The 115,343-nt window shown below is 53.4% G+C and carries 91 protein-coding genes, 1 tRNA gene and 1 pseudogene (1 of these 93 running past the window's edge); 42 read left to right on the forward strand and 51 right to left on the reverse strand.

All coding sequences use genetic code 11. From position 1 onward, the window contains the following. A partial coding sequence (locus RID21_RS01130) for an anion permease (protein WP_350186791.1) occupies positions 1-292 on the forward strand: 292 nt, incomplete at its 5' end. Between the two features lie 101 nt (positions 293-393). Then, on the forward strand, positions 394-657 hold the full coding sequence (locus RID21_RS01135; protein ID WP_350186792.1) for a hypothetical protein: 264 nt from the start codon (positions 394-396) through the stop codon (positions 655-657). A 331-nt stretch (positions 658-988) separates the two neighbouring features. On the opposite strand, the gene RID21_RS01140 is transcribed toward RID21_RS01135, so the two are convergent. Continuing rightward, on the reverse strand, positions 989-2,383 hold the full coding sequence (locus tag RID21_RS01140) for an alkaline phosphatase family protein (protein WP_350186793.1): 1,395 nt from the start codon (positions 2,381-2,383) through the stop codon (positions 989-991). A 398-nt stretch (positions 2,384-2,781) separates the two neighbouring features. Here RID21_RS01140 and RID21_RS01145 point away from each other — a divergent pair, with 398 nt between their 5' ends. Further along, entirely contained in the window at positions 2,782-2,979 is a 198-nt protein-coding gene (locus RID21_RS01145) for a cold-shock protein (RefSeq protein ID WP_350187285.1), read from the forward strand. A gap of 187 nt (positions 2,980-3,166) precedes the next feature. Next, positions 3,167-4,741 carry a hypothetical protein gene (locus RID21_RS01150; protein ID WP_350186795.1) on the forward strand — a complete coding sequence of 525 codons (1,575 nt, stop codon included), beginning with the start codon at positions 3,167-3,169 and terminating at the stop codon, positions 4,739-4,741. Positions 4,742-4,942: 201 nt separating this feature from the next. On the opposite strand, the gene RID21_RS01155 is transcribed toward RID21_RS01150, so the two are convergent. Beyond that, positions 4,943-5,425, reverse strand: coding sequence for a TspO/MBR family protein (locus tag RID21_RS01155; protein WP_350186796.1), 483 nt, complete (start codon positions 5,423-5,425; stop codon positions 4,943-4,945). Between the two features lie 53 nt (positions 5,426-5,478). Beyond that, positions 5,479-5,763, reverse strand: coding sequence for a sll1863 family stress response protein (locus RID21_RS01160; protein ID WP_350186797.1), 285 nt, complete (start codon positions 5,761-5,763; stop codon positions 5,479-5,481). Positions 5,764-5,876: 113 nt separating this feature from the next. Between RID21_RS01160 and RID21_RS30680 the strand changes: the two are divergent. Continuing rightward, positions 5,877-5,981, forward strand: a pseudogene (locus tag RID21_RS30680) (ribonuclease H); the annotation flags it as partial. 155 nt (positions 5,982-6,136) lie between these two features. Here RID21_RS30680 and RID21_RS01165 read toward each other — a convergent pair. The 4 genes from RID21_RS01165 to RID21_RS01180 form a co-directional block, all read right to left on the reverse strand. Then, positions 6,137-9,448: an outer membrane protein assembly factor BamB family protein gene (locus RID21_RS01165; RefSeq protein WP_350186799.1), complete on the reverse strand. Its 3,312-nt coding sequence runs from the start codon at positions 9,446-9,448 to the stop codon at positions 6,137-6,139. 741 nt (positions 9,449-10,189) lie between these two features. After that, positions 10,190-10,263 (reverse strand) — tRNA-Arg (locus RID21_RS01170). A 208-nt stretch (positions 10,264-10,471) separates the two neighbouring features. After that, a complete protein-coding gene (locus RID21_RS01175) occupies positions 10,472-11,857 on the reverse strand; it encodes a neutral/alkaline non-lysosomal ceramidase N-terminal domain-containing protein (protein ID WP_350186800.1) in 1,386 nt (461 codons plus the stop codon). A gap of 429 nt (positions 11,858-12,286) precedes the next feature. Further along, on the reverse strand, positions 12,287-12,595 hold the full coding sequence (locus RID21_RS01180) for a hypothetical protein (RefSeq protein ID WP_350186801.1): 309 nt from the start codon (positions 12,593-12,595) through the stop codon (positions 12,287-12,289). Positions 12,596-12,654: 59 nt separating this feature from the next. Between RID21_RS01180 and RID21_RS01185 the strand changes: the two genes are divergently transcribed. After that, on the forward strand, positions 12,655-13,239 hold the full coding sequence (locus RID21_RS01185; RefSeq protein ID WP_350186803.1) for a hypothetical protein: 585 nt from the start codon (positions 12,655-12,657) through the stop codon (positions 13,237-13,239). Between the two features lie 23 nt (positions 13,240-13,262). Here RID21_RS01185 and RID21_RS01190 read toward each other — a convergent pair whose 3' ends face one another. Further along, the gene (locus RID21_RS01190; RefSeq protein WP_350186804.1) at positions 13,263-14,294 is read right to left on the reverse strand and encodes a hypothetical protein; all 1,032 of its coding nucleotides are present in this window, start codon (positions 14,292-14,294) and stop codon (positions 13,263-13,265) included. A gap of 408 nt (positions 14,295-14,702) precedes the next feature. Between RID21_RS01190 and RID21_RS01195 the strand changes: the two genes are divergently transcribed. From RID21_RS01195 to RID21_RS01215, 5 genes are all read left to right on the forward strand, one after another. Beyond that, entirely contained in the window at positions 14,703-15,587 is an 885-nt protein-coding gene (locus RID21_RS01195; protein WP_350186806.1) for a DUF1559 domain-containing protein, read from the forward strand. A 101-nt stretch (positions 15,588-15,688) separates the two neighbouring features. After that, positions 15,689-15,979, forward strand: coding sequence for a hypothetical protein (locus RID21_RS01200; protein WP_350186807.1), 291 nt, complete (start codon positions 15,689-15,691; stop codon positions 15,977-15,979). Between the two features lie 209 nt (positions 15,980-16,188). Beyond that, positions 16,189-18,846, forward strand: a complete 2,658-nt coding sequence (locus RID21_RS01205) for an ankyrin repeat domain-containing protein (protein WP_350186808.1) — start codon at positions 16,189-16,191, stop codon at positions 18,844-18,846. Between the two features lie 122 nt (positions 18,847-18,968). Next, positions 18,969-19,904, forward strand: coding sequence for a dienelactone hydrolase family protein (locus RID21_RS01210; protein ID WP_350186809.1), 936 nt, complete (start codon positions 18,969-18,971; stop codon positions 19,902-19,904). Positions 19,905-19,931: 27 nt separating this feature from the next. Beyond that, positions 19,932-21,059 (forward strand): M20 family metallopeptidase, encoded by a 1,128-nt coding sequence (locus RID21_RS01215; RefSeq protein WP_350186810.1) that lies wholly within the window; start codon positions 19,932-19,934, stop codon positions 21,057-21,059. Positions 21,060-21,073: 14 nt separating this feature from the next. Here RID21_RS01215 and RID21_RS01220 read toward each other — a convergent pair whose 3' ends face one another. Next, complete coding sequence (locus tag RID21_RS01220; RefSeq protein ID WP_350186811.1) at positions 21,074-22,315, reverse strand: hypothetical protein; 1,242 nt, start codon at positions 22,313-22,315, stop codon at positions 21,074-21,076. Between the two features lie 289 nt (positions 22,316-22,604). On the opposite strand from RID21_RS01220, the gene RID21_RS01225 reads away from it, so the two are divergent. Next, positions 22,605-22,883, forward strand: a complete 279-nt coding sequence (locus tag RID21_RS01225) for a hypothetical protein (RefSeq protein WP_145040341.1) — start codon at positions 22,605-22,607, stop codon at positions 22,881-22,883. A gap of 89 nt (positions 22,884-22,972) precedes the next feature. Here RID21_RS01225 and RID21_RS01230 read toward each other — a convergent pair whose 3' ends face one another. Next, positions 22,973-24,301, reverse strand: a complete 1,329-nt coding sequence (locus RID21_RS01230; RefSeq protein WP_350186813.1) for a Gfo/Idh/MocA family protein — start codon at positions 24,299-24,301, stop codon at positions 22,973-22,975. 323 nt (positions 24,302-24,624) lie between these two features. Here RID21_RS01230 and RID21_RS01235 point away from each other — a divergent pair, with 323 nt between their 5' ends. Beyond that, a complete protein-coding gene (locus tag RID21_RS01235) occupies positions 24,625-26,229 on the forward strand; it encodes an N-acyl-D-amino-acid deacylase family protein (RefSeq protein WP_350186814.1) in 1,605 nt (534 codons plus the stop codon). On the opposite strand, the gene RID21_RS01240 is transcribed toward RID21_RS01235, so the two are convergent. The 22 genes from RID21_RS01240 to RID21_RS01345 form a co-directional block, all read right to left on the reverse strand. After that, positions 26,217-26,588: a hypothetical protein gene (locus RID21_RS01240; RefSeq protein WP_350186816.1), complete on the reverse strand. Its 372-nt coding sequence runs from the start codon at positions 26,586-26,588 to the stop codon at positions 26,217-26,219. The genes RID21_RS01235 and RID21_RS01240 overlap by 13 nt on opposite strands. A gap of 72 nt (positions 26,589-26,660) precedes the next feature. Continuing rightward, on the reverse strand, positions 26,661-27,764 hold the full coding sequence (locus tag RID21_RS01245) for an HD domain-containing protein (protein ID WP_350186817.1): 1,104 nt from the start codon (positions 27,762-27,764) through the stop codon (positions 26,661-26,663). 259 nt (positions 27,765-28,023) lie between these two features. Continuing rightward, complete coding sequence (locus RID21_RS01250; protein ID WP_350186818.1) at positions 28,024-29,454, reverse strand: neutral/alkaline non-lysosomal ceramidase N-terminal domain-containing protein; 1,431 nt, start codon at positions 29,452-29,454, stop codon at positions 28,024-28,026. 42 nt (positions 29,455-29,496) lie between these two features. Then, on the reverse strand, positions 29,497-30,246 hold the full coding sequence (locus RID21_RS01255; protein WP_350186819.1) for a HesA/MoeB/ThiF family protein: 750 nt from the start codon (positions 30,244-30,246) through the stop codon (positions 29,497-29,499). Between the two features lie 51 nt (positions 30,247-30,297). Further along, on the reverse strand, positions 30,298-30,576 hold the full coding sequence (locus RID21_RS01260) for a MoaD/ThiS family protein (RefSeq protein WP_145040329.1): 279 nt from the start codon (positions 30,574-30,576) through the stop codon (positions 30,298-30,300). Position 30,577: 1 nt separating this feature from the next. After that, positions 30,578-31,294 carry an ATP-binding cassette domain-containing protein gene (locus RID21_RS01265; RefSeq protein WP_350186820.1) on the reverse strand — a complete coding sequence of 239 codons (717 nt, stop codon included), beginning with the start codon at positions 31,292-31,294 and terminating at the stop codon, positions 30,578-30,580. Positions 31,295-31,375: 81 nt separating this feature from the next. Further along, positions 31,376-32,329 carry an ABC transporter permease gene (locus RID21_RS01270; protein WP_350186821.1) on the reverse strand — a complete coding sequence of 318 codons (954 nt, stop codon included), beginning with the start codon at positions 32,327-32,329 and terminating at the stop codon, positions 31,376-31,378. Next, positions 32,326-33,975: a molybdate ABC transporter substrate-binding protein gene (gene modA, locus RID21_RS01275; protein WP_350186822.1), complete on the reverse strand. Its 1,650-nt coding sequence runs from the start codon at positions 33,973-33,975 to the stop codon at positions 32,326-32,328. Before modA ends, RID21_RS01270 begins: the two co-directional genes overlap by 4 nt. A 37-nt stretch (positions 33,976-34,012) precedes the next feature. Further along, a complete protein-coding gene (locus RID21_RS01280) occupies positions 34,013-34,702 on the reverse strand; it encodes an ABC transporter ATP-binding protein (protein WP_350186823.1) in 690 nt (229 codons plus the stop codon). A gap of 10 nt (positions 34,703-34,712) precedes the next feature. Next, the gene (locus RID21_RS01285; protein WP_350186824.1) at positions 34,713-35,993 is read right to left on the reverse strand and encodes an ABC transporter permease; all 1,281 of its coding nucleotides are present in this window, start codon (positions 35,991-35,993) and stop codon (positions 34,713-34,715) included. Positions 35,994-36,049: 56 nt separating this feature from the next. Beyond that, the gene (locus tag RID21_RS01290) at positions 36,050-37,324 is read right to left on the reverse strand and encodes a hypothetical protein (protein WP_350186825.1); all 1,275 of its coding nucleotides are present in this window, start codon (positions 37,322-37,324) and stop codon (positions 36,050-36,052) included. A gap of 334 nt (positions 37,325-37,658) precedes the next feature. Next, entirely contained in the window at positions 37,659-38,123 is a 465-nt protein-coding gene (locus tag RID21_RS01295) for a hypothetical protein (protein ID WP_350186826.1), read from the reverse strand. 45 nt (positions 38,124-38,168) lie between these two features. After that, positions 38,169-39,149, reverse strand: coding sequence for a DUF1559 family PulG-like putative transporter (locus RID21_RS01300; protein ID WP_350186827.1), 981 nt, complete (start codon positions 39,147-39,149; stop codon positions 38,169-38,171). Positions 39,150-39,512: 363 nt separating this feature from the next. After that, positions 39,513-39,800, reverse strand: a complete 288-nt coding sequence (locus RID21_RS30685; protein ID WP_502892600.1) for a ribosomal protein L7/L12 — start codon at positions 39,798-39,800, stop codon at positions 39,513-39,515. Between the two features lie 153 nt (positions 39,801-39,953). Then, positions 39,954-40,172: a hypothetical protein gene (locus RID21_RS01310; protein ID WP_350186828.1), complete on the reverse strand. Its 219-nt coding sequence runs from the start codon at positions 40,170-40,172 to the stop codon at positions 39,954-39,956. A gap of 452 nt (positions 40,173-40,624) precedes the next feature. Further along, on the reverse strand, positions 40,625-41,938 hold the full coding sequence (locus RID21_RS01315; RefSeq protein ID WP_350186830.1) for a putative sugar nucleotidyl transferase: 1,314 nt from the start codon (positions 41,936-41,938) through the stop codon (positions 40,625-40,627). 224 nt (positions 41,939-42,162) lie between these two features. Beyond that, entirely contained in the window at positions 42,163-43,005 is an 843-nt protein-coding gene (locus tag RID21_RS01320) for a CheR family methyltransferase (RefSeq protein ID WP_350186831.1), read from the reverse strand. 14 nt (positions 43,006-43,019) lie between these two features. After that, a complete protein-coding gene (locus tag RID21_RS01325) occupies positions 43,020-44,066 on the reverse strand; it encodes a protein-glutamate methylesterase/protein-glutamine glutaminase (RefSeq protein ID WP_350186832.1) in 1,047 nt (348 codons plus the stop codon). After that, on the reverse strand, positions 44,063-44,431 hold the full coding sequence (locus RID21_RS01330; protein WP_145040302.1) for a response regulator: 369 nt from the start codon (positions 44,429-44,431) through the stop codon (positions 44,063-44,065). The genes RID21_RS01325 and RID21_RS01330 overlap by 4 nt, the downstream gene beginning before the upstream one ends. Before the next feature lie 315 nt (positions 44,432-44,746). After that, entirely contained in the window at positions 44,747-47,284 is a 2,538-nt protein-coding gene (locus RID21_RS01335) for a methyl-accepting chemotaxis protein (protein ID WP_350186833.1), read from the reverse strand. A 52-nt stretch (positions 47,285-47,336) separates the two neighbouring features. Beyond that, positions 47,337-47,807 carry a chemotaxis protein CheW gene (locus RID21_RS01340; protein ID WP_145040298.1) on the reverse strand — a complete coding sequence of 157 codons (471 nt, stop codon included), beginning with the start codon at positions 47,805-47,807 and terminating at the stop codon, positions 47,337-47,339. Further along, complete coding sequence (locus RID21_RS01345) at positions 47,804-50,482, reverse strand: hybrid sensor histidine kinase/response regulator (RefSeq protein WP_350186834.1); 2,679 nt, start codon at positions 50,480-50,482, stop codon at positions 47,804-47,806. The genes RID21_RS01340 and RID21_RS01345 overlap by 4 nt, the downstream gene beginning before the upstream one ends. A gap of 520 nt (positions 50,483-51,002) precedes the next feature. On the opposite strand from RID21_RS01345, the gene gap reads away from it, so the two are divergent. From gap to RID21_RS01375, 6 genes are all read left to right on the forward strand, one after another. Continuing rightward, positions 51,003-52,025: a type I glyceraldehyde-3-phosphate dehydrogenase gene (gap, locus tag RID21_RS01350; protein WP_145040293.1), complete on the forward strand. Its 1,023-nt coding sequence runs from the start codon at positions 51,003-51,005 to the stop codon at positions 52,023-52,025. Between the two features lie 277 nt (positions 52,026-52,302). Further along, positions 52,303-53,007 (forward strand): ribulose-phosphate 3-epimerase, encoded by a 705-nt coding sequence (rpe, locus tag RID21_RS01355; protein WP_350186835.1) that lies wholly within the window; start codon positions 52,303-52,305, stop codon positions 53,005-53,007. A 15-nt stretch (positions 53,008-53,022) separates the two neighbouring features. After that, entirely contained in the window at positions 53,023-53,697 is a 675-nt protein-coding gene (locus RID21_RS01360; RefSeq protein WP_145040289.1) for a histidine phosphatase family protein, read from the forward strand. A 1-nt stretch (position 53,698) separates the two neighbouring features. Continuing rightward, the gene (accD, locus tag RID21_RS01365) at positions 53,699-54,553 is read left to right on the forward strand and encodes an acetyl-CoA carboxylase, carboxyltransferase subunit beta (RefSeq protein ID WP_350186836.1); all 855 of its coding nucleotides are present in this window, start codon (positions 53,699-53,701) and stop codon (positions 54,551-54,553) included. Between the two features lie 205 nt (positions 54,554-54,758). Next, a complete protein-coding gene (locus tag RID21_RS01370) occupies positions 54,759-55,922 on the forward strand; it encodes a serine/threonine protein kinase (protein WP_350186837.1) in 1,164 nt (387 codons plus the stop codon). 78 nt (positions 55,923-56,000) lie between these two features. Then, complete coding sequence (locus RID21_RS01375) at positions 56,001-57,980, forward strand: ATP-dependent helicase (RefSeq protein ID WP_350186838.1); 1,980 nt, start codon at positions 56,001-56,003, stop codon at positions 57,978-57,980. 1 nt (position 57,981) lies between these two features. Here RID21_RS01375 and RID21_RS01380 read toward each other — a convergent pair whose 3' ends face one another. Then, entirely contained in the window at positions 57,982-59,850 is a 1,869-nt protein-coding gene (locus RID21_RS01380; protein ID WP_350186839.1) for a chloride channel protein, read from the reverse strand. A gap of 344 nt (positions 59,851-60,194) precedes the next feature. Between RID21_RS01380 and tsaB the strand changes: the two genes are divergently transcribed. The 3 genes from tsaB to RID21_RS01395 all read left to right on the forward strand — a co-directional run bounded on the left by tsaB (position 60,195) and on the right by RID21_RS01395 (position 62,787). After that, complete coding sequence (gene tsaB / locus RID21_RS01385) at positions 60,195-60,899, forward strand: tRNA (adenosine(37)-N6)-threonylcarbamoyltransferase complex dimerization subunit type 1 TsaB (RefSeq protein WP_350186840.1); 705 nt, start codon at positions 60,195-60,197, stop codon at positions 60,897-60,899. A 276-nt stretch (positions 60,900-61,175) separates the two neighbouring features. Then, a complete protein-coding gene (locus RID21_RS01390; RefSeq protein ID WP_145040278.1) occupies positions 61,176-61,499 on the forward strand; it encodes a DUF6793 family protein in 324 nt (107 codons plus the stop codon). Between the two features lie 61 nt (positions 61,500-61,560). Then, positions 61,561-62,787, forward strand: a complete 1,227-nt coding sequence (locus RID21_RS01395) for an amidohydrolase family protein (RefSeq protein WP_350186841.1) — start codon at positions 61,561-61,563, stop codon at positions 62,785-62,787. Positions 62,788-62,935: 148 nt separating this feature from the next. On the opposite strand, the gene secD is transcribed toward RID21_RS01395, so the two are convergent. The 4 genes from secD to RID21_RS01415 form a co-directional block, all read right to left on the reverse strand. Beyond that, positions 62,936-65,926, reverse strand: a complete 2,991-nt coding sequence (secD, locus tag RID21_RS01400) for a protein translocase subunit SecD (protein ID WP_350186842.1) — start codon at positions 65,924-65,926, stop codon at positions 62,936-62,938. Positions 65,927-66,037: 111 nt separating this feature from the next. After that, positions 66,038-66,439: a preprotein translocase subunit YajC gene (yajC, locus tag RID21_RS01405; protein WP_350186843.1), complete on the reverse strand. Its 402-nt coding sequence runs from the start codon at positions 66,437-66,439 to the stop codon at positions 66,038-66,040. 143 nt (positions 66,440-66,582) lie between these two features. Next, the gene (gene tgt, locus RID21_RS01410) at positions 66,583-67,701 is read right to left on the reverse strand and encodes a tRNA guanosine(34) transglycosylase Tgt (RefSeq protein WP_145184081.1); all 1,119 of its coding nucleotides are present in this window, start codon (positions 67,699-67,701) and stop codon (positions 66,583-66,585) included. 79 nt (positions 67,702-67,780) lie between these two features. After that, positions 67,781-68,824 (reverse strand): type II secretion system F family protein, encoded by a 1,044-nt coding sequence (locus RID21_RS01415; RefSeq protein WP_350186844.1) that lies wholly within the window; start codon positions 68,822-68,824, stop codon positions 67,781-67,783. 185 nt (positions 68,825-69,009) lie between these two features. Between RID21_RS01415 and RID21_RS01420 the strand changes: the two genes are divergently transcribed. Beyond that, positions 69,010-69,810 carry an enoyl-ACP reductase FabI gene (locus RID21_RS01420; RefSeq protein WP_145040266.1) on the forward strand — a complete coding sequence of 267 codons (801 nt, stop codon included), beginning with the start codon at positions 69,010-69,012 and terminating at the stop codon, positions 69,808-69,810. A 100-nt stretch (positions 69,811-69,910) separates the two neighbouring features. On the opposite strand, the gene RID21_RS01425 is transcribed toward RID21_RS01420, so the two are convergent. Further along, a complete protein-coding gene (locus tag RID21_RS01425; protein WP_350186845.1) occupies positions 69,911-70,504 on the reverse strand; it encodes an EF-hand domain-containing protein in 594 nt (197 codons plus the stop codon). Positions 70,505-70,798: 294 nt separating this feature from the next. Between RID21_RS01425 and RID21_RS01430 the strand changes: the two genes are divergently transcribed. After that, on the forward strand, positions 70,799-71,899 hold the full coding sequence (locus tag RID21_RS01430; protein WP_350186846.1) for a glycosyltransferase family 9 protein: 1,101 nt from the start codon (positions 70,799-70,801) through the stop codon (positions 71,897-71,899). Positions 71,900-71,918: 19 nt separating this feature from the next. Here RID21_RS01430 and RID21_RS01435 read toward each other — a convergent pair whose 3' ends face one another. The 4 genes from RID21_RS01435 to RID21_RS01450 all read right to left on the reverse strand — a co-directional run bounded on the left by RID21_RS01435 (position 71,919) and on the right by RID21_RS01450 (position 76,236). Continuing rightward, positions 71,919-73,595 (reverse strand): serine/threonine-protein kinase, encoded by a 1,677-nt coding sequence (locus RID21_RS01435; protein ID WP_350186847.1) that lies wholly within the window; start codon positions 73,593-73,595, stop codon positions 71,919-71,921. A 61-nt stretch (positions 73,596-73,656) separates the two neighbouring features. Then, a complete protein-coding gene (locus RID21_RS01440; protein ID WP_350186848.1) occupies positions 73,657-74,268 on the reverse strand; it encodes a sigma-70 family RNA polymerase sigma factor in 612 nt (203 codons plus the stop codon). A 79-nt stretch (positions 74,269-74,347) separates the two neighbouring features. Then, positions 74,348-75,214, reverse strand: a complete 867-nt coding sequence (locus tag RID21_RS01445; protein ID WP_145040256.1) for a rhomboid family intramembrane serine protease — start codon at positions 75,212-75,214, stop codon at positions 74,348-74,350. 92 nt (positions 75,215-75,306) lie between these two features. Beyond that, positions 75,307-76,236, reverse strand: a complete 930-nt coding sequence (locus RID21_RS01450) for a hypothetical protein (RefSeq protein WP_350186849.1) — start codon at positions 76,234-76,236, stop codon at positions 75,307-75,309. 660 nt (positions 76,237-76,896) lie between these two features. Between RID21_RS01450 and RID21_RS01455 the strand changes: the two genes are divergently transcribed. From RID21_RS01455 to RID21_RS01475, 5 genes are all read left to right on the forward strand, one after another. Further along, the gene (locus tag RID21_RS01455) at positions 76,897-77,340 is read left to right on the forward strand and encodes a YkgJ family cysteine cluster protein (protein WP_145040252.1); all 444 of its coding nucleotides are present in this window, start codon (positions 76,897-76,899) and stop codon (positions 77,338-77,340) included. Positions 77,341-77,423: 83 nt separating this feature from the next. Further along, positions 77,424-78,746: a histidine--tRNA ligase gene (gene hisS / locus RID21_RS01460; RefSeq protein WP_350186850.1), complete on the forward strand. Its 1,323-nt coding sequence runs from the start codon at positions 77,424-77,426 to the stop codon at positions 78,744-78,746. Between the two features lie 103 nt (positions 78,747-78,849). Further along, complete coding sequence (locus RID21_RS01465) at positions 78,850-79,437, forward strand: HYExAFE family protein (RefSeq protein ID WP_145184053.1); 588 nt, start codon at positions 78,850-78,852, stop codon at positions 79,435-79,437. Between the two features lie 50 nt (positions 79,438-79,487). Continuing rightward, positions 79,488-79,706 carry a hypothetical protein gene (locus tag RID21_RS01470; RefSeq protein ID WP_350186851.1) on the forward strand — a complete coding sequence of 73 codons (219 nt, stop codon included), beginning with the start codon at positions 79,488-79,490 and terminating at the stop codon, positions 79,704-79,706. Between the two features lie 40 nt (positions 79,707-79,746). Beyond that, a complete protein-coding gene (locus tag RID21_RS01475) occupies positions 79,747-81,033 on the forward strand; it encodes a beta-ketoacyl-[acyl-carrier-protein] synthase family protein (RefSeq protein ID WP_350186852.1) in 1,287 nt (428 codons plus the stop codon). Between the two features lie 18 nt (positions 81,034-81,051). Here RID21_RS01475 and RID21_RS01480 read toward each other — a convergent pair whose 3' ends face one another. The 4 genes from RID21_RS01480 to RID21_RS01495 form a co-directional block, all read right to left on the reverse strand. After that, the gene (locus tag RID21_RS01480) at positions 81,052-81,684 is read right to left on the reverse strand and encodes a hypothetical protein (protein ID WP_350186853.1); all 633 of its coding nucleotides are present in this window, start codon (positions 81,682-81,684) and stop codon (positions 81,052-81,054) included. 69 nt (positions 81,685-81,753) lie between these two features. After that, the gene (locus RID21_RS01485) at positions 81,754-83,412 is read right to left on the reverse strand and encodes an HD-GYP domain-containing protein (protein ID WP_350186854.1); all 1,659 of its coding nucleotides are present in this window, start codon (positions 83,410-83,412) and stop codon (positions 81,754-81,756) included. Positions 83,413-83,943: 531 nt separating this feature from the next. Continuing rightward, a complete protein-coding gene (locus tag RID21_RS01490; RefSeq protein ID WP_145040238.1) occupies positions 83,944-84,939 on the reverse strand; it encodes a M50 family metallopeptidase in 996 nt (331 codons plus the stop codon). A gap of 186 nt (positions 84,940-85,125) precedes the next feature. Further along, a complete protein-coding gene (locus RID21_RS01495) occupies positions 85,126-85,632 on the reverse strand; it encodes a hypothetical protein (protein WP_350186855.1) in 507 nt (168 codons plus the stop codon). Between the two features lie 338 nt (positions 85,633-85,970). On the opposite strand from RID21_RS01495, the gene RID21_RS01500 reads away from it, so the two are divergent. Together RID21_RS01500 and RID21_RS01505 are read left to right on the forward strand one after the other, a co-directional pair. Beyond that, the gene (locus RID21_RS01500) at positions 85,971-88,460 is read left to right on the forward strand and encodes a zinc ribbon domain-containing protein (RefSeq protein WP_350186856.1); all 2,490 of its coding nucleotides are present in this window, start codon (positions 85,971-85,973) and stop codon (positions 88,458-88,460) included. Between the two features lie 533 nt (positions 88,461-88,993). Beyond that, positions 88,994-90,649, forward strand: coding sequence for a hypothetical protein (locus tag RID21_RS01505; protein ID WP_350186857.1), 1,656 nt, complete (start codon positions 88,994-88,996; stop codon positions 90,647-90,649). Positions 90,650-90,814: 165 nt separating this feature from the next. On the opposite strand, the gene RID21_RS01510 is transcribed toward RID21_RS01505, so the two are convergent. The 4 genes from RID21_RS01510 to RID21_RS01525 all read right to left on the reverse strand — a co-directional run bounded on the left by RID21_RS01510 (position 90,815) and on the right by RID21_RS01525 (position 95,889). After that, positions 90,815-91,399 carry a response regulator gene (locus RID21_RS01510; protein WP_350186858.1) on the reverse strand — a complete coding sequence of 195 codons (585 nt, stop codon included), beginning with the start codon at positions 91,397-91,399 and terminating at the stop codon, positions 90,815-90,817. A 35-nt stretch (positions 91,400-91,434) separates the two neighbouring features. Further along, positions 91,435-91,596, reverse strand: coding sequence for a hypothetical protein (locus RID21_RS01515; protein WP_350186859.1), 162 nt, complete (start codon positions 91,594-91,596; stop codon positions 91,435-91,437). 222 nt (positions 91,597-91,818) lie between these two features. Next, positions 91,819-93,594 carry an adenylate/guanylate cyclase domain-containing protein gene (locus RID21_RS01520; protein WP_350186860.1) on the reverse strand — a complete coding sequence of 592 codons (1,776 nt, stop codon included), beginning with the start codon at positions 93,592-93,594 and terminating at the stop codon, positions 91,819-91,821. Positions 93,595-93,657: 63 nt separating this feature from the next. Continuing rightward, positions 93,658-95,889, reverse strand: a complete 2,232-nt coding sequence (locus tag RID21_RS01525; protein ID WP_350186861.1) for a serine/threonine protein kinase — start codon at positions 95,887-95,889, stop codon at positions 93,658-93,660. Positions 95,890-96,399: 510 nt separating this feature from the next. On the opposite strand from RID21_RS01525, the gene gyrA reads away from it, so the two are divergent. The 5 genes from gyrA (at position 96,400) to RID21_RS01550 (ending at position 104,360) form a co-directional block, all read left to right on the forward strand. After that, on the forward strand, positions 96,400-99,186 hold the full coding sequence (gyrA, locus tag RID21_RS01530) for a DNA gyrase subunit A (RefSeq protein ID WP_350186862.1): 2,787 nt from the start codon (positions 96,400-96,402) through the stop codon (positions 99,184-99,186). A 55-nt stretch (positions 99,187-99,241) separates the two neighbouring features. Further along, positions 99,242-100,264, forward strand: coding sequence for a dTDP-glucose 4,6-dehydratase (rfbB, locus tag RID21_RS01535; protein ID WP_350186863.1), 1,023 nt, complete (start codon positions 99,242-99,244; stop codon positions 100,262-100,264). 139 nt (positions 100,265-100,403) lie between these two features. Beyond that, entirely contained in the window at positions 100,404-101,726 is a 1,323-nt protein-coding gene (locus tag RID21_RS01540; RefSeq protein ID WP_350186864.1) for a UDP-glucose dehydrogenase family protein, read from the forward strand. 119 nt (positions 101,727-101,845) lie between these two features. Further along, a protein-coding gene (gene prfB / locus RID21_RS01545) for a peptide chain release factor 2 (RefSeq protein WP_350186865.1) occupies positions 101,846-102,956 on the forward strand; the annotation gives its coding sequence in 2 pieces (ribosomal slippage) (positions 101,846-101,914 and positions 101,916-102,956; 1,110 coding nt in all). 54 nt (positions 102,957-103,010) lie between these two features. Continuing rightward, positions 103,011-104,360 carry a 3-keto-disaccharide hydrolase gene (locus RID21_RS01550; RefSeq protein ID WP_350186866.1) on the forward strand — a complete coding sequence of 450 codons (1,350 nt, stop codon included), beginning with the start codon at positions 103,011-103,013 and terminating at the stop codon, positions 104,358-104,360. On the opposite strand, the gene RID21_RS01555 is transcribed toward RID21_RS01550, so the two are convergent. Beyond that, positions 104,284-105,129, reverse strand: a complete 846-nt coding sequence (locus tag RID21_RS01555) for a hypothetical protein (protein ID WP_350186867.1) — start codon at positions 105,127-105,129, stop codon at positions 104,284-104,286. The genes RID21_RS01550 and RID21_RS01555 overlap by 77 nt on opposite strands. Before the next feature lie 234 nt (positions 105,130-105,363). On the opposite strand from RID21_RS01555, the gene RID21_RS01560 reads away from it, so the two are divergent. From RID21_RS01560 to RID21_RS01585, 6 genes are all read left to right on the forward strand, one after another. Beyond that, positions 105,364-107,673 carry a serine/threonine protein kinase gene (locus tag RID21_RS01560; RefSeq protein WP_350186868.1) on the forward strand — a complete coding sequence of 770 codons (2,310 nt, stop codon included), beginning with the start codon at positions 105,364-105,366 and terminating at the stop codon, positions 107,671-107,673. Between the two features lie 154 nt (positions 107,674-107,827). Further along, positions 107,828-108,808 carry an aspartate carbamoyltransferase catalytic subunit gene (locus RID21_RS01565; protein ID WP_350186869.1) on the forward strand — a complete coding sequence of 327 codons (981 nt, stop codon included), beginning with the start codon at positions 107,828-107,830 and terminating at the stop codon, positions 108,806-108,808. After that, the gene (locus tag RID21_RS01570; protein WP_350186870.1) at positions 108,805-110,085 is read left to right on the forward strand and encodes a dihydroorotase; all 1,281 of its coding nucleotides are present in this window, start codon (positions 108,805-108,807) and stop codon (positions 110,083-110,085) included. The genes RID21_RS01565 and RID21_RS01570 overlap by 4 nt, the downstream gene beginning before the upstream one ends. Before the next feature lie 308 nt (positions 110,086-110,393). After that, a complete protein-coding gene (locus RID21_RS01575) occupies positions 110,394-111,182 on the forward strand; it encodes a hypothetical protein (RefSeq protein WP_350186871.1) in 789 nt (262 codons plus the stop codon). 86 nt (positions 111,183-111,268) lie between these two features. Then, positions 111,269-113,764 (forward strand): BatA domain-containing protein, encoded by a 2,496-nt coding sequence (locus RID21_RS01580; protein ID WP_350186872.1) that lies wholly within the window; start codon positions 111,269-111,271, stop codon positions 113,762-113,764. A 45-nt stretch (positions 113,765-113,809) separates the two neighbouring features. Beyond that, positions 113,810-115,343, forward strand: partial view of a hypothetical protein gene (locus tag RID21_RS01585; protein WP_350186873.1) — the 5' portion only. It continues 746 nt past the right edge of the window; the window shows 1,534 of its 2,280 coding nt (coding positions 1-1,534); the start codon lies at positions 113,810-113,812; the stop codon falls past the right edge of the window.

A 115,343-nucleotide genomic window follows, 5' to 3' on the forward strand; every position in this document is an offset into this window, starting at 1 on the left:
GGCAATTGTGATGTCGTCCGTGATGAGTAACACCGCAACTGCAAACCTGCTCTTGCCGATCGTTATGGGTTTGGCCGTCTCCAGCGTCACGCCCGTTATGATTGGTGTGGCTTTTGCCTGCTCGTTGGCAATGCCGCTGCCTATTTCGACTCCCCCGAACGCAATTGCGTTTGGAACTGGCGAGTTGAAAACAATCGACATGCTCAAACCTGGCTTGGTGATCGCGGTCGTCGGAGCGATGCTGGCATTTTCAACAGGCTATTGGTGGTGGGACATCGTTGGTTTGTTCTAAATTATTGTGTCGCATGAGTTGACCGTTCAATAAGAGAGGCTATTGCAATGGAAGTTCACATTCAGAAATGTCAGGAGTGCCAGTCCACGGATGTATGCAATATGCTCGTGAGTGAACCAGGTCAGCCGCAAACCGTTTATGTAAAGTGCGCTTCCTGTGGCCAACTGGTCGCACGTTTCCTGTTGAGTGACTACTACCATCATGGCAAGGGAATTGAATCGTGGCTGCGATCTCTGGGGCCAGCCGCGTTCGAGAGTGGTCGAGATTTCCACGATGAATTTAGTCGAGTCCAAACAGCCGCCCTGGCAGGCTTCGAGGCAGCGTGTCGACGACTTGAGGAGCAGGAGCAAGTTGAACCGCCGTAGAGTGGCCAGTTTCAACAATGGCGATGTCAAAAAACATCTCAGAGAAACTCAAGGACTTCGATTTTCCGAGACCAAATGCTATACACCGGCTCGTTGAAATTACGTTCTGATGCCTCATATATTTGCGAGTGCATTTTCGGTTGAACACTCTACTGCGTGTGATCGGTTCGCTTCCCCCAGGAATGACACCGGCCATAAGACTCAGACTGTTCCTTGACGATCCCAGTCCTTGCCCCGAGCCAGGCGCTGGCTTCCTTCAAAGGCTCTTGAGGGACCGTTGTGTAGTGGATTTCGGCCACAGTTTGCGGTGCGTGATCAAGAATCAAACGCTTCAGTTGCTGGTCTGTATTGCTTGCAACAATGGTTTACCGTCGACATCAGGGTATTTGAGTCCCAGTAGTTTCGCGATCGTGGGAGCGATCACGGTATTGTCCACAGTTGGAAGCTTTATTCCTGTTCGAATGCCAGCACCAGACAGGATGCACATGGCATTCATCTTCGGAAGTTTTGCCAGAAACCCATGTGAGCCCAGAGACGTTCGCGCTTCTTCATATGTGGTGACAAGCGTATCTCCCGTCACGGAATCTGAGACTGCATATCCATCTTTCGCGATTAAAATGGCGTCGGGTACCTGGTTGTATTCACGCGGGTGCGGGAATCCGACTTCTTCAAAGCGATCTGGCAAGAGAACATCGGCGACACCTTCCTGCCCTGAGAACATCTTCTTGAAATCAGCAGAAGTCCGAGCAGCTTCAGCTGGATTAGTGCAGTACACGAGACCAATGCCACCTTCCGGAATGACATGTACCTGTGCCTGCGTCAGCTTTCCCCCCTCGACCTTCAATAAACCTGCCTGTCGCAGTAAAATGTTCGGCCGAATCGCTTTGGGTGTGAGGGTGAAACCGTGATCAGACACCAGGATAACCGTCGTCTTATCACGAATTCCAGCGTCATCGATCGCGTCTATAATTCGAGAGACACACATGTCAGCATACGCATTGGCAGTGTAGCCTTCTTGTGACTGTGCTCCCCGCTTGTGATGTGTCGCATCATTGTTCAGAAGATGGACAAGCATGAGATGTGGTTTACGTTCACAAATTAAATGACACGCTGCTTCAGTCCAGACATAATCCAACCCGACAATGCTGGCTTTACGAAAAGAGGTGTGCGTCTCGTCCTTCAAGAGGCCCTTTTCAATCAGTTCTGTTCGCAACCGTGGTGTCGTGTAATCAAGGGCCTCAGGAACATCAGGAAACTGGTCATCAAACGACTTCGAATTGCGAGTACACGGCCAGTTCACTTCAGCAGTTCTAAGCCCTGCAGCATGAGCCACATCCACTACGGTGGGAACTTTTACAAGCTCACTCTGGTCACGATGTGAATCAATCTTTACCGGTACTCCAATCCCACCACGCATGAGAACCCCATTTGCAAGTACACCATGTCGACCGGGTTTCATGCCTGTCACCAAAGTTGTGTGGTTGGGCCAGGTTACAGAAGGGTCAGAAACTTTCATTCCGCCATCAACGATACAGCCTTCGCGCGCGAGTCGACGAATTGTTGGCAACGGAACTTTAGGATCATCAACAAGATAGGCTGCTAACCCGTCAATGCTGATGACAACCACGTGATGTTGACCATCGGCTGCTTGTGCCACGGTCAGAGTGTTTAGACAGACCAGGGCAACAACAATTAGACAGTAGAACTGACAATAACTATTACGCATGCAAGCTTTCTCCCCAGGGATTGATCCATTAAAAATCATTTTAACAAATCAACCATCCGAGTCTAAAGTAATTCCAAAAGATCCAGCGAACCACAAAGGCGTCCTGTCACGTCTCCAGGAATGACAATATTCACAAGACTAAGAGTTCTGTCGTAACCCGGTCCGTTCGCTATGCTGAGCACACTAGGAAATTTATCTCCTGGAAGCCAGGCTCTATGAAGACCTGCAAACTGAAGAAGTCGCAGTCTGAAGCCGCCTTAAAGATTACTCAGAATTGACTTTGAACATATGATTGTGTACTATTACGTCTTCCTGATCGATGACTTTTTGGGCTTTGAAGATGTATTTATGGCTGCATATGTTCAGGATAAGTTTTGAGTGAAGCGAAAGACGAAGTAATGACTGAAGGTACTATTAAGAGAGTAGTTGACAAAGGGTTTGGATTCATTGATAACGGAACTGGAACAGATATGTTCTTCCACATGTCAAATCTTGAAGGAATCCAGTTCGATGATCTTCAAGAAGGTCAACGTGTTGAGTACACTGAAGGACAAGGTCCTAAGGGCCCACGTGCTGAGAACGTTCGAGCTATCTGAGCTCCAACCCCATGATGAAGTCTGACTGGGGTTGTCGTCAATGACCTGCAATGCCTTATCAGAGTGATCACAGAAGCCGGTGAGAAATCGTCGGCTTTTTTTATGCGCCTCGACTTCCTGCTGATCAACATGAGTTTTGTTATCGGGTTAACAGGCGGGCAATCTTCGTCTTCTGAAAAAGAGACTCATGTTTAAACGGAACTGCCTAAACGTCTTTCTATCCCTCACAGTGCTGCTGTTGTATGCCGCACAATCAAAATGCGAAGCCGGAAACGATGCTGGCACAGCCATCCCCGCCGCTTACGGTGTGCGATGGAAACTCATCGAAGACGAAGTGAAAGACTATCTCGCCCCCTGCGAACGGATCGGATTAGCAAAAGACCTCAAGGCGACCGACTTCGATGAAATCCCACCCTTCAGCCAAATGCGGCTGTGTAATGTCCTGCAGTGGGAAGAGGGGGAGGCCACGATGACTTATGCTGACGAACCCGGTTTCTCGCTGACGGGCAGCAATGGGAATGTCTTCGTGGAAATCCCCCGGCACTATGCAAGGCGATATGTGAAGGACGGGTATGAATACCGTTTTGTCAGTGATAAGCCACTACCCGGATTTGTTGTTGATCCAGCCTTCGTAGAAGACGGTCGGGAACTGCCGGCGATCTATGTCAGCGCCTACGAAGCCCACGTGCGCGACGGCAAGATGCTGAGTATCTCGGGCGTCTACCCGACCGCAGATGGCACGCGACCCGAATACCGTAGCTTTGCGCGGGCCAACGGGCCAGGCTATGGAATTCTCGATCTCCGCACGTTGAATCTGCTGCAGAATCTGTTCCTGGTGGAACAGGCCACTCGCGACAGTCAGGCAGCGGTGGGCGGCGGCTGGGGAAAAATCCTGCAACCCTCGCGCGGCGCACGTCTGCGATGTGCGCTGGCAGAGCAAAATACCAACCGGTTTATTGTCAGCAACTGGAGTTCGTATCACTCCCAAAAACTGTTCGTTGGGTCCGCAATTCAAATGGTGGACTGGAATGATCAGCATACGGTGCTGGCGAACGAACGCACCATCGTGCGTGTGGAGGCCGATACGCCGCGTGATGGAATGACTTCGATCTACTTCGATGGAACGCCGCTCGACACGACCACGAACATGATGCTTGGCGGTGCTGCTCAGAAAACCGGTTGGGCCGACAGCCTGCAGGCACCCTCGGACCACACGCCACCCAACGGCGACGGAGCAGACGCCAGTTATCGCTGTGCAGTAAGATACCGCTACATGGAGAACCTGTGGGGCAATGTCTGGCATTTTATTGACGGGCTGAACTTCAAAAACGGCCAGGCGTACGTCTGCGACAACATGCGTGATTACGCCAGCGACGTGACCAGCGGCGCATATCGGCCGACCGGCATCACCCAGGAGATCCAGACCGACAACGGCACCGTCGGCGGCGATCGCGAGCGGAACTACATGAAGAACCTGACCTTCAATCCGGCTCATCCCCTGCTGGCACTTCCCCTGGATTACGTTAATCAAGGCGTGGAGTCGGTGCCGCACGCACAAAAAACTCCGCGTCTCGGCAGTGACACGCTGCGGCATAATAACTTCGGTGACTACTACTATCTCAGCAAAAGCGCAACCTGTTACGTGCACGGCGGCGGATTCGACCACTACTGGCGCTGCGGATTATTCACACTCCGCGGCTGGCAGACAGACACCAGACGCTGGTATCTCTACGGTGCTCGCATGATTTATAAGCCGCTCTGAGTATCAGTTAGACCGACCAGGATGATGTTTTCCAAAATCAAGTACGAGTCTGAATGAATTGAGACTTGGCACCTTTGTTGAATCCTTCACACAATGTTCGCAAAGTGCTCATTGAGTTCTCGTTCATCTTTGTGCGCTCAGGTCCAATTCGGAGAGTATAGGCAATGACTTAAACCAGGCGCCCACAATTTCTGGGGAACTTTACCCGGCGTTCAATCTCCAGATCGTGAAGTTTAACACGCTGGCGAAGCTGACCCAGGCCAGATACGGCACCATCAGCCAGCCGGCTGCTCTTGAACATCGAAAGAATGTAACAGTCGTTGCAATAATAGCAAGCCAGAGGATTACGATCTCCGCGAACGCCCAGCTAGGTTCATGCATGCCGAAGAAGATCCATGACCAGGCGACGTTCAAGCTGAGTTGCCCTGCGAACAGCGTGAGAGGCATCCTCGCAGCCTTTAACCCTTCCGGTTTCCAGACTATCCAGGCTGCGATCGCCATCATCACGAAAAGCGTAGTCCATACTGGGCCAAAAACAGAGTCCGGTGGATTCCACATCGGCTTCTCGATGGTCTTGTACCAGCCCTCGATCTCGGGCGTGGTTGCGATGGCTCCCAGACCGCCCGCTCCCAGACAGATAACGATAAAGACCACAAGGCCGGTCCAGCGAGCGCGTTCGGTCATACTGTTTCCTCCCTTTTGGGATCGAGGTATTGCGATTGATTCACGTGGCAATCCTATTGAAAATGAGAGGATGCTCGCTCAAAGCCGGCCTGCAAGTCGGAGAACGCCTTCTCTGCGCTGCTTTTGAGATCTTCCCAAGCTTGTTCCCCCGCGGATTGCAGCTCGTCCAGCTTACTCTGGGCTTCGTTCCGCTGTTGACGTAACTCGTTCAGGCGTCTCTCGTAGCTGATTTTCGTGTCGGCCTCTGCCTCTCGGGCTTTGGCCTCCCACTGATCCAGCTTAGCGTTCCATTCGTCTATTTGGGCTTTGAGTTTCTCCACATAGGCGTCACGGGACATCTTTCTCCTCCAGTCGATTTATGTAAATTAACGATACCTCTGCTCATTCTAGTCATTTACCGAGATTAATCGAGTCAACCGCGGGGGCGCTGGTGTGAGCACCATGCCAGCGAATCAACAGAGCAATTGCCTGGTTATTACAACAAAGCGACCTGAATCCCGTCCTGAAGTGGAATACAGCAGACTGGGATGAAATCCCGGCTGATTTTGGACGGAAGTTATACTTGCTGGCGTGCTGGAATAAACCGGTGTCGAACCACAAGCTGAACGAACCAGCAGAGGAAAAGCTCACAAGCATTACGATTTGGCCAGATGATTTCGGTGACCTCGTCAAACTCGCTGGAAATTCTCTTCCTGCCGAATCTGCTCTACTTCATTTTGCCGGTTTCAGGGAGATTGGCGGCGTAAGTGAGGTCTGCTCGTCCCGCAAAGCTTTGACGTCAATCGGATCGTCGGTCGTCCACTGGCTGACTTCCGGTTGATGTACCATCGCGAACGAGGTCTGCAGCGGGTAATTGCAGATGCAGCCGGTCGAGAAACAGGGCACGCTCAACAGGCCGTCAGCGGCGACCAGGCTGTTGCTGCAGCCCGATCTGAGGTTCCGCAGACTGAACTCTTTGTTTTGATCCATGTCCACATACGTGGCACAGTTATTCCGCAGAAAGAGCAGGTTCTGATTGCCCACGGTGTAGTTACAGCCGCTCCGCTTGAACAGGGGGGAGGTGGAGAGTTGCTCGCCGGTCAGGAGGTCATACTTGATCCCTGCCTGGTTGATAAACGAATCATCATAGAGCATCAGTGGCTGCATTCCGATCGGCTTCTCCCAGACAATCTCGCCCGTCGCCGCGTTGATCGCCTGCATCTCTTTCAGCTTGCCCGTATACAGGAACTTGGACTGATACGAGTAGGCAGACCAGTCGTCGTAGGGACGAATCGCCAGTGGGCCGCGACCGGTCATCACCCGATGCCCGTATTGCCGGTCATACTTCCATTTGACTGTACCGTCAGCTGCATCCAGTGCCAGCACGGTCGAAGTAAAGGTCTCGGGAGCCGTGCCACGACGCATCAGGTGGTCAGCCTTGAGCGGCGCGATCGAATCAGTGCAGTAGACCAGTCCTTCACCAATAACGATCGAATGAATGTTGAAGCGTTCGATCGCGGATGTTGACCAGAGCTGTTTGCCAGTTTTCCTGTCAAACGCCACAATCGTTTTCGCATCCCATAAACCCGACTCAATCGCCGGGTGACTGCTGCCTTTAGGCAGGTCATAGCCGACCGCGATCAGAATCAGCGGATCAGAGACTCGCACATCGACCACGCCCGGCTCTCCTTGCAATGCAGGATCGAGCTGGCATGAGAGCGTCTGGACGATCGAGCCGTCCGCCGGGTTCAGAATCACGCATTCGGAGTTCCGGCCGACAATCACTGCATCGGGTAAGGTCGCAAAACGGACAATCGAGGTTCCGGTATCGAAGTTCCACAACAGACGCCCGGTGTATGCGTCGAGGGCCGTCAGCCGTTTCGCCCGGTCATCGAAGGCCACCAGTCGCCCACCGGCCACCTGCGGCTTCACGCCCCGTCCGTAATCCTTGAACTTGTGAAACCCGTGGCCGGGACCGTCGCCATACCAGAGAATCCCCAGCGGCGCCTTGACCAGTTTGTCACGTGAAAAGTAAGACCGGGCTCCATCCGAACATTCGTGCGTCCAGTCGGACGAGCCGGGCAGGGCACCGACCCGCATCAGGAAGACCTTGTCCTGTCGCTGTTTCACGTCCCAATGTTGAGTATCCAGGCCGTCAATCACCTGTTGAATCACCGTCCGATTTTCTTCATTCACCGTCAGGCAGGCCACGCCCCCATAAGGCCTCACCACGTTCAGTCGCTCCTTCGCAGCAATCGCACTCTGCGCGGCGGGACTCTGATCGATGATCAGATCCGCCAGATAATGCGGCAACTGAAAGGTATCAGGATCAGCCTGAATCACCTGAATGTTCCTGCCATACCCGTCGACATTTTGAAATTTATTCCGCAATCGGCTGACCATCGCGGCATCGTCTTCAACGACGATCAGGCGAACATTGGCAACCTGCAGAATCGCCTCGGGCAACGACTCGTGGCCCAGGCCCAGCAGCACTACGTAACCGGGCTTCACGGAATTTGCCACACCCGCTTTAATAGAACTCGCATCCAGATACTCAAAGGCAGCATGAGTCACTTCCTCGGGGATTTTCGGCAGCGGAACATGCGCCAGCTGGTGCCATTTGTGTTTCTGCGATTTTGCCTGAAAACAGTGCAGCTCGCCGTTCAAACAGGAAACAATCAGACGCTGATTGGCGGCGATCAGCGAGCCAACCGTGTCATTCAGTTTTTCCTTCCAGACCAGTTTCGCTGATTTTCCGTCCGCCGCGATCTCCGCAGCAAACAGTGTCGCCCCCACATGCCCATACAGGGTTTTGCCGGCCTTGATGACGGAATGCGTCACCCCTTTGCCCAGCTTCGTATCCAGTTTCCAGAGCAGGGGGGCTTCCCACTTGCCGGGATTGAGCGTCTGCGCCCCCAGCTTTTTCTCGTACTGTCCTTTCTTCGCCTTTGAAAGATCATAGGCGTAGATCACCCCTTTCTCGACGCCGTAACTGATTCCCTCATCATAGGTCGCCCGATAACTGCAACCGGGCATCATCTTGTAGGCATTGAACGGCCCTTCAAAGAGATCCCGCTTGGGTGTGCTCCAGGACTCGGGCGCATTCTTCCCCGCTTCCACCCAGCGGTTGCCGACTTCGCGTCCGTCTGACAGATTCACCACGCCGGAATGCCCGACCAGCAAAACCTCACCCGCTGCGGTCACGCGGGAATCCCCGTTACGATAGCCCTGTACGTAGTAGTACATTTTGCCCGTTTCGGGATCAATGCGGGCCGGCATTGAACGGCCGTTGGGCACGACCAGCATCCCGTCTGCGATCAGGCAATACCCTTGTGGTGAAAGCCCCGCTTCCTGCAGGTAATTATGATCGATGCGGACATTCTTCAGGAACTGAATTCGCTGATTGATCCACTTTCGTTTGCCTGTTTCTATATCGACAGCACTCAGATAGGTTCCCATCGAAGGCCAGATCCCCGCGCCAAAGAAGGCGACACCGTCCTTCACGACCGGTGCACCGCGGACAGGCCAGTAGGAAATCAGACGATCATTGCCCAGATGCCACCTGCGGGGATGCGTCTCGGGGGCCCCGGTGATTTTCCAGCGGAGTTTCCCGTCTGGCAGATTGAGACAGTAGAGGTAGCCGTCGTCCGAACCGAACAGCACGTTGTCTTCCACGACCACCGGTGCGAACCGGATCGGCCCATTAGTCTCATAGCGCCAGAGCACATCCCCTGTGTTTGCATCGAAAGCACTCAAATTGCCATCCAGCGGAGAGCCGAGGAGAATGCGATCGCCGACCGCCACCGGTTCCTGCACCAGGTCATACTGCAGGCGCTCCTCGTTCGGCCAGGCGACCTGGTGCCGTGGCAACTGACGTGTCCAGCTCCGCTTGAGGTCCACGGGCAGGGTTTCAGTGGTGACGGCGGTCCGTTCCGGATTCCCCCGCCACATCGGCCAGTCGGCTGCGGACAGAGTTGAAATACAGAGCATAAACAATACGGCACAGAATGTGCCACGGACAACGGTTTGATATCGAGCGAGCATAAGTTCTTTTCACTGGCAGGAAGTTGGTGGGAGGAATGATTTCAGAGTGCTACATGCGTTTCTAACACCAGTATGTCCAGGATTCCCCGGATAGCGTTACCTGGAACTGCTTCCGACACAAATCAAAGTCATTGTAACCGCAGCCCTCCCCACTATGTCCAACGCGGGGCGATTTTTTGAGAATTTTCCCTGTAAGCTACAGCCGAGAAGGGCTTCACAGACCGCGTTTGGACTGTGAAGCCGTCCCTCAGGTGGGGTTTGGCTTCTTCGGCTTCAAGGTCGAGCTGGGCTTTAGTTGCCCGCCAAGCGGCTTCAGCCTACTTCCTGGCCTCGCGATCGCTCTTCCCGCTACCGCCGTCGAAGCGGTACTTCTTGCCGAGATAGACGACCCGCCACTTGTTGCGGGCGGCATCCCATATCAAACGGTAAGTCAACTAAATAGCTGCGACCATCATTTCTCATGCTACACAACGCGGCCACAAGCACACTTACCCATCAAGCTGCCTCAGGGGCCCTCTGGCTGTATATTAGCTTTGCAGACATACAACTCTCGTCAGGAGTTTCGAGGCTGAATAAGGCGATTCTGAGCAGCCTGGAGCACAGAAAGCGTTACGTTCTATAACAGCCATTGGGAGGCAATTAAAAAGATCAAATTAGGTACACTTTTAAAATGGACTATTCAGGTACAATTCAGGCAAAAACAAAAAGGCCATAAGTGACTGACACTTATGGCCTTATATGCACGCCCGGGTGGATTCGAACCACCGACCTACGGATTAGAAGTCCGTTGCTCTATCCAGCTGAGCTACGGGCGCCTGTGTTTCTCTATGGACCCCATTTCGGGCGAATGAGTTCGCACCGGGGTCGCGGAAGCGGTGCTGGATTCTAACGGGAAAGTGCTTTTCGGCTCAATACTTACAACACACAATGCAGGCCCCGAATTCAAAAAAATCCGGGTTTCCGGCTGCGGATAATCCATTTTGAGCCTCCGGCCAGCAGCACGATCCCTGTTTTCGCCGCGATTCACTCTGCCTGCTGCACCAGTTCGTGAATGCGCTTGATCAGAATATCTTCGGTTCCTTTCGCCCAGCGGCCCGGCTGATTGTAGTAGATCATCGAGAAATCAACCTCGTAACCGCCTTCATCCCGCATCCGCTCTGACGCGACGTAGCCAAACACGTCGTTGGCGTAAGCAGTCACCCAGACGGCATCACTTTTGAGTTCCCGCTTGAGCCGCAACGCGTAGTCCACCACCACTTCGCCTCCCAGGAAGACCATCGTGAACTGCCGACCGAACTTCCAGACCTGCACGGGAGCAGGGTAGCTCGTCGGCAGTTTCCCCTCTTTCTCGAAGTGCTTGAGCATGTTAGCCCCGTGCTGTCTGACCTGCGGCCGCTGATGATCGAGGGCCGTTTCCAGTTCCTGTTTTGAAGGGGGCTCGAAAGGCAGATCCGCCTTGCCATAAGCGGTTTCCAGCGGGGCCGTAATGGGTTGCGTCTCTTGTTTCAGCAGTCGGGCAACTTCCACCGCGATCGCCCGGCCATGACCGATAGCCAGATCTTTCGCTACATCCTTCTTGCCCCGGATCGGGTTCTGATCGGCTCCACAACCGATCGTGCAGACAGCGACAATCTCCCCCTGTTGTTCTTCAATATAACGGGCGGCATAGCCGGCCCAGTCGCCGTTGAGACAATTGTAATCGCTGCCGAACGTGGTGCAGTGACAGGCATAGTTAAATACCAGTCCCCGAAGTCGTCCGTTGCCATCAGTCACCTTCAATACCGGCAGACTGTGGTCGACGGGCCCCTCCGGATTGACACCGAACCCGGTCCACTTGCCGTTCTTCAGCACCCGCCGGTTCTGGGCAAAGCCAACTTCACCAGTGACCAGAGCCATCGTTCCTGGCTTGAGATCTTCAATCGCAGTGCCGACGGTCTTTACAATCCGCGCTTCGACCTGGGTCCAGTACTTCTGTGATGCATTCCGCTGCGCCTCGGTCAGCGGAGTAGAGAAGATATTTGACAAGCCCTCCACCGGATGCGGAGCGGTATGGGAATGCGTGCTGCAGATCACCAGTTGATCGCGGTCCAGTCCGTACTTCTCTTTGACCGTCTTCGCAATCCGGTCGGTAAACGTACCGGCGAAGCCGATGGAATCGAGTGAGACCAGCGCACAGACTTTTTTCTCAGGCGATCGAATCGCGATGGCCCGCACATACAGGGGCTCATCCACGTTCTCGTAAACCGTATCCCGATTGCCGTACCCGGAGAGCCGTAACGGGACCTCGGGGGTGATTTCGGTCTTCGCGAAACCATAAGCATAACCAGCGTCCGCAGCACGGAGTGTGCCACCACTCAGGCAGCAGACACACAACACAACAGACAGAAATTTCAAACCACAGGCAACCATCGCATTCTCCCAAAAGCAGAGACAGGCGGAAATTAAACATAATCCATTCTCCTGATTATGCCATATCTCGCCAGCGATGGAAACCAGCAACCCGCGGTCAGGGAAAGCAGCCTCTTCTGAATTGAAAAAACACAAAGCCCATTGATCGACTGCTGTCGCGCCAGTAACACAATCGGATCAACGGGCTTTGTTACTGTTTAAGAGCTGAATTACTCCGATTTTTGTCTCTCACTTTTGAAAAAACAAAACCTCGTTAAATGAATTCTCCGTGAGTTTTCCAGGATCGGCTTGCACATCACCCTGTTTCTGTTTATCACAACGATTCACAAATATCGTAGTGGATAAATTTGAAGCGATTGAATAGGCTGGCCTGCACATATAGCAGTTCCTGCCCGGGACAAGCGCCCTTTCATATCCTTCCGGGAGAGATCATAAATGCCAGAAATCGTCGTCACCTGTCCGCACTGTCAGGCTAAAGCTAAACTCAAAAGCACCAAAATGCTGGGGAAGAAAGTCAACTGCCGCAGTTGCGAAACCCCCTATGTGCTCAAAGCCGATGGCCAGCAGAAAAAGGCCAGAGCCGCGTCCGCAGATGAGTTCGATGATTTCGACGAAGAATTTGACAGTGCCGCCGTAGCCCGCGCCCGCCGCGCACGCAAAAGAAAGGGAAGTCCAGCAGCAGCGCCGGCACAACGAAGGCCAAATCCAAGAGTAAAAAATCGGAACAGGAAAAGTCACAACCTCCCGTCCTGCTGTTAGTCGGCGGCAGTATCCTGGGGCTCGCCCTGACCGGCGGTGTGATCTATTTCATGGTGACCGCTGGAAGTTCGCTGAGTGCTCAGAATGCGGCACAGAATCAGCAGGCAGGTCCCGTCAAGTATGCGACCTTCCATCCGGAAGTCGGCGACTTCGGCTGCGAATATCCCGATAACTGGAATGTCAAAAGCGGAGGCGGGCAGGGGGGCGTCCAGAGCTGGGCCAGGTTCAGTTCCCCCGATGAAAGCGCCACGATTTCGGTACGCGGCAACATGACCGGCGGCGCCCTCGGTGGTGCCGGCCTGGCGATGATACAAGGCGCAGATTCCGACGAAATCGAACCGCCGGTCGTCGGCATTCATCGCCTGATGAAGATCAAACTGGCGGACGACTATCCCAATTACGAAGAAATCGGCGACTACCAGTTACTGGAGACCAAAATGGGCGATGCTTGTCAGTCCGTCTTCACCACCAAATCACTGCTGGGAGGCACACAGCGCGGCTACCGGGTGACCCTGCTCACCGGACGGGTGCAGTTCAATATGATCTGCCTCTGTCCCGACGGTCAGTTCGATCAGTTAACGCCAATCTTCACCCAGGTGATCAATACGATTCACGAAAAGTAACCACATCGAAAGAATCTGTCAGTTTAACCCCACGACCAGGCGAACTGGTTCTTGAAGTGGTGGTAATACAGGCCGATCATTCGTAACGCCACCAGCTCGACGTAGATCATCACGCCTCGCATCAGAAACAGGCCCATGATTCCCCATTCGATGTTCGCGAAGGTCAAGCCCAGCTGCAACCCCGCCACGAAGAACATCCCGGTAGCGGTAAAGAAGTAAGCGGGCATCGATTTGAAAATCGTCAGGACCATCAGGTCAAGACGGAAGACCGATTCCACACCACCAACGGCCACACACAGCGCCAGAATCGGCCAGAAGAACACGCCCATACAATACAGAAACATGAACATGCTCAGGTGAAACGCGGGCAGGTTGTCACCAATGGTCTCCATTCCGAACAGATACAGTCCTGCATCCGCAATGATCTCAGGATTGAGGAAGAAGATCACTCCTACATAGGCATAAGCCGGAAAATGCACCAGGAACCAGGTGAAAATCCACTTGATCATCGGGATAAAAAAGCCCTCTTCGGGGCTTAACTCCGGCAGATGTTTCTCGCCGGCAGCCGCTTCATAAATCACGCAGAAGCGATAATGGCTGTACCAGCCCCGGATGATGATCAGCCCGATAAATCCCAGCGTGCCGGCGAAAGGTAATAATGAGAAACAGAGCCCCATCCCCAGCCAGAGCAGCATAAAGATAAACAGGTTGGAGGGATCGAGCAGCATCAGGAACGTCGCCTGCAGATCCTCGACGTAGTTATTCTCTTTCTTCCGCGTGACGGGACCGTCTTCATCACCGTCATACTTCTCGGCCTTAACCATCGGCTTGCGTCGCACCGGTCGGCGAATCGTTTTGGACTTCGCTTCCAGTTCCACCGCATCGTCCAGCAGGCTGGAAAAGTCATTCTCGGCGTAGTCTTCGTCCTGTATTGATTCCAGCGTGGGAATCGCCACGGTTTCGCCACACTCCTTACAGCGCAGCTTTTTACCGGCGGCTTCCTCTTTGACTTTATAATTCTTCGCACAGACAGGGCAGCTGACTTGAATTGACATGGAACGGACTCATCCTGAAGAACAAACGGCGCTGGGAAAACAGTCTTGTCTTGAGTCTGACAACGCGAACGATCCGACCCAGGATCAAATGAAACTGTTTTTTTTTGTTCACTCTCAGCATAACGCCTTTCACCTGATTTCGCGAGCGTTTTCTGTGGAATGTTCAGCCCGCCCCAAATCGCTTCTCCAACTATTCACACTTCGGCCATCGAATATTTAAACAACGCTGTTAAAAACCTGGCCAGACCTGCTTCGAGCACAGCGAACAAATAAACTCGCGGCCTGCTTAGAGAAGCTTTTTCCAGCCAGACGCTGCGCCCACATAGTAAAACGCCCACCGTTTTACCCACCACGACAACCCGCTACCTGTTACGTACCCTCTCAATTCAAACCCCAGGAGACCCGATCGTGTTGTATCGTCACCCCACCCGTAAAGGATTTACCCTCATTGAACTGCTGGTGGTCATTGCCATCATCGCCATTCTGATCGCGCTGCTGCTCCCTGCAGTCCAGCAGGCTCGGGAAGCCGCCCGCCGCAGTTCCTGCAAGAACAACCTCAAACAGATAGGCATCGCGATGCACAACTACAACGACGTGCATTCCACGCTCCCGCCCGGCTACCTCGATGACGATCCGCTCGCCAATGTCACCAACCACAACCTCCTCGGCTGGGGAACCTTCATTCTGCCCTACATCGAACAGAGTGCCCTCTACAACTCCATCGCCGAAGTCGGCGGTCTCGACAACAGCTGGACCACCATTCCCGAAATGACCACCGGCTCCGCAACGGTGACCACTCCCTATTCCAAAGTTGTACTGACAACCTACATCTGTCCCTCCGATCCAATGGGCGGCCTGAATACTGATGTCGGCGGCTACGGAAAATCCAACTACACCGGCGTCGCAGGCAATACCTATCGCAGCTCCGGATCGACGAAACCGACCGGCTCGTTCTATGACAATTCCAATGTTCGCTTCCGAGACTACCGTGACGGTTTGAGTAATACCATCATCATCGGCGAGCGGGGGACGGAAGGCGCCAAGAACGGCACAATCTGGATCGGCAACTACTCTGACGCCGCGTATTACACGCAAAACGCCATCGCCACCAACAGCGCCTACTACGGCATCAACGGCACCGCCGGCTCCTGGAACTTTACCAGTTCCCACACAGGCGGCTGTCACTTCCTGCTGGGCGACGGCGCGGTCCGCTTCCTCAGTGAAAATATCGACCTCAATACCTACCGTGATCTGGGCTTCATCGCAGACGGCAACCCCGTCGAACTGCCTTAAGCATCTGACCACGATTCCCATTCGCTCCGGTGTGTTGTCCCGACAGGCGACACACCGGAGACATTCCACATTCTCCCCACTTTAAGAGACAGACTACGTCCATGAAATTAATCGCCCTCTGTTTACTGACACTCACCCTAATCGGCTGTAGTGGCGGAGCCTCGACGACTCCAGAAGTCAGCCCCGGTCTCACACAGGATCAGCTGGTCCCCACGCTTCAGAAAATCGCCGAAACCGGCCAGTACGACGCCGTCCTGCAGGACCTGACCGTCGGCCTGGAAAACGCCGGCCACATGGAACAGGCCGTCACCGTCCAGCGGTTTAACGAACTCTCCAACCCGGAAGACATCAAAAAACTGGCCGCACAGGTCGTGGAGACGATCAAAAAGTAAAGCTGCAGGGAAGCAGGCTGGAAATTCTAGTCTGCTTCCGCCTATCTTCTTGAATCGTGTCTGCGCACCATTCAATACTCCACTCCAGCTATCAATTCATGAGGATTGTGAAATTGAAACAAAAGGTTTCATATTGAAACTCTGTACGGTATAAACAAGAGCACTATTCATTTCCCCGGTTACCTGCAGCCAACTCCGGAACCAGTGCCATGATCGACTCGCAAGACTACACAGACTGGTGTCTTTACGCCGGCCTCTATCTGAAAAACCACTCGCACGCTGACCGCTATCGGACTTACGAACAGAAAATTTCCGAAGCCGGGCTCGTCACCCGCATCGTGCACGACTTCATTCATGATATGGATGACGTTGTCGACCTGACCAACTGGCGATCGTATTCCGTATACGAAACCGGAAAGTACCTGAAATATCGCATCGAGAAAACCGTGTTTGCACTGCAGACCATCGGTGCCACACGGGTCGCAGAGAAAATACCCACCGCTAAAAATCGCTCCCCCATGAGCCAGCTCATGCAGGCCAGGGGAAATCTTGAAGATGCGATGCAAGAGATTGATCCCGCGCAGGCCATGCAGGACTTTCGGAATAATCTCGCAAAGCAGTTTCCCGAAATCGCGGCTCAGGCGGGCTACACGCCCACTCCTTCGCCTCCCACCCCCATCGATCCTAATATCGAAACGCTGACGGAAATCAATGCGTTACTGGAGGCCTATGTCACCAGCCACCAGGAAGAGCTTCAGGCCGATCTGGATCGACTTGGCGACCCGCGACAGGATCCCGACTTTGATCCCCAGCGCCGCCTGCAGGAACTTGAAGAACAGCGTCTGCGGGAAGCACAACGGGAATCCCAGCTGGAAGCAATCCAGGCGCTGAAACGCCAGATGAAAGAGTTCGTACGGCTCTATGAAAAAGTGAAGGGTAACGCCGCTAAGCTCGCATCCCACCGCAGGAAACTGATCGACCTGTATGATAAATATGCAGAGGACCAGTCCGATCTGCTCCCGAAACTGAAAGACTGTCTGGCGGAATGCAAAGAATTCCAGCAGACATACCGCGACATTTTCCACCCGCAGATCACAGAGGATCACGCACTTCAGAAACGACTGGACAACTACGGCCCCTACAGCATTGATGAAGACTTCGAATTTGGCACGATTCGAGTCAGCTGGTCGAAACCACCCGCATTCCGGAGCAACTGGACCGACTTCAATGTCGATATTGAATTTCAACCGGGAGAAGACCAGCAAATCAGTCTGCTCCTGGACGCCACGAGCCGCCTGCAGTCCCGCTTCCCGTCCCTGTCGGACGAACTGCAACAGGAGATCGTCGGCAACTTCTCCGAATACTGGGACTGGATGGAGGAAGATGAAAAGGAAGAGTATGACATCGAGTTCGACGACGCGGGAGTCCCCGTCTTCGACTCACTCAAGCCCTGTATCGGCATCCCCGGAATCAATCTCACGATCCCCGAGTGGCCAGACGGCGACGCAATTGCCATTGATGGCTATCTGGCCGTGGACTGGGATTGCGAACACGGTCTCATGTTCGAATGGGAAGACGTCCCGGAAACAGTAGAAACGCCCGCTGCAAAGATTCCCGAACATGTTCAATTCACCGATGCAGGTCCACAACTCACTCCGGCTGATATCATCCAGTTTGAAACAGAACACAAGATTGAGTTACCGCAACTCTATCGCGAGTTCCTGCTGCAGACAAACGGCGGAAAACCTGTCCCCAACCACCTGCAACTGAAATCGAGAGGTACTACCACTCCGATCGATTTTGACAGTTTTTCAGGAATCAATGCCGAGAATCCAGAAATGGATCTGGGGACTGTCCTGTCCACATACCACACATATCCCTATCTTCCCATTGCCAGAATCAAGGCACCAGATCAAACGAATGACTCTGGTCAAATGCAATACCGGAGTAACTTTCTCCTGTTCCTGAATCTCACAGAACCACACCAAAACCAGATAGCCTTCACGACAAATCCACTGGACAAACTTTGCCAGAAACCTTCGAATGCTTCAAACCGGAGCAAGCAAAAAAAATCTCGCTTCGCAAACTTCTTCTATGGCCCTTATATCGAAGTTTTAGCGCCTGATATTTTCAGTTTACTGATTCAATTAACCGAGCGTCCGGTTCAAAAACTCCCCGTCTGGCTCGAAGCGCTACGAAATCAGGACCAACAACAGTTTCTTGAGTGGATAGGAGAAAGGAAAACACTCAGAGACCAGTATGTCGAATATGGCTACCATCGTAACTGGTCCGTCCTGGATTATGTGGCAGAGGAAGCACCTCCTGAGTTTATCCTGGATCTGATCAAGAAGAACTATCTGGTTCCTGAAAAACTGCTGGCAAGCTGGGGACAGAACGACAGGAGCATCGAACGCTTTCAGGAACTGATGACGGTCCTCTCTCCCCAGTACTGGCGATACGTCTTCCTCAGTCCTGAAGTCTGGGACCATCCGGACATCCTGAATACCATCTCAAACCTGAAGATTGATCTCAACACAGGAATTGCCCCCGATGGCGGTACTCCGCTACAACAGGCTGTACGAACCGGTTCGCCAGACAATGTACGCTGGCTCATGGAGCAGGGAGCATCCTTGTCAAAGCCGGACAATCATGGCAAAACCGCATTAGACTACGCAGAATCATTGCAACACCTTGATTGTCTGATTGCGCTGCTCGAAGCAGGCGCCCCGCTGGAAACTCTCTTTCCCAGATTACCCGACATGAATGATAAACTGACTTTCCTCAAAACAAATTGGGGCAAGCAATTTCCCAAACTGCTTGCCTGTCTGAAACAAATCGGTATCGATACCAGCAGCGTCGAAGAATAATCCGCCCCGGCAGAGCAGCCGATCTTTTCACATAAATACTTCCTTCATGGTATTACTCAGGGTATAAACAGAGATAATTCGATTTCGCAATCTGTTTCAGTTTTCCTCCCGGAGCCTACCTCATGCCCCCCGCCGAATTTAAACAAAAACTGTTAGCAGGCCTCGGCGGTGACTGGCCCGCGCCGCCGGAGCTGAATGTCAAACAGCGTGATACCATTCAACGGGACGGCTATCGCATTGAGTCACTGACCTACGAAGCCGAGCCCGGCGATCCGATTCCCGCCATGCTGTTGATTCCCGATATGGTCTCGCCCGCACATCCCGCTCCCGCCGTCGCAGTCTGGCACCAGCACGCCGGTCAGTACCATCTCGGCAAAAGCGAACCGGCGGGACTGGCCGGAAACCCGATGCACCACACCGGTGCCGCCCTCGCGAAAGAAGGTTACGTGGTCCTCTGTCCGGATGCCCTCTGCTTCGAAGAACGCCAGGACCCGACCGGCAAACTCAAAGCAGGGAACTATGAACGCTTTGAATTCCTGCGTTACGTCGTCGACGGCAAATGCATGGCCTGGAAAAATATTCTCGACATGCAACGCGCCGTCGACTTTCTGCAGAGTCGCCCCGAAGTCATCGATGAAAAAATCGGCTGCTACGGACATTCGATGGGTTCCACGCACACCTGGCTCATCGGTCCCTGGGAACCCCGTATCAAATGCCTGGTGGGCAACTGCTGCCTGCCCACCTACAAAGGCATTCACCGCGAACACATGCTGCACTGTTTCCCTAATTTCATCCCGGGTATCTACGAATTTGGCGACACCCCCGACATCGCCGCCCTCATCGCCCCGCGTCCATTGCACATGAATTTCGGCGAACTGGATGGGGGCAGCCCCATCGATGAAGTCCGCCGCGGTGTCAAAATAATTGCAAACAACTACGCTGCCATGAATGCAGAAACAAACTTTAGTTATTATATTGAAGAGGGAGCTGGCCACGTGCTGTCCCCCGTGATGTGGGATAAAACGAAGTCCCACTTCGAGCGCCACCTGAAGTCTTAACCCAGAGAGAATACCCGGAACCCATTCATGGATGCCCTGAAATACACGCAGGAACTGGTCGGCTTTGAATCCACCAGCTGCTACTCAAACGTCGAAGTCACCGATTACGTCGAAGCCGAACTTAAAAAACTGGGCTTCGAAATCGAACGCCTCGAATACACGGATGCCAAAGGCGTACGTAAAGCCAACGTCATCGGTCGTCGCGGTTCCGGCCCCGGAGGTATGGCCTACTTCGCCCACACCGATGTGGTTCCCGCAGATCCCTGGTTCACCGACGAGTTCGGTCCGTTCACTCCCACCATTCAGGGAGACAAACTCTATGGCCGCGGTTCCTGCGACATGAAAGGTTCTATCGCCTGTATGCTGGCGGCCGCCAAACGCTATGTCGACCAGGACCTGAAACACCCGCTCTACATCACCTGTACCGCAGACGAAGAAGTCGGCTATCACGGTGCTAAGAACGTAGCGGAACACTCCCAAATCTATCGAGAGATGGCAGCAGGCGAAGCCCACGGCATCATCGGCGAACCGACCATGCTTGAAGTCGTTTACGCGCATAAGGGAACCTATGGTTTCCAGGCTATCTCCCACGGCCGGGCCGCACACTCCAGCCTCGATACCGGCATCAACGCGAACCTCGCTATGATCCCGTTCCTCGTCGAAATGAAAAAACTGTACGAGGAATGCATGACCGATTCCCGCTGGCAGAATGATGAATTCAATCCGCCTACTAATGGCTGGAACATCGGCATCAACGACAAAACGGCAGCCGTCAACATCACACCCCCGCAGAGTATCTGCACCGTTTACTTCCGCCCCATGCCGGGACAGGAGCCGGACGAACTGGTCGCCCGCGCCCGCGAAGCAGCTGAAAAGTGTGGTATCGAATTCCAGTTCAAATGCGGAGGCAGCCCGGTTTACACCGATCCGAATTCGACCATCGTCAAAGAAGTCCTGCAGATTGCCGGTAAAGATCAGGCGAAAACGGTCTCGTACGGCACCGACGGCAGCCAGTTTCCCGAGATGAAAAACCTGGTCGTCTTCGGCCCCGGAGACATCGGCCAGGCACATACACACGATGAATTCATCGCCCTCGAACAACTGGAGCAGGGGACCGAGAAATTCGCGGCCCTCATTGAGAACTGGTGCTGCTGAAAGCCACCCCCTGATCAGGGACTGGCAGGCACACCACTGTTGAATTCCGCGGGATCAAAGGGATCCGCGGGCTTGGGTTTTACCAGTTTGTTGATTTCCTGGTCGGACATTTTCTTCGGAATAAAATCGGCAATCAGCGAGAGGTCTCCCTTCAGAGGCGTGGCTTCGCTGGTTCCGCCGGTCTGCTGAATCACCGGCTGTCCTGCTGCCGCCCGATCCTGGATATCCTCTTCCATGAGTGCCTGTTCGAGGCCGGAATTATAACCACCGCTTGTCGGGCGAATCTCCGCGGCCTGCTTCAATAGATTCTCACGGGCAAAGCCCACCCGGCGTTCTGCTCGTTTGGCCAGCCGGTCGGCCCGCAGATTGTCATTCGCCAAACGGTCTGCGACTGCATCGCCGACCCACTTCTGAACAATCTCTTTCTGCTTCCGTCCTGCATAGCCCTGGTAGACGACCATGCCCTGTTGCGGATGTTCCTGCTCCGGCTTCACGATCAACGCGCTTTTGGTGGGGTAGTCGAAATCCAGCCACTTCATGACCTCTGCCAGGTTCTTCTCAGCGTAGATCCGATGATTTCCATACCGCCGCGTGACCTGAGTCAATTTGAATTCGGAAGTCGTCGCACTCCCATGACAGTTCGCATTTCCACATTTATTGAGCAGGATCGGCTGAATCTTCCGCACAAAAATCGCGGACTGTTCCCGGGAGATCCCTGTCAGTGAAGTCGCTTCGTCTGCATTTTCCAGTTTCTGCGTGACGAGTTTCTCTTCGATTTTCTGCTGAATCGTCATCCGGTCTTTCGTGGGAGAGACGTTCATCAGACGACGTAACATCAACTGGGGCTCAGAGCGTTTGGGTTCCAGGCGAATCGCATCCCGCAATTCACTCTTCGCTTCTTCAATCAGATCATTCGTCACACACCAGCGGGCCAGATCCATATGCGAATTGGCCGTGGGAAATTTCATCGACGCCCGCTGCTTCTTATAAATTCCATGCAGGTCGGGAGCCTCAAACACCACATCCGCAAAGGGGACCAGCATACTCCCCGTCGGATTCGTGACGAGGTAGCCTCCCGCACTTTCGCTGATTTCGCCCGAGACCATCCGGCCGGTCCGCATCAGCAGAATCGAGTTCTTTTTCAGCGGCGTCTCTACCTGTGCCTCCACAGTCGTTCCACCAATCCAGCCGAACACAGCCAGGCAAAACAGAAGGGCAGGCACACACGAACGAATTGGCGCTGATAATAAAGTCATAAGACATCGACACTGAAACAGGGATTCAGATTTTGACGCCTGCCAACCAGACAAATGAGGACACTAAACCATTTCACCAATGAGACTTATGGCAAAACAGAGACATGATTGTCACAGGAGAGGCAGGGGAGAGGATTTGTGAACCACTCTCATATGGGATTTATCGTTTTGGGTCAACCCGGGATTTCCTCACACGCCCCAAGCGCAGGGGGCGACGCCAGTTGATTTCGCCGTCAAACCGGTCACAATAGGCGGCTGGAATCTGTGTCTCTAACCTGATGGATGCGAAATGAGTGAAGACTCTCAGTTTTTTGATCAAATGGTGGGCAAAACGGTCGTGATCGACCTCACCAGCCTTTACGTGATTGCAGGAACCCTGATCGGACAGGACCAGCACTACCTGTTTCTGGAACAGGCCGACGTCCACGATCTCCGCGATACGACCACCACCCGCGAACTGTACGTCCACGAAATGGGCAAACACGGCGTCGCCGTCAACCGCGAGCGGGTTCTCGTCTCCCGCCGGGAAGTCGTCTCCGTCTCGGCCCTGGATGATATCGTCCGCTGATTTCTATTCGGGACAATAAAACGATAAAACCCCGCAGAACCGATCGTCCTGCGGGGTTTTCATATCTCAGTGAATTGGGCTCTCAGCGATTAGAGAGACCAGCCATCACGGTAATCGCGGCTCAGGAACTTGTTGGCTTCCGGCGCATTGGTGAATTCCATCTTCTTGGCATCCCAATCCAGTTTCTTACCAGCGCGGATGGCACAGTTCCCCAGCAGGGTCGTTTCCGTCAGGCGGCTGGCATAATTGAAGTTGGACATCGCAGGCTCACCACCTTTGATGGCAACAACGAATTCTTCGAAGTGGCCGGGCGAACGAGGCAGGCTCTGCTCGGGCTTCTTGAAGTCGCTGAATTTGTCGCGGGGCAGCAGCACGTATTCTGCACCGTAGTCGTCCGGCGTATACAGGTTGCCTTCATCGCCAATCAGAACCACACCGCTGGGCTTCATTTTTTCACCCATCAGCAGTTCTTCCGGAGGCAGGTTACCGCCATCGTACCAGGTCAGCTTCAGCGGGCAGAGTGTTTTATCGCCTTGAGTCCGCTCGGGGAACTGGTAGGTGATTTTGGTCGACTTGGGATAAGTCTCGTTTTCAATCATTCCTTCCGATTCGGCGACGATGGAAGTCGGATCGTACAGATCGAGGGCCATCACGTGCATGTTCATCGTGTGACAGGCCATGTCACCCAAGGCACCGGTACCGAAGTCCAGCCAGCCACGCCATTCAAACGGATGATACAGCGTGCTGAATTCCCGGTAAGGAGCAGGGCCGAGGAACAGATCCCAGTGAATGTGCTTGGGAGCCGGTTCCCCTTCCGGTGGACGCTCGACGCCTTTACCCCAGACCGGACGGTTCGTCCAGACATGAGCTTCACGCACATTACCCAGCACGCCAGACCGAATGACTTCAACGGCTTCGCGGAATCCGTCCTTGGCAGTCCCCTGGTTACCCATCTGGGTCTGTACATTATGCTTGTTAGCTGTTTCACGCATCACGCGGGCTTCGTGGACCGACCAGGTCAGCGGCTTCTGGGTGAAGCAGTGCTTCCCTTTTTTCATCGCCATCACGGAGGCAGGAGCATGCGAATGGTCAGGGGTACTGACGGTCACCGCGTCAATTTTATCGCCCATCTCTTCCAGCATTTCGCGATAATCATTGAACTTTTGCGCTTTGCGATAGCGAGCCGCTGATTTCAACAGTCGCTTATCGTCGATATCACAGATAGCAACCAGGTTACCGCTGCTTGCTGCACTCGCTGTATCGCTGGAGCCTTTACCACCCACACCGATGGAGGCGAAATTGATTTTTTCCATGGGAGATTTTTCAGCAGCCAGCAGGCTCTGACCACCGACCCAGAAGGCGGCCCCCAGTGCCGAGCTCTGTTTGATAAACTCGCGGCGTGTTGTACGTTGACTCATGAAGTGCTCCTGTTTGAATGTCTAAAGTAATCGTCTGACGCCATGTTACTTTAGTCGGTTAAAACGTGATTTAACTTTTAAGAATCTCAAATCAGTAAAGATCCATTTATTGTAGTGGACGCCCCAGCGAAAGAAAACAGAATTAACCCCGAAATGGCCATCTCCCCCAGACTCCGATAACCCGTGCACACTTGAGCCATTCTCATTTTTTTGAAATATTTTCCACAGAGACTTTTCTCCCTCTCGGGAACATGTCAAAGTAAATAAAACATCACAGCGTTCACCCACCCACACCGTCCCGCAACACGAAACTGACAACCCCCATGAGCAGCAGTGATTCTTCTTCCACGACCTCTGAATTTGATGTTCTGATTAAAGGCGGCACCGTCATCGACGGAACCCGCGCCCCGCGCGTGACTGCCGACGTCGGCATCAAGGGGGACCAGATCGTCGCCCTGGGAGACCTTTCCTCTGCGAAGGGGGCCTTTGAGATCGACGCGACAGGAAAAATCGTCGCCCCCGGCTTCGTGGATGTCCACAATCACTCCGACAGCTGGCTCCTGAATACGCCGAACTTCCTCTCCAAAACATCGCAGGGATTCACAACGGAAGTCATCATGGCCGATGGCATCTCGTATGCCCCCGTCGACCGCTGCACTGCCGCCGACTGGATCTACTATCTGCAGTCACTCGACGGACTCTACCCCGAAGAATACACGGGCTGGGAATCGCTCGAAGAGTACATGAATCTGCTCGACGGCAGAAACGTGCAGAATGTGATGACCCACATCCCGTATGCCAATCTGCGTTCCATGCACTGCGGATTCGGACGCCAGCGGGTTGATGACTTCCAGATGAAACTGATCTGCAGCGAAGTCCGCAAGGGCATGGAAGCGGGCGCGGTGGGAATCTCAACCGGCCTCGATTACGTCGCCCAGTGCTTCTCGCCCACCGACGAACTGGTCGAAGCCTGCCAGGCGATGGCCGAATATGACGGCCTGTATGTCTCGCACATCCGCTACAAGAAATCGCTGATGCCCGCGATCGAGGAACTCGTCGAAATCGGCAAGCGGGCCGGCGTCAAGGTACACATCTCTCACATGAAGGGACAGCATCCGGGGCAGGCCGAAGAGGCACTCGAATACATTGACAAAGTCGCCCGCCACGAGGTTGATATTTCGTTCGACGTCTATCCCTATCAGCCCGGCTCCACCATGCTGCACTTCCTGCTTCCCTATGAAGTCTTCGAAGAGGGCCCCCGCAAGGCAGTCGAGAAACTGAAGCAGCCCGAAATGCAGCAGCGGTTCAAATACGGACTGGAGAACTACCTGCTCGACATCTCGGCCATTCAGATCGCCTGGGTCTTGACCGAAAAGAACAAGCAGCACCAGGGCAAAATGCTCAGCCAGTACGTGGAAGAAACAGGGCTTCCCAAAGAGGAAGCCCTGATCAAACTGCTGATCGAAGAAGAGATGGCCGTCCTGCTGGTGTTCAACATGGGCGATGACCGCCTGGTCGATCCCGTTCTGCAGCACGACCTGTATATGATGGGCACCGACGGCATCTACATGGACGGGGGCGTCATTCATCCCCGCCAGTTCGGTTCCGCCGCGCGAATCCTCGGCCCCTGTGTCAGGGACCACAAACTCTTCTCACTGGAAGATGCGGTTTATAAGCTCTCCGGTTGTGCCGCCCAGCGGTTCGGCATGGAAAAACGCAGCATCCTCAAACAGGGCAACTACGCGGACATCGTCGTCTTCGATCCCGAAACCATTCAGGATAACGCGACCTACACAGATCCGCAGCAGTATTCCACCGGTATGGAATATGTTCTCACCAACGGCGTGCCCATCGTACACAATAACCAGCCGCTGGATGTTAAATCCGAAACACTCCCCGGACGCTACGTCCGCTATCAGCCCAGGTAAGGCTGCAGGCGGGCCACGGTTTCCGGGCTGCGGTATTCGTTTTTACCGATCCCGTACGCGGCACCAACTCCAACCGCCTGTTCCTGGTACTCCGGAAAGTTGGAGACCAGCATCAGCGTGCAGGGCTTCACATCGGGCGTATTTTTGATGGTCTGCATCAGTTCGATACCGTCGCTGTAGTCCGCATCCAGTTTGCGATTGATCATCACCAGGTCGTAAGCGGTGGCTTTCAGCTTCTCAAGCGTATCCTGTTCCACGTCCGACTCATCGATCTGGACTTCGAAATGGGTATTCAGAAAACGGCTTAACGCACTGGCATCCGGCATACATTGCCCGACACTGAGTACTCGTTTCGTCATCGAAAGTTCCTCTCTCTCTTTATTTCTATTGTGATCTGATTTCTGGGATAGCGATTCTGATTGTGCTGCAATTTAACTGCACAAGCGGGATAGTTCGCGGATGGATTCCAGCGCGTCATCCACGTCCGGCACCTGCACTCCCGGCTCGCGACCGCTGTGGTCACATTCTTCCAGCAGCAGCAGGTCTTCATAATTTTCATTGGCCATCAGCCGTCGACGGGCCCGGGCGCCGATCGTCCCCGACCGGATCAGGTGGGCCTCCATGTGATGTTCGATCAACCAGGCAGTTCGATCTGTAATAAATCCTTCCAGGGCCTGCAAGCCTGCCTCGACATGATTCTTCGAATCGATGGCTTTGCCCACATCGTGCAGCAGTGCCGCGAGCTGAAATTCTTCGTCGTAAGGCAGTTCGTCACAGGCCAGATCATAAACCTGCAGACTGTGGTATAACGCGTCCCCCTCGGGGTGATATTTCTTTGACTGCTTCACCGCGGCCAGCGGCAGAAGCAGCATACGGTAAATCTGGAACCGGTCCACACTCTCCTCGACTTCTGCCAGCCTTTGATCCAGATCGATACCGGGATAATCCTGCTCCAGCAGTTGTTCGAACTCGGGCAGGGTGGCACGTTCAATCCGTTTCCCGGTAATCGAACATTTAAAGCCATAACTCGATTTCTCTGTGGGATAGAGCGTCAGCTCGACCGGATAGGTGTCCTGCACATGAATGTGTGTAAACACGCGTTCTTCCCCATGTTTCTTCACCGTCTTGTGCTCGACATGGTAAGGCGTCCCGTCTTCATCCAGCTGTGTCGTCACTGCTTCACAACTGTGCGAAAAGACATGGATATCAATATCCGATCCCTGCCGGATATGCCCGGTGAGAGTACTACCAATAATTTTGGGATGAAACGCCTTGAAGAGTCGCAGATAACGCAGGGCCTGCAGCCGCATCGCCAGCAGGTTTTCGGTTCGCGACTCCCCCTCGAATGTGCAGGCGAAACGCTGAATTTCGTCCCGGATTTCCCGGTTACTGGGGAGGTCGGATGGCTTGACCCAGCCCTGGCAGACCTTGCGGGCTGCTTTCATTTTGGCGCGATAGTACTCGGTTTCCTGACGGGAATACATCAGTCGGGCCGCCTCAAAGACGATCTGGCGGCGCATTTTGCTGGAATTCATTCAAAAATCGGTGAACTTTCTCACCGTCGAATCGAAGACACGCTGATTGGAAGATGTTACGGAATGACCTGACAGGCAGGTTCTTAGGAATTTTAGCCATCCTGCGACAAAAATCAATTTCGATTTAGGAGAAACTGCCCATAACGGCAATTCGCAGCTCTCATCAGGAAATTTTTCAGACCAGAGAACACCCCTGTAACGCCAGAAACCGGGGACCGCTGCTGCGCTGCCCCCGGTTTCCGTTGTTCGTTCAACGTGACTAATCGCCTAGTGCCTCCCGGCGGGCCTGTTCGGTCAGCTGATGCACTTTCGCAGCCACACGCTCTTCGACCGACTTCGCAAATGGACCGGGATAGGAAGAGTAAATCATCGCCCGGGCGCCTTCATAGCCTCCCTCTTTCAGGACCCGCAGGCTGGGCAGGTAACCGAAGACATGGTTCGAATAGCCGGCAACCCAGACAATCGGATCTGTCTCGCCCGCACCATGTCCCGACTTCAGCTCTTTCTGGAAGCGATGCGAATAATCGACCACGGTCTCACCGCAGACCGCCACCAGGGTCAGGTCTTTTCCCAACTGAACCACCTGCAGCGGAAAAGCATATTCGGTCTGAATGCCACCCCGTTCCTCCAGCTGGTCCAGCAATCGTGTCGCGTGACTGACCTCATACTTGTTGCCATTCTCTTTCTGCTTGAGCAGTTCTGCTTTCGAAGGGGGAGTCGCAAACTCCAGTTCCACATCGCCCATCGCCACGCCCAGAGGACCGTGAATCAGGCGAGGCTGTTTCACAGAGATAGCCGTCTCAACCGCATTGGCCAGCGCCCGTCCGTGCTGCTTCGCCAGGTCGAGCGTCCGTCGCGGGTAAGGGTTCTGATCCCCGCCACACCCCATCATGAACATCGCCACGGTTCCCGGGTGGTCAGCTTGTAGATATTCCTGGGCATAACCCGCGTAGTCACCACAGAACTGGTAGAAACTGAGCGTCGTATTGTGACAGGCATAACCAAACAGCACCGCCATCAGAGAACTGTCGGGCCGTTCGACCATCAGCACGGGCACCCGTTGATCGACGGGACCTTCGGGATGCGGGCTGTTGATCACGCCGTTCTCCGTAGGCAGGCGGCGGTTCATCGAAAAACCGGCGCGTCCATACGAATACTTGAGCACGGCTGGCTCCAGTTGGGGAAGGGCCTCCCCAATCGCAGCCACCAGTTTTCTCACCAGCTCCTGCGTATAAACCCGCGCCTGGGCACCACGATCGCCGCCCAGACCCCGGCGGGAAGCCTTCGATTCTCTCAGCTCCGGTCCGCAGTGCGTATGCGAGGCATTCATCAACAGTGCCGCCGCGGGAATCTGAAAATCTTCTTCCAGGCGGGCCGCAATCGGATCACGCAGAGCAGGGGTGATGCCGATCAGGTCGGTTGTGATCATCACCAGTTTCCTGCCACGGCTGTCTTCCAGAATCAGCAGCTTGGCGTAGAGATCATGTACTTTCCCCTTGGAAGGTTCTGTGCGGGCTGCATAACCGGCCATCCACATCGGTTTCTCGGGAGTAATCACCACCGACGCTGCTACGGCTTTCCATTCGGTCTGCTGTTTCGCTTCGGCTGCTGACAGGAGACAATTCTCCCCGACCGTCACGGTTCCCATCAGAATCAGGACCAACAGATAGCGGTGTATGTTATTCTTCATCGGATCTCCCTGCAGTATTTATCAAATGTATTGGATGTGGAGTCAGGCTCCACAGACCGGACAGTCGGAACGGCGCTGAATCCGGTTGCGGTGAAATGTCATGTCGCGCAGATCAAACATCAGCAGTTGATTGGCCAGCGTCTCGCCAAACCCGGCGAGCACTTTGATGGCCTCCATCGCCGCCATGCAGCCCACCGTTCCCGAAACCGCACCAAACACGGGAAACTCCCGTTTCCACGCGGGGGGATTATCGGGATACAGACAGGCCAGGCACCCGGTCTGACCGGGTAGAAAGGTCGTGATTTGTGCTTCGAGATCGTACATCGCGCACTCGATCAGTGGTTTCTGCTGCAGAACGGACTGGCGATTCATGGCATAACGCTCGGGGAAGAGCGGTGCACAGTCGACGATCAGATCTACCTGATCCACAATCCCTGCTGCATTCTCTTCTGAAATATTTTCCTGGATCGCCACGATCTCCAACCTTGGATTCAGTTCCTTCAATCGCCGCTCGGCGGATTCGACGCGTGGCTTTCCCAGCCAGTCATGCGTCATCAACAGCTGTCGGTTCAGATCGCTCGGTTTCACATTCCCGGCGTGAGCCAGGACCAGCTTGCCGACTCCCGCAGCCGCCAGTTCGTAAGCCACAACACTCCCCAAACCGCCACAACGTGAAACCAGCACCGACGCATTCTTCAGCTTCTCCTGCCCGGCTTCGCCGAACTCGGGCACCCAGATCTGCCACTCGTAAACGGCTCGTTCTTCATCTGTCAGGGGAGCGAAACCAGACATCATGTCTCCTTCAGGCTGAATTGCGTGAGGTCAGTTAAAAAGACGAGGATATCATCCTCCGGAGATCGGGGAAAGGATCGTGACGCTGTGATGCGGTTCCAAGGTCAGCGGTTCGTCCCACAGCACCTGTTCATTGGAAACAAACAAGAGCATGGAAGGATGCAGGGCCTCGCCGGCAGGGAACAGCAGTGGCTTTAATGAATCGGCCCGCGACTCAGCCACGGTCTTGACCAGTTCCTGCAGCGTCGTGCCCGCGGGGACTTCAAATTCTTCTCTTCCGACACCAGCCGCTTTTTTGACCTGGGCTGTATATTCGACCGCAATTTTCATGTTAGTGAGCTCTCGTGTCAGCTGGAGTTTCAGAAGTTTCCGTGGTCGGGCTGGCGACGGTTTTCTTCGGATTTCCGCCGGGCAGCATATTCAGCTTACCATTGTTGATCGTCAATTTCACATCTCCCAGACGTTCCGATTCGGAGATATTATGAGTGATGTGCAGCGCTGTCACACCGGTCACGTGCTGTACATTGATCAACAGATCACAGATTTCCCCGCGCGTATCTTCATCCAGCGCACTTAATGGTTCATCCAGGCATAAAATCGCGGGTCGGGCTGCCAGCGCGCGTCCCAGAGACACCCGTTGTGTCTCTCCACCGCTTAAGCCGTGTGGGGTCCGGTTCAACAATCCGGTGATACCCAGCAGGTTCGCGAGTTCATCGACGCGTTCGTCAATCTCGCGTTGCTTCCACTTACGGATTTCCAAAGCGAATGCCAGATTATCTTTGACCGTCATCGTATGGAACAGCACGCCTTCCTGAGGCACATATCCGATCTCACGCTCAGCCGGTTTGGCGTGCGTCATGTCTTTACCATTCAGAAAGACCTCGCCGGACTGCACTTTTTTCAGACCGCAGATCGTCTCCAGAATGGTGGTCTTCCCGCTCCCCGTTTTCCCCATCAGTACGGCGTAATGCCCCTGAGGAATTTCAAAGCTGACGTCGTTCAGCCGGAAGTCACCCACTTGTACACAAAGATGTTTTACCGAAATCATATTTCAACTTATCAGGCGAGCAGTGCCGCCGGTTCTCAAATCGTTTTCCAGTCGCGGTGCAGTGTACCGCCAAATTTTCTTTTATATCGCCGCCGAGCGTGTCAGACCAAACATGCGGGCAATCACCAGCACGATCAGGGCGGAAACGACCATAATCAGTGAAGCGGCTACGGCCCCCTCGATATTTCCCACGGTCAGTTCCAGAAACACGGTTGTCGGCAGCACCTCGGTTTTCATCCGGGTCGCCCCCGAAAAAATCAGAATCGGGCCAAATTCTCCCAGCGAGCGGGCCCACGCCAGGGTCGCTGCAGCCAGCAGACCCCGATAGGCCTGGGGAAAGACAACCCGCCAGAAAGCCTGTCCCCGGTTGCATCCCAGGGTTAACGCCACCTGTTCATAGCGGGGACCGATCTGGTCAAAAGTGACCCGCATCGTCCGCACGGCAAAGGCACAGGCCACCATGAACTGTGCAAGAATGATACTCGGAATTTCGTACGTCACCCCGATGGCGCGCCCAAACAGCACTTTCGTGATCTTGCGAATCAACTCATCCAGTGACTGTGTCTGGTCCGCGCCGGCCGCAGCAGCCGCCTTGTCATACACAATGCCAGACTTCGCCGCCACCATTTCATTCAGCCATTCAAACTGGGGTAACTGGATCTGAAACAGAATCAACAGACAAAGTCCGATGACCAGGGGAGGGAGCACGATTGGAATATCCAGAATCGCGTCGATCAGTGTCTTTCCCGGAAACTGATGCCGCGACATCAGGTAGCCAATAGGTACCGAGACCCAAAGCGAAAGCACAGTCGTAATCGCACAGGAAACCAGGCTCAACCAGATCGCATAGCGGATTTCCGGCTTCTGAAACGACCGCATGATATGACCGGGAGTCGTATACGTCGTCTCCGCAGCCAGCATGGCCACGATCAACAGAATGTAAACGGCACTGACGGCCACGAACACGGCATAAAAGGGGAGATCAGAACGCGACTTCCATGTGCGAGGAGGTTCTTCAGAATTCGACGCACTCATAGTGACTCCGGTGTAATCCGCCAGCGGAAGCCGATGGATTCGAAAATGCCACGCGAAGGCGTAGCGGTCAGTTTATCCACCAGTCGCTGCATCAGATTCGGATAATCGGTCGTTTTCAGAATTGCAATCGGCTGTTCAGCCAGGGGATCTCCCTCTTTGATCTCAATGATCTCGACTTTGTCTTTGACGTAAGGCAGATTCGCCCGGTAAACTATCGCAGCATCAAGCGAGCCGGTACGCAACTGATTGACCAGCAGATCTGCAGTCGGCGTATTGGTTTTGACATTGGGCTGTACCAGGTCATACAAATTTTGATCATCTTTTTTCAGGGAAGTCAGCAGCTTTTTCGTCAATGCGCCCAGGGCACTCTGCTCGTGATGCGCCAGGCCAACCCGCACATCCTTGCCGGCCAGATCATAGACGGACTTGATCTGCTTCGGGTTTCCTTTCTCGACGATCACCACCATATCGGTTTCCGCCACGGTGAGGGGAATGCTGAACTTGGGCTGCACCTGCACCATGTAAGAAGTATCACAGGCGAAGTACGCATCGGGACGTTGACCACTGTTGATCTGGCCCACCAGAATGCCACAGCCGTTAAACACCGTATTGATCGTCACCCCTTCGCGCTCCTCGAACTCTTTGAGCGTATCCTGAATCGCCAGCCGGTTCACACCGCCGCTGAACAGCAGGATGGTCGGATGTGGGTCCCACTTGTCACCTTTAACAGTCTCATATCCCAGTTCCGCAAACGCTTTCTGCCCCTTTTCGGGCGCCTGCAGATAACGGGCAAACATCAACGCTTCCCGGGGCTTTTCCGTAGAGGTCAACACGCCTACGGTTACATTCTTGATCGCTTCGGTGAACTCGGGCACATCCACCATATCTGCTTTTTCCGGATGCTGATTCACAGTCGCATCCCAGACAATCGCGGCATCAACGGCCCCCAGCATCACGTCGGTTGCAATTTCCGATACCGTCGGCTTAAACACCCGGGCTGACTTGGAAAGGGATTCCCATCTACCTTGTTTCGTCAGAACTTTTTTGGTCAATTTGCCAATCGAGGCGGCATCGGGATTCGCCAGAGCCACGGTGACATTCTCTTTGAGCAGATCATCGATCGACTTGATACCCTTCGGATTCCCTTTCTGCACCATGATCACCGGATGCATTCGGGCCACGCTCACAGCTTCATCGACCAACCCCTTTTCACGGGCAATCTCGATGTAGCTGGTATCGGCTGCCAGGTAGAGGTCTCCTTTTTTCGCCACCTGCAAATTGCTCAGCAGGGTTCCGGATCCGCCGTACTGCAGGTGAACCGGCATGCCAAATTCTTCTTCGGCAAATTGCGCTGCCATCGCGGCAACCGGCGGTTTGATCCCCGCGGCACAGTACATCAACAGGGCATTCTCTTCCGGATCAGCAGCAGAGTCACCACTTTTGGATTCGTCTGTCTGTGAACTGGCTGAGTCTGACTTTGTCGTAGACGACGAAGGAGTATCTTTAGGCGGCGTATAAACCAGCAGGACCAGCATGATCACCAGAAAGACGACCGAGCCGCCGGCGATCACCAGGCCTGACACTTTTCCGCTGCGGCCTGATTGAGAGCAGACCTGAATTCGGGGCTGAGGAGCGGGATGTTTCATTCTCTTGTCCTGTATACTGACTGAGCAAAATTGATTCTCAGGAGTTGACTAACGATTCACATTCTTGAGGAGTCACGAGGCGACCATCCCTGATCCCCAACACGCGTTGCGCCGACTGTACTGCCTGGTCATCGTGCGAGACCATCAAAACACAACCACCATCGGCGGCAAACTGACTGAGTGCGTTCAAGACAATAGTGGAGTTCTCGCTGTCCAGGTTACCTGTCGGCTCATCCGCGAGCAGAATTTTGGGCTGATGAAACAGGGCGCGGGCCAGTGCGACCCGCTGCTTTTCCCCGGTACTCAACTGGGCCGGGGTATGATGCAGACGCTGTTCCAGGCCAAATTGTTCAATCAATGCACGGGCCCGCTCCCGGGCCTGACTCCGAATTAATGCCAAGGCCGGCGTTAAGACGTTGTCCAGCACATTCAGGTAAGGCACGAGGTGGAACTGCTGAAACACAAAGCCCAGATGTTGTGAACGGAAACGGGCCCGTTGATCACTCGAAAGACGATACGGATTGGTCCCTTCAATCAGCACCTGGCCGGAATCGGGGCTGAGCAGTCCCCCCGCCATCAGCAACAGTGTCGACTTTCCACAGCCGCTGGGTCCCTGAATTGCTACGAACTCAGTCGCAGCGACAGTCAGGCTTACGCCGTCTACTGCCTGGACACGGCCCGGACCGGACTTGAATGATTTCGACAGTTGTTCCAGTTCAAGTAACATCGTGATGTAATCATCCTTCCTGGAGAATGGTGGCAGGATCCTGGCGGGACGCCAGCAGGGCAGGGATCCAACTGGAGAGACTCGACAGCAGGGGGGCGAACACCAGGCTCAACAATAACCAGCGTCCCGAAAAGAGGACCTGCGCCGGATCTGCAGCGGCAGGCAGGTCACCCCAGGTAACGCCGATCCAATAGCCCAGAAAATAGCCAATCAACGCCCCCACGAGGCCGATCAGCAGTGCTTTGATGATAAAGATTCCGAAGACCTGGGAGGAACGTACGCCAATCGCCCGCAGAATTCCGATCTCGGTCGCTCGACGGCGGACGTTTTCCAGTGAAAGGAAACCAATCCAGGCGCCACACCCCAGCACCACCAGAGGCACCAGGATCGCGGCGAAGCTCGCATGCCGTTCGATCAGTTTAATCCGATTGGCTTTTTCCTGCTCCAATGAAGCGACCGCAGTCGCAGCCGCCGTGTTGCGTGCTTCGGCGCGGGCCAGGGCTGGTGGGCCACGTTCGATGATCTGGGTGCCGGGCAGAATCTCAGCCACATCTTTGCGGATTTCTGCGACTCGATCTTCGGTAGCACAGTTACATTCCAGAGCCAGAATGGCATTCAGCAGATTTTCCATACCCAGCAGTTGCTGTGCTTCTTTGAGATTGATCCAGACGGTACTGTCGTCGGCGTTCCCCCGTTCGGGGAAGACTTTGGCGACCTTGAACCCTTTGCCCATCAGCTGGACTTCGTCGCCCGCTTTGAGACCAGTTTTCTTCTGTACCTGATATCCCAGCACCATTGCCCCTGCAGGCACGGGTTGCTGTAGTGGTTTCTTCAGAGCCCGGTGCAACTGGGGCACTTCACCGCGGGTGCCGGTGAGAATGATATCCAGTTCCTTTTCGGGCCAGGTCACCTTCTTCGCCACCATCGGCAGCATGTGGTTGATGGTGACGATTTTCGATTCGGACAGCTTCCGCATATTGTCCTCGGGCATCGTTCCCGAGACAACGCCGGTCAGGTGAAATTCTTCAAGGTCCTGGTCGGCAGGGAGGATCAGAATATTAAACCCGAGCCCCTTGGTAATCTTCCGCATCGCGTCTTTCAGTTCGGCTCCTGCCTGTTTGACCTCGTCTTCCTTCTGCTGCAGAATCAGGGCGGTTTGAATTTCCTCCGCCTGCAGCAGAGTCAGGGCGGCAATCAGACAGCCGACCGCAACGATCACCGACAGCAGCCCCAGTAGAAAATTCATTTTCCGGTGCTGCATTTCCTGAAGAATCAGATGAAAAATTGACATAATGCCCGCTCTTGATTTCCTGATGGAGTGAAGGATTCAGATACAGATCTGAAATTTCAACTCTCTGATTTACGTCCCATAACGATGTAGCTCGCAGCCAGCACGATCACGATTGCCAGCACAGCCAGGATCGAAAGATTCCGTAACAGCGAGCTACTCTGAGCCGCTTCTGTGGTTCCCGCAGCAGGGAGCTCGGTTGTACCTGCATCAGCGGAATCACTCTCCTGCGTCTGGACTTTCGTTTCGGCCTTAGCCGGTTCCGCCTGAGCGGTCTGTTCTGCAGAAACGCTCTCTGTTTTCGGTGTCGCCTGATCCGATTTCTGTTCTTTTTCTTTCGACATCGACAGCCCCTGTGCTGCATCAGCTCCCTGTTTTGAGAAGCTGGTCAGTCCGGTCAGGTCGGGAATCTCTTTTTCTTCCTGGGGAGTAGGTGTCACCAGTTTCTCCCAGTTGACCGCCATCAGCAGGTCGGTCCCCGGATTCTGGTCTTTCACCTGGCAGGTGCAGGGCCCCGTCAGATCCCGACAGGCCTGCTCGATGGTCCCGGGATTGATGCCTTTGCCGATCAGAGCATACAGCACGCGCCCACGACCAAACACCGGCAGTGCCATCGGTTCGTCGCTGAACTCATGCAGGTCGTTTTCGGTGGCGATCAGCATCCGGGTGAAATAGTCTTCTGCCGCCTCTTTGCGAGACAAGGTTTCCACGCTGAATTTAAGCTTGAGGCTCTCCGGTGCGACGCTGACCAGTCCCTGTTCAATATCAGCCTGTTCGATTTCTGGGAGTTTGAGTGTCTTTTCCATCCGCTTCAGTTCGGCTTTGAGCTGCTCCAGTGCGGCCTTGTCCTGTTCCGCGTCACCAGATTCCAGAAAGACCCAGACCGCGGTCTGACCGTTAATCAGCTGTTTGGCAATCTTTTGACGCAAGGGAGAATCGATGAGCCGCGAGACGTTTTCTTCGGTCAGTTCTCCCGACCAGAAGCCCACCGGTACCGGAGCGGGCAGGGGAGTCCGCATGACCAGCAGAGGCAATGTCTGGGAATCCTGTCGCTTCCAGAGTTCCAGATCCTGTGGTGCCGGGTCGGCATCCAGGTCGACCAGTTTCAGTTCAACATTCGCTGACTGCCGGGCGACAGCCCCCTCCCTGGCAAACAGATCGACGACACGCTGTTGTTCCGGTTGAAGCGGACCGCGGTGAAACACGACGGCGCTGTATTGATCTGCGGGCCAGCGTTCGAGCGCGTACCGAAATACGGGAACGGAACAGGCCCAGATGACAGAAGTCGTTAACAGGGCGCTTAGCAGAGTCAATGGTGTTAATAACCGTCTCATGCAATCACCTTTCGAGGAGGGGGTCAGGTCGGGCGGGTTGCTATCGGGAAATCATTCACCGTATTCAGCTTAAGTGCTGACCACGTAAATTCAATCCAGCACATAATATGATGACAAATTGTGTGGTAAATGTGAAGAAAAGATGATTTCATTAGGAAACTTTTCTGAGAACAGGTTTTCCGCCTGAAAACGGGAGAAATTATGTGCATCTCAACTTCCTCCGTTTCTCTCCAAAGCGCATAAACAAAGACAGGCATCCCGCTCATCTTCAGAATACCTGTCTTTTTCTGTTTCTCATTCCCGGTCCAGTCCACTGAACGGGACCGGTAACGGCTCACTTCTTCTTGCCAGTCAGTTTCAGTTCGATCGGCTGCCCCGGTTCGACTTTCACCTGCAGTTCTGAATTGTCTTTGCTCGAGTATTTCGCGGGCAACGACTCCGTGGCCGGGGATTCAATCGGAGGGGTATCGTCTCCTTCCGGTACGGGTGTACCATCGGGCATCAGACGGTAACTGACGGCCACACGATAGGTGCCCGCCGGTAAACCTTCGCCGCCCCGAAAATAAACCACTTCAAATTTGCCTCCCTCTTTGGATCGCCCCTGCCCCCCCACGCCGGGGGTGCTTTCAATGGGCATAAAGAAAAGGTCTGCATTTTCCAGTGGTTCTTCATTGAGCAGAACCACCCCGGTGACGGGACCAAGTTCCGGCCCCTCAGGTTTGCCACCGCAGCCAACACAGAAACTGCACATCAGCAACATGGCTCCCAGAGCCGTACGCTTCCCTGGAATAAGTCTCATGAAGTACCTCACGCTAGAATTTTAAACTCAGGTTGTAACTTAGAACTAGGGAATTTCGACGACGAAACCGTCTGAAATGGTTCCCAGTCGTCTCAACAGAGTGAGGTCTGTATTTTCCGAAATGAAGCGGACCGATCCGTCACCGAGACCAAAGTGCGCCCCGCCGGTATGCAGACTTCCCACCTGGCCCCAGCTGTTGAGGTTTCCGGTATCGGGTCGCGTCCAGCCGGTCGGGATATCCCAGACGTTAATCCCGGGATCGATATCCCCGCCTGTAGTCACCCAGCCACGCATCCCCCAGGCCGGAGGTTCGCCATTGGCAACGGTACGCGTCGTCTCGCAGACCATCAGCGTGTTTGAGGTTCCATCTTTGACATCGCGAATCCGGCACCGGCTGTTCTCGCCGAACATCTTGCGGGCATTCGGAGCCTGTCTCGACCAGAGGTTGCAGTCGATTGTCTGGTCGGCACTCAGTTCATAATTGGTTTTGGCCGGACCGGGCGCGACAGAGGTTCCATAAGGAGCTCCGGTTCCGAGATGTGTCGACCCGGAATCCGAAGGGCAGAGGAAAACGTCCAGCAGGACAGCCATCTCATCGGCATTGTCCGCCGGGTTACCTGCCAGGGGACTTGATGCCCCGCCGTAGCTGCAACAGTACCCGGTATTCTGCGCACTGTTGGCGGTATCCAGGTTGAGTCGGTTATACAAAGGTGCCTGATCCAGATAAGGCAGCAACAGACAGAGTCCGTTTTTGTTGTGGGTCGTACGCCCGGGATCAGGAGTTGCCAGGGTACACCAGCCATAGGTGATTCCGCCGGGGGGAAAGACACTGTGAGCATCGTGGTAGTTGTGCAGGGCTAACGCGACTTGTCTGAGCTTGTTTTTACAGCTGGCACGACGGGCTGCTTCGCGGGCCTGCTGGACCGCAGGCAGGAGCAGGGCGATCAGAATCGCGATGATGGCGATCACGACCAGTAGTTCAATTAATGTAAATCCGCGTCTCCGCTGAAGAGGACTGAAAGACATGACGCACTCCTAATAAAAAAACGATAAGAAATCATGAATTATTAAGGTCCGGTCTGAGCCATCCAGTCCGATATTCCGGGGAGATAGGATGAATGGATTTCCGGAAAGCTTTATCGAATAGAAGTGAAAGATCTTAAGAGAGAAATCCGAGCGACTTAATCTGCTTACATAATCGAGTATACATACGACAGGCAGGTGCTCAAGAAGATTTAAGATTTGTTTAGGAGTTTTATAAAAAAAGAAATTAACCTCTTGTTAATCTCTGCCAGGGGGAGCAAATTCGCCTGACAGGCAGACGCGGTTACCAGGATTTAAAGAGAGCGATGCCGGGGAACTGAGCGTATCACACAATCCCCGACCAGGTTACCAGCAGACAAAAACCAGCAGCAGCGTCGAGGAAAGCCCGATCAACAGGAGGGAGGCACAGCCCGACTTCATCGGGATCTCATATTTCTGAATCAAAGCTTCAATGGCTTCTTTCGATTCTTTCAGCCCGGAACCGGTCAGTTCCCGGTACTCTTTGATGGCCTCGATTTTATTCCCCTGGCGGAGCGATTCGACAATCTGTTCCATGGCTTTGGTCTGGTCAGAGTCACCGGCATTGGGTTGAGAATTTTCTGCGGAAGTGTCGTCCATTGAGGTGCCTTTCATTAAAAAAGCGAGCCTGTTGTCGTCACATGGAAAACAACAGGCTCGCTTAAGCTGTTCCCACGCATTTCCGTTTTAGCATTGGAAATGCAACTGGTTCAAGTAATTTCTGCTGGAATCATCAACCGGATCGCGCCCCTCTCCCACAACCCCGGTCTAGGAAACGAGGCAATCGGACAGACGGGGATTCCGCATCTGTCGCTCCGCCTGATGGGTGCAGGCTTTCGCCAGCAGGTTTTTCATCTCGGCCAGTGAAACGTCCTGCAGATCGATATTCAGCTCCTGCAGACGATCGATGACTGCATTCGCCAGTTCCATACTGTTGGTTGCGGGGGATAAACCGTTCCACAACTCTTCCATGACCTGTTCTGACATGACCTTCTTCTCCTGTTTCATTTTTATATCACTTTTTGGTTGTCTCGTTTGCTTTCTCAGCGATGACTGGCTCATCAGTCATTGCCGGGCTGATCTCCTGCGGATAAGCCTGATAATTGGAAGAATCGCAAGGACTGTACCAAACCTGCCAAAAAACAGATTTGCGTCTGGATGCGAACGTAAATGCCTGTAAAGCCAGACTCTTGAGTTCACCAGTGGACTGGTAAGAATGACAACGCCCCTCGGGCCGCTCTCACGAGTGTCCTCGTTTTTGCGACATTCTTACATCAAGATGATAAGTCTTACGAAATAGCGGAATTCACTCAGATTTCGCTCAAGTCCCAGCACCTCTCTGACGCTGGTGACTGACGCACTGTTAAGACAACACGAACGCCGTACAAGTTCGCTGGTTTGTCTGACTGTGACAGCAGGTCGACACTTTGAACTGAAAATCAGTGTTCTGCAGGCAGGGAAGGCTGGGGACCACGGGAAGCCAGCTTCTGATCCCACCACTGAATCGCGGTTTCGCGTTCGTCGGCACTCTCATCCAGCAGCTGTTTCAGCAGTTTCTGCTGGGCAGTGGTCAGGCTCATTCCCCGCCGCTGCATCGAAGTCTCTGCCAGTTGCAGCATGCCGTCCAGATCAATCTGACCGTCGATCCGGCCCAGCCAGAACCGGGAAAATGAGGGAATGTGCTTCGGCAGTAGTTCTCCCGTGGGGAGGACCATCGACATCACGCCTACCGAGGTGCCGGTATTGAATAGGCTGTTGAGCCCGGTTTTAGTATGGTCGCCGATGAAACATCCCACCTTCACGGCCCCGGTATCAACGGGATAACCCGAGATGGGAACCTTGACGTTGGAGTAATCGTTTTTGAGATCGCTGTTGCTGGTCTGCGCTCCGAGGTTTACCCAGGGACAGATATAAGAGTGTCCCAGAAACCCGTCATGGTATTTGTTCGCATAGCCGTGAATGATCGACTCTTCAATCTCGCCTCCCAGTCGGCAGAACGGGCCGGCACTGGTTCCCGCTTTGAAATTCGCGCGGAACAGACGGGTTCCTCGACCGATGTAGGCGGGTCCCTCGATCCGGGTGAATGCCTGAATCTGGGCCTCAGCTTCTACCACAACCGGTCCCTGGCGCGTATCAAAGACGACAAAGGGATCGATCTCAGCCGACTCAGCAATCCGGACCAGATCCGGAGAACCGACGAGCGTCAGGTTGCGGGCATCGCCGCCCGAGGCAAAGCTATCTGACGTGAGTGCGAAATCCTCCAGCAACTGCTGACGGTTCTGATTCACCAGGTCCCAGGGATAGCGGAGCTCCGGTCCCTGCACAGCCACTGGTTTACGGGTAGCAGCGATCTGGTCAATCGCGTCATCCCAGGCTTCGGTCGTCAGCAGCACTGACTCTTCCGGATCCAGCAGCAGGTAGGCTACACAGTTCCCCTGCATCCCGACTGTTTCATACGAAGCACTGGCAAGCTGTTTCAGATCCTCGTTGGAGGGCAGCCAGCGGCCATTCACCAGCAGGGTGGGGGCTTCACTTAACCAGAGTGCATCATTGATGCGGGCCTCCGCATGCGCTTCTGCATAGACTTCTGTCAGCACCGGACGGATCAGAACGCCCCATTCCGAAACGGGCAGGGTACGTAGTAGTCGCTCGCGGAGCGAACAGGTACCACACAGCAGTTCAAACACCGGTCGCATGAGCGAGACCGGCGAGAATTGCAGAGCAGAATGATCTTCAAAAATGGCAAGCCGCATTATCGGGCACTTCCCTGTGCGAAATCAGCTGAAAAGCAGGTGTGAAACATCAATTATTGACTCCTGATTGACCTTCCACCCGTGCATTAATAACAGATATGCACGGGTGAGAAAAGGCTATTTAATAAGAGAGAATTGATCTTCACGGACAGGGATGGATCCGAAAAGAATATTAATTTTCTTAATATTTCTATCTTCCCGGAAAGGCTTCCTGCCTGGCGGATTCAGCGAATTCCAGCTGAAAGCGGGCTCGAGTTTGCCAGTCGATAAATGGCCGACTGACATTCGGGCAGCTTGGTATAGTTATCTGAAATCCCCAGTACTGTTTCCGCTGCTCCCAGCAGTAACACACCGGCAGACGACATCTGTCGGCTGATGCGGTCGAGAATGTCTTTCTTGGTCTCAGGCTTGAAGTAAATCAGGACGTTACGGCAGAAGACGATGTCGAACATGCCCAGGTGCTGAAAATCTTCCAGCAGGTTCAGGTGTTTCCACTGAATTCCGGCTCCCATTTCCGGTTTGATCTGCCAGCCCTGTTCGCACTGATCAAAGTGCTTCATCAGCAATTGTACAGGCAAACCACGCTGAACTTCAAACTGGGAATAGATCCCACCCCGGGCACGATTCAGTGCTTTGGTGCAGAGATCGGTCGAGACGATCTGAATATTCCAGTTGGCCAGTTCCGGGAAATGTTCGCGGATCAGCATGACGATGCTGTAAGGCTCCTGCCCGTGAGAGCAGGCGGAACACCAGATCCGCAGCCGCTGGGTTGTTTTCCGTTCGGCGATCAGATTCGGTAAGATCGAATTTTTAAGTTCATCGAAAGGACGTCTGTCACGGAAGAACGAAGACTCATTCGTCGTCATCGCTTCCATCACGTCTTTTTTCAAACTGGGATCGATACTCGATTTGAGTGCCAGCACGAGATCTTCGACCCCGTTCATACCATGTGACTGGGCCAGCGGAACCAGGCGGGCTTCCAGCAAGTACTCTTTATTCTCGCCGAGAGACAGACCTGTTGTATCCAGCAAAAAGCTGGTTATGAAATTATAATCTTCTGGAGACACGGGAACACCACTTTCTATAAAGAACAAAGTCGCGCCAGTTCAGAGGCAATATTTCTGAGTGGCAGCACCTGGTTGGCCAGTCCTGCCTTGGCGATAGCGCCAGGCATTCCCCAGACAACACTGCTTCGTTCATCTTGTGCGATAATATAACCTTGACGTTCACTGATCGTTCGGGCTCCCTCGATACCGTCATCTCCCATCCCGGTCAACATCACCGCCAGCACCGAACTGCCATACCAGTTCGCTGCGGAGTTGTATAACGGATTGACTGAGGGACGGCAGAAATGCTCGGGCGCTTCCTGATTCAGTCGAATTACCATACGGTCATTCTGCTTGTCGACCACCATGTGATAATCACCTGGAGCGATGTAGATATGACCTCTTTCAATCAAAGCACCATCAACCGCTTCTGAAGTCGGTCGACAGGTATCCCGCTGGATATGTTCCGCCAGTGTTCGTGTAAACAAGGGTGGCATATGCTGGGCAATCAGAATCGGCAGCGAAAACTTCTCGGGCAGGGCGGACAATACTGTTTTCAGAGCATTGGGCCCTCCCGTGCTGGATCCGATGACCAGTACCATGGGAGTTTTTACAGGAGACGCGGTCGTACGCACCTGCAGTTGGGTCAGACTCTGAGAGTCGGTCTGCCTGCCTCGAACCAGTGCCTTGATTAAAGGCAACAGATCCTGAGCCATCTGGGCGATTGCCTCAGCCGCGTTTGAAGCGACCGGTTTGGCAACACATCCGGCGGCTCCCAGATCCAGCGCCTGCAGAGTAATTTCTGCACCGGCACGGGTCAGAGAACTGGCCATGATTACCGGCAGGTCAGGATGGCTTTGTCTCAACTGCTTCAGACAGCTGATCCCATCCATCACCGGCATTTCCACATCGAGCACAACGACATCCGCCTGGTGTGTATTCAACCAGGTCAACGCAGCCTGACCGTGCATTGCGGAACCGACAACACTGATCTGATCATCGAGATTAATTGCCTGCGTCATTAATCCACGAATCACAGCCGAGTCATCAACCAGAAGTACTTTGATTACCGAACGGCTCACAAAACACCTGTCTCTTCAAACTTGTCGCGGATGATGTCTTCAGTGAACGGCTTCATGATGTACTCGTTGGCACCTGCCTGCATCGCCTGCACGATGCGGGGCATATCATTTTCCGTAGTGCACATCACCACGATGGGCTGCTTTTGACGATCTTCTGCACGCAGTGCTGTCAGAAACTCCATCCCATCCATGATCGGCATGTTCCAGTCCAGTAAAATTGCATCCAGTTCCGGATTCGCACGTGCGACTTCCAGAGCCTGTTTACCATCTTCCGCTTCCAGAACTTCCAGGCCAAACGCCCCCATCATGCGGCGACCAACCAGTCGCACTGCACGGGAATCGTCTACAAGTAATACCGTTTTCATTATCACCGGTCTCCCAGTATGTAAGTTATCGTTTAATCAAATGCCGACCCGCAGAACTGGTGAATCTCTTACAATCGCACCCCGCGGACAGGCGGTCGTTTCTTTTCTCATTCGAAGTCTAGGACACGTTTTTGTGCCGGAGTCTGGCAAAGTCCAAAATCCTTAATTTTCAGCAGGTTTGAGTGTTTTGCCTGAACCTCAGTCTCGTTGTTAAAACAAAAAAACCGTCAGACCTGGCATTTGTAAATATACATGAGCTCAGACTGACGGTTGATTTGATTGACCAGCAGTGTCTGCCCGCCAGGGCCGACCTGCTTAGATGGAACGCATCCGCTTCAGGAAGTTGGCAGCAGCTTCGTCCAGCTTGACCGATTCCTGAGTCAGCCCCTGAGCAGCGGCCAGCATGTCGTTTGCTGCCGTTCCACTCTCGCTGGCTGCCTGGGAAACACCCGAAATGTTGTTGGTCACTTCGGCAGTTCCGCGAGCCGCTTCCGCGACATTACGGGAAATCTCGTTCGTCGCTGCGGTCTGTTCCTCAACCGCACTCGCGATTGTTGTGGAAATTTCGTTGATCTTACGAATACTTTCTCCAATCGAACCGATGGCTGAAACCGCGATGTTCGTCGATCCCTGGATTGCAGAGATCTTCTCGCTGATTTCTTCCGTAGCACGTGCAGTCTGGCGCGCCAGTTCTTTGACTTCGTTCGCTACCACAGCAAACCCTTTACCAGCTTCACCGGCCCGGGCTGCTTCAATGGTCGCGTTCAGAGCCAGCAGGTTAGTCTGCTGAGCAATCGAAGTAATCACTTTCACGACCTGACCAATTTCACTGCTGGCATCACCCAGTTCTTTGATGGTCTCATTCGTACGATCTGCTTCACCCACAGCCTGTGAGGTCATGTGCGACTGTTCCTGTACGTGACGGGCAATCTCGCTGATTGAAGCACTCAACTCTTCCGCAGCCGAGGAGACGGTCTCCACGTTGCGGGTTGCTTCTTCACTGGCTGCAGCCACAACCTGAGACTGGCGAGCCGTTTCATCAGCCATGTCAGACAGGCTCTTCGAGCTGGCCTGCATTTCTGTAGCAGAAGAGGTAACGACACTTACGATGCCCTGAATTTCGCTTTCGAAATCATCAGCCAGCTTGACCTGATCGGTAATCAGAGACCAGCTGACCATCGGGCCGATGTAATTGCCTTCCTTGTCGGTGATCGCTGTTGCCAGCAGGTCCAGAGTTTCGTCGCCCACCTTGATTTTTGCCCGGTGAGGCAAGTTGGACGGATCAGCCAGCATCCGCCGCTGCATCTCTGGATTCTTATGGAAAATATCGATGCTCTGACCAACCAGCTGATCAACGGGCTTGGGCAGCAGATGCTCGATGGCTTTCAGCTGCTTGTAAGATGCAGGGTTCATGTAAACCATTTCGAAATCGCGATTGGCCAGCAGCACATTGATAGGAATGTTGTCCATCATGTTCTGCACACGCACCATCTCGGCTTCAGCCAGCTTCTTCTCGGTGATGTCTGTCGCATATTTGACGACCTTCACCAGTTTCCCACTCTTGTTCTTGATGGGATTATAAGAGGCGGAAATCCAGATCTCTTTTCCGCCTTTACCGATGCGTTTGTACTCAGCAACCTGGTTAATCCCGGCATTCAGTTTTTCCCAGAATTCCTGATATTCAGGACTGTTCTGAAACTCGCTGTCTACGAACATCCGGTGATGTTTACCCTGAATTTCTTCAAGAGAGTAACCGACCGTTTTACAGAAATTGTCGTTGGCCTTGATGATCGTACCATCCATCTTGAATTCAATCACAGCCTGGGCATCGCTGATTGCACCCAATTGACCGGACAGGTCGCAGTTCTCTTCTTCCTGCTGGATGGTCTCGGTGATGTCTTTCCAGGTCATGACAGTTCCGACACTCTCACCAGACTCACCGCTGGCAGCAGACAGACTGATTTCCAGATAACGTTGTCCCACAGGAGCGGTGATCGTTTTTTCTCCCACCAGACCGGTAATCGCGGTCTGCAGTTCAGGAATGCGGGCAGCCAGCTGATTGATGCTGCCACCGACAACCTGTTGTGGTGTCAGCCCCAGTTCGCCGCTGAGTTGATTCAGCAGTTCCTGTCCCTTGCGGTTGATGTAGGTCAACTCGCCTTGAGCACTGACAAACAAGGTGGCCTGTGGACTGAATTCCACAATGCCGTAAAACTGATCAAGATTCTGCGACCGTTCAGTAGCCGCGCTCTGTCCCGTATTCTGTACTGAATCAATCGACATTTCACTCTTCTCCTTAGGATGGTTGATCTGCTCTTCAGATCGAATAGACTGTTCGGTTTCTGTTTCGTTTAAAGCCTCTGAAGTCAGAGCAGGGTCCACGTCAGACGCTTCCGCTTCAAAGTCGGCTCCTGTTGAGCCCCCGGCAGCCGCTGATTGAAGTTGCTTAGCGCGACTTGAGTCTTTGGCTCCTTCAATCATCAGGTTTGCTACCGCTGTCAGTGCCTGATCCCAGGCGTCTTCCAGTTCATCACTCCAGTGTTCGCCGGCAAACTCAGCCAGCACACTCAACAGCGTTTGTGTGACAGGTGGGTAATCGTCCTCCTGGACACCCATTTCGTCATGTTCTTTTCCCAGTTGATGCAGGACCCGGGTCAGGGCAGTGGGATTTTCCAGTGACTTCATCACCAGCACCAGTGCCTGAATCAGTTTTCCCCGCTGCTCGGAAAAGTCGGTATGCGTAAAATAGCGCAGAAGATCGGGATAATCTTCGAATAACTTCTCATAGAACCGCTCTGCCAGCTGGTCGGCCCGGGGCGCCACCAGCTCGAACGATTCTCGAAGTGCAGTCACATTTAAATCCACGATTTGGCCCTTTTAAAATGCGCCGGAAAGAGAACGAAACTCAGTCAAAATTCAGGATTGTTTCGACATCCAGGATGACGAACAGCCCCTCGTCCAGCTGAAACACTCCTATCGTGACCGAGCGCCAGTGTGGATCCAAAGTCCGGGGTACCGGTTCCATCGAACGTCCGGAAACGTTGATCACGTCTCCCACTTCGTCGACCAGCAGACTGAAAGACTCGCCTCCCAGCCGCGTTACGACATTCATTGATTCTTCGTTGTCCAGGTCAGGCAGTCCCAGTCGTTTCCGCAGGCTGACCGCCGTCACAATCTGTCCCCGCAGGTTCAGCAACCCTTTAATTTCAGGGCGGGCCAGGGGAGTCGGTGAAATCACCTGCTCAGTCAGGACTTCCTGCACCATATTCACAGGAATTCCCAGAAGCTGACCATCCACGCGGAACGAGACATACTGACTCGAATAATCTAACTGCGACTCCATGCCGCTGGTTGAATCAGTCGCTGTAAGGCTCATGCATTGACTCCTGCATTATGTTTCGTCCGGGCAAAATGCTCATCCAGACAGGAAATGAGTTCGTGAGAATTGAATTTGACCAGGTACTGGTCAAAGCCGGCCTCGGTGGCCCGCGTCTGATCTGCACTGCTGTTGGAAGAGGTCATTGCCAGCACGCAGGTCTCCTGCATGTTCGACTGTTCTTTCACCCATTCACAGAATTCGAAGCCATCCATCATTGGCAGGTCGAGATCGGTAACAATCGCCTGGAAATTCGCATTGCGCTCCAGAATCTCTACCGCTGCCACGCAGCTGTCGCAGGTTGCCACAGAGTAACCTGCCGTCTCCAAAGCGGTCGCGACCAGCTGACGGAAGAACATTGAATCATCAACCACCAGCACCCGGAATGATTTCTTGTCTTCCACCTTGGCAAACCAGTTGGGGGTGGAACGCATCACGTAATATTGAGTATCAATCACATCGATGGCATTCTTACCGATGATTGCCGTCCCCAGTACGCCCGGTCGATCGGACTGCATGCGGATCACAAGCTGCTCGTCAATGATGTCTTTTATCTCGCTGACCATCAGGCCCATCGATCGGCTGTTCTCCGAGAATACCACCACAGGCTGCGGATCAATGGTTTCTCCACCACCATAACCGGCACCTTCCACCGAAAGTAACGGCAGCAGGTTGTCTCGATATTGCACAACTTTCCGGCCGCCATTCAGTTCAATGCTGTCCAGCGGGAACTCTTCCAGTCGGGCCACCAGCGAAAGCGGAACAGCCATGGTTTCATTGTCGCCGACATCGAACAGCAGCATGCTGATCGTTTCCCGTCCGGCTCCAGAGTTATTTTCTTCAGTCACTGCCTGCGAGTGCGAGGAACTGCCACCGCACTGGTTGAAGATTCCCCCGACATCGAGGATCATCACAACCCGCCCGTCACCAAGAATTGTTGTTCCCTGATACAGGCCAATGTTTTTCAGCAGGCGTCCCACCGGTTTGACTACGATCTCTTCCGTGTCGAAGATCCGCGAAACGATCAGCCCGAACTGGTCTTCGCCAACCTGGACTACCACGATGTTTGTATCGTGTAGATCGTCATCATCTTCAAGTGACACTTCTTCCAGTTGCAGGACTTCATTCAGATGCACCAGCGGCAGCAGGCGATCCCGCAGACGGAAGACTTTCTTGTCATGAATTGTTTCAATTTTCGTACGGTCTTCGGCGGAGAGACGTACCAGTTCGACGACACCCAACTGAGGAATCGCGAATGGCTGACCACCACTCTCAAGTACCAGGGCTGAGACAATCGCCAGCGTCAACGGAATCTTGATCCGGACAGTTGTTCCTTTCCCCATCTTCGAATTCAGGTCGACAGTCCCGCCGATTTTTTCAATCTGGGTCCGTACGACGTCCATTCCCACGCCTCGGCCGGAAATGGAACTCACCTGTTCCGCCGTCGAAAAACCAGGCTGGAAAATCATGGAAAAGACGTAGCTGTCCGTCATCGAGTCGGCATCGGCTTCGTTGATCAACCCCTGTGAAATTGCCTTTTTCAGAATCCGTTCGCGGCTGATGCCGGCCCCGTCGTCCTGAATTTCAATTATCACATGACCGCCTTCATGATAGGCATTCAGATGAATGGTTCCCGATTCCGGCTTGCCGTTGGTCTTACGGATCTCGGGAGCTTCAATCCCATGGTCAGCCGAGTTGCGAACCATATGGGTCAATGGGTCTTTGATGGCATCCAGCACGGTGCGGTCGAGTTCGGTTTCCGCACCGGTCATCACCAGTTCGATATGTTTATGTGTCACCTGAGACAGGTCACGCACCAGGCGGGGCAGTTTATTCCAGGCATTTCCGATTGGCTGCATACGGGTCTTCATCACCCCTTCCTGCAAATCGGTTGTCACCCGGTTCAAATGGGTGATCGGTGCTGCATACTTTGATTCCTCATCTCCCCGCGCCAGCTGCAGCAGCTGATTTCGTGTCAGTACCAGTTCCCCGACCAGATTCATCAGGCTGTCGACAACATTCACATTCACGCGAATCGAAAGATCGGCGACGCTGACCTTCGCAGCCTTAGCCCCGTCGTCTGTCGCATCCGCCACGACTTCGGGAGTAGCTGGCGTCGGTTCTGGTGTTCTGGCCTCTGGCGAGGGAGCTTCAGCCACTGGTTGAGCAACCGGTTCAGATTCGATGGGTGCTGATTCTGCAGGGGAGGGTGCCGCAACTGCAGGAGCACCGATCTCTGCCGGTTCTGTAGTGGCCACCGTTTCCGAAGCAGCGGCAGGTTCTGCCACCGGGGCCGTAGCCAGATTTGCCAGGTCATCCAGCATGCCGGTCAGAGTTGAATGATCGGTCTTGGGTTCTTCCCCGGTCGCTTCCAGCCCCTGCAACAGTTCTTTAATACTGTCGACGGCTTCCAGCACCAGAGAAATCGCTCCGGGAGAAACTTCCATCATCCGCTCGCGCATCTTACCCAGCACATTTTCAGCCGAATGCGCGACCGCTCCCAGATTCGTAAGTCCCAGAAAACCGCAGGTTCCCTTAATCGTATGAATCGTCCGAAAGATGCTGGCAATCAGCTCAGCATTCTGAGGATCCTTTTCCAACTCAACGATTTCAGAGTCGAGTTGACCTAAGTTTTCCCAGCTTTCTGCCAAAAACTCCTGCAGAATATCGTCCATCAGCCCGTCCTGGTGATTAGGGAACGTAATATAGAGTAAATTTGAGACCTGGCGGGAGGAGCTAAGTTACTTACAGACAGAGTCTTATCAACGTTCCCCGATGCATGATCTGTCGATATATTCCCTCTAGATGTAAGTATTCTCCTCTCAAGCACTATCGTCATTTTTGCTGGAGCCCCTTTAGGTCGTGTGATTCAGACTTCGCGCAGGGAGGGGAATACTTGTCGAAATTTGTCACATGCCAGCGCCCGAGAATAGTATCTGTCCAGTAAATTCGCACACAATCTCCCGGAACATTCGCCAGTCACCCAGCACACGCACAAATACTTAACAATGTTGAATTATTAAGAACTCAAACGAGTTGCTGCGTTCGGTTGTGTGGCCGTGCATAGACTATTACAATCAGCCCCGAAAACGAGTTACAAAGTACGCGCATCGAGATCCCCGAGGAATTGTCTTCCAGCGGATCTGCCGTCAACAGATAGATATAAATTTCATTCAGATGTAAGGAGTGAGTCCTGTGGCTGCTGTAAAGGTAGGTATTAACGGTTTTGGACGCATTGGTCGTATCACATTCAGAGCACTGGCTGCCCGTCCCGACGAATTCGAAGTGGTTGCCATCAACGACCTGGGTGATCCTCAGAAACTGGCGTGGCTGTTGAAGTACGACAGTGTTCAGGGTCGTTTCCCCGGAACTGTCGAAGCGGAAGGCAGCAACCTGATCGTCAACGGTAAAACCGTACGCGTCTGTGCAGAACGCGATCCTCGCAATCTGCCCTGGAAAGAACTCGGAGTCGAAGTGGCTCTGGAATCCACCGGTTTCTTCACCAAACGTGAAGCAGACGGCAACCCCGGTTACGACAGCCACATCACCGCTGGTGCTCGTAAAGTAGTGATTTCCGCTCCTGCTAAAGACACTCCGGACATGACCGTTGTCTTCGGCGTTAACGATGATCAGCTGACTTCAGAGCACAACTGTGTTTCCAACGCCAGCTGTACCACCAATTGCCTGGCTCCCATGGCCAAAGTCATTCACGAAAACTTCGGTATTGAGCACGGTCTGATGACCACAGTGCACGCTTACACCAACGACCAACGTGTTTCTGACCAGCTGCACTCCGACCCGCTGCGGGCCCGTGCTGCCGCTGTTAACATCATTCCGACCACCACCGGTGCTGCCAAAGCCGTTGGTCTGGTTCTGCCCGACCTGAACGGCAAACTGACCGGCCTCAGCCTGCGTGTTCCGGTGCCCGCTGGTTCAATTACTGACCTGGTAGTAACCCTCAGCAAAGACGTCTCAGCTGACGATGTCAACGCTGCCATGAAAGCAGCCGCTGAAGGCCCACTGAAAGGCATCCTGGAGTACAACACCGATCCGATCGTCTCCAGTGACATCATCGGCAACACTCACAGCTCCATCTTTGACGCCAGCTGGACCACCCAGATCGGCGGCAACATGATCAAAGTCCTGAGCTGGTACGACAACGAATACGGTTACTCAAACCGGACGGCCGACATGATCGCTCGTCTGGCGCAACTCTAATCATCGTCTAACCTTAAAGAATATGATTTAGAGACGGAACTACGAAAACAGCCGAGATGGTTTTCATCTCGGCTGTTTTTCCAGAGTAATTCATCTACACACAAGGACAGGTGTTTCTACTTTCCACTAGACTATGATCCCTGAGATCGTCAAAATAGTCCGCTTATAAATAAAAGCAGTACCCCCATTCATAAAACTCGCAAGAAATCAAACTCTTGATGCGAACGATTCAGAGCTCTTGCTTTTGGCTTTGAGTTGTATATTATTCCTGAATTCTATGATTGACTCGAATACCAAACACAAACTGTTATCAGCTGCACCGGTAATTGCTCCCTCGATGCTGAAGTGTGACTTCGGCAACCTCCATCGTGAGGTCGAGCTGCTGGATGCCGCTCAGGCGCCCGTACTCCACTGGGATGTCATGGATGGGCATTTTGTCCCTAACCTCTCCTACGGAGCCATGCTCATTGAGCGGGTCAGACCATTGACCAAGTCGTTTTTCGACGCCCACCTGATGATCAGCAATCCCGAAAAGTATGTAGATGACTACATTAAGGCTGGCTGCGATTCGATTACCGTCCATATCGAAGCACTGCCGGAACCACAGGGGCTGCTGGATCGTCTCAAGGAGGCAGGGGTCTTACCCGGTCTGGCGATCAGCCCCCAGACACCACTGGAACGGATTGAACCGTATCTGGATGCCTGCGGACTGGTGCTGGTGATGAGCGTGGAACCTGGCTTTGGGGGGCAGTCCTTCATCGAAACCAGCCCCGAACGAATCAGACAATTGAAATCAATGATCTCTCCGGAAACGATTCTCTCTGTGGATGGAGGCATTGATCCAGATACCATCGGCGCAGCAGCTCAGGCCGGTGCCAATTACTTCGTGGTCGGAAGCGCCATTTTTAATGAGCCCGATTACGCAACTGCTGTCAGCGATCTGGCCCGGATAGCCAGAAGCCGGACAGCTTCCTTAACATAAAAGAGATTCAAAAACATGCCAACTGTGGTACTCATACGTCCTGGTTGTACTGACTTTGATAAAGATGAGCGAATTCAAGGTACCCTGGATCTTCCACTGAACGCAAAAGGGGAAGAACAGGTTCGAAATCTGATTCCCCAGCTGGAACAGGCGGGGATCGAAACCATCATCACTTCTTCATCAGAGCCCGCACTGTCAACAGCCGAACAGCTGGGCGAAAACCTGGGCGTCCCGGTCAAGGAAAAGGAAGGCCTGAAAAACCTGAACCAGGGACTCTGGCAAGGCCTGGAATACGAAGAAGTCCGTCGGAAGTACCCCAAATTACTCAAACAATGGGCCGAATCTCCCGAAACGGTCTGCCCGCCTGAAGGGGAACTCGCCTCGGAAGCGGTCAACAGGGTCCAGAAAACATTACAGAAATACCTGAAGAAGAAACAGAACTTCGCCATCGTGGCTTCAGAACCGCTGGCGACGATCATTTCCAGCCTCCTGCGGAACGAACAGAAAGAAAAAATTTGTTTTGAGCACGCCGGACGCTTCTGTCACAATGAAATGTTGGAAATTCTTGAGTCACCCCCTAAAAAAAGTGATTCAAAACAGGTAAATTTTGACGATCAATCAGAAAAGAGGGATTCCCAACAGGGTCAAAGCTGCCATACAGAAAAATGGCGCTACGAGGAGGCTAAGTAATATGAGTTCTGCTCCCAAGTCAAACGTCGATTCAAAGCTCAGCCACACCACCCGCCCCAAGCGAGGGGTGCCGGAAGGACTCTGGCAACGCTGTCCTGCCTGTAACGCAACCGTGTTCTGCAAACAGGTCGATCAGGGGCTCGGCCTCTGCCCGGAATGCGATCACCACTTTTCGATCTCGGCTCACACCCGGATCCAGCAGCTGCTCGACCCGGACAGCTTTGAAGAATGGTATCCCGACATCACCGCAGGCGATCCGCTCGAGTTTGCGGACAAAAGCAAAACCTACAAAGAACGCCTGGTCGCGGAGCAGAAAAAAACCGGACTCAAAGATGCCTGCATCGTTGGCAAAGGCTACATGCGTGGTCGCCCGCTGGTCATCGGCATTACCGACTCATCCTTCATCATGGGCAGCATGGGTTCCGTGGTCGGAGAAAAACTGACCCGCGCCATCGAACAGGCAACGGAACTCAAACTCCCGCTGATCATCATCAGTGGCTCCGGCGGGGGCGCCCGCATGCACGAAGGGATCTTCTCCCTGATGCAGATGGGAAAAGTTTCAGCAGCCCTGGGACGCTACCACGAAAAGGGGGGGCTGTTCATTTCAGTTCTGACCAACCCCACCATGGGGGGAGTCGCCGCCAGTTTCGCCTCACTGGGTGACATTGTCGTCGCGGAACCCAAAGCCCTGGTCGGTTTCGCGGGACCGCGGGTAGTGGAAGCCACGATTAAAAGTTCGCTGCCCGAAGGCTTCCAGACCAGTGAATTTCTCCTGGAGCATGGCTTTGTCGATCGCATCATTCCCCGTCCCCGACTCCGCTCGGAACTGGCACGACTGATTGACTATTGCGTCTGACTCCCCCAAAGCCTCAAAACGAATCCCTGAGACCATCCCGACCATCGTTCGCATCAGTCAACGCTGATTGGAAACAGTCGATTTCAGGGGACCGCTTTGCGTCTCGTCAGGCTGGCAATTATACTGGAAGTGTTGGGCCGGTTAACTTCTTCTGAGCCCGGGATGAAACCTGGTCCTGAATTCACTCTCTGCCCCTGGTGAATGCATGAACTTTTTAAAGCGACTCTTTTCCAAAGAAGCACGTGTTCCCCGTGTGAACATCAAGCAACGTTTTGAGCTCATCGGGCGCGTGGGCCAGGGCAGCATGTCAAAGGTCTGGCGGGCCCGCGATTACAATTCCGGCAAAACCGTTTCGCTTAAAATTCTGGACAAAGTCAAAACGCAGGAACTGGAAGCCCGCTTTGTCGGACTGGATAAACCCAAAGAGGGGGAGATCGCAGTCCAGTTCAATCACCCGCACATCGTCAAGACTTACGAACATGGCCTGACCACCGATCAGGAACAGTTCCTCGTCATGGAATTCATCGAAGGCTACAGTCTCAGCTTTCTGGTGGAAGCCCAGAACGAGGACATGAAAACCAACTGCCTCAAATACATGATCCAGCTGGGCGAAGCGATCCAGTATTTTCATGATGAAGGCTGGATTCACCGCGACATCTGCCCGCGCAATATCATGGTCAGCAACGATCACGAACTCAAGCTGATCGATTTCGGACTGGTCGTCCCCAATACGCCTCCGTTTCTGCAGCCCGGCAACCGCACCGGTACCGCCGCTTACATGGCCCCCGAGCTCATCAAACGCCAGAAGACCAGCCAGAAAATAGATATCTTCTCTTACGCTGTGACCTGCTACGAGATGCTGACCAAACGGCTTCCCTGGAAAGCAGCCGAAACAATGGAAGCGGTCCTGCAACATATCAATTCACCACCGGAGCACATTCAAAACCTGCTCCCAGATCTCGATCCCCGTATTGCCGATGCGATCATGAAGGGGCTGGAGCTCTACCCGCAAGACCGCTGGCAGACGATCAACGAGATGCTTGAACCGTTCAAACAGGCGTATAAAGAACAGCAGCGTTCCGCTCCCGCGAAAACTCCGGTGCCTCACCAGGAGACAGTAGAATCGGCCCGTCGAAAACAGCAACCAGATCCCGCTCAGCCCCGGCGCAGCGAACAGGCGCGCCCCAAGTTGAGAAAAAAGAAACAGCCCGGTTCCAGCAGACGCTCCACGGAATCGAAATCAGAGTCTAATGAAGCAGGGCAGGCACCTGCGAAAAAATCACCCAGTGCCTCACGGAAACCGGAACGCCCGACTCAGAAAAAACCGGCACCCCGATCAAAACCCGATAAAAAAGATGAAAGTCACTGAGCGGAAATCGTCGCCGCCGGTTACCGCTTCAGCTCAGCTGCCCATACCCGTTTTACGCCAGATAATTGATCCCGATATATGTCCTTGTCTTCCTCTCCCAGTTCTTCCAGTCATCTCTCCGCACTCAATCCGGCACAGCGTGAAGCAGCCTCGACAATCTCTGGTCCACTCCTGGTTCTGGCTGGCGCCGGTACCGGCAAAACACGTGTGATTACTTATCGCATGGTGGAACTGATCCGGCAGGGGGTGACTCCCAACAAGATCCTCTCGGTGACCTTCACCAACAAAGCAGCCAAGGAAATGCAGGAACGCATGAACGGTCTGATGGGCAAACGCCTGCCGTCCAAGCCCTTCATTTCCACGTTCCATTCACTCTGCGTCCGCATCCTGCGCGAAGAGATCACCGCACTGGGCTATCCCCAGAAATTCGTGATCTATGACCGGGGCGACCAGGAATCCGCAGCCCGGGCGGCACTTCGAGAAATCCGCGTCAATGACAAAAGTCTCCGTCCCGGCGACCTGCTGAACCGAATCAGCTCCTGGAAAATGGCAAACGTCTCTCCGGAGATGGCCACCAACTACACCGAAAACGATTTCGACTTCCTCGCCGCCATGGCGTATCGCAAGTACCAGACCAAACTCCGCTCCAGCGGTGCCGTCGACTTCGATGACCTGCTCATGCTGACCAATGATCTGTTCTCGCAGTTCCCGGATGTCCTCGCGAAGGTCCAGGAGAAGTTTGACTTCGTGCAGATTGACGAATACCAGGACACCAACCTCTCCCAGTTCAATCTGATCCGCGCTTTAGTCAAACCGCATCAGAACCTCTGTGTGGTGGGGGACGACGACCAATCGATTTACGGCTGGCGCGGTGCAGAAGTCCGTCACATTCTCGGGTTCCAGCAACAGTTCCCCGGTGCCAAAGTCGTTCGCCTCGAGAGCAATTACCGCTGCACCGACAAGATCATCGACCTGGCCAACCGGCTCGTGAAACACAACCGCGACCGACATAAGAAACAGCTTGTCGCGCACAAGAAAATGGGAGCCCCGGTCCGCTTCCTCGAACTGGCCGACGAATTGACCGAAGCCGAGAAGATCATCGGCGAGATTCGCTACCTGCACGAAGCCCAGGAGATTCCGCTCCGCGACTTCGCCATCCTGTTCCGCACCAACGAACAGCCCCGCGTCTTCGAAACAGAACTCCGTCGGACCAACGTCCGCTACCAGTTAATTGGCAGCCAGTCTTTCTTCGATCGTCGTGAAATCCGCGACCTGCTGGCTTACATGAAAACACTGGCCTTTCCGCACGACGAACTCTCCATGCTGCGGATCATCAACACCCCCACGCGTGGCATCGGCAGCGGGACGGTCGAAAAACTGGTCAACCAGGCCGTCAAGGCAGGACACCAGTTCTGGGACACGGTCGATTCCGCCCGCGAAGCCAACGAACTGACTCCGCGGGCCAGCTCTGCGCTGAGCGCCTTCCACCAGTTGATTCGCCGCTATCGTGCCCGACTCGAACGGTCCCCCCGGGAACTGGCTCAAATCATGCAGGAACTGATCCAGGAAATTGACTACGCCTCGGAAATCAGAAAACAGTACAAGACTTCCGAGCAGCAGCAGGCCCGGCTCGTCGTGCTGGAACAGTTCATTGAATCGATCAAAGAATACTGCACGCGAACCAGCGCCCCCAGCCCCTCCGGCTTCCTGGAAGAAACAGCTCTTGGAGATCGCGACGACCTCAACGACAAGGAAGACAAACTGTCACAAGATGCGGTGAAACTGATGACGCTGCACAGTGCCAAGGGGCTCGAATTCCCGCGTGTCTACCTGGTCGGGATGGAAGAAGGACTCCTCCCGCACAAACGGTCCGTCGAAGGGACCGATGCGGAAATTGCAGAAGAACGGCGGATCGCCTATGTAGGCATTACCCGGGCTCAGGACTACCTGACGCTCAGTCGCGCCGCTACCCGAACCAAGTGGGGCAAGAAACAGCCGACGTTACCCTCCCGCTTCCTGTTCGAAATGCGGAATACAGACGGTGAAGAGGAAGACTAAATCAGGATTCCTGTTCGTCACTGGCCCGCTTATGCTTGAGTAACTGCTGATTGTAATACCCGATCGTTTCCTTACGATGCAGCATCCCCAGCAGCACTCCCGCATCCTGGGCATCAACCACCGGCAACGCTTCCACATTGATGGCCGTAAACCGCTGCATAACGGTATTCAGGTCGTCATCGGGGGTCACCCGCATGAAATCAGGCTGCATGATGTCTCGCGCCAGGGCCAGCTTCCAGATCGTTTCATCGTAGAGGTAAGCCCGCACGTCATCCTCGGAGAACACGCCGATGATCCGTCCCGCGTCGTCCACCACAGGGAAGTAATGCTGTTGTGTCCCCGCCAGTGAATGCACGATTTCATCCAGGGTTTTTGATTCATGAATCAGCTGGATTTTACGATTGGGATCATACACATCGCTTACCCGACTCCCTTCCAGCACATCGATCAGGAAGTCCCCCCGGTGCGCCGGTGAATCCAGGCGGCTGGGATACTGTTTCTGGTAGAGGTGCACCCGCTGACAGAGCACGAAGCAGAGCGTCGAAGCGAGCATCGTCGGCAGGAGCAGGGAATAGTTCCCGGTGATTTCAGAAACCATGATGATCGTCGAAATCGGCGCATGGGCCGCCCCGGCGAAAAAACCGGCCATGCCCACCAGTCCGTAAGCTTCAGGCTGCGTGACCAGATTGGGCCATAGCTTCTGCAGAAACTGCCCGGTGGCAGCCCCCACACAGCCTCCAATCACCATCGATGGTCCGAATACCCCGCCGGATCCCCCCGAGCCAATCGTCAGCGAGGTCGTGAAGACCTTCACAAACGCCACCGTCAGCAGCAGTGGAATCCCCACCTTGGATGCCGATGTCAGCGCTTCCTGCAGAACGCCGTACCCGGTCGAGAGCACCGACAGGGCACGCATATCTTGATCATATAGATAGAAGAGCCCCAGCCCGACAACACCGGTCAGAAAAGCACCAACAGCAGGGCGGAACATCGGTTTGATTGGTAACCGTTTGAAGAGCCGGTTCGTGCCATAAAACGTTTTCACATAGAAAGCCGCAGACACGCTGAGCACGATCGACAGGATCGTGTAAGGAACCAATTCGAAATGGGAATCGACCGTATGATGCAGTTCATTCCCGAACAGGGGCATGAAACGCAGTGCCTGTGGCAGCGACATGCAATAGAGAGAATACGCGATGATCGACGACATCGCAGCCGGCACGATCACGTCCGATTCGAAATCCGCATTGCTGTACATGATCTCGGCGGCAAACAGCGCCCCGGCCAGAGGAGCACGGAAAATCGCACCAATACCGGCCCCCATTCCCGCCGCCAGCATGATCCGGCGATCGCGGGCTGAGAGCTTCAATTTGGTCGCCACCCACGAACCAAAGCCGGCTCCAATCTGGGCAATCGGTCCTTCCCGCCCGGCTGAACCGCCGGTCCCCAATGTCAGGGCAGAGGCAATCGTCTTGACGATCGGAATCCGGGGCTGGATTTCACCCCGTTTATTATGAAAAGCATCGATGGCAGCATCGGTCCCATGGCCTTCCGCCTCCGGAGCAATGTTGTACACAATGACTCCCGAAGCCAGACCGCCTAAAGTAATCACCGCCAGCAAGAGCCATGGTGCGAAGTTCACCTCCGTCACCTGGTCTTTGTAGAAGGAATATTCGCCGACTGTCTGCGGGTGTTCAAATCCGGCGATCGCGACCAGAGAGTGATGCTGCACAATCTGAGTTAACGCGTCAAATACGATGGCGCCAAACCCCGCCACCACCCCGATCAGGCAGGACAGCACAAACCATTTGCCACTCGTTTTTAAATCAAAGGAGGTCAGCAGGTCGTTGAGTTTTTTAAAGTAAACCATTTTGTCTTAACTAGGATGAACAACAATCTGTGTATTGCTGTATTGAATTATGCCGGCAAGCGGGACACTTCGAACACCGGGAATGCAGACCGGGCGGGTGGACATCGATCTATTTTCGGTCCTGACGGCGTTCGAAATACAATAATCTATTCTATTTTGGACTTAAAGCGTCTGCTCCAGGGAAGTGAATGGTCAGCTGTCAGCCTCTGCAGACTCGTTGTTACACATCCGCGTGGGAGATTTTACGGTAGATGACTTGGAAGCCCAGGGGGAGTTTGTCATACTCCTTACTGCATTTTTAACGCATTTGCCCTCCTTTTTCGATGTACTTGATTTCAGTCAGTGTGGAAAATTCCGAGTTTTATCTAGGTATCGAGACTTCCGGACGCAGCGGCTCGATCGCGATTTACCGTCCCGGGCAGGAAATTGCGCCCGTCTCACTGCAGCAACAGGGGAGAAAGCACGCCCAGACCCTGGTCAGCGAAGTCAAAAAACTGCTGGATCAGCTGGAAATGGCCCCTCATCAGATCGCCGGAATCGGCGTCAGCCGTGGCCCGGGTAGCTTTACCGGCCTGAGAATCGGCATCACCTTCGCCAAAACCTTTGGCTACGTGACAGGTGCTCCCGTACATGGCATCGATACCTTTGCAGCCATCGCACTCAGCTGTCCGACTGAAATTTCAGAGACCTATGTGATCTCCAACGCCCAGCGGGGCGATTTATTCGTCGGCAGATATGTCCGCAGTTCCACAGGAGAATGGCAACAGACAGTCCCCATCCATCTGCAGGACATCAACGCATTCAGCAGTGCACTTCAGCCCGGTGAAACCGTCTGTGGGCCCGGAATCGATCTGCTTGACCAGGGTAGCTTACCGGAAATCCGGATCGAAGATTTTCCCCGCCAGACACTCGCCTCCCAGGTCGCAGAACTGACGGCCGCTCTCCTGCAACAGGAGACCCCACCGGCCAGTGAAGTCTGGAACCTGACTCCCTTCTACCTTCGCAAAAGTGCAGCAGAAGAGAAGTGGGATACACAACATAATCAGTAACACGGCCGCTCTCGGAAACCTTCAATTCAATAATCCAGAATCACTGCAAGTTCTGATGACGCATAAGCAAGCGTAAAATCGTCATTTCTCATTTTCTTGAAACATTTTCCAGAAGACACTCTCGCCGCGATTCGGGCTTGGCTATAATACGGGCAGGGAATTGTTCGATTTCAGACTCCTGAGTATTATGTCTGCTGCGACGAATTCGAAAGAGTCCTGTTATTCGTTGTCGTTCACAGGCTTTCACATTTCCATTCTTCAGACTGGAGTTGAATTATGGCTCTTTACGAGATTGAAACAAACGCACATATCATGGTGGGCTGGGCTAATACTCAAGAAGAAGCGGAACACGCTGCCCAGGAGAATTACCCCGAAGATGAGATCTTGCGAGTCACTCGCCGCCCACGCGACATGTGGGTCATCTCCAAACGTCTACTGGGGATTGAAGGGCACACCGAACCCTGCGACATGGCACGCGAATGCCTCTTCCGCGCTTCGGGCGACAAAGTTCACGCCATCCGACTCTACATGCGTGACACCGGAGCCGACCTGCACGAAGCCCAGCTGGCAATTGAAACCAACATGTCTGTCGGCTGGTAATCACACCATCCCTCGTTGACTGCAGACTACACTTCTTTCATAACGGAATGACTTCAGTTCGATGATCATACAAGGAACTCTCGTCAGTTCTACAGGGACTTCTCACAGCCAGATTCGTATCGAGGGAAATCAGATCGTCGAAGTCGGCGCTCAACTGGGAGAACCGGATTTCACTTTCTCCGATGACTGCCTGATTTTTGCCGGCATGGGCGATATCCACATTCACGCCCGCGATGATATCGGGGAATCACAAACATACAAAGAAGATTTCTGCACCGCAGGTGCCGCCGCTCTGAATGGCGGGGTCGTCCATGTGGCTGATATGCCCAACAACCCCGTACCTCCAATTACCGACGAGAGCTACCACGTCAAACAGGAGCACCTTAAGCAGCGTAACCCGCCAATCCACTTTACGCTCTACGCGGGCATCGGACCGGGCACCAGTCCGCTCACATTCCCAGTACCTTACAAAGCCTACATGGGCCCCAGTGTCGGCGACCTGTTCTTCAAAACACTGGAACAGCTGGATGAAACACTCTCGCAGTACCGGGGCTGCAACGTCAGCTTCCACTGTGAAGACCCCATTCTGCTGGATGAACACGCCAACGCCGCCACTCACGAAGAGCGGCGACCCGCGGAATGCGAAATTTCCGCCACCCGCTTTGCGTTGCAGATGATCGAGAAATACGACCTCCGCGGCAAGCTCTGTCACTACTCGGTCGGAGAAGGGCTCCCCCTGATTCGCGAAGCCCGCAGCCGCGGCCTCAAAGTCACCTGTGAAGTCACACCGCATCACCTCTATTTTGATCAGTCCGATCTGACCGATGAGAACCGGGGAAAGATGCAGATGAACCCTCCGCTGCGGACAATAGAAGACCGCAAGGCCATGCTGGCTGCCCTGCGCGAAGGCACCCTCGATTATCTGGCAACCGACCATGCCCCGCATACCCTGGAAGAAAACGAGCAGGGCATCTCCGGACAACCGCACCTGGACACCTATGGTGCGTTCGTCACCTGGCTGATTCTGGACCAGCAATTCACTCCGGAACAGGCAGCCCGTTTCTGTTCGGAAAACCCCGGGGAATTCGTCAACCCGTATATTGCACCACTGAAATTCGGCAAAATTGAACCGGGCTACACCGCCAGCCTCACCGTGCTCAATCTCAAACGACCGGTGACCATCCAGCGCGAAGACCTCAAAACCAAATGTGGCTGGTCTCCCTTCGAAGGAATCACCTTCCCGGGCTCAATCGAAGCCGTCTTCGTCGAAGGACAGAAGACGCGTTAATAGCTCAGGCAGCTCACCACAGTTGAGGGTTACTGGTATTCACTAAGCTTGAGAAACCTCGCTCTACCAGACACGACAGATACAAAAAAGGGGCTGACTTCAAAGTCAGCCCCTTTTTATTTCAGAGCAGTTTAGAGCATCTTGCAGCTTAGCTGTTGCTGACGCTGGCCTGCTTTTCGCTTTCCTGAGTTGCCCGGGCAGTTGCACTTCCCGGACGGTTCATCAACCAGACCAGAACCGGGCTGGCGATAAAGATCGAGCTGTAGGTACCGACAAACACACCCAGTACCAGACAGTAAGCGAAGCCGTGAATACCTTCACCGCCGATCGCGTACAGAATCAGCACTACGATCAATGTCGTCAATGAGGTCAGCAAGGTACGAGACAGCGTCTGGTTCAGACTCTCATTAACCATACTGGTTGTCAGAGCAGGGTTCTTGCCACGAACTTCACGAATCCGGTCGAAGACCACGATCGTATCGTTCAGCGAGTAACCGACGATCGTCAGGAACGCTGCAATCATAGGCAGGTTGATCTTGAAGTCGGTCAGCCCCATTAGCGGCCCCAAAGCGGTGTTGCTCAGGTAAGCTCCCAAGGCAACCAGCCCCAGTACAACCAGCACGTCATGCACCAGAGCCACGACAGCCGCCAGACCGAAGGTGATTCGCTGGAAGCGGAACCAGATGTAAGCCACGATCGCCACCAGACTGATCAGCATCGCCATCAAAGCCGATTCCTGCATCTCGCTGGCCACAGAGCTGTCGAAGCTGTTAACTTCATCCAGTACCGCTGTGGTTGCCATGACTGTTTTCATCTCAGCTAACGCAGTTTCAAGGTCGGCAGCTGACAGGTCAGGACCAAACTGGGCAACCATCTTCTTATGACGGGCTGCTTCCGCAGAAGCATCTGCCGTTTCGTCCTCTTTCTCACCAGCGTTTGCGCCTTGAACCTGGAACTCGGGGATCCGCTCATATTTATCGGAACCATCTTCGTTCTTGATCTTGGCAATCTCTTCTTTGAGGTAAGTCTCAACCGTCGAGGGCTTCAGATCACCACTGAAGGTCAGTTCAACTTCGGTGCCAGCCGGTGAATCAGCACTCCCGGTCAGTTTTTTCACCTCGCCAAAGTCCATCGTCACTTTCCGCAGCTTATGATCGGTTCCGTCGAAGGCTTCGTTCAGCTTTTCACGAATACCGTCAGCCGCTTTCTGACCGGAGTTCTCCAGGTCGGCATCATTCATCGTGGTACGCAACCGGAAGAAACGTCCCTCCGAAGTCGGATCGTTCGACAGTTCCAGTTGTTCCAGCGTAATGCTGTTGTTAAATGCCTTCTGCAGGCTGGCGCGGACTTCGTCGATGTTCTGCTGATCTTCAAACTCGAAGGTCACCATCGTACCACCGGTGAAGTCGATGTCCAGGTTCTCTTCTCCACGGGCGATCACAACACCCATGCCGATCACAATCAGGGCCACCGAACAGGCACCGGTAATCATCCGCTTGCCAAGGAAATCGATACTGGTATCACCCACGATACTCATCATCTTCAGATCGCTGATCCAGCGTTTCCGTTCGAAGATGTCAAAGATCAGACGCCCGACATACAGGGCGGTAAACATACTCATGACAATACCGATAAACAGCGTCACGGCGAAACCGCGGACTTGGTCGGTACCAATCACGTACAACACAACTGCCACAATCAGCGTGGTCAGGTTGGCGTCCACGATCGTAGTGAAAGCCCGTGAGAAACCGTTATTAATCGCCATTCGCAGGCTGGAGCCCCGGTTTTTCTCTTCCCGGATACGCTCAAAAATCAGAACGTTTGCGTCGACCGCCATACCAATCGTCAGCACCAGACCAGCCAGGCCGGGCAGGGTGAAGGTCGCATTGATGAAAGACATGGCTCCCATCACCAGCAACAGGTTCAGCGTCAGACAGATATTGGCCACCAGGCCGGAGAAGCGATAGTAGATCAGCATGAACACGATCACGGCCACAGCCGCGATGATGATTGCCTGCTTCCCTTTCTGCTGAACGTCAACACCCAGCAGCGGGCTGATGGAGAACTCGGAGACCGGTTCCGGCTTCAGTGGAACTTCCAGGGCCCCGGCATTCAGGACGTTCAACAGGTCGGTAATTTCTTTCTGGGTAAAGTTACCGGTAATCTGCCCCTCGGATCCAATCGTGTCGATCAGACGGGGTGCCGAATGAACTTTACCGTCCAGCAACACGGCCAGGTGACGGTGGAAACCATCCTTACTGGGACGGTTTTTCGATGTCAGCTGGCTGAACAGGGTGCCGCCACGGGCATTGAATGTAAAGGCAACCGCAGGAGCACCGTTCTGGTCAGTCGACTGACGGGCCCGCACGAGGTACTTACCGGTGATGCGTCGGTCTTCGTTAGGTTCGATGATGACCAGCACTTCCTGTCCCTGGGACCCGTCTTTGCGGGTGAAGGGGCGAACGACCATCTGGTCATCAGTGCTGAAAGGCTCATCGCTGCTGACTTCTCGCCAGCTGGCGATCACGCGGCCTTCATTGTCACGCACATCCTTCCCCTTGGCTTCCATAGCCAGTCGCACTTCACGGGGATGGTCGCGGCGATTTGCGACAATATCGAATTCCAGGCTACCCAGTCGGGTAATCAGCGATTTAATCCGCTGGACGTCTTCGGTGTCGGCTCCCGGAACAATGACTTCAATCCGGCTCTGGCCAACCTTACGGACGGTCACTTCTTCGGTACCCGACGGATTGATACGACGCCCGATCGCGCCGACCATCTGGTCCATCACTTCGTTGGAAAGCTCTTTTTCGCTTTTACCCTGATCGACTTCGAAAACCATGTTCGAACCGCCGGCCAGGTCGATACCCAGACGAATGGCATTTCGCCAGTCGTGGCCATGCGAGATCTGCCAGATAAAGGGAGTCGCCGCTACGATGGCCACAAACAGGACCAGGCCGATCTTCTGTGAATACTCCTTCAACTTGAGAGCACGGGAAATCACCGCCCCCAGAATAAACGGCAGTACAAAGACAGCCAGAAGGATTAAGATGATAGTGACGGCGGATACGCCCGAAGGCGCTTTTTCGGTCGCTTCCTGAGCCAGCAGCGTTGCTGAGTGAAAATCAATCCCTGTCATTCAATTAGTCCTGAAACGATTCTTTTTGTCTGGGCCGATTCATTCGGCAATGATGATTTAAGCTGACAACTTCGTGCCAGATACTGACAAACTTCTCTGTTGAAACGCAACCTAGCTTGTTGTCTCTTTGGTTTCAACCTGATACAGCCCCTGAATGGCACTGCGACGCACTTTCATCTTGGAATTATCATCAATTTTCAGAGTCACTTCCTGATCTGACTCAGAAATATTGGCAATCGTGCCAATGATCCCACCGATGGTCACCACACGATCATTCTTCTTCAACTCTTTAAGCGCCTGCTCGCGTCGGGCCCGTTCCTTCTGTTGAGGACGGAACATGATGAAGTAGAAAAAAATCACGATCACAATCAAAGGCAACGACTGAACCAGGAACGAGGGACCAGCGGGCTGTTTGGCGGGTGTCTCTTGAGCAAGTACTAACAATGTCGACAATAAGGTGTGCATTTCGTTCTCTTCCCGGGCCAGCGTGGTAATCGATAAAGTGAGTCTCATGCGTCACTTAGATCTGACCCGCAACCCGATCCAGCAAGAAATTTCATATCAGTTTAACAGGCTCGGGTGGTTCACTGCTGTTTCGAATTTGGCCCAAACCTAAACAATTTCAGGAGTTATCCAGCAATCAAGTAAGCTGTATCTTAGAAAGATGCGTTCCAGCGGGCAAGGTGAACCGCCCTAAACTCCTCAACTTGATCATTCAGAATCGCCTCACGCAGATCCCGCACCAGTTTCTGATAAAAGGCAATGTTATGCAGCGAGATCAGAATTGGCCCCAGCATCTCCCGCGCCATGAATAAATGACGCAGATAAGCCCGGCTGTAATCACGCGAACCGGGCGAATCACACTCGGGATCCAGTGGACTCGGATCCCGGGCATGCTTTTGATTACGCAAATTCACACGTCCCTGACTGGTAAAAGCCATCCCATTTCTGCCATTTCGGGTCGGCATCACACAGTCAAACAGGTCCACGCCCCGCATGATGGCCTCGATCAGGTCGGACGGACGGCCCACACCCATCAGGTAGCGGGGTTTTTCCACAGGCAGCATCGGCGTTGTGAAATCCAGGGTGGAGTACATATCCTCAGGCTTTTCTCCTACGCTCAGGCCCCCAATCGCATACCCGGGAAATTCCAGTGGCAGCAGCCCCTCAGCCGAGCGTTCCCGCATTTTCTGATCGGTGCCCCCCTGAACGATGCCGAACAGGGCCTGATCATCCCGTTTCTGGGCATCCCGACAGCGGGCTGCCCACTTGGTCGTTCGATCGACGGCTTCCTGCATTTTTTCCAGCGGCACATCGTGTGGTGGGCACTCATCCAGACACATGATGCAGTCGGCCCCCAGCTGTTCCTGGATCTTCACTGCTTTTTCGGGCGAGAGTTCAAATAGGCTGCCATCAATGTGAGAGCGAAAGACCACCTGCTCATCATCCATCTTCGTAAGCTGGGCCAGACTGAAGACCTGGAATCCACCACTGTCGGTCAGAATCGGACCATCCCAGTTCATGAATTCATGCAGCCCGCCCAGTTCCTGCACAATTTCGGCTCCCGGCCGCAGTGCCAGATGGTACGTATTTGCCAGCACCTGCTGTGTTCCCACCTGCTTGAGCTGTTCGGGCAGTAGCCCTTTGACAGAGGCCAGGGTGCCCACGGGCATGAAAGCCGGAGTGTCGACAATGCCGTGGGGAGTATGCCAGCGGCCCGCGCGGGCCTGAGTCCGGGAATCAGTATGGATCAGTTCGAAATGAAATTGAGACACGGTCGTATTTCTGTTCAGATGTTACTTTATCGCGATCAGATCCAGGCTTCGTCAGCAGTAAAAACCCAGCGGGAAAGGCTCAGATCTGCTCCAACGCATCGTTGATAATCCCCAGATACCAGAAAGCGATGCGGAACACAACAAAGATGATAAAAGCGGCCACCATCGCCCAGATCAACCAGCCCAGCACCGCCGCCAGGGCAGCCAGGGAGCGCTGCGCGTCTTCCTGAAAGCGGGGACTCAACCGCTCCAGTGTCTCAGGCACCGTCCCGGAAGTCTCACCAACATGCACCATCTGAATGTAATCTTCAGGAAACAGCTGCGTTCCCGCCAGGGCGTCGGTCAGATCCACCCCATCATTCACGGCTGCATTGACCTGAGGGATCGCAGCAATAAACGCTCCATTACCAGTCGCTTTGAGACTGGCTTCCACTGAGTCCAGAATATTCATCCCGGCCTGCTGCGTTAGCGCGAACGCCCAGGAGAAGCGGGCGATCGCAAACGACCGCATGCAGTTGCCCACGACGGGAATGCGCAGAAACAGGCTATGAAAGAAGCGTTTCCCACCCCAGAGCCGATCCATCACCTGGTACGCGACAAACAGTACAAAAATCGAACCGAACGTACAGGTCAGCCAGATCAGAGCGCCGCTGGGACCGGACAGTCCCAGCCCGAGCACATCGATCGCCTCACCACCTCGCGCATTGGCGATTAAACCCAGCACAAGAATCATCAGCGCGATGACCATGATCGCCGCCACAAACTGAAAGACGGGCCAGGCAATCAACCGCACGAAGTTCTTTCGCAGGTTCAGCAGCTGGTCATAATGCTCCGACAAGGCTTTCAGCACTTCGGGCAGGCCGCCACTCTGTTCCGCCACACTGACCATATTGATCATCAGTTCTGGATAATAATTTCCCTGGAGCTTAAGCGCCGACGTCACATCGTTCCCGGCCTTCAACTCAACGGTGATCTCTTTCACGGACTCCTGCATCCGCCGATTCCCCAGTTTTCTCCCGGCCAGCTGAAAGCTTTTTGTGATCGGCACACCGGATTCCAGCATCGTACTCAGGGAACGACACAGCATCGCCAGAGACTTCATTGAGGCACGTGCCTTGAACATGGAATTCGCTTTCGGGAAACATTCAGAATCAGAAACAGGACCGTCAACCCGTTCATTATGTCGAATTACGACTTATCTGAGAGTGACAATCTTCTACACATTGCGAAAAAAAACAAAATTTGTCAGAGTGAACCCTCGGTCTTTCAGAATTTGTTTACAGAAATCGATCCTGGGAAAATGATTGAATGGATTTTTTAAAGTTAGCGGGAAAACGGATTCTCGTATTTGGAGTCGCCAACCGTAAAAGTGTCGCTTATCAGACGGGAAAGGTCCTGGAGGAAGCAGGCGCCGAAGTGATTTACGTCGTTCGCTCGGAAGCCCGCAAAGAATCGCTGTCCAAACTTCTGAAAGACGCACCGATCTATATCTGTGATGTTGAACATCAACAGGAAATCGATCAGCTCCAGGCGGACATCAGCCAGAAATACGATGTTATCCACGGCCTGGTCCACTCCATCGCGTTTGCAGATTACTCAGCCGGCTGGCTTCCGTTCCATGAAACACCCCGCGCCGCTTTTCTGCAGGCAGTCGATATTTCCTGTTTCTCCCTGATCGCAGTTTGTAATGCATTCAAAGAGCTGCTCGATCCAGAGCAGGGGAGTGTGGTGACGATTTCGATCTCCACCACCCGCATGGCGGCGGAAAATTACGGCTACATGGCTCCCGTGAAAGCGGCCCTCGATTCCTCGGTCTGCTTTCTGGCCAAGTCGTTCTCGAACTTCTCGCAGGTTCGCTTTAATGCCGTCTGTCCCGGTTTACTGAAGACGTCCGCCTCCGCAGGAATTCCCGGCTATGTGGACAGCTACCTGTTTGCTGAAAAAGCCACTTTAAGAAAGTCAGCCGTCCAGACTAGTGAAGTCGCAGATACCGTCGCCTTCCTGATCAGTCCCCGTTCCTCGGGTATCAATTCGCAGGGAATCGTTATTGATGCCGGTATGGGCACCAACTATTTCGATAACCAGATCATCTCAGAGCAGTCGACCTGAGTGCCTGACGACCAATAAAAACAGCCGACGGAATAAAAATTCCGTCGGCTGTTTTCGTTCACATCACGAACGAGACCTGCGTCCCGTCCCTGATTAAGCATTAATTCTTCTTCTGTCCTTTGCCTTTGGCTTTCCCTTTGCCACCGGCACCTTTACCACGGTTCTTCATCATTTCTGCCCGTGCGGCCTGGCGTTCTGCGTCATCCAGTTTGCCGTCGCCATTCTTGTCGAATTTCTTGAGCATGGCTTCACGATCGAACCCGGGACGACGACCGCCCATCGCTTTGCGAGCTTCCTGACGTTCAGCTTCGCTGAGCTTCCCATCGCCGTCTTTGTCGAACTTTTTCACCAGTTCTTCACGGCTCATGCGCGGGCCACGCTGGCCCATTTTTTCGCGGGCTTCGCGAGCAGCTTTGCGTTCGTTTTCATCCAGTTTGCCGTCACCGTTTTTGTCAAATTTTTTCATGAACTCTTCGCGGTTGAAACCCTGACCACCCTTTTCACCACGGGCAGCCCGAGCAGCCGAACGCTCTTCTTCATTCAGCTTGCCATCGCCGTCTTTATCGAATTTTTTGAGGATCTCCTCACGGTTGGGGCGCTGTCCTTTTTTCCCCTCTTCAGCCTGCGTTGCAGAGCTCCATGAAAACACAGCCATACCCAGTGCACACGCAGTAACGATCCGATTCATTTTCATCAAGACAGCTCCTCATTCTCAAAATCTGTGGAAACAGGAATCAGCTTCCTGCAGCGGTTTCAGTTAACACGGTATCAAACGCGAGAAGGAGGCAGAGGTTTCGCGGATTCTCAGAAAATATTCAGAAAACGTGATCGAAGTCGTCGCGTAACCCCTTGAAAACCGGGCTTTTCTGACGCATCCCAGGTAAAAGCTGATCTTGCCTCATTTCGGCAAATCACACTATGATGCCGCTCCTGTGGGCTGCGCCTGTTCCAGTACACCTTACATCTGATGCCTGTATTCCCGAATTCGATGAACACAACCGACCCGTTAGCACGATTGAATCAGATTGAAGCGCAGCGGATCTGCATTATCAAACCCAGTGCCCTGGGTGACGTCGTGCAGACACTCCCCATCCTGCCGGTCCTGAGGCAACGGTTTCCCAATGCCCGCATCTCCTGGGTCGTCCGAGACAGCTTTGCCAATCTTCTGGAAGGACATCCCTGCCTGGATGAAATCATTCCCTTCCAGCGACGCAGCTCAGCAGGACAGTGGTGGCAGTTTCTCAAGTCACTCAACAAACAGAAATTTGATCTGGTCATCGATCTGCAGGGCCTGCTCCGTACCGGCATCATGACTGCCGCCACCCGCGCTCCCTGGCGGGTCGGTATCGAAGCAGCCCGCGAAGGTTCACACCTCACCTGTAACCTGACCATCCCCGATACGGGACGCTATGTCCCAGCCTGGCTCAAATACTGGCGCGTCGCTGATGCCTTTGGACAGGGAAAGCTGAAACGCACGACTGACATCTATCTCTCCGAAGATGACCAGAACTGGGCACAGAAAAAACTGTATTGCCCTGAGTATCCTCTGCCGACTCTCGCGATTCACGCGGGCGCGCAATGGATCACCAAACGCTGGCCTCCGGAAAGCTTCGCTGCGGTCGGTGCCAAAGCCATCCGTCGCTTCCGCTGCCAGGTTGTCCTGGTGGGAACCTCTGCGGAAAGAGAACTGACCGGCCATATCGAAAAACTGCTGCAAAAGTTCGTCCCGACCGGCAGGGTCATCAATCTGGCAGGGGAAACAACGCTCAAACAACTCGCCGCGGTGCTACAGCAATCCGACTTTGTCCTCACCAATGATTCCGGTCCCATGCACCTGGCTGCCGGGCTCGGTACCCCTGTCACCGGCATCTTTACCTGCACCAGTGCACTTCGCTCCGGACCGCCGGGAGACAAGCACGAACTTGTCTCCACGAATGTCAGCTGTGGCGGCAGCTATAACAAACGCTGCCCCAAACGCGGACCACAGAATCTGTGCTGCATGGAAGAGTTGGAAGTCAGCCGCGTCTGGCAAGCCCTGCATCGCCTGATCACACGCGAAGCAGTTGAAAGAACGCCGAAAGCAGCCTGACGCTTCTCGCAAGCGGTCATCAAGGGCGCCTCAGCTCGTAGTAGCGACTTAACACGCGGACCCGATAAATCTGATAAGCCGTGATCATTCCCAGAATCGCCAGCACCATAGCGTAGATGACGGGGTACTGCCATAACTCTACCAGTTCGGATCGGGCCAGTACCAGGACAGCAAACGAGAGCAGTGAAAGCACCGTGGTAAACAGCACGAGCCTGACGTAAAAGAACAGTCCAGATGAGACAATGAGCATCGGATATCCAATCAGCAGGATCCCGATCGGCGCATCGGCGAGCATCAGCAGTCCCGTCAGCAGCGCAACATCCGCCGCAGACCAGCAGTAACGCACCCGTTTTTTGTTCGGAAAGTGATCCAGACCAAACTGAAAGAACACCACCAGTGCGCCCCACAGACCAAACAGCGACATGATCCGCAGGTGATAATTCAAATCAACGCCCTGCGTAGAATACACGGTCTGAATTATTCCGACTGCCAGCAGGATCGCGGAGAGCCGCGATACCAGTGCCGGCTTGCGACGGAACCAGCGCTGGAATTTCTGAATCATGCCGGCAGGTTGTGCCTGTAGAGGTTCTCCAGCAATGAACCGTTCCAGATCCGCCGCCAGTTCGCGGGCCGACTGGTAGCGTAATGCGGGATCCTTCTCGAGACACTTCAGACAGACCAGTTCCAGACTACGGGGAATGTTTCTGTTATGCGAATGGGGGAGTGCAGGTTCACCTTCAATTACCGCCACCAGCGAATCGAGCGGACTGCTGTGTTTGAACGGAGATACGCCGGTCAAAAGTTCATACAGAATAATACCCAGACAGAAGATATCACTCCGCGTGGAAAACTGATCCAGTTGCCCCGCGGCCTGTTCGGGTGACATGTAGCCCGGAGTCCCCACGATCATGCCCGTCTGTGTGCGGGCATCGGTCCCTGAGCCACCCGGCAGTCCATCGTAGAGTTTCGCCAGACCAAAATCGGTGACATAAGCCTGGCCCGCTTCATCGATCAGAATGTTCGACGGTTTTAAATCGCGGTGAATGATCTCCTTGGAATGCAGATACTCGACCGCCTCGGCAACCTGCTGCATGAGTGAGGCGACCTCGTAATAATTATCCGGCGCCACCTGGGAAAGCGGGCGAAAATCGGGACTCGCCAGTGAACCTCCGCCAATAAAGTCCATGGTGAAATAATGCTGCCCCAGATGCTGGCCCACTTCGTGAATCGCGACAATATTCGCGTGCTGCAATCGACCAGCGGCCTGGGCTTCCAGATAGAACCTACGGACCTCGTCTTCGGATGCAAACTGATTACTGAGGATCGTTTTCAGTGCCACGACCCGATTCAGATCTTTCTGGCGTGCCTTATAGACGATGCCCATCCCGCCGCGTCCCAGCTCTTCCAGCAGTTCATAATTGCCGAACTCCCGCGCGAGCAGGGGGGGCGCCTGTCGGGATGCGTGGGGAGAAACTGGCAACGTCGCATCATCGGGCCCCAGCTCAACCGATTCGGGATCACTGTCTGACTGAGGCGCGAGACGCTCCAGGGAATCCAGACAGGCCATCAGTGGTTTTAACTCGGGATTGACTGCACGCAGACTCTGACAGCTGGCATCATCCTGACGCTGCAGGAAGTCCAGGTACTGATTCAGTACTTCTACCTGCTCAGATTGCTCATTCGACTCGTCGGTCACGGGCTGCAGTCTTTCTTAAATCTTCAATTTTCAGTCGGATTATCCGGTCGCAAGGGCCGCTTCAAACCTGTTCCAGCAGTTCCTGCAGTTGATTCAGTGCCCTCAACCAGAGCATCTGTACGGCACCGGGGCTCCTCTGCATCCGCTCGGCAACCTCTTTGAACGACAGTCGCTGCAGATTGCGAAGCATGATCACTTCCTGGTAGTCAGGGGGGAGCCGACTGACCGCGTCAGCAACCTGAATCTCCTGCTCCCGGTTCAACAGAATCCGGCTCGGCGTCTCCGCCTGGTCTGGCAACTCCCACTTCATCTGACCAGAGGCTTCTGGTTGCTGACCAGCGCGATCAATGGAAAACTCACGTTTCACATCACGCTTGGCGGCCCCCTGGTAACGCCGGGCGAAGTCCAGCGTGTTATGATTTAAAATACCCCGCAGCCAGCCCAGCCATTCCGCCTCGGTCTCTCCCTCGAAACGGGAAAGCCCCTGGTGTGCTTCGAGCAGCGTCTGCTGCACCAGGTCAGAGGCATCGAACTTGGTACGCATCCAGCCTTCAATCTGAGCGCGGGCAACCAGCGAGATATAAGCGCGGCATTTTTCCAGCAGTTCATTTTCGGCACTGCGATCGCCGGCACGCGTACGCTGAATCAGCTCTTCAAATTGTGACTGAGGCATGACGGACCACCGGAATCAGAATGCATTCTCACAGCTGTGAACTCCCGATCCATCAGGGTAATCTGTCGCAGTCAGTGATTCAACGCTTTTTGTACTTGCTGCTGGCCTCTTTGAGCAGTTCCCGCTCCTGATCCGTCAGACTGGCTTCACCTTCGCGGCTGATTTTTTCCAGAATGGCGTCCACCCGCTCATCCAGGCTTGCTTTGCTCAAACGGGTATCGGGCTCGGAATAGACTTTGAGTTTACTTTTCCGAACCGACCGGTTGGACTGGAAGCGATCCCACTTTCGCAGCAGGCCACTCGACAGATTCCAGCCGTAATATTTGTAGGCCACTCCAAAGGCAGCGCCTCCCAGGTGAGCAAAGTGAGCAACGCCATCGCTGCGGGGATTCACAAAGCCAAACAGATCGACGACCGCATACAGCACCGCCAGCCAGCGAAGCTCGATCGGCAGGATGAAAAACAGCAGCACGGTCATCTTGGGGTAGTACATGGCCGTCAGAAAGACCACCGCCATCACGCCCCCCGAAGCACCAATCACAGGATTGGGACTGATGGCGACATGACACAATCCGCTGATCACGATGCTGACCAGGTAGAAGACCAGAAACTCACGCGAGCCGACCACCGGTTCCACCATGCGTCCAAACATCCAGAGGATGAACATGTTGAAGAAGATATGGCCCAGGGTCTGCGTGGAATGGCAGAAGCCGTAAGTCAACAGCCGCCAGATCTGGAAACCTGGGAACAGGCTGCCTCGGTCCAGTGCCAGGAAGTTGATCACGGGAGAAGAACCCCGACCTTCCGAAGTCGCCACTTCCAGCAGGAAGACAACCACATTCGCAATAATCAGATACTTGATCGCCCAGCCACCGGATGACATGTTGAAAGAGCGGTAATTTCCCTCACTCTCGTGTCGCAGGTAATCCCGACTCTCGATCCCCATCGCCTAACGTATCCTTAGTCTGTCAGTTCCTGGCCAGAGACATTGTGTGCAACGCTCTGTCATCCGTGTCCGTGTCGTCCGTGTCTTTTAAGCTATTGAGAAGAGACTTCAGAAAGCTTATCGCCGGTTGGCTGTTTCTGTTCGCCGTACCCTTCGTTGTGCTGGGGCAACTGTCGGGCCAGCTTGCTGACGTCTTCAATCAGTTTCTGCTGTTCCTGGTAGACTTTCAGCAAATCACGCCGTAACTGATCGGTTTCCTGAAATTCCTCGTTCCGCTCCTGCTCTTCTTCTTCCAGACCAGCAACCAGCCCTTTCCGTAATTCAACGGGCAGGTTCTCTCCCTGGGGAGCATTGTCGGAACCGATCAACTCACTGACGCGTGCATCCAGACGCTTCTGGGCAGAAGCCAGCAGGCGGTTGAGGTCTTCGATTCGATCCTGTTTTCTTTCGAGCTGCTGTTTGCGTTCAACCAGTTGATCCCGCAGAGTTCGCAGGGTGGTGATGTAGTTGGGGGGCACCAGTGCTCGCAGCCGCCAGGTACCGTTTTGCCATTTGGCCGCTTCACCACCTTCGGGTGGTGTCACTTTCTGCAGGAGTGCACGATTCGCTTCCAGGGCGCTCACACGAAACGCACCCACATAAGCCACTCCCCCCGGTTGACCGGGAGCTGCCTGAAACGCGAAGACGACCGGCTTAGCCTCTTCGGCATTCTGAGTCGAGCCGAGTCCGTTATTACTGCCGATCGCAACCTGAATCTCACCGGTCTGCTGATTGGATACGGTCACTGCAGCATCCCAGTAACGATCCCAGCCCAGCATGACCCGGGTCAGTCGGTTGCGGAGATCTGCGCTCTCTTCGGATTTCGCTTTGATTTCTGCTTCGTTTTTGGCAATCTGAGTGCTGTTCTTCTCCACGGCCTGCAACCAGCTGCTGCGGACGGCAAGAACCTTGGCCGTCAGTGGTACTGCGACAATCGCTGCCAACACGACAAGCCAGGCGAAGACTACTCCGGATTTATGCATCGTTTTAAACCTTGATCGAATTCTACGAAACCGGCGGTTTCGTGTGGTGCGTTCGAATTCCTGTAATGAATGTCTGTCTTCTATCTTGGGTTTCAGACGAAAACTGATGAGCCCTTGTCTGTTACATCGTCTATCCGGACCATCGGAACCGAAGATAAATCGTTCGGTATCAATTATTCACGCGTATCCCGGACAGATCAATTGTGGGGATCAGGAAAGCTGCGAAAAACCGGACGGGACTTTTATTTAATGATAAGTCCCATAACAAATCAGGGTCAAGCAGAAACCGTAATTATACACTTTTCACTGGGTGATAACCGCTAAAACCCCTATAAGTGAACTCCCGGAAAGAGCAGCGTGGACGCCACCTCGCATTCTCCGGTTCAGATGGAACGGCGTTTCCAGAGCCGCTTCTGATTGATTTCCCGAACTTTCTTGCTGCAGATTCCGTGCATTTTCCCGCTCAATGGCTTATAAAACATCCTATTCTATCATCAGAGGTGTATTGAAGTCCTGAATTGTACTGACCTTGCAGCGGTCTCTTTGTAATAACCACCGCTGTCTCTGGGAATGGGGACAGATCAGTCGTTCAGCAGGTTTTCAGTCGCTGCGAACCTTTTCAGACTTGAACCGTCTTTTTATTTATCAGGGAAGCCGACCATGTCCACTGTCACAGTAAAACGATCCGATCTGAAAAGCGGGGAAGTATTATGCAGTTACTGCACGGCACGTTGCTGTCGCTATTTTGCACTACCCATCGAAACGCCGACCACCTGGGAAGACTACGATCACATGCGGTGGTACATCATGCACGGGCACAGTGCCATTTTCGTCGATGAGGATGTCTGGTTCCTGATGGTCTACGGAGACTGCAAATACATTCTCCCGGATTACCGTTGCGGGAACTATGAAGACCGTCCCCAGATCTGTCGGACTTACACCACCGACGACTGCGAATACGACAACGACGGCACCTACGACCGCCTGTTTGAGACTCCGGAACAGATCTGGGAATACGCCCACGCCGTTCTGCCTCCGAAGAAAAAGAAACGCAAAGGGAAGTCCAAAATTAAAACTGAGAACCTTCCCGTCGTGCATGTGTAGCACACAATCCGTCTCAAAACGAAACCAATACTGAAACTCTCCAGTCAACAGCGATCCGCCAGGATCACAGCCGGTACGATACTGTGAATAAAACATTAATTACCCCACGTACGCTCAAAGGGTTCCGCGACTATCTTCCCTCAGCCATGATTCCCCGCGAACAGCTGATCGAAACAGCCAAGTCCGTCTATCGCAGCTACGGATTCAGCCCGATTGACACGCCAGCTCTGGAATACACCGAAATCCTGACCGGCAAAGGGGGAGAAGAATCGGACAAGCAGATGTTCCGTTTCGAGCAGGGGGGCCGCGATGTTGCCATGCGGTTCGACCTGACAGTTCCTTTCGCCCGTTTCTCCGCGCAGAACATCAACGAGCTCGGCACCCCGTTCAAACGCTACCACGTCGGCACCGTCTGGCGGGGAGAGAATCCGCAGAAGGGACGTTACCGCGAATTCGTCCAGTGCGATTTCGATACCATCGGTACCAAATCCAATGCCGCAGACATCGAAACGCTGTTTATCATTCACGATCTGATGCTGAAGATCGGCTTCACCGATTTCAAAATCTGCATCAATAACCGCATGATTCTCAATGGGCTGCTCCAGTTGCACAACCTGGAATCGCAGTCGGCAGCCGTCTTGCGGGCCCTCGATAAACTGGCCAAAACCAGCCCGGAAGCCGTCATTCAGGAAATGCAGGAGCAGGGGGGGCTGACTCAACAGCAGGCCGAACAGATCCTGGCTCTGATGACCGCTCAGGGAACGACGGCAGAAATTCTGGACTCACTGGAAGCACAGCTCAAAGGCAACGAACGTGGTACGCAGGGGGTACTCAATCTCCGCGAACTGTTTACCGCAGTAGAGCGGGCGGGGATTCCTGCCGAACGGGTGGTACTGGATACGTCCATTGCCCGTGGCCTCGATTACTACACCGGCACGATTTACGAAACGTTCCTTGATCAGATGCCCGGGATCGGCAGTGTCTGTTCGGGGGGACGCTACGATAACCTCGCTGAGCTGTTTACCACTCAGGAACTGCCCGGCGTCGGTGCCAGCCTCGGACTGGACCGTCTGCTCGCCGCGATGCAGGAACTGAACCTGCTAAGCGAGGTTTCTACCCCCGCACCGATTCTGGTGACACAAATGGACGCCGTTTTCACCCCTGAATACCTGCGTCTGGGACGTGATCTGCGTCAGGCGGGCTTGAACGTGGAAGTCTATCCGGATACCAAGGCGATCAAGAAACAGTTCAAATATGCCAACCGTCACGGCTTCAAAATCGTAATCGTGGCCGGCTCCGACGAATTCGAAAACCAGCTCTGGCAGGTCAAGGACATGCAGGCCGGAACGCAAACCGCCGTCAAGGAAGAAGAACTGCTGGACGTGATTCAGAAGATCCTCGCCTGAACCCACTCATTCTGAAAACAGACTGATCTATAGATATTTACAGTACCACCAGTCATTGGTACCATTTGATCAGTAATCAGATCGTTTTCAGATGAGGATCAGCATGGTCATTCGCAGAAATCACTACGAATCCGCCTTTGAGGATTACCTCCGCTCCCAGAAAATTCCGTACGTCGCCGTGGATGAAAAACGCCGGGCACTGGCCCAGGAGGCGTCAATCAAATCACTGGACTTTATCGTCTATTCATCGCAGGGGCCAAACCTGCTGATTGATGTCAAGGGACGCACCGAGATCTTTGACGCCCCCACGCGTAGTCGTCGCTGGGAAAGTTGGGCCACCCGAGAGGATATCAGGGGGCTCTTCCAGTGGCAGGAACTGTTCGGAGAAGGCTTTATCTCCAGTCTGGTCTTTGCATACCAACTGCCCCCCGACTCCATTTCCAACAACCTGGAGAAGGTATATGAATTTAAAGAGAATCTGTACGCATTCTACCTGGTTCCGGTCGACGCCTATCAGGACAAAATGAAACCTCGTTCCGACAGTTGGCAGACCGTTTATCTGCATCAGCAGGATTTCCAGCAGCTCCGACAACCTGTAGAAACGCTCATCCAGGGCTCAGAACCCGCAGAATTAACCGGGGAAAATAGAGAGGAATGCGGTTTTCCAGATGCAGATTCGACTTCAGGCTGATACAATCAGGCGACTGACAGACACTTTTACCAGACTCTCAGAATGACGTTATGAACATACGCACGCGATTCACATCCCGCATCTTTTCCGCTCTGACCGCCTTTGCCGGCACGACGCTGATTTCAGTGACGACCGTCCTGGCTCAAGAGGATGAACGCAAGGGGGGAGCGATCGTCCAGTCCCAGACCTCGATCGTGGAATACCTGATCGTAGCGGCCCTGATTGGCGCCGCTCTGTTCGCCGTCTGTCGCACCAGCCATCGCGTCTGATCACTCTTCGATTTCATTCACACTCAGCCCTCACGTTTTCATGCGACCACTGTCTACAGTATCTGAGCCTGAGCCCCGCAGGGTCGTCATCACGGGCATCGGACTGATCACCCCGTACGCCGTTGGCCGGGAAGCTTCCTGGCAGGGAATCTGTTCCGGCGTTTCCGCGATCCAGCCGTTGGATGCATTATCCCAACAGCTGAATCGTCCTTTGGCAGGCGGAGTCATTCCCGATTCCAGCCTCTCCAGTGCCTCGTTAAGCAGCTCGACTCCCCTGCAGACTGAGCCCTCCCTAACCCTCGCACTGCAGGCAGGCGCCGAAGCATTTGAGGATGCCGGCCTGGACTTGAACCACTTCAACCGGGAGACCACCGGCTGTGTCATCGGATCGAGTAAAGGGGGCATGGCCAGTTTCGCACAACAGGCCGCGCTCTCACACCAGGCTACATCTGTCGCAGAGCAGATTCCACCGGATCTCTGGCTGCAGTGTTTCGCAGGCGCAGCGAGCCACTCATTCGCCGCCCACTTTAACCTCCAGGCCGCAGCCCTGACCCCGGTCTCAGCCTGTGCCACCGGATTCTCAAGCATCATGCGCGGCGCCGAACTGATTCAGGATGGAGTCTGTGATACAGTTCTTGCGGGCAGCACTGATGCCTCACTCCTGCCCTCCGTTCTGGCCTCGTTTCATCGCATGGGTGTGCTGGCATCGCAGTTCGATAACCCCTCACAAGCTTGCCGTCCCTATGATGTCAGACGTAACGGATTTGTCGTCGGAGAAGGGGCCGGCATCCTGGTACTCGAGTCACTCGAGCAGGCACAGAAACGTAATGTGACTCCCTATGCAGAATGGTTGACCGGAGGCCTCGGTGCGGATTCCACACATTTGATGCAGTTCGATCCCCGGGCAGAGAGCCTGTCGCACCTGATTAACATTACACTGGGTCGGGCCGGAGTGTCTCACAAGGAAGTCGACTATGTCAATCTCCACGGCACCGGAACCCAAATCAACGATGTCTATGAAACGCATGCTTTACAGAAAGCATTCGGTTCCCGCGCCGCTGCGCTTGCCTGTTCCAGCCTGAAAGGGGGCATGGGCCATCTCCTCGGAGCAGCAGGGAGCGTGGAACTGGCGCTGACGCTGCTCGCCATGCGGGACGGAATCGTTCCCCCCACACTGAACCTGGAAACTCCCGATCCGGAGTGCCCACTCAATTACACGCCCCAGGTTGCAGTATCACGGGAAATCAGAACGGCTCTCAAACTCTCTTTTGGATTTGGAGGTCACCTGTCTGCCGGCCTGGTCCGCAAATGGGACAGCGACCGATAATCTGTCGTAGCTGCGGAGTTACTGTTTGAAACGAGCCGACTTCAAAAACGCTTCGAACTCAGGCTCTGCTTTCAGCAGCTGTTCCCGAGGTCCAGTCAGCTTGAGGTAAAAATCGCGAGGACTGCGAGGGATCACCACGCCAATCATCCGCATGCCCGCTTCCGCCGTCCCGTTCAGGGCCGGTCCGGTATCAAAGGTACCACGAAGATCGAGCCAGATCGCTTCCACGTCATCGACGCGGACAGTCTTCTGAATCGGCTCTTCACCCGGAGGTAACTGAAACTGCCCTCGCCAGCGCTGCAGGTTGGCATCAATGCCACCACCGACCGAAGAGAGTGTGAGTTTCACATCTGGTCCTGCATCCGGAATCTGAAAGCTGGCTGAGATCATCCCCTGTTGCGCAGGAGACAACGGGATCTGCTGCCAGCCGGCAGGTACATCGAACTGAATTCCGTCAAAGACTTTTTCGCCGGACTCAGAGTGTGAAGCTTCAGTCGCAGCACTTTGAGCAGAACTCAGGGGAGCCGCTTCGGGAACCGGCAGATCGGCAGGAGTATCTGATTCACCAGAACCACAGCCGGACAGGACAGGGAACAGGCAAATCAGGAATACAATGTGCTTCCAGAGATTCTGAGATAGTACAGCTGACATGAAAGACTCCCGCATGAAGACAGAATAAGGTAATACACTTATCCTAATCATTCAGCGAAAGTCAGTCCATCAACCGACCGTCAGTTCCAGTTGCTCAGCAGATTCCAGGTTGTATTTCTGCGAGAGCTGAGTGATTTCATCACGGATCTCAAAGTAAGCGTCGATCACAGCAGCGTCCCATTGAATCCCTTTCCCTTCACGGAAAATGCCTTCGAGTCGCTCCAGGGGCATACCGTTGCGGTAGGGACGGTCACTGCCCATCGCATCATACGCATCCGCGACAGCAATAATCCGCGCCATCAGTGGAATATCGTCTCCGGTCAAACCGTCCGGATAACCCCGGCCGTCGATCTGCTCATGGTGATTACGGATCCCCGGCAGAATGTTCTTGAGTTTTTTGATACCAGAGAGAATCTTGTATCCGATCATCGGATGTTTCTGAATCTGCAGGAATTCTTCATCAGTCAAACGGCCTTCCTTGCGGAGGATGCGGTCATCCACGCCAATTTTTCCGATGTCGTGCAACAGACCAGAGAGATAGATGTCGTGGATGAATTCTCCTGTATAACCCAGTTGTTTCGCCAGTTGCTGTGCGATCAGGGCCACGCGTTCGCTATGACCGCGTGTGTAAGGATCTTTCGCATCCAGTGTGGAGATGAACGATTTAACAAAGCTGAGCATCAGCTCTTCCTGTTGCGCATACAGGTCGATGTTACGCAGGTGCGTTCCCAGGAAAGAAGCCACCGAATTCAATAGACTGGCCTGAATAGTGCCATACTCTTCGCTCTTAAGGAGATTACAGCTCAGAATCCATCCGTAGGAATGAGACCCATCGGTAATCGGCACCAGCACCAGGTTATGCAGATCCGGAAATTCCAGTGAGAGCAGGGAACTGTCCACGTGATTGATGACCAGTGGCTGATTGAAGTCAAATCCATCAAACTGTGCCACCAGCCGAGCCAGTTTGAGTTCATCAAATTCAGTCTGGCTCTCAGACATGAATCGGGACGTGTGTCCCTGTCCTTCGAACCAGATAATATTTGTTTCCGCTTCGATCAGATTTCCGATCCGCTCCAGACAGAGCTCTCCCAGCTTCTCGGGACTTTCAGAAATCTTCAAATGCTGCGCCACTTCGTGCAGCAGACTGATTTCTTCAAACGTCTCATCCAGACATTCGGACAGATTATCAACTTCCTCGTTCAATTCATCCAGCTGCTGTTCTTCATCCAGATGCATGATGGCCAGACTCAGCAGGGCATGCAGCGATTTCACATCCAGAACTCGCTGTCCTTCGAGCCAGGTATCCAGTTCCTCGGAAGACCAGCTCCTCTCCACAGCTGATAGTACCATTTCCGTCAGTTTGCGTTTCTCTTTCTGAAACACAAAACCGGCAGCAACATATTTATGTTCGCTATCCTCGAAGAGGGGAAACAGATAATGGGTCAACCCGTTTGTATTCTCAACCAGGGTCAGCCCCTGAATCTCATCGAGCTGGTTTAAGACGTCGATCGGAAAAAAGGGCAGGGAGCGCATGTGAGTCCGCCCGACCAGCCTTTGAACCCTGGCATCGAAACAGAACATTGACAGGCCCGTCAATTCTGAAATGCGCTGCATGCGATCGTTGGACAATTCCACCTTGGTATCCTGATGGATTTCCAGATCCCATGCGCCACCACACTTGCTGAAGTTAGACAGTTTCTTGAATGAATCAATTGTTCCCGAGACCATAAGTCTTTTCCTGCTTTCTAGAGGAGTTATTCCCTATAGAAAGTTAGTTCGCAGACGAATGGTCGCAAATCAGATTTGAAATCAGGACCTGCAATTGTGTCAGTTTTCAGGAAACTGCAGTTTTAGACTTTATAACTGCGGTTTTCACCGCAAATATCAGCAAACTCAGGTTCTAGTGAACAAATCCGGGGTTTTCTGAAGTTATCTAAGTCAACAACCAGATATCAAAATGGATATAAAGAGTAACGGGTCCTTTACTCTGGTTGTATCACCCTGTTTCTATGACAGTTAGGAACTTTCCACTATGAATCCCGGTATTTCTGCCAAGGAGAGGAGCATCCCAATCCTGTTCACTACCAGACAAAGCCCAAGTAAGCAAAACTACATCTGTTAAGGACGATGCTGCGGATTCTGCCAGATGTGTGCATTTTCAGACCAGGCCGACAAAATGATTCACCAGTTAAGTAAATTTCGGCGATTCTCGGTGGAAAGAGAACATACAACTCCGTTTTAGAGCAAATCCACCCCATTCTAGGGGTCGGAATTACTCTTGCGATAGCGGGCGCTGACCTGATTTAACTGCTGACGCTCTTTGGGGGTTAAGGAATCCAGACCGAATTCATGAACCTTATTCAGCAGGAGATCCAGCTGCTTTTCTGCATCCCGTTCTTTTTCGCGTTCCCGCATCCGTTTCTGCAGTTTTCGTTTCTCACGCCACTTCTGGAAGAAACCAACCTTCTGTTCTGAAGGTTCCGGACTCGAACGTTCCAGACTTGTATAGCCTTGTGAGAAATCGTAGCCGAAAATGGAATCGTCGAAGGCTTCCTCTCGATGACCGGCAGCAAATTCCAGCAGGTTCAGCATTAACAGCAACGCTCCGAAAAAGACCACCCAGACGGTATGGGTGCAGAGGCCAATCACCATTCCCAGCCCCCCGACCAGAAAACTGACGTTCAGCATCACCATATGCAGCACAGTTTCATCAAAGCGGCGGGAGAGGATGATCTGCAGCACTTTACCACCATCCAGGGGAAGTACCGGAATCAGGTTCACCAGCAGCAGGAGCCAGTTGATGCTGAACACCATCAACAGCATCGCCTGACCCAGATTATTGCTCAGATCTACCGTGGGAAGCTTGATCGGGTTCAGTGATTCTGACATCTGGCCGGACCAGATCACAGCCGGCAGTGTAATCGCACATAACAGCAGATTCACCAGTGGTCCCCCCAGCACGGTGACGATGCGTGAGGCATCGGTACGCGCAGGGCTGCAAGGTACCAGGCCTCCCAGAGGCCAGAGCATGATCTGATCAGCTTCCCCTCCCATCATCCGACAGGCGACCACGTGCCCCATTTCATGCAGGAATACGCTGATAAACAGGACACCGAATAAAGCAAATCCCAGTCCCAGAGAGTAATGTGACCAGAAGACGAGCAGGACGACCGGCAGAAAAATGCTGACACGCACCTGAGTCAAAAACCAGGATCCAATGGGAAATGACCAGTGCAAAGGATTCGATCGACTCATCTTACCATGACCTGTTGCAGAGAATCACAAACGTCCTTCAGCTAATGCTGAGCTCAGAATGACCGGGTACGTAGAACGTTGGAGCAGGGAAACTTCTGTTTCCACTCCACATGTTATATACATCAGGAAATCTCCTGACAATTCCACTCCCTTTTTCTGTAACGAAATCATACTCAATTCACAGGTTCAAAGCATCCCCAAAAGTTTTTTCTCACCGATTCGGTTCGCAATCTGAGTTTGAATTTCCCACTCGGCATCGCCTGCCTGATGAATACAGTCTGTGGAAATTGCCAGAACTCCGGTGACCTCACCATCCTCGATGACGGGTATCGCATAGGATTGCTGTGCACAAAACTTCACCAGCCACTCAGAAGACCCTGGCAATCCTGACTCCGTACTGCTCAGAGTTCCAATCGCAGGTTGACGTTCCAGCACCGCCTTCACGATGCCTAACCCTTTATTTTCCAGTGAAACTTCTTTCGTCAGAGCGGCAAAATCCTGTTGCACCTGCAGATCCATTTCCGGTACTGCACGAAAGCCTACCTGCAGCAGATTCCCGTCGGCACACCGCCAGAGACCAGCGGCCCGCCCCTTCAGCTGGGCCAGTAGCAGATCCAGCACACCGGAAACAGAATTCTGTTCACGTAATTCCTGTTCCAGCTGAGTGACAACCTGCTTGACCTGTAAATCCATGAGTCTCTGTCCCGTTCCTGAAGTGGTAGTGGTGTGTTATGCCCGATTTGCTGTGGATCGCATCGCTGCTTTTGCGTTAACAGTCTCTGTCAGAAGATTTTTTTCATTTCTGGAGATCCGACATTCATCGGCGTTCATTGAATATTCCTTGAAGAGGAGGTTATTCAATGTATACAATGATACTTAGCTTTCTGTTTTCTAAACAGTTAACTATGATTCCTTTCTGATCACAATCCAACTGTTGCGTTTTGATTTTTCCTTTCTGAAGACTTTCGGATTACGTAACAGGTGAGACATGGACATTGATTAACCACCAGAATATATCGGACGATTGAAATATGGATTTGCCAACCTGCCCGTCTTGTGGGGCATCAGTACTTGATGAAGACGCCACCGAGTGCCCGTCCTGCGGCGCCCCCATGAAGTCCTCGGGTAAAACCAGCAGCCCCTCTCCTGTAGACAAACCTGCACCTGCGAAATCCACTGCAACAGAGCAGCCCGTCAAACGCCGCGGTCGTGAAACGGTCTCTGATGATGACCCGTTTGAACTGGAACGAAAAAAACAGGAAGCAGTGAAGGTGATCCCTCTGGCACGTAAACCCGCCAAGGGAAAAATGTTCCGTGTCGTCTGCCCCATGTGCGACACCCAGGGGTTCGCCTCTGAGAAAGTCGTCGGACGTGAGGTAAAATGTCGAAATCCGGAATGTCTCGCACCGGTCTTCACCGTCCCTGATCCTGAAGCGCAGGAACGCAAATCCACCGAGGAAGAAAAGCCCAAGGAAAAGAAGCCCTCGAAGCTGCCGCTGATCGCAGCCATCGTAGTTTCTGCAGGAGCCATCGGTGGTGCCTACTGGTATTTCACTCAGGTTCCAGATGCTTCCGAACTGGCCCAGCCGTTTAAAAACCCGGCTATTTCCCAGGCTGCGAAGAATAAATTCTCGAACAACACGAATGACAAACCGAATCCCCTGGCGCAAAACCCGCTGAATCCCCCCGAACAGACAACACAGAATCAGCAGACGTCTGTTGATCCAGCTAAAGTAAAAGAGAATGCACTGGAAGAAATAGTAAACCTCTCTCGCGACCGCGGTAATCGCAGCAAACCATTCAGCCGGCGACTGGCTGCCGAAGCTTACGCAGTCACCAGGAACATTCCTGCCGCCCGTGAGCAGATCGAGAGGATTGACGCCGTCAGTCCTCCCTTGCCATTTTATAAAATCTTCCCCCTCATCGAAATTGGCTGGATTCAGCTCAAGGAGAAAGATCAGGCGGGTCTCAAAGAGACGCTCGACCAGACAATTGAACTCTCCCAGAAGATCCCCGACTACGGCGGAAGGGATACATTAGACCTGATTTCCCGCCTGGCTGCCTTCTGGATTGCCGCCGGAAAAGAAGACCTGGCAACCGATCTCATCCGCAAATACCAGTCGGAAAATAATCTGGCACAGCTCTCTGCTTACCTGCAGATCGCCCAGGAAGCCAATCATCATGATTTTGAATCCCTGATCAACCTGCACCACATGTGGGCTTCTCCCCAGTGGGTTGCAACCACCATGATTCTGGTCACCCACGGTTATCCGGAAGCCGCCCTGAACTGGGCTGCCATGGCCTCCGACCCTGCCGACCGGACCGAAGCTGTTACTCAATGGTCACTCTCCCGGCTCGAGCAGGCCGTCAAACAAAAACAGAAACCAGAATTAAGCCTGGTCCAGCCAGCGGAGCAGAAACTTTCTCCCACAGGCAACGCCATGATGCTGGCCCGCTGCGCGCGGGAACTGGTCGGCCTGAATCAGAAAGAGGCCTCACAGGCCTTTGTTGACCGGGCCATCAGCCTGATCAAGGATCAACCCGTTCCGACTCCCATCACCCTGGGAGATCTCAAAGCGGTCAACTCCATGCGACTGCCCCAGGCTGCTCCTCTGGAACAGTTAGCCCAGACCTATTTGCAGATCGCTTGCGCCGAGTCAGAACTCGGGAACAAACCTGAGGCACTGCAATACCTCAAAAATGCAGTCCAGAGCATTCAGGCAACTGCCCCCAGCCTCGTAGCAGTGAAAGAGAAATCGAACGCGACGACAAATTTCAATTTCCGGGACGAGATCAAAGACACCTTTAACCTGGACACCGCCGATCGCATCAACCGGGCCATTACCGAATACAATAAACAACTCCGCAGCCTGAAAGCCGCCGGTGAACAACGGTCCGAAAAACTTATCGCACTCCTGGCCCAGGCCTCCCGCTCAGGCCTGGCTCCGGAAGTCTGGAATCTGGTGCAGGCTGCTTCACAAAATTCAAATCTTAACCTCAAAGATGCCCTGCAGGAAACGACGCTGCCAGCAGTGATTCTGGAATCTGTCGGCTCCCAGAACGAAGATCTGAAATCACAGATCAGTAAAGCCCTGACCAGCAGTGCCCCCAAACTTTCCAAAGAGGATGAGCTGATCCGTCAGACCGCTTCCCTGATTAAGAACGGAAAACCAGAACAGGCGGCTCACCTGATCAACCAGTCTGACCTGAAGAAACCCTGGAAGGGTCAACTCTCCCTCAAACTGTTATCCCAACTCCTGAATCAGTCTCAATTCAGTCAGGCTGTTCAATTTGTCACTGCGACTAAAGACCCGGTACTCCGTGAGGACATGCTGAATACAATCGGGGCAGTCGCTGTTGAACAGAAACAGATTCCAGCTGTCAGCAAAATTCTTCAGGGCAGTAATTACACGCCCACCGAACGAATCTCAGGCTACCTGGGACTGGTCACAGGAATTGAGGCTGCTCGTAGTTCACAACGCGAAACGCCTCCCGCTAAAGAGCCAGAGAAAAAGCTGTAATCACAGCTGAGGACTCCCCCTGATCAAACAGAGGGGAAAATCCAGCGATCTCGCGGACTGCCCGACTCCCAGCAGAGAAGGGCACTTCCGCTACTGGTATGGTCACTCCCGTAAAGACTGAATCAAAGTCGCCTGAAAATTCAAAGGCTGGGGAATCTTAGCGATTCTGCGATGGCGTCGGCTTCAGTTCGGAAATTTTTGGGTTTGTTTCTGAACATCCTTCATATTTTCACAGAGCACCGCCGAATTTCTATTCTGGACCCTCTAGTCCATCCGGACCCTGACAATACACACGTACACATTGTATTTCTTATCCCAGATTCGCCTGGTCTACCCGACAGAGAAATCTTCGATTTCGGACTTTAGCTATTTCTTCAACCAGAGTTCCCTATTCATTACTATTGGTATAAACTAACATTTGCTACCAACCTGTGTTGAATCGGGATGACAGCTGCTGTCGGTCCCTGCAGAAGATGCAGGCAAATCAGATATCGATCCCCAAGATCCTCAGAAATACATCATGGAGGAAATGTATGAGCCGCATTGCTCATTTCGCGTTAATTCTATTCGTTGCGTTCTCACTCCCGCGGGTCGCAACAGCTCAAGAAAATAAAGCTGCCCCCAATATCTCTCTGGTCCAGATTAATGCCGATGGCATGATTGCCGACCTCAAGTATCTGGTATTAGATCTGGCAGGTGACAAAAAAGGCTGGACCAACCTCGAACAGTTGATCCCGACCTTCCTGGAGGGTATTGATAAACAACGTCCCCTCCGCATCGACATCCTGCTTGGTGAAAATCAGCAGCAACGCTATCGACTGATCCTCCCCATCAGTGATCTGGGGGAATTCCGCGACAACCTGGAAGTCTTTGAAATCTCTTCCAAGAAACAGCGTAAAGGCCCATACAAACTGGGTAACCTGTTTGAAGGTTTCATGCAGTATCTGCAGGACAAGAAATATGTGATCATCTCTGAAAAACTGGACGAGGTCGAGAACATCGAAGACCCACTCAAGCGGGTCCAGGAACTGATCAAAGCCGAATACGATTTCAGCGCACTGATCACGAATGAAAAAGAAGGCGTGGATCTGCGAAAGAAATCCATGACCAAAACCCGCGAACAGCTGCAGGCTGCCATCAAGAAAAAGCGGGATGAAACCGATAATGCTTTCGAACTCCGCAAACTCGCTTTCACTCACCAGATGGATGAAGCCGAAAGACTCTTTGCTGAAGCCCAGAAGATGGTCATCGGCTGGACCACCGACGCCGCTCAGAATGAAGGACGCCTTGTTTTCACCCTGAAAGCAATCGAGGGAACTTCGCTGGATGAGAGCATCAAACAGTTTGCCACCAAACCCAGCTACTTCGCCAACGTCGAAGTCAAGCAGGACGGAATCTTAAACGGCCGCATCAATCATCCCCTGGATGAAATGCGCAAAGCCAACATCACCGCGTTCTACAATCTGCTGCTCCCCAGCATTAAAGAGCGGATTGATAGCAACAAAGATTTGACCGACAAACAGAAAGAAGCCGGCAAAAAGATCGCTGAACTGATCATTCAGATGCTGGATGCAGGCAAAGAAACCTCACTCATTGATGGCTTCATCAATACGAACTCTGCTGACGGTGGCAAATACGCACTGCTCGGAGGTATCCGTTCTACCGATGGTGCAAAGCTGAAGGAAATTGTTGAACTCCTGCCCCAGCTGATGAAAGGGCAGACCGTTGAAGTGGATGTGGTTAACGAAGAGAACCTGAAGATCCACAAAATCACGATCCGGGAAGAATTCCAGGCCGGGTTCTATGAACTCTTTGGTGATGGAGAAGCACTCTATGTCGGCAGCACTCCCGAGGCACTCTGGATGGCAGCTGGCCCCGATGCGATTCAGAGCATCAAAGATGCTGCTAAGAAGGTCAAAGAGCCGGCTCCGGAAGAAGTCAGTCCCAATGTGATTGAACTGAACGTAAAAACGCTGCCCTGGTTGAAACTGATCAACAAAGTCCGGGACAAAAAAGGCAATGTGGAAATCCGCGAAATGCTGCTCGGCTCACTCACCGACAAAGACGATACCTTCACTTTTGTCATGAAACGCGAAGGCGATGTCATCGATGGCAAAGCCAAACTCGACAAAGGTATTCTCAAATTCATCGGAAACGTGATTGCCAAGTTCTCGAAAGAAACCCTGTAATTCACAATCGATGACCAATAACACAAAACCCCGCGGAGCCCATTGCCAGCTCCGCGGGGTTTTTCTTTAGTTGTTCAGATCCCTCATGAGGATGCCCGGATATTCGGGAGGGCCAGGGTTGGTCAGCTGCAGATTGAAATTCAATCGGGAACAGATCAGCCTTGATTACTCCCATTCATCCATAATCTCTTCCAGCATCTCTTCCTCTGACTTGTCGAGTGAAAGATCACTCAGCTGATCTTCGATGGAAGCACGAACAGTACTCTTTTCGGCAGGGTGAGGTTGCGGAGAACTGCTCATGGCAGCAGTGACCGAGTTCTGACGGCGTGCTGAATTCGGAGTATTGGCCACATTTCCGGATCCCGGCTGAGCGAATTTCCTGACCTTGTCCAGCAGTTCTGTTTTAGAGAAGCTGGTTTTAATGATGTAGTCGTTCGCCCCCCCCTGAATTGCAGCGACAACCGTCCCCTTGCTGGCATCTGAGGTCAGCATGATGATTTTTGTCTTGCAAAGGGTCGGGTGTGACCGGAATGCTTTCAGTGTCTGCAAACCATCCCAGACCGGCATCTGCACATCGACAATGGCAATGTCCGGAGGATACTCGAGTGCTTTATAAAAACCTTCCGAGCCATCACTGGCCACGGATACAAAATACTCTCTCCGTAAAAATGAAACCATCAGATTACGGAAGAGCGGGTCGTCATCTATGACTAAAATGCGTGCGTTTGACTTTTCTGATGCTTGTAGCATGAGAGGAACCTACTACTGATAATTGAAATCAATTTTTAAGACTTGCTTGAAGGAACAATTGAATCAAAAACTTCATTTAAAACCAGCAGCATCTCCTGAGAACGAAGATTGATTTCAATTTCCCGGGATCTCTGACAGTGGGTTTCGGTTTCCTGTGTTAACTCTTCCGGTTCGATCAATAATTCTGCGTTACTCATGCTTTCAGTCTCTCCAGGCTGCTGAATACAGATTGTACAAGGCCCATCACATCCGCATCTCCGTGATGCCCGTCGTTAAAAAATAGGTCAACTTTAGCCAGATGGCCAGAAATTCTGAGAAAAATGAACACTGAACCGCGCGCGAACTTAACCTGTTCCGTCCAGACTGCATAATCGGAACCGGGCCAGCGAGGCCTCAAAATCATTACCAGAAATGAAGAGTTACTTGGAATCGAAGCGAATCGTACCATCCCAGTCGGCAGGCGCTACCCGATTTGAACGGGCAATCTGTAATGACAGGAAATCCTGGGCCCGGTCGGAGGCGGGTATCGCGTGGAGCAGACGAAATGACTCTTCCCAGTCGCCTGTAATAAAGCAGTCTACAGCCCGTTCGTAGCAGGCAACTTCCTCTTCTGTCAGGGTTTCCGCCTGCGATTCGGGAGGCAGCAGTTCGCTGACCAATACCGATTTCTCCATGCCGTAGGGCAGGATCTGAGCAAGTTTGCGGACGCGACCTTCCCGTCGATCCAGTTTACTCCGCACGATCTGCGCTGTCGCTTCATCCAGCACAACCGGAACGCGGAGGTGCTTGGTCAAACCTTCCAGGCGGCTGGCCAGATTGACCACCGGACCAAACACGGTCACCTTTACCTGGTCGCTGGTGCCGATTTTACCGGCAACTGCCCGACCATGGGCAATTCCAATCCCCATTCGAAAATCAGACAGAGGATGTTCGGGTTGCTGACGGATCTGTTCAAACGCCTGACGAATCGCCAGGGCTGCCCGACAGGCATCCAGGGGCGCCAGATCAGAAGAGAAGGGCCATCCCCAGAACCCCAGGGCAGCGTCTCCCTGAAAATCTCCTGTCACCCCGCCGAAGTCCAGAATATGCGCTGTCATAATCCCCAGCGCCTGACTGACACGCCCCAAGAGACCAATCAGGTCACCTGAGGAATCTTCCGCGTGCTGGCTGAATCCACGTAAGTCACAGAACAGCACCGTCACGTCACATTCGCGGGGCTCCAGAATCTCTGTATCCAGGTTATCTCCCAAAGCAGATAGGATCGGAGGGGCAAAGAACTGTCGCAGACCGGCTTGTTGACGTTCCAGCTGATTCAGGCGACGGACGGACTTCACGATCGCCGCAACCAGCTCGGTGAATTTTACGTCCGCCTGGAGATCGAGACCACTCCTGCCGCCACCTGCCTGATAAGGATGATCCAGTTCCCCCGCAACATACAGTCCCCATTTTCCCGCAGGGCTATCTTCAATCGGGGTACAGAATGCCCAGTCGAACTCAGCAACTGCTGTATAATCGTCCTGCTCCGGTTTTTCTTCGCGCGCCGCCCAGACGTGAAGCACCGAGCGCCCGCTCTTTTTAACTGCTTCTTTTACCAGACGTCCACTCGGATGAAAGCCCCCCTGGGCCTGGCGACGACGCTCCCAGAAGGGAACCTCAACCCGGTCATCCTCATTGAGCCGCACGACAGCCACAGCGTCAGCATGCTTGACCCCCGACAGCAGCATCGTTACCAGACGATGAAACAGGTCTGCATCATTCCGAGCATCTAAAATCAGTTCCGGCAGATGAGCCAGTACGTCGATCCGCTGATCGGCATCTCGGTACTTTACTTTTAGCAGCTCATGTGGCTTGAAGGTCACCTCTTCCAGCGGGGATTCCCGAGGTGAAGTAAAACTGGACACAGAGTCAACCAGTTGGAATGTAGTAGAGCCGATTACAAAAGAGTTACCCGGTTCGAGCTGAAATTCGGTCTGCCCGGAACCCGAAAGGAAGATTTCGTTTTCTGCTTCCTCAATCTTACTGACGTGCACCTGTTTGGACTGCACCTGCAAGCGGGCATGCCGTCGCGAAATACGGTCATCCCAGGGAACCGAAATGTCGGCAGTGGAAGCACGCCCTAATACCAGTTCCTGTCCCGGCTCCAGTCCGATGCGACTGGAATCCCGGGAATGCGCCCCATAAATCAAAAGTTCCAACAAAAATCTGCTCCCTGCTTGTGAGGATATCCCTGAGAGTCGATGAGGGTTCTCCTCAAGTCGTCAATTCGAAACCGTTGTCTCCGTATCCGATTTCTTTTCCGACTGGTGACGGGACCAGTCCCAGCCGCGCCGTTCGGTCAAAACCCGCATTACGAAATACCATACTGTAAAGATCAGCAGGCAACTCGTGACGAGCACAATCAAACCGTACTCAATCAACCAGCGTTTCATTTCCACGACCGGCCGCAACGCCAGCCCCCGTCGCTCCTGAACGACGGCCGTCCATCCCGTATTTCCCACCGGTGCGAAAGCAGCCAGCCAGAGATTATCTTGGGGATCATCGGAAAAGATCGCCTCCACCGGATCATGATAATCGCTGATGACTGCAGGCAACGGGCCACGATTTTCCTTCTTCTCGGTCAGTTTAAATAATTTCAGCTGATCAAAGTGCTCACCTTTGAGTACCAGCTGGTCAACCTCCTCCCGGCTCAGGGGGCGCAGGTTTTCTGCGGTCATACGAGGATGCGCCAGTACCTTTCCATCCCGATTGTCAATCAGAGCAATTTTCCGATCGCCGATTTTCTCAGAATCGCCGCGAATGCTTTCATCGTAACCTGTGAGCAACTGATCCAGGTGGGTAGTGCGTCCCAGAATCCCCAGTACTTTGTCATGTTGCAAATTCCAGATCGGAACCACTACCGCTACCATCCATTGATTGGAGGCATCACTTTTAAAGACCTGACAGATATAAGGACGTTGAATCGGTTCTACGGAATCAGGTGCATGCCCTTTCTCATATTCAGTACCTTGACCATGAAAGTAGTCCCGGTGAGAAAAGTCCTGCCCGATGGTCGGACGGGGAGGGTCTCGCCAGACCTGGATCCCTTTCGCATCCGTTAAAAACCAGCTGGCGTCTTTTTCCCGCTGCAGTGATTCCCGCTTCTCATCAACCAGATCTTTCTCATGTTGCAGGTATTCTGCAATTTCGCCGTAGCTCTCCAGGCTCTCTGATTCGTCATCCTGGGGATCCTGTACTCTTTCCATCATATCACGCAGCAGAGTTCGCTCAGATAACTCAACCAGCTGTACCTGACGATCCTGGAGATCGTGTTCCACGTTTTGTGACAGCAGGTTGGCCGAGATCAGATCTCCCTTCAACGCACGCGCTGTCAGGTTTTCACGAAACTGAGAGACCATCTGATTCACCGCAGCCCCCGCCACAGGTATCACTCCCAGCACCAGCAATAAAGGTCCGATGATTCCCAGTGCAATTAAAGGACGACGGGCGCGATACTGCTCGCGCTGGACAAGACTGCTCAATACGGCCTGAGCATTAGGAAATCGATTGCGGGGATCTGTCTCCAGGCAACGATCGACAATATCAATCAGGCGACGATCGATGCCCTTCACTTTGCGATGTTCTGCAGGGCGGGGGGCTTTGCGAATCAATTCCCGGTAAGCTTCGAGCTTTTCTTCCAGTGTTTCCAGCTGGCGAATGGCCTGCTCATTCTCAGGCGTCCGGTAAGGCGCCTTGCCGGACAGCATGTGATAGAGCAATGCCCCCAAGGCATAGACGTCCCAGCGGGCATCGGGAACCGCCTGCAGATCAGCCTGTTCGGGAGCCATGTAATAAAGCGTTCCCAGAGAAGGGCTCTGTTCGTCAGAAAGACGGGACTGCCCGAAATCACAGATTCGGGGCTCATAATTGTCATCCAGCAGAACATTCGCCGGCTTCAGATCGCAGTGCAGAATCCCTCTCCCATGCGCATGCACCAGTGCCTGTAATACAGTTTTGGCGATGCGAACGGCCTCAGGAACCGGTAACGGTCCCGCATCCAGAAATGCTGCCAGTGATCCGTTTTCCAGGAACTCCATCATGTAGTAGGGAGGGTCACTGTTCCAGCCCACTCCCTGTAGGCTGATAATATTCCGCGAGGTGTAAAGCTCTGCCAGTTTTTCGACTTCCCGGTTCAGCAGCGACCAGTCCAGGCCCCGGCGATACGTATAGAACTTGATCGCCACAAACTTCCCGGTATTTTCTTCCTGGGCCAGCCAGACCGATCCATAGGATCCTTCCCCCAGAGAACGAACCATCAGATAACCGGGGACCTTCGCAGGCAGTGACAGTCGATCTTTACTCAGATGGGCAGCCTGCTCACGCTCAGCGGGGCTCTGCCTCAGTGTTTTTTCCAGTGAATCATCCAGGTTCCCTGAAGGGGCCTGCGCATTATGACTCTCCAGACTGGAATCGCTGGAGCTGCCTGCCTGATCTTTTGATTCTGGATCATTCATACAAAAGTTTTCGAAAAAATGGGGGGCTTCCGGACAGCAATCCGAGTCAGAAAACGGGGCAAAAAACAGCCGTTCTGCGCTTATCTATTCTATGCAATGTCCATGTTCTCCTCAATGATGAATTTGAGAACGTAACTTATTGAAAATCAAGGTTTTTCACCCTGGTCAGACCTTAAAATTCAGGGGCATTGTCAGTTGTGATATCAGGCGATTCCAGCTACAATTTGTAAGAGGTTGAGCAGCTTGAATTCTGCGAGTTTCGGTTCGTTTTTCAACCTCTGTTTTGATCTAAAAAACAGTTTTCGCCAGGCAGTTTTTTTTCAGTCGACAGTAAGGATACTCGCGTTCATCTCAATTTGCCCGAATTGTTACCCTGATGTCAGGATGAACGGTGTCTGTTTCCCCGGAATCAGGACTGTCTGTGCCCTGAAAATTCAGCGAGAAACAGTTTCGAGACTATCTACAAAGCAAGACAACATCTGAAGTTGAATTCCTTAAGGAGAACAAGGATTGGCCACCGATAACGGCGAAGAGCCAAACATTGACCCGAATATCAAGTATCTGGACATTCAGGATGAAATGCGGGACAGTTACCTCACCTATGCGATGAGTGTAATTATCAGCCGCGCCCTGCCTGACGCTCGTGATGGTCTCAAACCCTCACAGCGTCGTATTCTGGTCGCCATGAACGATCTGAACCTGGGAGCCAGTTCATCCCGGGTAAAATGCGCAAAAATTTCCGGTGACACCAGCGGTAACTATCACCCGCACGGGGATGGTTCGATTTATCCCACCCTGGTCCGTCTGGGGCAGGAATGGGTCATGCGGAATGTTCTCATCGACAAGCAGGGGAACTTCGGCTCTCTGGCCGGTCTGCCTCCCGCAGCCATGCGTTACACAGAAGCCCGACTGGCCCCCGTCGCCGCAGAGATGCTGGACGACATCAACCGGAATACAGTCGACTTCGTGCCGACTTATGACCAGCGGAACGATGAGCCGGTCGTACTCCCCTCGAAGTTTCCCAACCTGCTGGTTAACGGTTCCAGCGGGATTGCCGTCGGTATGGCAACCAGCATCCCTCCCCAGAACATGGGTGAGGCCTGCGAAGCCGTCAAACTGTTGATCGACGACCCTGACGCGACTATCGACGACATTCTGCAGGTCATGCCAGGCCCCGATTTCCCGACCGGGGGAATCATCTGCGGTCGATACGGCATTCGCAAAGGATACGCCACCGGACGTTCCACTATCACACTCCGGGCTCGTTCTCACTTCGAAACTGAAAAACAGTCCGATGTGATTGTGATCACGGAAATCCCTTACATGGAAACCCGTGACCGCATTCGTGAAAAACTGGAATTGCTGGTCCGCGACGACCGGGTTAAAGGGATCTCCCGCATCGTGGACCTTACCGACCGCAATGTGCCCCCCTGGAAAGTCCATCTGCAAATCATTCTCAAGCGGGATGCTGACAAGGAAGTGGTGCTCGCGCAACTCTTCAAGTTCTCACCGCTGCAGACCACTTTCAGTATCATCCTGCTCGCGCTGGTCGGGAACCGTCCCGAAACCCTCTCGATTAAGGAACTGATTCAGCAGTTTATCCTGCACCGCATCGATGTGATCCGCCGTCGGACTGAATTCCTGCTCGCCGAAGCCCGCAAGCGGAAACATACGGTCGAAGGTCTGATGATCGCCCAGATCGATATCGATGAAGTGATCAAGACCATTCGCAACTCACCCAGCCGTGCCGAAGCCAAAATCAGCCTGCAGGGCATGCAGGTTGATGGAAAACTCATTGAGCGGGCGCTGGGTGAAGCAGGATTTAAAGAATATCAGAACGAGCAGGGAATTCACGAATATTATTCCCTCTCCGCAAACCAGGCCGAAGCAATTGTATCGATGCAGCTCGGTTCACTGGCCAACCTGGAACGGGAAAGACTGGCCGACGAACACCGCGAACTGCTGAAAGCAATCTCCGAATACCTGTATCTGCTCTCGGACGAAGACCATATTCGCGCGGTGATTCGCGACGATATGCTGCATCTGCAGGAAAAGTATGCAGACAAACGCCGGACCGACATCAGTGACGAAGAACTGACCGACGTCAACCGGGATGATCTGATTGCCGAAGAACCGATGGTCGTCACGCTCTCGCAGCGCGGCTATATCAAACGGACTCAGCTCAATACTTATCAGGCTCAGAACAGAGGCGGCAAAGGAGTCCGCGGCGCTAAAGTCGATGACGAAGACCCCATTGAACACCTGTTCGTCGCCAGTACTCACTCTTACCTGCTGTTCATTACGAATCGCGGACGGGTCTACTGGTCCAAGGTCTACGACCTGCCTCTACAGGGACGCACCGCCAAAGGCCGGGCACTGGTCAACCTGCTCTCACTCCAGGAAGATGAAACCGTCTCCAACTGTGTCTCTGTCCGGGAATTCGATGAAGAACGCTTCCTGGTCATGGCCACCCGTAACGGTATCATCAAAAAATCGCCTCTTTCCGCTTACAGCCGTGTACAACGGGGCGGGATTATTGCGATCAAACTCGATGAAGACGACGAACTCGTCGAAGCCCTGATCGTCTCCCCCGGAGAAGACCTCCTGCTGGCAACCTCAGACGGTATGGCAATCCGTTTTGCCCAGTCGGATGCACGCAGCATGGGACGAAATACCCGAGGTGTCAAAGGCATCAAGCTGTCTAAATCTGGTCACGTGATCGGCATGGTCATCGCGGATCCTCGTTATTGTCTGCTGACAGTTTGTGAGAATGGACACGGGAAGCGCACTCCTTTCGGCTTCATTCCAGCTTCGGAAGAGGATGAAGACCAGGATGAGCAGACCGAGACAGACGAAGAACTCTCAACTGCTGAAAGCGATACCGACGAAGATTCTGATGACGAGCAGGAAACCCGAAGCGGCATGCAATACCGTCGGCAGAAACGTGGCGGAAAGGGGATTCGCGACATCCGCACTTCGGCACGCAACGGTCAGGCGGTCGACATTATCTCTGTTGCGGAAGATGATGAGATTCTGATGGTAACCCGCAGTGGGAAAATTCAACGTATCCGAGGCTGCGAAATCAGTCAGGTCGGTCGAAATACTCAGGGCGTGCGAGTAATCACCCTGGACGATAACGACAAACTGGTCTCCCTGGCCCGAATTCCTGCAGAAATCGTAGTCGACTCAGAAAACGATCCCACGGATGCAGAAACAGAAGTGAATGCGGATACCGAGTCTCCGGAAACGGAAAACGAAAGCAACAGCGCTCAAGACAACCCTGGTGACCAGGATTAAACACTCACTTAATTCGTGATCTTCATTTGCTTTAAAAAGAGGGACAAAGACAGTCATGAAACGGATTTTAGTAACAGGCGGATGTGGTTTTATCGGATCAAACTTTATCCGTTTACAATTGTCTGAGTATCCGGAAATCGAAGTCACCAATCTCGACAAACTCACCTATGCCGGCAATCTCGAAAACCTCAAAGATTTTGAATCGCACACCGGCTACCAATTTGTCAAAGGGGACATCACTGATCCGGAAGTGGTAAATTCTCTGCTGGACTCTGTCGACTTTGACGCCGTCATCAACTTTGCTGCAGAATCGCACGTTGATCGCAGCATTCTGGATTCCGGACCATTCATCCAGACCAACATCGTCGGAACACAAGTTCTGTTGGATGCAGCCCGCAAACATGAAGTCAACCGATACGTCCAGGTCTCCACTGACGAAGTCTATGGCAGTCTCGGTCCCGAAGGGCTGTTCACAGAACAGACCCCAATTGCGCCGAACAGTCCCTATTCTGCCTCCAAAGCCGCCGCCGATCTGCTGGTCCGCAGTTACGTGAATACGTTCGGCTTCCCCGCTGTCATCACCCGCTGCTCTAACAACTATGGCCCCTATCAGTTTCCGGAAAAACTGATTCCGCTGTTTATCTCCAACGCCCAGGAAGGCAAATCACTGCCGATCTACGGCGAAGGAACGAACGTACGTGACTGGATTCACGTGATGGATCATTGCCGGGGAATTGATGCAGCTCTCAGAAAAGGTGAGCCCGGTCAGGTTTACAACTTCGGCGGTCACGCTGAGATGCAGAACATCAAAATCACAAAACTGCTTCTCAAACTGCTGGACAAGCCAGAATCACTCATTGAATACGTCACAGATCGCCCGGGACACGACTTGCGTTATGCCATCGACTGCAGCAAAGCGGAATCTGAACTGGGATGGAAAGTGGAAACGGACTTTCAGGCAGGTCTGAAAGAGACCATCGACTGGTATCTGGAAAACCCCGAGTGGGTAAACCGGATCCGCACAGGAAAGTATCGCGAATACTATGAACAGCAATACGGAACCCGTCTGAAATCCTAACAGTTCCTGTTTAACTATTCTTCCTTATCACGGAAATTGTCAGCACACCTTCTCTGACGGTGACTACCATCTCCGCGAGCATTGACTCTCAAAATATTATTGCGAATCAGCTTCCACATTCCAACGGACTCTTAAGACAATGAAAATTGCAGTAATTGGTACAGGATACGTAGGATTAGTCACGGGCACCTGTTTCTCTGAAAGTGGAAATTATGTCACCTGCATTGATATCGATGAGACCAAGGTCCGTCGTCTTCAGGCGGGAGAAGTTCCGATTTATGAACCTGGTCTGGAGGAAATGGTCAAGCGGAACACCAAAGCGGGACGCTTAACGTTTACAACCAGCTATGCAGATGTGATCCCTGATTCCAAATGTATTTTCATCGCCGTAGGCACTCCGATGACCGCAGATGGCTCTGCCAATCTGGACAGCATCTGGAAAGTAGCAGAATCGCTGGCACCGCTGCTGGCTGAAGACGCAGTCGTCATCATCAAAAGTACCGTACCTGTTGGCACAAATCGCAAGCTGGCAGAAATGCTGAAATCACTGACCGGTCGGGAAGTCGATGTCGCCTCTAACCCGGAATTCCTCAAAGAGGGAGCCGCTATCGAGGACTTCTCCAAACCGGACCGGGTGGTAGTTGGAGTCTCTCGACCGGAAGTTTCTGAAGTCTTACATGAACTTTACAAACCATTTCTGCGAACCGAACACCCGTTCCTGTCGATGGAACTCGAGAGTGCAGAAATGACTAAATATGTTGCCAACTGCATGCTGGCAACCAAAATCAGCTTCATTAATGAGATGGCCAACCTCTGTGAACGCGTCGGGGCGGATATCAATCAGGTGCGACGCGGTATTGGACACGATCAGCGGATCGGCTTTTCATTCCTGTTTCCGGGAGTCGGTTATGGTGGATCCTGTTTCCCCAAAGACGTCTCCGCACTGATCTCCGTGGCACACGATCGCGAAATGGAACCCTCAATCCTGAATGCCGTCGATCAGGTCAACACAGCCCAGAAACGGGTCCTGTTCGACAAGATCAACCGCTACTTCAAAGGGGATCTCGCCGGCAAAACGGTCGCCATCTGGGGACTCGCTTTCAAGCCTAAAACCGATGATATTCGCGAAGCTCCGGCATTGGTCCTGATCGATCTGTTACTGGAAGCGGGCGTCAGTAGCATCAAGGTCCATGATCCTGTCGCGATGGAGAATGTCAAAGCGGAATACGGTGATAAACTCTCATACTTTGACCATCATTACGACACCCTTGACAGCGCGGATGTACTGGTAATCGTTACGGAGTGGAACGAGTTCCGGCACGCTGATTTCGATTACATTCGCCACAAGCTGGCACACCCCGTCATCTTTGACGGTCGCAACCTGTACGAACCCTCAAAGCTGAAAGCCAAAGGAATCAAGTACTTTGGAATTGGACTCAGTTCGGAAAAATACTTAGATTGACCGGCATGCAACAAATGCTTTGTCGGTTGACTCTCAAATATCCATTCAGCACTGCCTGTTTGGTTTTTTAATAATTTTCCTGCAGCCCCTGGCTGCAGATCGATAGAAAGAATACACCAATGGATCACGAACTCAGAGATAAATGTACCGGAATCATGGATCGCATCGTCAAATTACGAGACTCTCTTTGACTACGCAGGTAAGAAAAAACGGACCACCGAAATTAATGAAAAGATGGGGGCAGCCGGCTTCTGGGATAACCAGGAGAAAGCTCAGGTTCTCGTCTCTGAAATGCAACAGCTGCAATTGACTGTCAAACCGCTGACAGAGTTGATTGAAGGCGCTGAAGATCTTGAAGTTCTGCTGGAATTCATTGAGGAAGAAGGCAGCGAAGACAGTATTCCCGAACTCGCTTCCACAGCAGATCGACTGCAGAAGATCCTGGATCACCTCGAACTTCAGGCCATGATGTCTGCCCCCGAAGATGGCTCTGCGGCCTACCTCAGTATTCAGGCGGGTGAAGGGGGGACCGACTCCTCTGACTGGGCGGAAATGCTGCTGCGTATGTACCTGCGCTGGGCGGAGCGTCGCGGTTTCAATGTCGAAATTCTGGATCGCTCTGATGCAGAAGAGGCCGGCATTCGCAGCGCCACCATCCGCATCGAAGGCGATTATGCCTACGGTTATCTCAAAGGCGAAACCGGGAACCACCGACTGATTCGTATCAGTCCGTTCGATTCCGCAGGCAGGCGACACACTTCATTTGCCGCTGTCGACGTCTCACCCGACCTGGGAGAGATTGCAGAGATCGAAATCAACTGGGACCAGGACGTACGGGAAGACACCTACCGTGCCAGTGGTGCCGGGGGACAGCATATCAACAAAACCGATTCTGCAATCCGTCTGACGCACCTGGAATCGGGGGTCGTCGTGCAATGTCAGAACAACCGCAGTCAACACAAAAACCGTGCGGAAGCCCGTAAAATGCTCAAAGCGAAACTGTTCCAGATTCAACAGGAAAAACGGGACGCCGAACTGGCTGCAAAGCGGGGTGGTAAATCAAAGATCGGATTCGGCGGTCAGACCGTCCGCAACTATGTCTTACACCCTGACCAATATGCAAAAGATGCCCGTACGGGCCACAAAGTGGGAAATCCGGGCCCGGTCCTGGATGGCGATCTGGATGGATTCCTCGAATCCTTCCTCCGCTGGGGTATGGCGGAAAATTAACCAGGCTGATAATACGAAAGCCTGCTGGTAATCAGAAACAGAGGGAAGTAAATCATGCGATCAGGAAAGCTGACTTGCGGTGTTTTAAGTATGTTCATTTCACTCAGCCTGGCCGGCTGCCTGAAAGTGGAACATCCTTCCCCTCCTGCCAAAACCAATGCCGAACCTCAGGTAGGCGAGTCGCCGGAAGCGAAACCGAAACCATCCCCCGCACCTCCGGAGGACGTCATTCCGGACACCGGATTGACCAAAGCCGAAATTGAAGAGGGCTGGATTGCCCTGTTTGACGGGCACAGTCTGTATGGCTGGAAACCCAACAACGACGTGAACTGGCATGTCGAGCAGGGAGCAATCAAAGCGAGCACCGGCGAACCGGGTCTGCTCCTGACAACATCCCCCTTCGCGGACTACGAGTTACGTTTTGATTTTAAACTCGCTCCCGAAACCAACAGCGGCATGTTCCTCAGAACAACCTTCGATCCCAAAGATCCCACCAAAGACTGCTATGAACTGAATCTCTGTGACACAAAAACGGAGTTTCCCACCGGCAGTCTGGTCGGTCGCAGCAAAATCAAAGAAGCGGTCCCCGCCAGTACCGACTGGCAGACCTTTCAGGTCCGCGTGGAAGGCCCTCAGTTCCAGGCCTCTCTCAACGGAAAAGAGGTTCTTAATTTCAAAGACACTTCTGAGAATCAGCGCGACATCGGTTTTATCGGTCTGCAGAAAAATGAAGGAGCCGTCAAATTCCGGAATATCTATCTTAAACCGCTCCGGATGATGACACTCTTCAACGGCGTCGATCTGGCAGGCTGGCAGGTCGTCCCCGGCTCCCAGAGCAAATTTGAAGTCGTCGACAACACCATCCACGTGACTGCCGAAAAACAGGGGTATCTCGAAACCGAAGACACATTCGACAACTTCCTCTTTCAGGCCTCTGCCAAATCAAACGGGGAAGCACTCAACAGCGGTTATTTCTTTCGTGCCATCAAAGGTACCGAATCCGGAATGGCTAACGGCTACGAAGTTCAGATCCATAATGGCTTCAAAGACAACGACCGTACCAAACCCGAAAATGCAGGGACCGGTGCCATCTTCCGTAGAACGGAAGCCCGTCGTGTCGTCTCCAACGATCACGAGTGGTTCACCACGACTCTCAATGCTTACGGCTCTCACATCGCCGTCTGGATCGACGGATATCAGGTCACCGACTGGGAGGACACCCGCAAACCGGATGAAAATCCGCGGAAAGGCCTGCGCCTCAAAGGCGGCCACATCAGCCTGCAGGGACATGACCCGACGACCGATCTGAACTTCAAAGACCTGAAGCTCAGCAATCTGCCCGGGGAATCGTCGCCTCCTGCAAAGTCCGGGGAATCGTCGCCTCCTGCAAAGTCCGGGAAATAGTCTGAAACAACTCCTGCTCCGGGGCAACTTTACAGACGACAACGTCCACTCCCAGCAGACGTGCTGCGGTGATCGTCTCAGGATGCGCCAGCCCCATCATGCCGATGCAAACCGGATGTTCTCCCGGCAACATCAGACGGGTCTGCACGACGTCCCAGGGATCGAGGTCATACAGCCAGAGATCTGCCTGGGCCCGTCGAGCAGCAGACGCGATCAATGCGCCGCGAGACTGCACCAGCGCTTCCAGCATCCTGCGGTACACCGGGTCCCCGGAAATCACTCCCACCCGTTTTCCCTGCAGGCAATCTCCCTCCGTATCTGATCCCGAAGCTGCCTGATAGTGAAAGATTTCATCGCGGCCCGCAGTCAGGGGGTAAGCGGGCGCTGTTCCTCTAATGATCTCTGCCTCCTGCAGAATCCGAAACTCAGCAGCGCGGGCCGGAACTCGAATACTGACAGGCCAGAAATTCCGTGTTCTGCCATCGGCTTCACACCAGACACCGTAACAGCAAAGAAAGCGACTGACCGGAAACCTCCTGACCAGTTCTGTCAGGGTTCGCCCCGCGAACTCATCAGGCCAGTTTTGACAGATCACGACCAGTTCAGGCTGGACGGACTCTGTTTTCAGTTCAGAGAGACGAGGCACGCACACCAGTTCCGCTGCGCCGAAAACCTCCTGGAGAGAATGCATCACCCCCCGCCGCATTTCTTCGGTCTGCGAATTCCCCAGAATCAACACACATTCCCGTTGAGCGTCGCTCTGCTGCATCCGCCTCTTCTCCTAAAGACCATATCTTTCGTAGTTTCAGATAACTTATAACGTAAACCGCCAATTCAGGGGAAGGGCACTCTCTCTGCTCAGAAGTTGTCAGTTACTGCGAATCGGTCTTGCGAAAATCCCATTATTTTGTCATAAATCGTTATCTAACAAGCTGATCGGATTTGATCTCGCCAGTGGCACAGGATGCCTGACACATTGGTGAGGAAAAGGATTTCTCAAACGTTGATCGAACCGCCTTCACAAGAGTTGATTCATCGCCTGACCAGCCTCAAGCTCTGCACAGCCGCTGATCTGAGACGATGCCGACGACGAGTCAGAAAATTGGCCCGGGGAATCCCGGCTTTTGACTCGGTCTGGATTGATGCGCTGGTTCAAGCTCAAAAAATATCCCCCTTCCAGGCCAAAGCACTGGAAGCAGGGCACCCTGAACAGCTGACCGTTGGCCCTTACCTGCTGATCTCTGAACTGGGACACAGTCATAAATCTCGTACTTTTATCGCACGACCTTCTGAAAGTTCTGATCGTTGTGCCCTGAAACTGACACAACCTCAGTCAGATTCCGGTAACCAGCTGCAGCAGGATTTCCACACATTGCTGCAGAAACTGCAGGGTCTGCATCACCCCTCGTTAATACTGCCCCGCGTTGTCAAACCGGTAGGTCAGCAGTTTGTGGTGATCAGTCATTACCTGCCGTCATCAACGGTCTCCGAACTGTTGATCCGACGCGGACGCTTTCCCGTTCCCGTTGTACTGTCCATTGGGGCTCAATTGCTCGATGCTCTGGTCGCCCTCGAAAAACGGAGAGTGATTCATGGTGACATTCGCCCCTGGAACGTACGGCTGACACCCAGCGGAATCGCCGCCCTGGTCGATACGGGTCTGGAACCGATCCTGTCACCGGAACTGACGATTCACTCATCCTTACCGCCGCGCTGCTATGACGGAATCGCTCCGGAACTGATAGGGACCGGGCGTCATCCCGATGCCCAGAGTGACCTCTACGCACTGGGCTGTCTGCTCTGGGAGTTACTCGCAGGCCGACCTCCGTTTACGACGGGAGACCCTCTGGCAAAACTGGCCTGCCATCAGACCAAAACCATTCCTGATATTCGCAGCTGGGCCCCCGAAACACCGGCCCCCCTGGCTGAAATGCTTTTGAAACTGACCGCATCACAACCCAATCAACGACCGACCAGCATGCAGGCCGCTCAACAGCAATGGCCGGTTTCTCAGCAAGGATCCCGGAAAACACTGGCTCGCTTCCATGCCTCATTTCAACACCAGACGCCCCGCAGCCAGAGCGAAACAGGTACCAGCCGACCAGGCCGACTTCCTCTGATTGCCGCCATGATATTCGTCCTTTCCGGACTCTCTTACACACTGCTGGATGAAGGAGCCCGCAATCAACTGCTGGAAATCACATCGCGTGTTTCCTTCACTCAATCCAGCAAAAACCCATCCCCGGCTGAGACAGCCACTGAGTCTTCCTCTAATCAAAAAACCAAGTCGGGTGCCCAAAGACAATTACTTCCCGTCCCTGGCGGAAACGGTGTGATTCTGCTGGATTCAGCCGAACCATACGCATCCACACAAATCTCAACGGTCGGCGGATTGACTATCAAGGGCACTGCCGAAAACCCGGCAATCATTGAAATTGAAGACACTCCCTGCCGCATCGTCGCCGCCAGCCTCAGCCTCGAAAATGTGATCTTTCTCAACCGCTCCCCAAGTCCTGCTGCTCAAAATCAGCCAGCGTCTGCAGACACTTCCACGGCTTTACTGCACGTGACCGCCCAGAGCCTGAAGATCAAAGGCTGCTGCTTCACTCAACTCGATTCAGACAACTCCGACAACACAGCCCTCGAAAGAGAGGCAGTTTACTGGAGTCCTCTCGATCCGCAACAACGGAACAGCAGCCAGGTCCACATTCAGGACACATTGTTTGCGGTTCCTCAACATGCACTACACCTGACACATACGCCTCAAGTTCTGACTCTCACGAACAGCCTGAATCTCACGTCTCACTCCACACTTTACCTCGACCGAGGTCCGGAGATTGACCAGCAGTTCAATTTGAAACTGCAGCATCTGACCCTCCGAAATGCAGGACCTCTGGTCCTGTTGAACTGGACCGATCCCACATTAATTCCCGGGACCATTCAAATTGAAGCCCGGGATTGCGTCTTTGACCTGACCCAGGCAGCTCTGATTCAGGTCAGGGGGCAGAAACCACCGGAAAACTGGCTCTCTTCGGTCAGCCTGCTCGGTGAAGGCTCAGTCGCCTCTGCTGAAATTCAGATCGCAGCCTGGCAAGCCTCAGCCACAGAGCCACTCCAGGAACTGAGCACGCTCGATATGGACATCGAAGGCCTCTCGACCGGTAAATTTGAGTACGCAGCACCACTCAGTCTGCACGCGGAAGACTCAGTCATTACCGCCGCTCAGGTCCCGCGCACTTCCTCGCTGCCACCGGGCATCCAGGTAAAACAGTTCCCCGCATTCCTGGCACGCCTGATGTCTCTCGAAAACTGAGAACCGCAGCCAATTATCTCCAACCACGCTCCTTGAAGGGAGGACAGAGGGTTGGTAACATCTCTTCCAGTCCTGTGAAAAACGACCTCCGTCGGCCGGCAGCACACGGGCGGCTCCGCCAGTTGACGAACGCACACACTTATCTGATGTGACTATGAATATCGACCATGAGTATCGAACCGACATCTCCCGTGGCTGGAACCGGAAACACATTTTAGGACTGCAGGACCTCTCCCGGGATGAGCTGAACATCATCCTGAATCAGGCTGCCGAATTTAAGCGGCTCGCAAATATCGGTGAAACCAAACTCACCCCGCTGGCAGGCACCGTGGTTGCGAACCTGTTCTTCGAACCTTCCACACGCACCCGCATCAGCTTTGGTCTCGCAGCCAAACGACTCAGTGCCGACACAGTTGATTTCACCGCCTCCGGCAGCAGCCTTTCCAAAGGGGAAAGCTTTGTCGACACCGCCAAAACCATCGAAGCCATGGGAGTCTCCTACGTAGTTGTCCGACACAAAACTCCCGGTGCCCCGCAGCTCCTGGCACAACACCTGGATGCGAATATTCTCAACGCTGGCGATGGAACGCACGAGCATCCAACCCAGGCTCTGTTGGACATCTTCACCATCCGCGAGCATTTCGGGAAAATTGAAGGACTGACCGTCACCCTCGTCGGTGATATCCTCCATAGCCGGGTCGCACGGTCGAATATCTGGGGCCTGAAAAAACTGGGGGCGCATGTCATCGTCTGCGGCCCCACCACGCTGATCCCCAACGATATTGAGCAGTTGGGTGTCGAAGTCTCCAACAGCCTGGACGCCGTGATCGATCGCACCGACTGCCTGAACCTGCTGCGGATTCAGTTCGAACGCCAACGCGGACATTACTTCCCGTCGATTCGCGAATACGCCCACCTGTTCGGTATGAATAAACAGCGCATCAATAAAGCCAAAGAAGATGTACTGATTCTGGCTCCTGGACCAATCAACCGTGGTGTAGAAATCACTCCTGACGTAGCCGATGGCCCGCACTCTGTCATTCTCGGACAGGTCAGTAACGGGCTGATTATCCGCATGGCCTGCCTCTACCTGCTTCACTTACAACGTATTGCCTCCCAGGGAACATCTGGATGAAATCTCTCCTTATTAAAAACGGGCACATTATCGATCCTTCGCAAGATCTGGATGTGCAGGGCAACCTGCTCGTCGAAGGAGGAAAGATTACAGGACTCTGCAATGACGATGTCACAGCAGACGAAGTGATCGATGCCACTGGATTGATTGTCAGCCCCGGATTCATTGACCTGCATGTCTCTCTGTGTGAGCCAGGGTTCGAGGAAGACGAAACCATTGAAACCGGTACGGCCGCAGCATTAGCCGGTGGTGTGACTTCGCTGGGTTGTCTGCCGAATACCGCTCCTGTTGTTGACGACCGGTCTTCCGCAGAGTTCATCCTGCTGCAGGCCGAGCGAGCAGCTAACTGTCACGTCTTTCCACTGGGAGCAGTCACCAAAAACAACGAGGGGAAAGAGCTCGCTGAAATCGGACAATTAGTCGCCGGCCAGGCGGTCGGTTTCACCGATGCTGACAAACCTATCGAGAGTGCTGAAATCATGCGGTGCGCCCTGGAGTACACCCGGATGTTTGGCCGCCCGATTTTAAATCGTCCGCAGGTCGCGGAACTAACAGAAAAGGGACAGATGCACGAAGGGTTTCATTCAACCGTTCTCGGATTAAAAGGTATTCCGGCAGCGGCAGAAGAGATCATGGTCAATCGTGATATCGCCCTGGCCGAACTGACACGCGGACGCATCCACCTGATGTGCATCTCCACACAAAACAGTGTCGCCCAGATCAGACGCGCCAAGGCGTCTGGAATCCAGGTCTCCGCCGACGTTACTCCCCATCATCTCACTCTGACGGACCAGATGCTGGAAACCTATGATCCCAATTACAAAGTTCTGCCTCCGCTCCGTTCACAGGAACATATTGACGCCCTGATCGAAGGCCTCAAAGATGGCACGATTGAAGTGATCTGCTCGGATCATACTCCGCATGCTGCCGAGAAGAAGACAGACGAAATTCTGGGCGCTGACTTTGGCATCATTGGTCTGGAAACCCTGCTGCCAGTCTGCCTGCAGACCCTGATTACGCCGGGACATTTAACATGGCCGGAATTGATCAGCAAACTCACAATTGGTCCGGCCCGCATTTTGGGGCTCGCCAAGGGAACACTCGCTGCGGGAGCAGATGCTGACATCACCCTCATCAATCCTGACGTCCGCTATATTCTTCAGCGGGAAAATTTGAAATCTTCCAGTCACAACAGCCCATTTCTGGGCAAAGAGCTGCAGGGCAGGGCAGAAGTCGTGGTTGTCTCCGGTGAAATCCGCTATCGGGCCGATCATTAAAAACTTCTGCACACAAAATGATCGAAGTTGACGTTCCCCTCTGTATCATCAACAATATCAATAAGTTGATCCGATCAGATCAGCGTGAACATCAGGGGAAGAACGAATTACGATAATTTAAATCAAGTCAACCGTTCGGGATCAAGTTTTTCTGTTCACCATCAGATAGGAACTTCAGACAGCAGGCACTAAACCACTCCCGTTGTAGAGTCGATAATACATATACCGCTCCCAACCCTTTATCAGAATGGGGCTTGTGATTAATTATGAAAAACAGCTTCCTGTCTTGTCTCCGGCTTAAGCCAAGTATGAGCCTGCCCGTTCTGCTTTGCCTGAATCTGGCGATTCTGTGCTCTGGTTGTGGCGCAGAGACGTACGAGCAGCGACTCAACGAAACGGAGCAGTATTTCTCATATCTGCATGAACGGAATCAGGCCCTCGCTGGAACCTGGAGTGCTCCTCCGATTCACTTCCGTCCCCCCCTCGATTTTCAGGAAATTTCAGCTGCCGCACCCGCAGCAGTTCCGGCAGGTGAGAATGGAGAAGCGGAACCAGCGGAACCGACTCAGACGATCGACCCCCGACAGCCGGATTTTGCCGATCTCAAACTCCCCGGTCTTGAAGGCGCCTGGCGGACAGAAGTCCCCGTCGATCTGGAAAATGAAACTGTGGATCGCCCAGCCTATCTGTATGTGCTGTGCAATTACTCGCTGTTGCAGAACGAGGAGCAGGAAGCTGCTGCTAATTTTTTAAACGAAGTCAATAACCAGCTCTCCACCACTTTTAACAAGTATTTGAATACGGAAGACTTTGTTACCGAACGCTTTCCCCGTAAGCGGGGTTACACCAATCCCAAAGAGTTTACCTTCAATTCCTTTACTCCTGAAATGCCCATCGATGGCGCCCCTTATGAAATACAGATCTACCTGACTGAATCGGGTGAGTATCAGGCTGCCATCCTGGCTTTCATCCCCGAGAATATGGTCCGTAAATCCAAATTGCAGGAACAGATCGATTTCAGCCTGGAGACATTTGATCTGCAGACCCCGCAACGCGGAAACGGCGGCGGAGAATCACGCCCCAGCACGCAGTTTTAGTGGACTCAATGAGCGGAATAGAAAAGAGATCACAAATCGTAACGATCTGAATCGCCAATCAGACTCTCCAATAGACACATCAATCTATGTCACTCATTCACCCTGGTTTATTACTTGGAATTCTGCTGGCAACAATCCCGGTGATTCTCCACTTTCTGCTTCGTTCCAAACCCAAAAAACTGATCTTCCCAGCCTTAGCGCTATTGCAGCGACGTAAGATTCAAAACTCGCAACGCCTGAAACTGCGTCACATCTGGCTCCTGCTGCTGCGAATTCTGATCATAGTCGCCATTGTCCTGGCATTGACACGTCCCTCACTCCCGCCGGCCAATTACAGCTTCTCGACGTACGAACTGGTCATGTTCTGTTCCATCATCGTATTGGCGGTGCTGGTGTACCTGGGATTGATGAGACATTATCAGAAACAGAGAATCTCCCAGCAGTCTTTGAATACCCGACGCACTTTTCTGAGGGGAGGTATCGGAGGCGCCGCATTCCTGCTGATCGCACTCCTGGTTCTCTGGCCTTATCAAAGAAGGGTCTTTGCGGAAATTTCTGCCCCCTTACCGGCCGTTTCTGAAAACATTCCAGTGACCGCGATCTTCCTGTTTGACACCAGCCTGAGCATGGACTACCGCCAGGAAAACCAGTCACGACTGGAACAGGCCCAGTCCATCGCCGAAGAACATTTGAGTAATCTGCCCGCGCAGAGCAGGGTCTCCATTCTGAACAGCAGCAGCGAAGACATCTCTCCATTTCAGTCGGACCTCACCGCGGTGAAATCCCGGATCAAGTCTCTTAAAACATCTGCCTGGTCTCTCTATCTGGATGATCGCCTCCGTACTGCCATCAATCGTCAGGAAGATGACTTCAAACGCAGCCAGAACGAACGCCAGTCCTCAGGTTCACAGGCAGCCGGCTCTGATCAGTTTGTGCGGGAAATCTATATCTATACTGATCTGGCCCGTACCGCCTGGCGCAGCCAGCCTTCCCAGTTAATTCAACAGCAGTTGGAAAAGCTCAAATGGCTAGGAATCTACGTGATTGATGTCGGAGTGACCAGTCCCCAGAATATCGGAATTTCCCATCTGGATCTCTCACGCGAATCGATCACCCTTGGCAATTCCGTCTCGATCAAAGCGGAAATCACCTCCACAGGCATCACGGCCAGTGACACGTTTCTGGAGTTATACACGCAAAACGAGAAAGGGCAGTTGATTAAGCGGGATCAACGTCCTCTTTCCACGGTTGCATCCACAGACGATGCTCCCGCAACAGATAACGTTTCCACCGGAGCAAAACCGGGCCCCCAATTGGAAATGAGCCTGCCGAATGTCGATCAGCCGGTCACACAGGGGGAACTGCGGATCACCTCCTCTGATCCCTACCTGCCCGATGATGTCCGTTATTTTACCATCACCGCCCGGCCTCCACCCAAGATTCTGATTGTCAGTCCCGACGCCAGCTCTGCCCGTCTATGGAACGATGCCCTGGCACCTCGACCTTTGGTCGCCCTTAAAAAGAACCGCTATCAGTGTGAGATTGCCCCCCTCAACCAGATCGAAACACTCCCCCTGGAAGAATATGCCGCCATCTACCTGATCAACATCACCAGCCTGCCTGACAGTCTGTGGCAGCAGTTTACAGACTACGTCAAACAGGGGGGAGGCCTGGGCGTACTGATGGGCAGCGACGGCGATGCACCGGAATCGACAATCGTCTCGTTCAACTCCCGGCCGGCACAAGAACTCCTGCCCGTGGAACTGTTAGGCTCACTCAAGTTCATCCCGCCGGAATTCCTGGACCTGGAACACAATGAGCACGCACTATTCTCTTATTTTCAGGATCTGGGAGGGACCGGAGAACTCTCAAACATGGAAGTCAACCGCTACTGGCGTGTGGAAGCGGAAAACCCGGATCAGGTAATCGCCCGCTATACCGATGCGCGCCATTCCCCCGCCATCATCGAACGTAATCTCGGCAGGGGAAAGGTCGTCGTCTTGACCACAGGTATCGACGCTCAGGGCTGGAGCCAGCTCCTGTATGCCCGCTGGTCCTATCTCGCGCTTGCCGATCAGTTGACCCGCTACCTGATCCGTACACGCTCCAATCGAACTAACTATCTGGCTGGCGAAGTTGCCATCTATCAATGGCCGGCTACCGCCAGCACACCAGAATCATTCCTGCTCAGAACCCCCGACCTGAAACAGCTTCCCATCGAGGTCAAACAGGGAGCGCACCAGGTCTCTATTCCGGATACCCGGGTCGTCGGCCATTATGAACTCATCGACAACTCAAGTAACGTGACTCGGTCCTCGAGTGGATTCAGCGTGAATGTCAATCCGGCCGAAAGCAATTTCCGCCCGATCAGCAATCAGGAACTGGATCAGATCCTGGGAGCAGAACGTTACAGTATGACCCGCGATATGGAAGGACTGAAGCGCACCATTCGAACGGGGCGACTTGGTGTCGAAATCTTTCCGATCCTCGTCACTCTTCTGCTGGCCGTCTTCTGTCTGGAACATTTTACTGCAAACTATTTTTACGAAATCGATCAACCTTCAGAAGAATCCACATCCTGAACGACAACCCAGACAAGCACTGTCTGCTGTGAAACTGACTCTCTCATGAAACCAATCTTTGAACCAATCTGGTCCTGGCCCACGATGATCCTGCTCATCATCGCGCTGTTCGCATTGGTTCTCACCACCTATCCCGGCCGCGTCAGACATTTTTCCCGTCCGATCAGGCGAACATTGATCGGTCTGCGGCTGCTGATCGTCCTGCTGCTGGCTTTCATGATGCTGCGTCCCGCGATCGAACTGACAGATAAAACAGTCCGTCAATCCTGGCTATACATCCTGGCCGACTCAAGTCGCAGCATGCAGACTCAGGACGGTCCCGCGAGCACCACCCGCCGCAATGAACTGCTCAAAACACTGGAAGCTGCCCAGCCTGCATTCAAGGAGATGGATAAGAATATCAAAATCAGGCGATTTGATTTCGCGCAGGACCTGACGCCTGTCGAAACATTCTCCGATCAGGCGGAAGGACAGCAGACGGCCATCGGTTACGCGCTGGAAATGCTCTCCGGCGAACTGCAACAGGAACAACTGGTCGGTATTCTTCTGCTCTCTGACGGAGCGGAGCGTTCGCTGCCCCCCTATGATGTCGATATCAGATCACAGGCCAGCTATTTCGGCGATGCCGGCATCCCCATCTATACCCTCGGCTTTGGTTCTTCCACTTTGCAGGACACCACCCTGGATCTGGTCATGGAAAATCTGTTGATTGATCCACTGGTTTTTGAAAAGAAAACCACGCCGATTACCGTCAAGGTCCGCAGTCTGGGTGCCTCCGGAAAAGACGTTACCGTCCGGCTTCTGGTTGAAGATCGAGCGGGGAAAAAGATTGGTGAAGCGGGCCTGATGCTACCTGCGGCCCCTTATAACAACTCCCGGGTCGCCACCCAGATTCATCCCACACAGAACAACGAGCTCGATACCGTCGAACTCTTCTGGACTCCGGAAGTGCCGGGTGAATACAAAATCGCCGTCGAAGCGGTTCCCCTCGAAGGAGAAATCAAGCAGACGAACAACCGCCTGGAGACGATTGTCACCGTTCAGAAAGGGGGCGTGCAGGTCGCCTATTTTGACGCACTCCGACCGGAACAGAAATTCATCCGCTCCATGAATGACCCTAAAATTCAGCTCGACTATATTCCCATGGGTAGCGGTTTCTCCGGGGGCAGAAAGCCGACCAGCCCCGATCTGAATGATGTTTCCAAGTACGATGTGTTCATCATCGGTGATGTCCCCGCGGATCTCCTGGGACCAACGCTGCTGCGCAAAATCGCCGCCCAGGTGGATCAGGGTTCCGGTCTGCTGATGACCGGGGGTTACCACAGTTTCGGCCCCGGAGGCTACGCGAACACGCCACTGGACAACTTTATTCCGGTCGAAATGCGGAGCAGTGAAAAACAGACGGGAAATGATATCGCAAAAGACCTGCATCATTTTGAAGATCTGAAAATGATCCCCACGTCACTGGGCCTGCAGCGGTATGTCATGCAACTAGACAGTTCGGCAGACCGCAATCGCCAACTCTGGAACGAACTGGCTCCCCTGAAAGGAGCCAACAAGCTCCGCAAGAAGTATGAGA

The organism is Gimesia sp., from assembly GCF_040219335.1.
Classification (GTDB): Bacteria; Planctomycetota; Planctomycetia; order Planctomycetales; family Planctomycetaceae; genus Gimesia.

What these genes read in the sequence shown, in the direction of transcription:
- RID21_RS01135 (WP_350186792.1), top strand. Translation starts at nt 394, where the DNA reads ATGCTCGTGAGTGAACCAGGTCAGCCGCAAACCGTTTATGTAAAGTGC.
- RID21_RS01140 (WP_350186793.1), bottom strand. Translation starts at nt 2,383, where the DNA reads ATGCGTAATAGTTATTGTCAGTTCTACTGTCTAATTGTTGTTGCCCTG.
- RID21_RS01145 (WP_350187285.1), top strand. Translation starts at nt 2,782, where the DNA reads ATGACTGAAGGTACTATTAAGAGAGTAGTTGACAAAGGGTTTGGATTC.
- RID21_RS01150 (WP_350186795.1), top strand. Translation starts at nt 3,167, where the DNA reads ATGTTTAAACGGAACTGCCTAAACGTCTTTCTATCCCTCACAGTGCTG.
- RID21_RS01155 (WP_350186796.1), bottom strand. Translation starts at nt 5,425, where the DNA reads ATGACCGAACGCGCTCGCTGGACCGGCCTTGTGGTCTTTATCGTTATC.
- RID21_RS01160 (WP_350186797.1), bottom strand. Translation starts at nt 5,763, where the DNA reads ATGTCCCGTGACGCCTATGTGGAGAAACTCAAAGCCCAAATAGACGAA.
- RID21_RS01165 (WP_350186799.1), bottom strand. Translation starts at nt 9,448, where the DNA reads ATGCTCGCTCGATATCAAACCGTTGTCCGTGGCACATTCTGTGCCGTA.
- RID21_RS01175 (WP_350186800.1), bottom strand. Translation starts at nt 11,857, where the DNA reads ATGGTTGCCTGTGGTTTGAAATTTCTGTCTGTTGTGTTGTGTGTCTGC.
- RID21_RS01190 (WP_350186804.1), bottom strand. Translation starts at nt 14,294, where the DNA reads ATGTCAATTCAAGTCAGCTGCCCTGTCTGTGCGAAGAATTATAAAGTC.
- RID21_RS01200 (WP_350186807.1), top strand. Translation starts at nt 15,689, where the DNA reads ATGAAATTAATCGCCCTCTGTTTACTGACACTCACCCTAATCGGCTGT.
- RID21_RS01205 (WP_350186808.1), top strand. Translation starts at nt 16,189, where the DNA reads ATGATCGACTCGCAAGACTACACAGACTGGTGTCTTTACGCCGGCCTC.
- RID21_RS01210 (WP_350186809.1), top strand. Translation starts at nt 18,969, where the DNA reads ATGCCCCCCGCCGAATTTAAACAAAAACTGTTAGCAGGCCTCGGCGGT.
- RID21_RS01215 (WP_350186810.1), top strand. Translation starts at nt 19,932, where the DNA reads ATGGATGCCCTGAAATACACGCAGGAACTGGTCGGCTTTGAATCCACC.
- RID21_RS01220 (WP_350186811.1), bottom strand. Translation starts at nt 22,315, where the DNA reads ATGACTTTATTATCAGCGCCAATTCGTTCGTGTGTGCCTGCCCTTCTG.
- RID21_RS01225 (WP_145040341.1), top strand. Translation starts at nt 22,605, where the DNA reads ATGAGTGAAGACTCTCAGTTTTTTGATCAAATGGTGGGCAAAACGGTC.
- RID21_RS01230 (WP_350186813.1), bottom strand. Translation starts at nt 24,301, where the DNA reads ATGAGTCAACGTACAACACGCCGCGAGTTTATCAAACAGAGCTCGGCA.
- RID21_RS01235 (WP_350186814.1), top strand. Translation starts at nt 24,625, where the DNA reads ATGAGCAGCAGTGATTCTTCTTCCACGACCTCTGAATTTGATGTTCTG.
- RID21_RS01240 (WP_350186816.1), bottom strand. Translation starts at nt 26,588, where the DNA reads ATGACGAAACGAGTACTCAGTGTCGGGCAATGTATGCCGGATGCCAGT.
- RID21_RS01245 (WP_350186817.1), bottom strand. Translation starts at nt 27,764, where the DNA reads ATGAATTCCAGCAAAATGCGCCGCCAGATCGTCTTTGAGGCGGCCCGA.
- RID21_RS01250 (WP_350186818.1), bottom strand. Translation starts at nt 29,454, where the DNA reads ATGAAGAATAACATACACCGCTATCTGTTGGTCCTGATTCTGATGGGA.
- RID21_RS01255 (WP_350186819.1), bottom strand. Translation starts at nt 30,246, where the DNA reads ATGTCTGGTTTCGCTCCCCTGACAGATGAAGAACGAGCCGTTTACGAG.
- RID21_RS01260 (WP_145040329.1), bottom strand. Translation starts at nt 30,576, where the DNA reads ATGAAAATTGCGGTCGAATATACAGCCCAGGTCAAAAAAGCGGCTGGT.
- RID21_RS01265 (WP_350186820.1), bottom strand. Translation starts at nt 31,294, where the DNA reads ATGATTTCGGTAAAACATCTTTGTGTACAAGTGGGTGACTTCCGGCTG.
- RID21_RS01270 (WP_350186821.1), bottom strand. Translation starts at nt 32,329, where the DNA reads ATGAGTGCGTCGAATTCTGAAGAACCTCCTCGCACATGGAAGTCGCGT.
- modA (WP_350186822.1), bottom strand. Translation starts at nt 33,975, where the DNA reads ATGAAACATCCCGCTCCTCAGCCCCGAATTCAGGTCTGCTCTCAATCA.
- RID21_RS01280 (WP_350186823.1), bottom strand. Translation starts at nt 34,702, where the DNA reads ATGTTACTTGAACTGGAACAACTGTCGAAATCATTCAAGTCCGGTCCG.
- RID21_RS01285 (WP_350186824.1), bottom strand. Translation starts at nt 35,993, where the DNA reads ATGTCAATTTTTCATCTGATTCTTCAGGAAATGCAGCACCGGAAAATG.
- RID21_RS01290 (WP_350186825.1), bottom strand. Translation starts at nt 37,324, where the DNA reads ATGAGACGGTTATTAACACCATTGACTCTGCTAAGCGCCCTGTTAACG.
- RID21_RS01295 (WP_350186826.1), bottom strand. Translation starts at nt 38,123, where the DNA reads ATGAGACTTATTCCAGGGAAGCGTACGGCTCTGGGAGCCATGTTGCTG.
- RID21_RS01300 (WP_350186827.1), bottom strand. Translation starts at nt 39,149, where the DNA reads ATGTCTTTCAGTCCTCTTCAGCGGAGACGCGGATTTACATTAATTGAA.
- RID21_RS30685 (WP_502892600.1), bottom strand. Translation starts at nt 39,800, where the DNA reads ATGAAAGGCACCTCAATGGACGACACTTCCGCAGAAAATTCTCAACCC.
- RID21_RS01310 (WP_350186828.1), bottom strand. Translation starts at nt 40,172, where the DNA reads ATGTCAGAACAGGTCATGGAAGAGTTGTGGAACGGTTTATCCCCCGCA.
- RID21_RS01315 (WP_350186830.1), bottom strand. Translation starts at nt 41,938, where the DNA reads ATGCGGCTTGCCATTTTTGAAGATCATTCTGCTCTGCAATTCTCGCCG.
- RID21_RS01330 (WP_145040302.1), bottom strand. Translation starts at nt 44,431, where the DNA reads ATGAAAACGGTATTACTTGTAGACGATTCCCGTGCAGTGCGACTGGTT.
- RID21_RS01340 (WP_145040298.1), bottom strand. Translation starts at nt 47,807, where the DNA reads ATGAGCCTTACAGCGACTGATTCAACCAGCGGCATGGAGTCGCAGTTA.
- RID21_RS01345 (WP_350186834.1), bottom strand. Translation starts at nt 50,482, where the DNA reads ATGGACGATATTCTGCAGGAGTTTTTGGCAGAAAGCTGGGAAAACTTA.
- rpe (WP_350186835.1), top strand. Translation starts at nt 52,303, where the DNA reads ATGATTGACTCGAATACCAAACACAAACTGTTATCAGCTGCACCGGTA.
- RID21_RS01360 (WP_145040289.1), top strand. Translation starts at nt 53,023, where the DNA reads ATGCCAACTGTGGTACTCATACGTCCTGGTTGTACTGACTTTGATAAA.
- accD (WP_350186836.1), top strand. Translation starts at nt 53,699, where the DNA reads ATGAGTTCTGCTCCCAAGTCAAACGTCGATTCAAAGCTCAGCCACACC.
- RID21_RS01370 (WP_350186837.1), top strand. Translation starts at nt 54,759, where the DNA reads ATGAACTTTTTAAAGCGACTCTTTTCCAAAGAAGCACGTGTTCCCCGT.
- RID21_RS01375 (WP_350186838.1), top strand. Translation starts at nt 56,001, where the DNA reads ATGTCCTTGTCTTCCTCTCCCAGTTCTTCCAGTCATCTCTCCGCACTC.
- RID21_RS01380 (WP_350186839.1), bottom strand. Translation starts at nt 59,850, where the DNA reads ATGGTTTACTTTAAAAAACTCAACGACCTGCTGACCTCCTTTGATTTA.
- RID21_RS01390 (WP_145040278.1), top strand. Translation starts at nt 61,176, where the DNA reads ATGGCTCTTTACGAGATTGAAACAAACGCACATATCATGGTGGGCTGG.
- RID21_RS01395 (WP_350186841.1), top strand. Translation starts at nt 61,561, where the DNA reads ATGATCATACAAGGAACTCTCGTCAGTTCTACAGGGACTTCTCACAGC.
- secD (WP_350186842.1), bottom strand. Translation starts at nt 65,926, where the DNA reads ATGACAGGGATTGATTTTCACTCAGCAACGCTGCTGGCTCAGGAAGCG.
- yajC (WP_350186843.1), bottom strand. Translation starts at nt 66,439, where the DNA reads ATGAGACTCACTTTATCGATTACCACGCTGGCCCGGGAAGAGAACGAA.
- RID21_RS01415 (WP_350186844.1), bottom strand. Translation starts at nt 68,824, where the DNA reads ATGTTCAAGGCACGTGCCTCAATGAAGTCTCTGGCGATGCTGTGTCGT.
- RID21_RS01420 (WP_145040266.1), top strand. Translation starts at nt 69,010, where the DNA reads ATGGATTTTTTAAAGTTAGCGGGAAAACGGATTCTCGTATTTGGAGTC.
- RID21_RS01425 (WP_350186845.1), bottom strand. Translation starts at nt 70,504, where the DNA reads ATGAAAATGAATCGGATCGTTACTGCGTGTGCACTGGGTATGGCTGTG.
- RID21_RS01430 (WP_350186846.1), top strand. Translation starts at nt 70,799, where the DNA reads ATGAACACAACCGACCCGTTAGCACGATTGAATCAGATTGAAGCGCAG.
- RID21_RS01440 (WP_350186848.1), bottom strand. Translation starts at nt 74,268, where the DNA reads ATGCCTCAGTCACAATTTGAAGAGCTGATTCAGCGTACGCGTGCCGGC.
- RID21_RS01445 (WP_145040256.1), bottom strand. Translation starts at nt 75,214, where the DNA reads ATGGGGATCGAGAGTCGGGATTACCTGCGACACGAGAGTGAGGGAAAT.
- RID21_RS01450 (WP_350186849.1), bottom strand. Translation starts at nt 76,236, where the DNA reads ATGCATAAATCCGGAGTAGTCTTCGCCTGGCTTGTCGTGTTGGCAGCG.
- RID21_RS01455 (WP_145040252.1), top strand. Translation starts at nt 76,897, where the DNA reads ATGTCCACTGTCACAGTAAAACGATCCGATCTGAAAAGCGGGGAAGTA.
- RID21_RS01465 (WP_145184053.1), top strand. Translation starts at nt 78,850, where the DNA reads ATGGTCATTCGCAGAAATCACTACGAATCCGCCTTTGAGGATTACCTC.
- RID21_RS01470 (WP_350186851.1), top strand. Translation starts at nt 79,488, where the DNA reads ATGAACATACGCACGCGATTCACATCCCGCATCTTTTCCGCTCTGACC.
- RID21_RS01475 (WP_350186852.1), top strand. Translation starts at nt 79,747, where the DNA reads ATGCGACCACTGTCTACAGTATCTGAGCCTGAGCCCCGCAGGGTCGTC.
- RID21_RS01480 (WP_350186853.1), bottom strand. Translation starts at nt 81,684, where the DNA reads ATGTCAGCTGTACTATCTCAGAATCTCTGGAAGCACATTGTATTCCTG.
- RID21_RS01485 (WP_350186854.1), bottom strand. Translation starts at nt 83,412, where the DNA reads ATGGTCTCGGGAACAATTGATTCATTCAAGAAACTGTCTAACTTCAGC.
- RID21_RS01490 (WP_145040238.1), bottom strand. Translation starts at nt 84,939, where the DNA reads ATGAGTCGATCGAATCCTTTGCACTGGTCATTTCCCATTGGATCCTGG.
- RID21_RS01495 (WP_350186855.1), bottom strand. Translation starts at nt 85,632, where the DNA reads ATGGATTTACAGGTCAAGCAGGTTGTCACTCAGCTGGAACAGGAATTA.
- RID21_RS01500 (WP_350186856.1), top strand. Translation starts at nt 85,971, where the DNA reads ATGGATTTGCCAACCTGCCCGTCTTGTGGGGCATCAGTACTTGATGAA.
- RID21_RS01505 (WP_350186857.1), top strand. Translation starts at nt 88,994, where the DNA reads ATGAGCCGCATTGCTCATTTCGCGTTAATTCTATTCGTTGCGTTCTCA.
- RID21_RS01510 (WP_350186858.1), bottom strand. Translation starts at nt 91,399, where the DNA reads ATGCTACAAGCATCAGAAAAGTCAAACGCACGCATTTTAGTCATAGAT.
- RID21_RS01515 (WP_350186859.1), bottom strand. Translation starts at nt 91,596, where the DNA reads ATGAGTAACGCAGAATTATTGATCGAACCGGAAGAGTTAACACAGGAA.
- RID21_RS01525 (WP_350186861.1), bottom strand. Translation starts at nt 95,889, where the DNA reads ATGAATGATCCAGAATCAAAAGATCAGGCAGGCAGCTCCAGCGATTCC.
- rfbB (WP_350186863.1), top strand. Translation starts at nt 99,242, where the DNA reads ATGAAACGGATTTTAGTAACAGGCGGATGTGGTTTTATCGGATCAAAC.
- RID21_RS01540 (WP_350186864.1), top strand. Translation starts at nt 100,404, where the DNA reads ATGAAAATTGCAGTAATTGGTACAGGATACGTAGGATTAGTCACGGGC.
- RID21_RS01550 (WP_350186866.1), top strand. Translation starts at nt 103,011, where the DNA reads ATGCGATCAGGAAAGCTGACTTGCGGTGTTTTAAGTATGTTCATTTCA.
- RID21_RS01555 (WP_350186867.1), bottom strand. Translation starts at nt 105,129, where the DNA reads ATGCAGCAGAGCGACGCTCAACGGGAATGTGTGTTGATTCTGGGGAAT.
- RID21_RS01565 (WP_350186869.1), top strand. Translation starts at nt 107,828, where the DNA reads ATGAATATCGACCATGAGTATCGAACCGACATCTCCCGTGGCTGGAAC.
- RID21_RS01570 (WP_350186870.1), top strand. Translation starts at nt 108,805, where the DNA reads ATGAAATCTCTCCTTATTAAAAACGGGCACATTATCGATCCTTCGCAA.
- RID21_RS01575 (WP_350186871.1), top strand. Translation starts at nt 110,394, where the DNA reads ATGAGCCTGCCCGTTCTGCTTTGCCTGAATCTGGCGATTCTGTGCTCT.
- RID21_RS01580 (WP_350186872.1), top strand. Translation starts at nt 111,269, where the DNA reads ATGTCACTCATTCACCCTGGTTTATTACTTGGAATTCTGCTGGCAACA.